Source organism: Marivivens donghaensis (genome assembly GCF_030410045.1).
In the GTDB taxonomy this organism is placed as follows: domain Bacteria; phylum Pseudomonadota; class Alphaproteobacteria; order Rhodobacterales; family Rhodobacteraceae; genus Marivivens; species Marivivens donghaensis.
In genome coordinates this window covers 284,428-397,370 of record NZ_JAUFRA010000004.1, presented here as the reverse complement: position 1 = coordinate 397,370, position 112,943 = coordinate 284,428, and the positions used below count along the sequence as shown (strand labels likewise).

At 57.5% G+C, this 112,943-nt stretch carries 111 protein-coding genes and 1 tRNA gene (2 of these 112 only partly in view); 66 read left to right on the top strand and 46 right to left on the bottom strand.

Translation table 11 applies throughout. From position 1 onward, the window contains the following. Nucleotides 1–649: the 3' portion of a triose-phosphate isomerase gene (gene tpiA, locus QWY83_RS05410; RefSeq protein WP_249946268.1), read on the top strand. It extends 101 nt beyond the left edge of the window; the window shows 649 of its 750 coding nt (coding positions 102–750); the start codon falls outside the window, past its left edge; it ends in the stop codon at nucleotides 647–649. Nucleotides 650–703: 54 nt separating this feature from the next. On the opposite strand, the gene QWY83_RS05405 is transcribed toward tpiA, so the two are convergent. The 5 genes from QWY83_RS05405 to QWY83_RS05385 form a co-directional block, all read right to left on the bottom strand. Beyond that, on the bottom strand, nucleotides 704–2,125 hold the full coding sequence (locus QWY83_RS05405) for a TRAP transporter large permease (protein ID WP_249946269.1): 1,422 nt from the start codon (nucleotides 2,123–2,125) through the stop codon (nucleotides 704–706). A gap of 4 nt (nucleotides 2,126–2,129) precedes the next feature. Further along, nucleotides 2,130–2,810, bottom strand: coding sequence for a TRAP transporter small permease (locus QWY83_RS05400; protein ID WP_249946270.1), 681 nt, complete (start codon nucleotides 2,808–2,810; stop codon nucleotides 2,130–2,132). Between the two features lie 92 nt (nucleotides 2,811–2,902). Further along, nucleotides 2,903–3,919: a DctP family TRAP transporter solute-binding subunit gene (locus tag QWY83_RS05395; RefSeq protein WP_249946271.1), complete on the bottom strand. Its 1,017-nt coding sequence runs from the start codon at nucleotides 3,917–3,919 to the stop codon at nucleotides 2,903–2,905. A 271-nt stretch (nucleotides 3,920–4,190) separates the two neighbouring features. Then, nucleotides 4,191–5,426 carry a sigma-54-dependent transcriptional regulator gene (locus tag QWY83_RS05390; RefSeq protein WP_249946272.1) on the bottom strand — a complete coding sequence of 412 codons (1,236 nt, stop codon included), beginning with the start codon at nucleotides 5,424–5,426 and terminating at the stop codon, nucleotides 4,191–4,193. Further along, nucleotides 5,423–7,183: a sensor histidine kinase gene (locus tag QWY83_RS05385; RefSeq protein ID WP_249946273.1), complete on the bottom strand. Its 1,761-nt coding sequence runs from the start codon at nucleotides 7,181–7,183 to the stop codon at nucleotides 5,423–5,425. Before QWY83_RS05385 ends, QWY83_RS05390 begins: the two co-directional genes overlap by 4 nt. A 58-nt stretch (nucleotides 7,184–7,241) precedes the next feature. Between QWY83_RS05385 and QWY83_RS05380 the strand changes: the two genes are divergently transcribed. Next, the gene (locus QWY83_RS05380; protein WP_249946274.1) at nucleotides 7,242–8,423 is read left to right on the top strand and encodes a cytochrome P450; all 1,182 of its coding nucleotides are present in this window, start codon (nucleotides 7,242–7,244) and stop codon (nucleotides 8,421–8,423) included. Here QWY83_RS05380 and QWY83_RS05375 read toward each other — a convergent pair. After that, a complete protein-coding gene (locus QWY83_RS05375) occupies nucleotides 8,395–8,856 on the bottom strand; it encodes an Lrp/AsnC family transcriptional regulator (RefSeq protein ID WP_105235248.1) in 462 nt (153 codons plus the stop codon). The two genes, QWY83_RS05380 and QWY83_RS05375, sit on opposite strands and share 29 nt — an antisense overlap. A 134-nt stretch (nucleotides 8,857–8,990) precedes the next feature. Between QWY83_RS05375 and cysG the strand changes: the two genes are divergently transcribed. The 6 genes from cysG (at nucleotide 8,991) to QWY83_RS05345 (ending at nucleotide 14,419) form a co-directional block, all read left to right on the top strand. Further along, the gene (gene cysG / locus QWY83_RS05370) at nucleotides 8,991–10,391 is read left to right on the top strand and encodes a siroheme synthase CysG (protein ID WP_249946275.1); all 1,401 of its coding nucleotides are present in this window, start codon (nucleotides 8,991–8,993) and stop codon (nucleotides 10,389–10,391) included. After that, the gene (locus QWY83_RS05365; protein WP_105235250.1) at nucleotides 10,388–10,690 is read left to right on the top strand and encodes a DUF2849 domain-containing protein; all 303 of its coding nucleotides are present in this window, start codon (nucleotides 10,388–10,390) and stop codon (nucleotides 10,688–10,690) included. Before cysG ends, QWY83_RS05365 begins: the two co-directional genes overlap by 4 nt. Beyond that, the gene (locus QWY83_RS05360; RefSeq protein WP_249946276.1) at nucleotides 10,690–12,360 is read left to right on the top strand and encodes a nitrite/sulfite reductase; all 1,671 of its coding nucleotides are present in this window, start codon (nucleotides 10,690–10,692) and stop codon (nucleotides 12,358–12,360) included. The genes QWY83_RS05365 and QWY83_RS05360 overlap by 1 nt, the downstream gene beginning before the upstream one ends. Further along, nucleotides 12,347–13,081: a phosphoadenylyl-sulfate reductase gene (locus QWY83_RS05355; RefSeq protein WP_249946277.1), complete on the top strand. Its 735-nt coding sequence runs from the start codon at nucleotides 12,347–12,349 to the stop codon at nucleotides 13,079–13,081. The genes QWY83_RS05360 and QWY83_RS05355 overlap by 14 nt, the downstream gene beginning before the upstream one ends. A 10-nt stretch (nucleotides 13,082–13,091) precedes the next feature. Then, nucleotides 13,092–13,493, top strand: a complete 402-nt coding sequence (locus tag QWY83_RS05350) for a DUF934 domain-containing protein (RefSeq protein WP_249946278.1) — start codon at nucleotides 13,092–13,094, stop codon at nucleotides 13,491–13,493. A 68-nt stretch (nucleotides 13,494–13,561) separates the two neighbouring features. Beyond that, entirely contained in the window at nucleotides 13,562–14,419 is an 858-nt protein-coding gene (locus tag QWY83_RS05345) for a ferredoxin--NADP reductase (RefSeq protein ID WP_249946279.1), read from the top strand. Between the two features lie 57 nt (nucleotides 14,420–14,476). On the opposite strand, the gene kdsA is transcribed toward QWY83_RS05345, so the two are convergent. From kdsA to QWY83_RS05330, 3 genes are all read right to left on the bottom strand, one after another. Next, nucleotides 14,477–15,295 carry a 3-deoxy-8-phosphooctulonate synthase gene (kdsA, locus tag QWY83_RS05340; protein ID WP_249946280.1) on the bottom strand — a complete coding sequence of 273 codons (819 nt, stop codon included), beginning with the start codon at nucleotides 15,293–15,295 and terminating at the stop codon, nucleotides 14,477–14,479. A 110-nt stretch (nucleotides 15,296–15,405) separates the two neighbouring features. Continuing rightward, nucleotides 15,406–16,155 carry a GNAT family N-acetyltransferase gene (locus QWY83_RS05335; protein WP_249946281.1) on the bottom strand — a complete coding sequence of 250 codons (750 nt, stop codon included), beginning with the start codon at nucleotides 16,153–16,155 and terminating at the stop codon, nucleotides 15,406–15,408. Nucleotides 16,156–16,245: 90 nt separating this feature from the next. After that, a complete protein-coding gene (locus QWY83_RS05330; RefSeq protein WP_249946282.1) occupies nucleotides 16,246–16,719 on the bottom strand; it encodes an outer membrane protein assembly factor BamE in 474 nt (157 codons plus the stop codon). Between the two features lie 81 nt (nucleotides 16,720–16,800). On the opposite strand from QWY83_RS05330, the gene QWY83_RS05325 reads away from it, so the two are divergent. The 10 genes from QWY83_RS05325 (at nucleotide 16,801) to QWY83_RS05280 (ending at nucleotide 23,253) form a co-directional block, all read left to right on the top strand. After that, complete coding sequence (locus QWY83_RS05325) at nucleotides 16,801–17,352, top strand: YceD family protein (RefSeq protein ID WP_249946283.1); 552 nt, start codon at nucleotides 16,801–16,803, stop codon at nucleotides 17,350–17,352. 163 nt (nucleotides 17,353–17,515) lie between these two features. After that, nucleotides 17,516–17,722, top strand: a complete 207-nt coding sequence (gene rpmF / locus QWY83_RS05320) for a 50S ribosomal protein L32 (protein WP_067548783.1) — start codon at nucleotides 17,516–17,518, stop codon at nucleotides 17,720–17,722. Between the two features lie 32 nt (nucleotides 17,723–17,754). Further along, nucleotides 17,755–18,864, top strand: a complete 1,110-nt coding sequence (plsX, locus tag QWY83_RS05315) for a phosphate acyltransferase PlsX (protein ID WP_249946284.1) — start codon at nucleotides 17,755–17,757, stop codon at nucleotides 18,862–18,864. Then, nucleotides 18,865–19,836: a beta-ketoacyl-ACP synthase III gene (locus QWY83_RS05310; RefSeq protein WP_067548789.1), complete on the top strand. Its 972-nt coding sequence runs from the start codon at nucleotides 18,865–18,867 to the stop codon at nucleotides 19,834–19,836. It begins immediately after the preceding gene. A gap of 89 nt (nucleotides 19,837–19,925) precedes the next feature. Beyond that, on the top strand, nucleotides 19,926–20,228 hold the full coding sequence (ihfA, locus tag QWY83_RS05305) for an integration host factor subunit alpha (protein WP_105235259.1): 303 nt from the start codon (nucleotides 19,926–19,928) through the stop codon (nucleotides 20,226–20,228). Between the two features lie 6 nt (nucleotides 20,229–20,234). Beyond that, a complete protein-coding gene (locus tag QWY83_RS05300) occupies nucleotides 20,235–20,885 on the top strand; it encodes a MerR family transcriptional regulator (RefSeq protein WP_249946285.1) in 651 nt (216 codons plus the stop codon). A gap of 3 nt (nucleotides 20,886–20,888) precedes the next feature. Next, entirely contained in the window at nucleotides 20,889–21,542 is a 654-nt protein-coding gene (gph, locus tag QWY83_RS05295; protein WP_249946286.1) for a phosphoglycolate phosphatase, read from the top strand. A 55-nt stretch (nucleotides 21,543–21,597) separates the two neighbouring features. Then, nucleotides 21,598–21,674: transfer RNA gene (locus QWY83_RS05290), tRNA-Pro, on the top strand. 50 nt (nucleotides 21,675–21,724) lie between these two features. Then, entirely contained in the window at nucleotides 21,725–22,798 is a 1,074-nt protein-coding gene (locus QWY83_RS05285; protein WP_249946287.1) for a 2'-deoxycytidine 5'-triphosphate deaminase, read from the top strand. Nucleotides 22,799–22,896: 98 nt separating this feature from the next. Further along, nucleotides 22,897–23,253: a rhodanese-like domain-containing protein gene (locus QWY83_RS05280; RefSeq protein ID WP_249946288.1), complete on the top strand. Its 357-nt coding sequence runs from the start codon at nucleotides 22,897–22,899 to the stop codon at nucleotides 23,251–23,253. 56 nt (nucleotides 23,254–23,309) lie between these two features. Here QWY83_RS05280 and QWY83_RS05275 read toward each other — a convergent pair whose 3' ends face one another. The 6 genes from QWY83_RS05275 to argS form a co-directional block, all read right to left on the bottom strand. After that, nucleotides 23,310–23,519 (bottom strand): hypothetical protein, encoded by a 210-nt coding sequence (locus QWY83_RS05275; protein WP_249946289.1) that lies wholly within the window; start codon nucleotides 23,517–23,519, stop codon nucleotides 23,310–23,312. A gap of 55 nt (nucleotides 23,520–23,574) precedes the next feature. After that, nucleotides 23,575–24,249, bottom strand: a complete 675-nt coding sequence (gene scpB, locus QWY83_RS05270) for an SMC-Scp complex subunit ScpB (protein ID WP_249946290.1) — start codon at nucleotides 24,247–24,249, stop codon at nucleotides 23,575–23,577. Continuing rightward, a complete protein-coding gene (locus tag QWY83_RS05265; protein WP_067548813.1) occupies nucleotides 24,242–25,042 on the bottom strand; it encodes a segregation and condensation protein A in 801 nt (266 codons plus the stop codon). Before QWY83_RS05265 ends, scpB begins: the two co-directional genes overlap by 8 nt. Before the next feature lie 7 nt (nucleotides 25,043–25,049). After that, nucleotides 25,050–26,036 (bottom strand): glycoside hydrolase family 3 N-terminal domain-containing protein, encoded by a 987-nt coding sequence (locus QWY83_RS05260; RefSeq protein ID WP_249946291.1) that lies wholly within the window; start codon nucleotides 26,034–26,036, stop codon nucleotides 25,050–25,052. Continuing rightward, the gene (locus QWY83_RS05255) at nucleotides 26,037–27,062 is read right to left on the bottom strand and encodes an SPOR domain-containing protein (protein ID WP_249946292.1); all 1,026 of its coding nucleotides are present in this window, start codon (nucleotides 27,060–27,062) and stop codon (nucleotides 26,037–26,039) included. It abuts the gene before it with no gap. A gap of 78 nt (nucleotides 27,063–27,140) precedes the next feature. Then, on the bottom strand, nucleotides 27,141–28,883 hold the full coding sequence (gene argS, locus QWY83_RS05250; RefSeq protein ID WP_249946293.1) for an arginine--tRNA ligase: 1,743 nt from the start codon (nucleotides 28,881–28,883) through the stop codon (nucleotides 27,141–27,143). Nucleotides 28,884–28,992: 109 nt separating this feature from the next. Between argS and QWY83_RS05245 the strand changes: the two genes are divergently transcribed. After that, nucleotides 28,993–30,066, top strand: coding sequence for a hypothetical protein (locus QWY83_RS05245; RefSeq protein ID WP_249946294.1), 1,074 nt, complete (start codon nucleotides 28,993–28,995; stop codon nucleotides 30,064–30,066). Here QWY83_RS05245 and QWY83_RS05240 read toward each other — a convergent pair. Together QWY83_RS05240 and QWY83_RS05235 are read right to left on the bottom strand one after the other, a co-directional pair. Then, nucleotides 30,055–31,914 carry a cation:proton antiporter gene (locus tag QWY83_RS05240; RefSeq protein ID WP_249946295.1) on the bottom strand — a complete coding sequence of 620 codons (1,860 nt, stop codon included), beginning with the start codon at nucleotides 31,912–31,914 and terminating at the stop codon, nucleotides 30,055–30,057. The genes QWY83_RS05245 and QWY83_RS05240 overlap by 12 nt on opposite strands. Further along, complete coding sequence (locus QWY83_RS05235) at nucleotides 31,904–33,079, bottom strand: deoxyguanosinetriphosphate triphosphohydrolase (RefSeq protein WP_249946296.1); 1,176 nt, start codon at nucleotides 33,077–33,079, stop codon at nucleotides 31,904–31,906. Before QWY83_RS05235 ends, QWY83_RS05240 begins: the two co-directional genes overlap by 11 nt. Before the next feature lie 74 nt (nucleotides 33,080–33,153). Between QWY83_RS05235 and QWY83_RS05230 the strand changes: the two genes are divergently transcribed. Then, nucleotides 33,154–33,480 (top strand): HesB/IscA family protein, encoded by a 327-nt coding sequence (locus QWY83_RS05230; RefSeq protein WP_067548831.1) that lies wholly within the window; start codon nucleotides 33,154–33,156, stop codon nucleotides 33,478–33,480. A 60-nt stretch (nucleotides 33,481–33,540) separates the two neighbouring features. Next, nucleotides 33,541–34,323 (top strand): exodeoxyribonuclease III, encoded by a 783-nt coding sequence (gene xth, locus QWY83_RS05225; RefSeq protein WP_249946297.1) that lies wholly within the window; start codon nucleotides 33,541–33,543, stop codon nucleotides 34,321–34,323. Here the strand turns inward: xth and QWY83_RS05220 are convergent. Then, on the bottom strand, nucleotides 34,320–35,477 hold the full coding sequence (locus QWY83_RS05220) for an FAD-dependent monooxygenase (protein WP_249946298.1): 1,158 nt from the start codon (nucleotides 35,475–35,477) through the stop codon (nucleotides 34,320–34,322). The two genes, xth and QWY83_RS05220, sit on opposite strands and share 4 nt — an antisense overlap. Nucleotides 35,478–35,480: 3 nt before the next feature. After that, nucleotides 35,481–35,903, bottom strand: a complete 423-nt coding sequence (gene dksA / locus QWY83_RS05215) for an RNA polymerase-binding protein DksA (protein WP_067549703.1) — start codon at nucleotides 35,901–35,903, stop codon at nucleotides 35,481–35,483. Between the two features lie 188 nt (nucleotides 35,904–36,091). Here dksA and QWY83_RS05210 point away from each other — a divergent pair, with 188 nt between their 5' ends. From QWY83_RS05210 to QWY83_RS05180, 7 genes are all read left to right on the top strand, one after another. Then, nucleotides 36,092–36,931: an AAA family ATPase gene (locus QWY83_RS05210; RefSeq protein WP_249946299.1), complete on the top strand. Its 840-nt coding sequence runs from the start codon at nucleotides 36,092–36,094 to the stop codon at nucleotides 36,929–36,931. A 422-nt stretch (nucleotides 36,932–37,353) separates the two neighbouring features. Further along, a complete protein-coding gene (locus QWY83_RS05205; RefSeq protein WP_105235275.1) occupies nucleotides 37,354–38,703 on the top strand; it encodes a DUF2927 domain-containing protein in 1,350 nt (449 codons plus the stop codon). A gap of 13 nt (nucleotides 38,704–38,716) precedes the next feature. Beyond that, on the top strand, nucleotides 38,717–38,890 hold the full coding sequence (locus tag QWY83_RS05200) for a hypothetical protein (RefSeq protein WP_167668774.1): 174 nt from the start codon (nucleotides 38,717–38,719) through the stop codon (nucleotides 38,888–38,890). A gap of 3 nt (nucleotides 38,891–38,893) precedes the next feature. Further along, entirely contained in the window at nucleotides 38,894–40,078 is a 1,185-nt protein-coding gene (locus tag QWY83_RS05195) for a vWA domain-containing protein (protein WP_249946300.1), read from the top strand. Beyond that, a complete protein-coding gene (locus QWY83_RS05190) occupies nucleotides 40,075–40,413 on the top strand; it encodes a hypothetical protein (RefSeq protein ID WP_249946301.1) in 339 nt (112 codons plus the stop codon). The genes QWY83_RS05195 and QWY83_RS05190 overlap by 4 nt, the downstream gene beginning before the upstream one ends. Then, the gene (locus QWY83_RS05185; protein WP_249946302.1) at nucleotides 40,410–41,012 is read left to right on the top strand and encodes a DedA family protein; all 603 of its coding nucleotides are present in this window, start codon (nucleotides 40,410–40,412) and stop codon (nucleotides 41,010–41,012) included. The genes QWY83_RS05190 and QWY83_RS05185 overlap by 4 nt, the downstream gene beginning before the upstream one ends. Before the next feature lie 36 nt (nucleotides 41,013–41,048). Then, nucleotides 41,049–41,726 carry a M48 family metallopeptidase gene (locus QWY83_RS05180; protein ID WP_249946303.1) on the top strand — a complete coding sequence of 226 codons (678 nt, stop codon included), beginning with the start codon at nucleotides 41,049–41,051 and terminating at the stop codon, nucleotides 41,724–41,726. On the opposite strand, the gene QWY83_RS05175 is transcribed toward QWY83_RS05180, so the two are convergent. The 3 genes from QWY83_RS05175 to QWY83_RS05165 are packed head-to-tail and all read right to left on the bottom strand — an operon-like array spanning nucleotide 41,723 to nucleotide 44,086. Then, nucleotides 41,723–42,262, bottom strand: coding sequence for an RSP_2648 family PIN domain-containing protein (locus QWY83_RS05175; protein ID WP_249946304.1), 540 nt, complete (start codon nucleotides 42,260–42,262; stop codon nucleotides 41,723–41,725). The genes QWY83_RS05180 and QWY83_RS05175 overlap by 4 nt on opposite strands. Continuing rightward, nucleotides 42,259–43,458, bottom strand: coding sequence for an RSP_2647 family RNA methyltransferase (locus QWY83_RS05170; RefSeq protein ID WP_249946305.1), 1,200 nt, complete (start codon nucleotides 43,456–43,458; stop codon nucleotides 42,259–42,261). Before QWY83_RS05170 ends, QWY83_RS05175 begins: the two co-directional genes overlap by 4 nt. Before the next feature lie 40 nt (nucleotides 43,459–43,498). Beyond that, nucleotides 43,499–44,086: a DUF6778 family protein gene (locus tag QWY83_RS05165; protein ID WP_249946306.1), complete on the bottom strand. Its 588-nt coding sequence runs from the start codon at nucleotides 44,084–44,086 to the stop codon at nucleotides 43,499–43,501. 213 nt (nucleotides 44,087–44,299) lie between these two features. Here QWY83_RS05165 and edd point away from each other — a divergent pair, with 213 nt between their 5' ends. Both edd and eda read left to right on the top strand, forming a co-directional pair. Next, a complete protein-coding gene (gene edd, locus QWY83_RS05160) occupies nucleotides 44,300–46,105 on the top strand; it encodes a phosphogluconate dehydratase (protein ID WP_249946307.1) in 1,806 nt (601 codons plus the stop codon). A gap of 31 nt (nucleotides 46,106–46,136) precedes the next feature. Then, complete coding sequence (gene eda, locus QWY83_RS05155; protein WP_249946557.1) at nucleotides 46,137–46,778, top strand: bifunctional 4-hydroxy-2-oxoglutarate aldolase/2-dehydro-3-deoxy-phosphogluconate aldolase; 642 nt, start codon at nucleotides 46,137–46,139, stop codon at nucleotides 46,776–46,778. A gap of 3 nt (nucleotides 46,779–46,781) precedes the next feature. On the opposite strand, the gene QWY83_RS05150 is transcribed toward eda, so the two are convergent. After that, entirely contained in the window at nucleotides 46,782–47,054 is a 273-nt protein-coding gene (locus QWY83_RS05150) for a hypothetical protein (protein WP_067548875.1), read from the bottom strand. Between the two features lie 7 nt (nucleotides 47,055–47,061). Then, entirely contained in the window at nucleotides 47,062–49,821 is a 2,760-nt protein-coding gene (gene glnE / locus QWY83_RS05145; protein WP_249946308.1) for a bifunctional [glutamate--ammonia ligase]-adenylyl-L-tyrosine phosphorylase/[glutamate--ammonia-ligase] adenylyltransferase, read from the bottom strand. A gap of 79 nt (nucleotides 49,822–49,900) precedes the next feature. Between glnE and QWY83_RS05140 the strand changes: the two genes are divergently transcribed. The 4 genes from QWY83_RS05140 to QWY83_RS05125 all read left to right on the top strand — a co-directional run bounded on the left by QWY83_RS05140 (nucleotide 49,901) and on the right by QWY83_RS05125 (nucleotide 52,343). Continuing rightward, nucleotides 49,901–50,368 carry a YbaK/EbsC family protein gene (locus QWY83_RS05140; RefSeq protein WP_249946309.1) on the top strand — a complete coding sequence of 156 codons (468 nt, stop codon included), beginning with the start codon at nucleotides 49,901–49,903 and terminating at the stop codon, nucleotides 50,366–50,368. 143 nt (nucleotides 50,369–50,511) lie between these two features. Further along, the gene (locus tag QWY83_RS05135) at nucleotides 50,512–50,934 is read left to right on the top strand and encodes a DUF2852 domain-containing protein (protein WP_249946310.1); all 423 of its coding nucleotides are present in this window, start codon (nucleotides 50,512–50,514) and stop codon (nucleotides 50,932–50,934) included. Nucleotides 50,935–51,012: 78 nt separating this feature from the next. Further along, on the top strand, nucleotides 51,013–51,447 hold the full coding sequence (locus QWY83_RS05130; RefSeq protein WP_249946311.1) for an RDD family protein: 435 nt from the start codon (nucleotides 51,013–51,015) through the stop codon (nucleotides 51,445–51,447). A gap of 71 nt (nucleotides 51,448–51,518) precedes the next feature. Then, nucleotides 51,519–52,343 (top strand): arginyltransferase, encoded by an 825-nt coding sequence (locus QWY83_RS05125; RefSeq protein ID WP_249946312.1) that lies wholly within the window; start codon nucleotides 51,519–51,521, stop codon nucleotides 52,341–52,343. A 36-nt stretch (nucleotides 52,344–52,379) separates the two neighbouring features. On the opposite strand, the gene QWY83_RS05120 is transcribed toward QWY83_RS05125, so the two are convergent. Next, nucleotides 52,380–54,221, bottom strand: coding sequence for a calcium-binding protein (locus QWY83_RS05120; protein WP_249946313.1), 1,842 nt, complete (start codon nucleotides 54,219–54,221; stop codon nucleotides 52,380–52,382). Between the two features lie 495 nt (nucleotides 54,222–54,716). Between QWY83_RS05120 and QWY83_RS05115 the strand changes: the two genes are divergently transcribed. The 5 genes from QWY83_RS05115 (at nucleotide 54,717) to QWY83_RS05095 (ending at nucleotide 59,952) form a co-directional block, all read left to right on the top strand. Continuing rightward, the gene (locus QWY83_RS05115) at nucleotides 54,717–56,459 is read left to right on the top strand and encodes an acetolactate synthase 3 large subunit (protein WP_249946314.1); all 1,743 of its coding nucleotides are present in this window, start codon (nucleotides 54,717–54,719) and stop codon (nucleotides 56,457–56,459) included. 12 nt (nucleotides 56,460–56,471) lie between these two features. Next, nucleotides 56,472–57,035 carry an acetolactate synthase small subunit gene (gene ilvN, locus QWY83_RS05110; RefSeq protein WP_105235291.1) on the top strand — a complete coding sequence of 188 codons (564 nt, stop codon included), beginning with the start codon at nucleotides 56,472–56,474 and terminating at the stop codon, nucleotides 57,033–57,035. Between the two features lie 122 nt (nucleotides 57,036–57,157). After that, on the top strand, nucleotides 57,158–58,099 hold the full coding sequence (locus QWY83_RS05105) for a nucleoside hydrolase (RefSeq protein WP_249946315.1): 942 nt from the start codon (nucleotides 57,158–57,160) through the stop codon (nucleotides 58,097–58,099). Continuing rightward, complete coding sequence (locus tag QWY83_RS05100; protein WP_249946316.1) at nucleotides 58,096–58,545, top strand: GNAT family N-acetyltransferase; 450 nt, start codon at nucleotides 58,096–58,098, stop codon at nucleotides 58,543–58,545. The genes QWY83_RS05105 and QWY83_RS05100 overlap by 4 nt, the downstream gene beginning before the upstream one ends. A 36-nt stretch (nucleotides 58,546–58,581) precedes the next feature. Beyond that, nucleotides 58,582–59,952: a protein adenylyltransferase SelO gene (locus tag QWY83_RS05095; RefSeq protein WP_249946317.1), complete on the top strand. Its 1,371-nt coding sequence runs from the start codon at nucleotides 58,582–58,584 to the stop codon at nucleotides 59,950–59,952. Nucleotides 59,953–60,006: 54 nt separating this feature from the next. Here QWY83_RS05095 and urtE read toward each other — a convergent pair whose 3' ends face one another. The 5 genes from urtE to urtA form a co-directional block, all read right to left on the bottom strand. Continuing rightward, the gene (urtE, locus tag QWY83_RS05090; protein ID WP_249946318.1) at nucleotides 60,007–60,702 is read right to left on the bottom strand and encodes an urea ABC transporter ATP-binding subunit UrtE; all 696 of its coding nucleotides are present in this window, start codon (nucleotides 60,700–60,702) and stop codon (nucleotides 60,007–60,009) included. 1 nt (nucleotide 60,703) lies between these two features. Continuing rightward, complete coding sequence (gene urtD, locus QWY83_RS05085) at nucleotides 60,704–61,447, bottom strand: urea ABC transporter ATP-binding protein UrtD (RefSeq protein WP_249946319.1); 744 nt, start codon at nucleotides 61,445–61,447, stop codon at nucleotides 60,704–60,706. Further along, nucleotides 61,444–62,661, bottom strand: a complete 1,218-nt coding sequence (gene urtC / locus QWY83_RS05080; protein WP_249946320.1) for an urea ABC transporter permease subunit UrtC — start codon at nucleotides 62,659–62,661, stop codon at nucleotides 61,444–61,446. The genes urtD and urtC overlap by 4 nt, the downstream gene beginning before the upstream one ends. 3 nt (nucleotides 62,662–62,664) lie before the next feature. Further along, nucleotides 62,665–64,602 (bottom strand): urea ABC transporter permease subunit UrtB, encoded by a 1,938-nt coding sequence (gene urtB, locus QWY83_RS05075; protein WP_249946321.1) that lies wholly within the window; start codon nucleotides 64,600–64,602, stop codon nucleotides 62,665–62,667. A 78-nt stretch (nucleotides 64,603–64,680) separates the two neighbouring features. Continuing rightward, nucleotides 64,681–65,970: an urea ABC transporter substrate-binding protein gene (urtA, locus tag QWY83_RS05070; protein ID WP_435404498.1), complete on the bottom strand. Its 1,290-nt coding sequence runs from the start codon at nucleotides 65,968–65,970 to the stop codon at nucleotides 64,681–64,683. A 728-nt stretch (nucleotides 65,971–66,698) separates the two neighbouring features. Between urtA and QWY83_RS05065 the strand changes: the two genes are divergently transcribed. Both QWY83_RS05065 and QWY83_RS05060 read left to right on the top strand, forming a co-directional pair. Continuing rightward, on the top strand, nucleotides 66,699–69,275 hold the full coding sequence (locus QWY83_RS05065) for a hybrid sensor histidine kinase/response regulator (RefSeq protein WP_249946322.1): 2,577 nt from the start codon (nucleotides 66,699–66,701) through the stop codon (nucleotides 69,273–69,275). Between the two features lie 9 nt (nucleotides 69,276–69,284). Further along, entirely contained in the window at nucleotides 69,285–69,605 is a 321-nt protein-coding gene (locus QWY83_RS05060) for a TfoX/Sxy family protein (protein WP_249946323.1), read from the top strand. Between the two features lie 113 nt (nucleotides 69,606–69,718). On the opposite strand, the gene ndk is transcribed toward QWY83_RS05060, so the two are convergent. Continuing rightward, a complete protein-coding gene (gene ndk, locus QWY83_RS05055) occupies nucleotides 69,719–70,141 on the bottom strand; it encodes a nucleoside-diphosphate kinase (protein WP_067548927.1) in 423 nt (140 codons plus the stop codon). Nucleotides 70,142–70,264: 123 nt separating this feature from the next. Between ndk and QWY83_RS05050 the strand changes: the two genes are divergently transcribed. The 3 genes from QWY83_RS05050 to QWY83_RS05040 all read left to right on the top strand — a co-directional run bounded on the left by QWY83_RS05050 (nucleotide 70,265) and on the right by QWY83_RS05040 (nucleotide 73,447). Further along, nucleotides 70,265–72,124 (top strand): ABC-F family ATP-binding cassette domain-containing protein, encoded by a 1,860-nt coding sequence (locus tag QWY83_RS05050; protein WP_249946324.1) that lies wholly within the window; start codon nucleotides 70,265–70,267, stop codon nucleotides 72,122–72,124. 106 nt (nucleotides 72,125–72,230) lie between these two features. Next, entirely contained in the window at nucleotides 72,231–72,851 is a 621-nt protein-coding gene (locus QWY83_RS05045) for a MarC family protein (RefSeq protein ID WP_067548935.1), read from the top strand. Between the two features lie 17 nt (nucleotides 72,852–72,868). Then, on the top strand, nucleotides 72,869–73,447 hold the full coding sequence (locus tag QWY83_RS05040; RefSeq protein ID WP_249946325.1) for a retropepsin-like aspartic protease family protein: 579 nt from the start codon (nucleotides 72,869–72,871) through the stop codon (nucleotides 73,445–73,447). Here QWY83_RS05040 and QWY83_RS05035 read toward each other — a convergent pair. From QWY83_RS05035 to QWY83_RS05025, 3 genes are read right to left on the bottom strand one after another with little or no spacing between them, the layout of a single operon-like run. After that, complete coding sequence (locus QWY83_RS05035; RefSeq protein ID WP_249946326.1) at nucleotides 73,444–73,899, bottom strand: GFA family protein; 456 nt, start codon at nucleotides 73,897–73,899, stop codon at nucleotides 73,444–73,446. The two genes, QWY83_RS05040 and QWY83_RS05035, sit on opposite strands and share 4 nt — an antisense overlap. Before the next feature lie 27 nt (nucleotides 73,900–73,926). Further along, on the bottom strand, nucleotides 73,927–74,397 hold the full coding sequence (locus QWY83_RS05030) for a DNA polymerase III subunit chi (protein WP_249946327.1): 471 nt from the start codon (nucleotides 74,395–74,397) through the stop codon (nucleotides 73,927–73,929). A 4-nt stretch (nucleotides 74,398–74,401) separates the two neighbouring features. Then, nucleotides 74,402–75,868, bottom strand: a complete 1,467-nt coding sequence (locus QWY83_RS05025; protein ID WP_249946328.1) for a leucyl aminopeptidase — start codon at nucleotides 75,866–75,868, stop codon at nucleotides 74,402–74,404. A gap of 136 nt (nucleotides 75,869–76,004) precedes the next feature. Between QWY83_RS05025 and lptF the strand changes: the two genes are divergently transcribed. From lptF to QWY83_RS04970, 11 genes are all read left to right on the top strand, one after another. Further along, complete coding sequence (gene lptF / locus QWY83_RS05020) at nucleotides 76,005–77,132, top strand: LPS export ABC transporter permease LptF (protein WP_249946329.1); 1,128 nt, start codon at nucleotides 76,005–76,007, stop codon at nucleotides 77,130–77,132. Beyond that, entirely contained in the window at nucleotides 77,129–78,223 is a 1,095-nt protein-coding gene (gene lptG / locus QWY83_RS05015) for an LPS export ABC transporter permease LptG (RefSeq protein ID WP_249946330.1), read from the top strand. The genes lptF and lptG overlap by 4 nt, the downstream gene beginning before the upstream one ends. Beyond that, complete coding sequence (locus QWY83_RS05010) at nucleotides 78,223–80,322, top strand: LPS-assembly protein LptD (protein ID WP_249946331.1); 2,100 nt, start codon at nucleotides 78,223–78,225, stop codon at nucleotides 80,320–80,322. The genes lptG and QWY83_RS05010 overlap by 1 nt, the downstream gene beginning before the upstream one ends. 11 nt (nucleotides 80,323–80,333) lie before the next feature. Then, nucleotides 80,334–81,545 carry a peptidylprolyl isomerase gene (locus QWY83_RS05005; RefSeq protein ID WP_249946332.1) on the top strand — a complete coding sequence of 404 codons (1,212 nt, stop codon included), beginning with the start codon at nucleotides 80,334–80,336 and terminating at the stop codon, nucleotides 81,543–81,545. Then, nucleotides 81,542–82,504: a 4-hydroxythreonine-4-phosphate dehydrogenase PdxA gene (pdxA, locus tag QWY83_RS05000; protein ID WP_249946333.1), complete on the top strand. Its 963-nt coding sequence runs from the start codon at nucleotides 81,542–81,544 to the stop codon at nucleotides 82,502–82,504. The genes QWY83_RS05005 and pdxA overlap by 4 nt, the downstream gene beginning before the upstream one ends. Nucleotides 82,505–82,637: 133 nt before the next feature. Continuing rightward, on the top strand, nucleotides 82,638–83,600 hold the full coding sequence (gene speB / locus QWY83_RS04995; RefSeq protein WP_249946334.1) for an agmatinase: 963 nt from the start codon (nucleotides 82,638–82,640) through the stop codon (nucleotides 83,598–83,600). After that, nucleotides 83,597–84,043 carry a DUF1499 domain-containing protein gene (locus QWY83_RS04990; protein ID WP_249946335.1) on the top strand — a complete coding sequence of 149 codons (447 nt, stop codon included), beginning with the start codon at nucleotides 83,597–83,599 and terminating at the stop codon, nucleotides 84,041–84,043. Before speB ends, QWY83_RS04990 begins: the two co-directional genes overlap by 4 nt. A gap of 32 nt (nucleotides 84,044–84,075) precedes the next feature. Next, nucleotides 84,076–85,131, top strand: coding sequence for a peptide chain release factor 1 (prfA, locus tag QWY83_RS04985; RefSeq protein WP_105236365.1), 1,056 nt, complete (start codon nucleotides 84,076–84,078; stop codon nucleotides 85,129–85,131). After that, entirely contained in the window at nucleotides 85,128–85,970 is an 843-nt protein-coding gene (gene prmC, locus QWY83_RS04980; protein WP_249946336.1) for a peptide chain release factor N(5)-glutamine methyltransferase, read from the top strand. The genes prfA and prmC overlap by 4 nt, the downstream gene beginning before the upstream one ends. Nucleotides 85,971–86,179: 209 nt before the next feature. Further along, nucleotides 86,180–86,809: a DUF4167 domain-containing protein gene (locus tag QWY83_RS04975; RefSeq protein ID WP_249946337.1), complete on the top strand. Its 630-nt coding sequence runs from the start codon at nucleotides 86,180–86,182 to the stop codon at nucleotides 86,807–86,809. A gap of 45 nt (nucleotides 86,810–86,854) precedes the next feature. Continuing rightward, the gene (locus tag QWY83_RS04970) at nucleotides 86,855–87,457 is read left to right on the top strand and encodes a DNA-3-methyladenine glycosylase I (protein ID WP_249946338.1); all 603 of its coding nucleotides are present in this window, start codon (nucleotides 86,855–86,857) and stop codon (nucleotides 87,455–87,457) included. Here QWY83_RS04970 and rsmA read toward each other — a convergent pair. Both rsmA and QWY83_RS04960 read right to left on the bottom strand, forming a co-directional pair. Next, complete coding sequence (rsmA, locus tag QWY83_RS04965) at nucleotides 87,444–88,286, bottom strand: 16S rRNA (adenine(1518)-N(6)/adenine(1519)-N(6))-dimethyltransferase RsmA (RefSeq protein WP_249946339.1); 843 nt, start codon at nucleotides 88,284–88,286, stop codon at nucleotides 87,444–87,446. The two genes, QWY83_RS04970 and rsmA, sit on opposite strands and share 14 nt — an antisense overlap. Before the next feature lie 44 nt (nucleotides 88,287–88,330). After that, nucleotides 88,331–89,494 carry a M20 aminoacylase family protein gene (locus QWY83_RS04960; protein WP_249946340.1) on the bottom strand — a complete coding sequence of 388 codons (1,164 nt, stop codon included), beginning with the start codon at nucleotides 89,492–89,494 and terminating at the stop codon, nucleotides 88,331–88,333. Between the two features lie 63 nt (nucleotides 89,495–89,557). Here QWY83_RS04960 and mazG point away from each other — a divergent pair, with 63 nt between their 5' ends. The 3 genes from mazG to QWY83_RS04945 all read left to right on the top strand — a co-directional run bounded on the left by mazG (nucleotide 89,558) and on the right by QWY83_RS04945 (nucleotide 91,795). Then, nucleotides 89,558–90,400, top strand: a complete 843-nt coding sequence (mazG, locus tag QWY83_RS04955) for a nucleoside triphosphate pyrophosphohydrolase (protein ID WP_249946341.1) — start codon at nucleotides 89,558–89,560, stop codon at nucleotides 90,398–90,400. 67 nt (nucleotides 90,401–90,467) lie between these two features. Next, nucleotides 90,468–91,472, top strand: a complete 1,005-nt coding sequence (locus QWY83_RS04950; RefSeq protein ID WP_249946342.1) for a Fe(3+) ABC transporter substrate-binding protein — start codon at nucleotides 90,468–90,470, stop codon at nucleotides 91,470–91,472. Nucleotides 91,473–91,603: 131 nt separating this feature from the next. Beyond that, a complete protein-coding gene (locus QWY83_RS04945) occupies nucleotides 91,604–91,795 on the top strand; it encodes a hypothetical protein (RefSeq protein ID WP_249946343.1) in 192 nt (63 codons plus the stop codon). Here the strand turns inward: QWY83_RS04945 and QWY83_RS04940 are convergent. From QWY83_RS04940 to QWY83_RS04925, 4 genes are all read right to left on the bottom strand, one after another. Further along, nucleotides 91,792–93,600 (bottom strand): ABC-F family ATP-binding cassette domain-containing protein, encoded by a 1,809-nt coding sequence (locus QWY83_RS04940; RefSeq protein ID WP_249946344.1) that lies wholly within the window; start codon nucleotides 93,598–93,600, stop codon nucleotides 91,792–91,794. The two genes, QWY83_RS04945 and QWY83_RS04940, sit on opposite strands and share 4 nt — an antisense overlap. Nucleotides 93,601–93,696: 96 nt before the next feature. Next, on the bottom strand, nucleotides 93,697–94,191 hold the full coding sequence (gene coaD / locus QWY83_RS04935) for a pantetheine-phosphate adenylyltransferase (protein ID WP_067549002.1): 495 nt from the start codon (nucleotides 94,189–94,191) through the stop codon (nucleotides 93,697–93,699). A 64-nt stretch (nucleotides 94,192–94,255) separates the two neighbouring features. Beyond that, on the bottom strand, nucleotides 94,256–94,690 hold the full coding sequence (locus tag QWY83_RS04930; protein WP_249946345.1) for a CBS domain-containing protein: 435 nt from the start codon (nucleotides 94,688–94,690) through the stop codon (nucleotides 94,256–94,258). A 56-nt stretch (nucleotides 94,691–94,746) separates the two neighbouring features. Beyond that, on the bottom strand, nucleotides 94,747–95,625 hold the full coding sequence (locus tag QWY83_RS04925) for a LysR family transcriptional regulator (RefSeq protein ID WP_249946346.1): 879 nt from the start codon (nucleotides 95,623–95,625) through the stop codon (nucleotides 94,747–94,749). A gap of 113 nt (nucleotides 95,626–95,738) precedes the next feature. Here QWY83_RS04925 and QWY83_RS04920 point away from each other — a divergent pair, with 113 nt between their 5' ends. The 5 genes from QWY83_RS04920 to QWY83_RS04900 all read left to right on the top strand — a co-directional run bounded on the left by QWY83_RS04920 (nucleotide 95,739) and on the right by QWY83_RS04900 (nucleotide 100,678). Beyond that, nucleotides 95,739–97,238 (top strand): CoA-acylating methylmalonate-semialdehyde dehydrogenase, encoded by a 1,500-nt coding sequence (locus QWY83_RS04920; RefSeq protein WP_249946347.1) that lies wholly within the window; start codon nucleotides 95,739–95,741, stop codon nucleotides 97,236–97,238. Between the two features lie 103 nt (nucleotides 97,239–97,341). Continuing rightward, nucleotides 97,342–98,481 (top strand): acyl-CoA dehydrogenase family protein, encoded by a 1,140-nt coding sequence (locus tag QWY83_RS04915; RefSeq protein ID WP_105235327.1) that lies wholly within the window; start codon nucleotides 97,342–97,344, stop codon nucleotides 98,479–98,481. Then, complete coding sequence (locus tag QWY83_RS04910; protein WP_249946348.1) at nucleotides 98,478–99,509, top strand: enoyl-CoA hydratase/isomerase family protein; 1,032 nt, start codon at nucleotides 98,478–98,480, stop codon at nucleotides 99,507–99,509. Before QWY83_RS04915 ends, QWY83_RS04910 begins: the two co-directional genes overlap by 4 nt. A 14-nt stretch (nucleotides 99,510–99,523) precedes the next feature. Next, a complete protein-coding gene (gene mmsB / locus QWY83_RS04905; protein ID WP_249946349.1) occupies nucleotides 99,524–100,399 on the top strand; it encodes a 3-hydroxyisobutyrate dehydrogenase in 876 nt (291 codons plus the stop codon). A gap of 75 nt (nucleotides 100,400–100,474) precedes the next feature. Next, entirely contained in the window at nucleotides 100,475–100,678 is a 204-nt protein-coding gene (locus QWY83_RS04900; protein WP_249946350.1) for a YgaP family membrane protein, read from the top strand. A 25-nt stretch (nucleotides 100,679–100,703) separates the two neighbouring features. Here QWY83_RS04900 and uvrA read toward each other — a convergent pair whose 3' ends face one another. Then, nucleotides 100,704–103,559 (bottom strand): excinuclease ABC subunit UvrA, encoded by a 2,856-nt coding sequence (gene uvrA / locus QWY83_RS04895; protein ID WP_249946351.1) that lies wholly within the window; start codon nucleotides 103,557–103,559, stop codon nucleotides 100,704–100,706. Nucleotides 103,560–103,740: 181 nt separating this feature from the next. Between uvrA and QWY83_RS04890 the strand changes: the two genes are divergently transcribed. Beyond that, nucleotides 103,741–104,103 carry a rhodanese-like domain-containing protein gene (locus QWY83_RS04890; RefSeq protein ID WP_067549032.1) on the top strand — a complete coding sequence of 121 codons (363 nt, stop codon included), beginning with the start codon at nucleotides 103,741–103,743 and terminating at the stop codon, nucleotides 104,101–104,103. Nucleotides 104,104–104,174: 71 nt separating this feature from the next. Here the strand turns inward: QWY83_RS04890 and lpdA are convergent, their stop codons facing one another. The 5 genes from lpdA to QWY83_RS04865 form a co-directional block, all read right to left on the bottom strand. After that, the gene (gene lpdA / locus QWY83_RS04885) at nucleotides 104,175–105,569 is read right to left on the bottom strand and encodes a dihydrolipoyl dehydrogenase (protein WP_249946352.1); all 1,395 of its coding nucleotides are present in this window, start codon (nucleotides 105,567–105,569) and stop codon (nucleotides 104,175–104,177) included. Nucleotides 105,570–105,694: 125 nt separating this feature from the next. Next, a complete protein-coding gene (locus QWY83_RS04880; protein WP_105235333.1) occupies nucleotides 105,695–106,261 on the bottom strand; it encodes a DUF924 family protein in 567 nt (188 codons plus the stop codon). Beyond that, nucleotides 106,258–107,517, bottom strand: coding sequence for an MFS transporter (locus QWY83_RS04875; RefSeq protein ID WP_249946353.1), 1,260 nt, complete (start codon nucleotides 107,515–107,517; stop codon nucleotides 106,258–106,260). Before QWY83_RS04875 ends, QWY83_RS04880 begins: the two co-directional genes overlap by 4 nt. Nucleotides 107,518–107,614: 97 nt before the next feature. Further along, nucleotides 107,615–108,667, bottom strand: a complete 1,053-nt coding sequence (queA, locus tag QWY83_RS04870; protein ID WP_249946354.1) for a tRNA preQ1(34) S-adenosylmethionine ribosyltransferase-isomerase QueA — start codon at nucleotides 108,665–108,667, stop codon at nucleotides 107,615–107,617. Between the two features lie 12 nt (nucleotides 108,668–108,679). Further along, on the bottom strand, nucleotides 108,680–111,958 hold the full coding sequence (locus QWY83_RS04865) for a DUF3971 domain-containing protein (RefSeq protein WP_249946355.1): 3,279 nt from the start codon (nucleotides 111,956–111,958) through the stop codon (nucleotides 108,680–108,682). A 94-nt stretch (nucleotides 111,959–112,052) separates the two neighbouring features. On the opposite strand from QWY83_RS04865, the gene bcp reads away from it, so the two are divergent. Next, a complete protein-coding gene (gene bcp, locus QWY83_RS04860; protein ID WP_105235337.1) occupies nucleotides 112,053–112,526 on the top strand; it encodes a thioredoxin-dependent thiol peroxidase in 474 nt (157 codons plus the stop codon). Nucleotides 112,527–112,601: 75 nt separating this feature from the next. Beyond that, nucleotides 112,602–112,943: the start of a ferritin-like domain-containing protein gene (locus QWY83_RS04855; RefSeq protein ID WP_249946356.1), read on the top strand. Its footprint extends 498 nt past the window's final position; only the first 342 of its 840 coding nucleotides appear in the window; it begins with the start codon at nucleotides 112,602–112,604; its stop codon lies off the right edge, out of view.

Below are 112,943 nucleotides of genomic sequence, written 5' to 3'. Positions count from 1 at the left end.
GGACCTCCTCCTCTGCCCGCCGGCTACGCTTGTTGCGCGTATGGCGGACACGGCGAAGGGCAGCGCGATTACGGTTGGTGGTCAGGATTGCCACGCAAAATCGAACGGCGCCCATACAGGCGATATTTCTGCCGAGATGCTGATTGATGCAGGCGCATCTCACGTGATCCTCGGCCACTCTGAGCGCCGCACCGATCACGGTGAAACAGACGCCATCGTTCTGGCAAAATCAGAAGCCGCGATTGCCGCTGGCCTGATCGTTGTGATCTGTATCGGTGAAACGCTCGACGAACGCGAAGGCGGTAAGACGCTTGATGTGGTCGGCACGCAACTCTCTGGATCGACCCCCGATGCCGCGACAGGTGCGAATACCGTGATCGCTTACGAACCCGTTTGGGCGATTGGCACGGGCAAGGTTCCGACCCTCGACCAAATCGCCGAAGTGCACGGCTTTATCCGTGCGGAACTGGTGAAACGGTTTGGCGATGCGGGCAATGCGTTCCGCGTGCTTTACGGTGGTTCTGTAAAACCTTCGAATGCAGCAGAGATTTTCGCGGTTCAGGATGTGGACGGTGCCTTAGTCGGTGGCGCGAGCCTCAAGGCCGCAGACTTTGGCGGGATCATCGACGCGCTCGAAGCTGCCGTTTAATTCCCCTACCCCATCCAATGAAAAACGGCGCCCCGAGAGGCGCCGTTTGTGGTTTTAGCGGACCACAATCTCTGGTCCCATCAGACTGGTCGGCAAGACCGTCGAAATCCAAGGGACGTAGGTGATCAGGATCAAGAAGACAAAGAGCACAGCGAGGAACGGCAGTGCTGCCTTGACCACTTTCATCATCGGCATCCCTGCCACGCCCGAGGTCACAAAGAGGTTCAGACCAACGGGAGGGGTGATCATACCGATCTCCATGTTCACGACCATGATGATACCGAGGTGGATCGGGTCGATGCCCAGCTCCATCGCAATCGGGAACACCAGCGGCGCAACGATCACGATCAGACCCGACGGCTCCATGAACTGACCACCGATCAGCAAGATCACGTTCACCATGATCAGGAACATGATCGGGCCAAAGCCAGCGTCGAGCATCATCCCCGCGATATGCTGCGGGATTTGTTCGTCGGTCAGAACGTGTTTCAGGATCAGTGCGTTCGCGATGATGAACATCAATGTGATGGTCAGCTTACCGGAGTCGAGCAAGGTGCGGCGGGTGTCCTTGTGAAAGAACGCCGTGACCAAAGCTTGCGGTTTCTTCCAAAGCGGGATCGCACCGTTTTCGTCCGCCAGAGGGCCCATGTCGCGGTAGATAAAGGTCGCAACGATGAACGAATAGATCGCAGCAACGGCAGCAGCCTCGGTCGGGGTGAACGCGCCACCTTTCCAGTAGAACAGGCTCGCCCCTTCTTCAAAGCGGATCCACGGGTGGCCATAGATACCGCCCATAATGATCACGATCAGCAACAGACCCCAGAGCGCATCTTTGAACGACGCGCCGATCTCGCCCCAGCCCTGCCATTCGCCCTTGGGCATGTTTTTCACACGCGCCATGACGTAGATGGTGACCATGAGCATGACGCCAGCCAAAATGCCCGGGATCACACCAGCGAGGAACATACGACCAACCGATACGTCGGTCGCAGAGGCGTAAACCACCATAACGATCGACGGCGGGATCAGGATGCCCAAGGTGCCTGCGTTACAGATCACGCCTGCCGCGAATTCCTTGGTGTAGCCAACCTGACGCATCGCTGCGATCACGATGGAACCAATCGCAACCACGGTCGCAGGCGAAGAGCCCGACAGAGCCGCGAACATCATACAGGCGAAGACGCCCGCAATCGCCAGACCGCCCTGCATGTGACCCACGCAAGCAACCGAGAAACGGATGATGCGCTTTGCCACGCCACCCGTCGACATGAACGACGATGCGAGGATGAAGAACGGGATCGCCAAGAGCGTATAGTGCCCCGCCATCGCCTGATACATCGACTGCGCCACAGAGGCGAGCGAGGTCTCAGAGAAGAACAGCAGGAACAGGATCGACGAGAAGCCCAGCGACACCGCAATCGGTGCGCCCAAGAGCAACAGCCCGACGATCATCAAAAAGAGGAGTGCGACGGTCATCGGATCAGTTCTCCTTGTTGAGGGCCGCGACTTCTTCGACGGCATCCTCGGCTTCGTGGCTGACGATCAGCGAACCGTCACCGGCCTTGATCAGACGCAGGGTGGCTTCGATCACACGAACAACCATCAGGAATGCGCCGAACGGCAGAATGAAATACGGAACAAGGCGGGGCATCTTTTCGTAGGGTTCGCCTACGTTAAAGGTGTTTTCCAGCCAGCCTTGCAGGAACGGGATCGGGATCTGCTCGGTTTCATACCAGCCCTGATCGCGGGTGTTTTCGAACCCTGTAGGGAACCAACGCCCACTCGTCGCGTCAAAGCCCGCAAACGGCGCCCAGTAATCCCAAGCCCCTTTGAGCAAGAGCAGCATATACGCCAAGGTGATCAGAGCCGCCGCCAACGACATAACGAACCGAACACGCGGGTTCACGATCGCCAAAATAGCGTCCACGCCCAAATGCATCGTCACCTTGAAACCATAGCTGATGCCAAACAACACAAGCCACGCAAACAGGATCAAAACCAGCTCAAGCCCCCAGATCAACTGAGAGTTAAATGCATATCGCAGCACCACGTTCGCAAAAGTCACCAATGTCATCAGCCCCAAGAGGAGCGCGATAAAGGTCTCTTCGAATTCGTGGATTGCCCGCGATACGGGCCCCTTGGGCACATATTTTGTCGCCATGACAGTCCCCTACACCATTGGATGTAAAAAAGGCGGGCACCAGTGCAGCGCCCGCCGATAGAGTTGGGCCAGCCAAAGCCAGCCCAGATAGATTAGCCGCCGAACTGTGCGTTGAATGCCTGTGCAGCGTCGATGTTTTCTTGGCCTACGTCCTCAAGGAACTTCGCCCAAACCGGCTGCATCGCATCAACCCAAGCCTGACGCTGTTCAGGTGTCAGAACGCGGATTTCGCCGCCAGCATCGAGGATCGCCTGACGTGCTTCTGCGTCGACTTGGCCAACAGCAGCGTTACGCTCGGTGGTCACTTCGTTAAAGATGGTCATGAACTGATCACGGGTTGCCGGATCAAGGCTGTCGAGCCAGTCAACCGAAGCCACAACGAGGTAGTCGAGAACACCGTGGTTGGTTTCAGTGGTGCCGTCCTGAACCTCAAAGAACTTCTGACCGTAAACGTTCGACCAGGTGTTCTCTTGACCGTCAACAACGCCGGTTTGCAGAGCGCCGTAAACTTCGGAGAATGCCATCGGCTGCGGAGACGCGTTCAGCGCTTCCATCTGAGCAACCAGAACGTCCGAGGTCTGAACGCGGAATTTCAGGCCAGCTGCGTCCTCTGGGGCGATCAGCGGAACGTTCGCCGAGAACTGCTTCAGACCGTTGTGCCAGAAGCCCAGACCCTGCAGGCCGCGGCGCTGCATGGAGTCGAGCATTGCCTGACCAGTGTCAGACGACTGGAACGCGTCAACAGCTTCGATGTTCACGAACATGAACGGAAGGTCGAAGATGCGGAATTGCTTGGTGAAGGTTTCGAACTTCGACAGCGACGGTGCTGCGAGCTGAACGTCACCCTGAAGCATTGCTTCGAGAACTTGGTCATCGTTGTAGAGGGTCGAGTTCGGGTAAACTTCGACGCACATGGTGCCGTCCATCTCAGCGTTTACACGCGACTGGAGCAGGCTCGCAGCGATCCCCTTGGGGTGCTTGTCGGTGTTGGTCACGTGCGCGAATTTGACGACGATCTCGCCTTCATCACAGCCCATCGGGTCAGCGTAAGCAGCGTTTGCAGCAACAGCCAAAGCAGCGGCAGATACCGCGTATTTCATGAATTTCATTTGTTCCTCCCAAAGGATATTCGAACGCCCAATAAGGGCGGGTGGCATTAAAAAGCGTCAGCTAGGCACAGCACGCAAGGCTATATTGCGCATGACGCATGCGTCCAAATTAACCTATTGTTTACAGTAAGTTGACAGCAGTCAACTTTCGCACACACCCATTCTGCAGATGCAAAGTGGCGGAAATCCACACACACCGTTAGCGCCAGATGTGCGGAAATCCGCACACCCCGAAGGCTGAGTGAATCACCAAAAAGATATCAGTTTGTGATCAATCGCGGTAAAGCTCTGCTTTAATCGCGTGCTTTGCCAGTTTGTCGTAGAACGTTTTGCGCGGCAGCTTCAGATGCTTCGCCGCAACGGTCGCGTTGCCATTATGACGGGTCAGCGCGGCGATGATTAACGACCGTTCGACCTGCGCCATTTGCTCTGCCAGCCCCAGTTCTTCGGTATGTGTCCCTTCACCGTCCGACAACCCCATCGCAAAACGCATCGCCGCATTCATCAGCGACCGCGCATTGCCCGGCCAATCCTGCGCCATGAGTTTCGAAATCACATCAGGCGTGATCTCTGGCACGGGAAGGTCAGATTGTTCGCAGGCGATATCGACATAGTGACGGAAGAGCACTGGAATATCTTCGGGGCGTTCCCGCAGCGGCGGAATACGAATGGTTGCCGCCTGCAACCTGTAGAACAAGTCAGGCGAAAACCGTCCCTCCTCTGCCTCTTTGGCGAGGTCGGCATAGGTTCCCGCAATGATGCGAGGCCGATCATGCCCCTCCATCGCATCAAGCAGCGCAAACTGCGCAGCGGGCGACAACCGCAACACCTCGTCCAAAAAGATCGACCCATCCGCCGCATCCCGCAGCGCGACGGCCAGCGTCTCGCCCGTCATGGAGGCGGCAGAGAATTTCAGGAACGGCGCATTCGATCCAACGGACAAGAGGTGCACCACCTCTGCCATCTTGGCCGTCCCAACCCCCGGTTCACCTGTGATCAGTACATCCGCAGTGGTCCGCGCCACTGCCCGCGCGGCCTCTCGCATTTTGTGAGAATGCTCTGACTGCCCACGCAACAGCCGCGCCGCCGCATCGCCCGTCTCAACCTCGCGGCGGAGACGACGGTTCTCTAGGATCAGGTTTCGGGTTTTAAGAGCACGTTCAACAGTGGCGAGCAAATCCTTGGGGGAGCACGGTTTTTCCAGAAAACTAAACGCCCCACCAGAAATGCCACGCACCGCCATCGGCACGTCAGCCTCTCCCGTCAAAAGGATCACGGGCAGTTCACGGTCGACCGATTGCGCGAACTCCAAAAGCTGAAATCCGTCCTTACCGGGCATCCGAACATCGGTGACGACGACACCATTAAACGACTTCGCGATGTGGTCTTTGGCCTCGATGAACGACCCTGCAAGGATCGGTTTCAGATCCGCTAGTTCGAGCGTCTGCCCCAGCGCCTCGCGCACTTCTTTGTCGTCATCCACCAAGAGAACATGTCTCGCGCTCATGCTGCGTCCCGTCCTTTTGTAGCGTCTAATTCAACGGTGAAAATGGCACCGCCATCGGGATGATTGCGACCACGGATCGCGCCGCCGAAACTCTGCACCAGACCATAGGAAATCGAAAGGCCAAGGCCCATCCCTTCGGCCGCGCCCACCTGTTTGGTGGAATAAAACGGATCAAAGATTTTCTCAGGTTCCGCAATCCCTGGCCCTGTGTCACGCACCGACACTGTCACACGTTCGCCCGCGATCACGTCGATATGCACTGCCTTATCGTCTTGACCTTCCATCGCGTCGATGGCGTTCGAAATGAGGTTCAGAACCACCTGTTGCAATCGCACTTCCCCTGCCCTGACCCAAATCGGAGCCTCGGTTTTGTCCCAGTGCAGAACAGCGCCTTCCTGACGCGCTTTGGTCGCTGCCATCTCCATCGCGGCCTCAATCGCGGCGCCAACCTCAACATCGGTGAGCGGTTCGCTCTCTTGACGAGAGAAGGCCCGCAGATTGCGAATGATGCGGCCCATACGACGGACAAGTTCGGAAATGCGGTTCAGGTTTTCGGCGGCCCGTTCGGGGTTTCCGCGTTCAAGGAACGCCTCAGCATTTTCGGCAAAGGATCGGATCGCCATGAGCGGTTGGTTCAGTTCATGACTGATGCCAGCCGACATTTGCCCCAAGGCAGACAGCTTGCCCGCCTGCACCAGATCATCCTGCGCCTTTTTCAACCGCGCCTCGGCAGCCGTCCGTTCAGCCACCTCACGACGGAGGTTCACGGCGACGGCCTCAAGTTCAGACGTCCGCCGTTTCACCCGCGCCTCAAGCAATTGGTTCGCCCGCGCCAAAGTCCGCCGCCGTTCAGTCGCCAGAAACAGCATCGCACCAAACGCCAGTGATAGCGCCGCCGCCACCGCAGCCTGAAGCCCTGCGATTTGTCGTGCAGGGGCCACGTCCAGCAGTGCCTCCCCCGTCAAACCAACGGTAGGCATGCTGAGCGTCAGATGCAGCGCTTCATTCGGAAGGTAACGCCCACCGTCGATTGACCAGATATCATGCGGGCCTCGCATCCTGCTGTCGTAGTCAAAAAACGGCGCGATGTCGTCGGCGCGGTAGTCATCGCTGTCAGCCACAGCGGTAATGTCATTCGATCGCGAACGGAACACCAACTCGGAACGGTTCGACACAAAGACAACATCTAACTCATCGGTGAACAGAACCGCAGGACGATCGCCACGCCATGACGCCTCGATCGCTTCGACGTCGACGGTGACTGTCACTGCGCCGACCACGGGGCCTTCGGTACTGAACACGGGCGAGGTAAAGGTGAAAACGCGCCGCCCGAACGGTTCGCTGAAATAGTGATCAACGCCGAGTGCACCGCTCATCGCGCGTTTAAACCCATAGCGGTCGACCTGCGGCGAAGCGATCCCACGGGCGCTGGCCAGAACGTCGCCAGCCGTGTTCGACACCGTCACATCGAGCGCACCCGTTTTATCGGCAATCTGCGCCAATGTGGATTTCGCGTCCCATCCTGCCAAGGCGACGCCGACCACAGGATGATCTGACACGAGAGCCGCGAGTTCACGAAAACTCTGCAATTCGCTGGTCAATCGGTCTGCGGCCAAGGCCAAATCCGATCGCCCCCGTCGCGCCAATTGATCTAAGGCCGCGCCGTAGCCCCACCACCACACAGCGCCCGTCAATACACCCCAAAACCCCGAAAACAGGGCCACGGCGATTAGACGGTGAGAGAGGCTCGAACGCATTGGTGCAGAGTAGAAAATCCCGCTTGTCTTGACCAGAGAGGATCGTCAAAGTCGCGCCATGCAACGTTTCGACCAATCCCCGACTGACCCCGATTTTGTCCAAAACCCTTACCCGCTTTACGATCGGATGCGTGCTGCTGGCGATTTGGTCTATTGGTCCGACTACGATAAAGTGTGCGCGACATCCCACAAAGCCGTGACGACAATCCTCAAGGATCGACGGTTTGGCCGCGAGGCACCCGCCGAATTCGCCCGTGCCGTCCCCGAGCATCTGCGCCCCTTCTACGACATCGAAGCGCATTCGATGCTGGAACTTGAACCGCCGCGTCATACGAAGCTGAGGGCACTGGTTATACGGGCGTTTACGTCGCGTGGAATTGCGTCGTTGGGGCCGATGATCAGTGAATTGGCGAACGATTTGATTGATCAGCTCCCTGACGGGCCGTTTGACATCATCGACGCCTTTGCGCGACCCATCCCTGTGATCGTGATCTGCCGATTGCTCGGCGTGCCAGAGGATCGCGCCTCTGACCTGTTGCGGTGGTCGAACGATATGGTCGCGATGTATCAGGCCCGCCGCACCCCCGCGATTGAAGCGGCCGCTGTCGCTGCAACGCTCGAATTCCGTGCCTTCCTGACTGATTATATCGCGGCTCGGCGGAAGGCCCCGAAATCCGACCTTCTGTCCGATCTCATCGCAGCAGAGGCCGAGGGGGAAAAGCTGACCTCGGACGAATTGATCGCGACTGTGATGGTGCTGTTGAACGCGGGGCATGAGGCTACGGTTCATACGTTAGGAAATGGCATCAAGGCACTGATTGAAATCGGTAAACCCGATGTAACGCCCGCGACCGCCGAAGAAATCCTGCGCTTTGATCCGCCGCTCCATATGTTCATGCGTTGGGTCTATGAGGACGTGACGCTCTTTGGTCATGACTTCAAACGTGGGGATGAAGTGGGTTGTCTGTTGGCGAGCGCGAACCGCGATCCTGCAGCGTACTCTGAACCCAATACGTTCCAAGCTGATCGCAGCGGCCCCGTGAATGCCAGCTTTGGCGGTGGTATCCATTTCTGTGTCGGTGCGCCGCTCGCACGGATGGAAGTTCACCTCGCCCTTGATGCGCTATTTACCCGCTGCCCCGACCTACGGATGACAGAGCCCGCGACCTATGCGGATCTCTATCATTTCCATGGGCTAGATCGGTTGATGGTTACAACGGCAGCTCAAGCGTCGACTTGATTTCTTCCATCGACAAGAGCGCGGTCACGTTGTGGATGCGCACCTCTGAAATCAGAGCCTGATAGAATTCGTCATAAGCACGGGCGTTTTTCACGCGGACCTTCAGGATGTAGTCGATGTCCCCCGCAAGGCGGTGCGCCTCTTGAACCTCGGGGCGGGCCTGCAACGCGGCGAGGAATTTGCGCTGCCAATCGGCCTCGTGTTCGCTGGTGCGGATCAGGACAAAGAAACAGGCCTCGAACCCAAGAGCCTCTGCATCCAGAAACACCGTCTGACGACCAATGATATTGGCCTCTTTCATCTTGCGGATACGATTCCAAACAGGCGTCTTTGAGGACCCAACATTGCGGGCAATATCGTCGAGCGACTGCGCCGCGTCGGCCTGAAGCTCCTTGAGGATTTTCCGATCCATATCGTCTAACCGAAACGCCATTCTGTATTCCCCGCTGGATTGGAACAAACGTCACCACTGGACGCACAATGCGAACATACGTCCTTATTCATCGGACGCAATAGGCAAAAAGGGGGATATTATTCTATATATCCGTGTAGAAATCGGAGCATCCCATGCAGCACTTTCCAATCTTCCTATCGGTGACCCACCGCCGCATCGTCCTGACGGGCGGTGGCGAAGCGGCACTGGCGAAATTGCGTCTCTTGCTCAAGACTGAGGGCAAGATCACTGTTTTCGCAGATGCCCCGCATCCTGACCTTCTGCGTATGGCGGCTGAGGGTCGCCTCTCGCTAGTTCAGCGGGCGTTCGATTACGGCGATACGCTCTGCGCACGGTTGGTTTATGCCGCGAACGAAGATGCCGTCGAAGACGCCCGTGTCGCACGTATTGCCCGCAGCGAGGGTGCGATCGTGAATATCGTGGACGATCTGCATGGGTCAGACTTTATCACGCCCGCAATTGTTGACCGTGATCCTGTAACGATTGCAATCGGCACCGAGGGCGCAGCCCCTGTTTTGGCGCGCGCGATTAAGGCGGACCTTGAGGCGCGTTTGCCATCGAACCTCGGTCTTTTGGCACGGGTGGGTAAAGCGTTCCGTCATGCGGTGGACATTCTGCCGATGGGCCGCAAGCGTCGCGATTTCTGGGCAGATTACTATTTCAACACGGGCCCCAAGGCTGTTGAGACAGACGGTGAAGCTGGTGCGCAATCGGCGCTTGAGGCCACTCTAGATCATCACGTAATGGCAAAGACCCGCGACGGTCATGTTGACCTCGTTGGTGCAGGTCCAGGTGATCCAGAACTGCTGACGCTCAAGGCTCGCAAAGCGCTGGATGAGGCCGATGTTGTAATCTACGACCGTTTGGTTGCGCCTGAAATCCTCGAACTGGCCCGCCGTGAGGCGATCATGGTCGATGTGGGCAAAGAGGGTTTCGGTGTTTCGACCTCTCAGGACGACATTAACGATCTGATCGTTGAGCACGCGAAAGACGGCCACCATGTTGTGCGCCTCAAATCGGGTGATCCAACTGTCTTTGGCCGTTTGGACGAAGAAATCGAAGCGATTGAGGCGGCTGGGATCAGCTACCGCATCGTGCCGGGAATCACTGCGGCCTCTGCCGCTGTTGCGCAAATTGGTCAGAGCCTGACGAAACGCGGCCGCAATGGATCGGTTCGCCTGCTGACGGGTCACGATATGAAAGGCTTTGCCGAACAGGACTGGCGTGGTCTGGCCCGCGACGGCGAAGTCGCTGCGATCTACATGGGCAAACGCGCTGCGCGTTTCGTTCAGGGCCGTCTGTTGATGCACGGCGCGTCGGCTGACACGCCTGTCACCATCATCGAAAATGTCTCTCGTCCTGAAAGCCGAGTGATCGCCACAACCTTGGCCGAGCTAGAGCCGACCATGTCGACCTCTGACCTCACTGGCCCTGCCCTCACCTTTTATGGACTTGCGCCGCGTCACGCGGTTCAGGTCGCCCGCTCTCTACCGCAAAAGGAGGCCGCACAATGAGCCGCCGCTTTACCCCAAAAGTGATTACCGCAAACCTTCTCCTTGATGGGGATGCTGTCTGGCTGACCGCCGATGACCGCTGGTCGAAGTCGATGCTTGATGCCGAGCTTATTGAGGACGAAGCCCACGCTGACATCCGCATCCTCTTTGCCAACGGTCAAGCAAACATCGTCGTCGGTCCGTACCTCGCTGATGCGAAGGCTGGCCCGAACGGCCCCGAACCGACCCATTTCCGCGAAGAATTCCGCACCCGTGGCCCGTCCAACTATGCCCACGGCAAACAGGTGGAGCTGAACTAATGTATAAGTATAACGACTTTGACGAAGCCTTTGTCCGCTCTCGCGTTGCGCAATTCCGCGATCAGGTGGAACGCCGCATTGAAGGTCAACTGACCGAAGACGAATTCCGTCCGCTCCGCCTGATGAACGGTCTGTATCTGCAGCTGCACGCCTATATGCTGCGCGTTGCGATCCCCTACGGCACGCTCAACAGCCGTCAAATGCGCCAGCTCGCAATGATCGCCGAAAAATGGGACAAGGGCTACGGCCACTTCACCACCCGTCAGAACATCCAATTCAACTGGCCGAAACTGCAGGACGTGCCTGATATCCTCGAGGCGTTGGCCGATGTGGAAATGCACGCGCTGCAAACTTCGGGCAATACGATCCGCAACGTGACGGCTGACCACTTTGCTGGTGCCGCCGCCGATGAAATTGCGGATCCGCGTCCTGTGGCTGAACTGCTGCGTCAGTGGTCCACCGACCACCCAGAATTCCAGTTCCTGCCTCGCAAGTTCAAGATCGCTGTCTCTGGCGGCGAACAAGACCGCGCTGTGACCAAAGCCCACGACATCGGCATCCGCATCGTCCGTAATGCTGCAGGCGAGATCGGTTATCAGATCATCGTCGGCGGTGGTTTGGGCCGTACCCCGATGATCGGTAAGGTTATTCGTGACTTCCTACCTAAAGAAGACCTGCTGCCCTATGTTGAGGCCGTCGTGTCCGTTTGGAACCTGCTGGGCCGTCGCGACAACAAGTATAAAGCACGGATCAAAATCACCGTGTTCGAGAACGGCTTGGACGAATTCGCTCAACTTACGGATGAACGTTTCGAACAAATTCGGGCGGGCTTTACGGGTGTTGATCAGGAAATTCTTGCAGAAATCGAACAATTTTTCCGTGAACCTGAATACTTGACTAAATCTATAGGTGCATTCGACGCACGCTACGCGACGGACCCGGCGTTCCGGTCTTGGGTCGACACGAACCTGAGCGAACACAAGGCAGATGACTATGCAATCGTCACCATTTCGGTGAAAAAGCACGGGGCAACTCCGGGTGATGCGACCGCAGATCAGATGCGGGCGATGGCCGACCTTGCAGAGGCCTATGGTCACGACGAACTGCGCATCAGCCACGAACAAAACGTTGTTTTGCCTCATGTTCACAAGGCCGACCTGCCCGCGATCTATGACGCGTTGAAGGTTGCTGATCTGGCGACTGCGAACGTTGGCCTGATCTCTGACATCATTGCTTGCCCTGGCATGGACTATTGCGCCCTTGCGACCGCACGTTCGATCCCGATCGCACAGGAAATCGCGCAGCGTTTTGACGATCTGAAGTTGGAACATGATATTGGCCCGCTCAAGATCAAAATCTCGGGCTGCATCAACGCCTGTGGTCACCACCACGTGGGCCACATCGGGATTCTGGGCCTTGATCGCGCTGGGGTTGAAAACTACCAGATCACACTTGGCGGTGACGGCACCCAAGACGCGGCCATCGGCGATAAAACGGGCCCCGGCTTTGCGGCTGAGGAAATCACCAACGCAATTGAACGGATCGTTATGGCTTACCTCGCCCTGCGCCAATCGCCCGCTGAGACGTTCCTCGACGCGTATAAGCGCCTCGGCCTAGAGCCGTTCAAAGCCGCACTCTACGAGGAGGCCGCAGCCCATGCCGCTGAGTGAACCCGTCCAACAACGGGTCGACGCTCTGAATGCCCGCTACAAACACCACAGTGCAACTGCGGTTCTCGAACATGCGCTAAAGGACGCTCAAGTCGGTAAAACGGCGATGGTGTCGTCTTTTGGGGCAGAGTCCGTCGTGCTTTTGCACCTCGTGTCCGTCATCGATAACACAACACCCGTGTTGTTTATCGATACTGAAATGCTGTTTGCCGAAACGCTGGCTTACCAGCAGGAACTGACCGAACGTTTGAACCTGAAAAACCTTCAGATCATTCGTGCGGCGGATAAGGCAAAGCGGATTGAAGACCCTGATGGCACGCTGCATCAGTTCAACACCGATGCCTGCTGTAACCTGCGCAAAACCCAACCGTTGCAAGACGCGCTCAAGGGCTATGACGCATGGATTACAGGTCGGAAACGGTATCAGGGCACGACCCGAGCAGCGCTCGAGTTCTTTGAGAACGAGGACGATCACCGGATCAAGATCAACCCGCTCTGCCATTGGGATGTGAACGATCTTCAGGATTATATGACTGAAAACCGTCTGCCGCGTCACCCGCTGGTCGCCCAAGGCTATCCGTCCATCGGATGCGCCCCCTGCACCAGCCCTGTGAAAGAAGGCGAAGACCCACGCGCCGGACGCTGGCGCAACTCGAATAAAACCGAATGTGGCATCCACATCGTAGATGGCAAGGTCGTGCGCAACGGCCAAGCCGCCTAAGGAGACTGACATGACTGTAATCGTCACCGATACCGGCTTTGCAGCCGATGACCACAACGCACCGTTCACCGTATTGGGTGAGGCTTCGGGTGAAACCGCGATCCTGATCCCGTCGAACACCAATCCAGCCGATTTGCCCAAGGCGCTCTCTGCCTCGGTGATCGCGGTCGAATTCCCGTCCTTTGCAGACGGTCGCGGGTTCACCCTTGCTGCACAACTGCGCCGCCTCGGGTTCAAAGGCCGCCTCCGCGCCCAAGGGCACGTGATCTGCGAACAATACGCCATGGCCCGCCGTTCTGGCTTTGACGAGGTCGCGATCAGTGACGAATTGGCCGCACGTCAGCCTGAAAACCTGTGGCTGACACGTGCAAATTGGCAAGCAAACGATTATCAGGCGCGTATGCGGGGCTGAATTGCCCTTTCCTGACACAGATCAAAGTTTAATGATGGATTGGGCTTTAAGCCGCCCATATGACAGATATGACCGAACAGACACTCGTGAAAGACGCCCCCGTGAAAGAAGCCGCTGCAAAGCCACACCTGCCTGACGCTCAAGTCGTCACGGAGGTAAAGCACTACACCGACCGCCTGTTTTCGTTCCGCTGCACCCGTCCTGCGTCGATGCGGTTCCGTTCGGGCGAGTTTGTGATGATCGGCCTTATAGGTGATCCTGATCCTGCAACGGGCAAACAAAAACCGCTGTTGCGCGCGTATTCCATCGCCTCGCCGTCGTGGGACGAAGAGCTGGAGTTCTATTCGATCAAGGTTCAGGACGGCCCGCTGACCTCGAAGCTTCAACACATCAAAGTCGGTGATGAAGTGATTTTGCGTCCGAAACCCGTTGGCACGCTGGTGCATGATGCGCTGCTGCCCGGCAAACGGATTTGGTTCTTTGCGACTGGCACCGGCTTTGCGCCGTTCGCGTCGCTCTTGCGTGAACCACAAACCTACGAAGACTACGATGAGGTCATCATCACCCACACCTGCCGCGAAGTGGGCGAACTGAAATATGGTCACGACCTGATCGAAAGCCTGAAAACCGACGAGTTGTTGAACGAGGTGATCGGTGACGGCTTCTGGAAGAAAATCAAGTACTACCCGACCACCACTCGCGAAGAGAGCCCGAAAATGGGCCGCATCACCGACCTGATGCGCAAGGGCGAAGCGTTTGAGGATCTCGGCGTGCCTCAGATCAACCCGAACGACGACCGCGCGATGGTCTGTGGCAACCTCGCCTTTAACCTCGAGATCAAAGACATGCTCGAAGGGTATGGTCTGGTTGAAGGCGCGAATTCGAACCCACAGCATTACGTGGTTGAAAAAGCCTTCCTCGATTGATCGGATCAGACGGAAAACAAAAGCCCGCCAATTGGCGGGCTTTTTTAGTTTCAGGCCTTAGCCTTTCATCACATTGTCCAGCGCGCGAAGCTGCGCCAATAGCCCCTGCAGCTGTTCGATCGGCACCATGTTCGGGCCATCAGACGGCGCATTGTCGGGATCTTCGTGCGTTTCGATGAACAAGGCGGCACAGCCAACCGCAACTGCAGCGCGTGCCAGTGGCGGCACCATACGCCGATCACCGCCCGAGGAATTACCATTACCGCCGGGCTGCTGCACCGAATGGGTCGCATCAAAAACAACAGGATAGCCCGTCTCGGCCATCGTCGGCAGACCACGGAAATCGCTGACGAGCGTGTTATACCCAAACGACGTGCCACGCTCGCAGAGCATAATATTGGTGTTGCCCGTGCTCTCAATCTTGGCGGCGACGTTTTTCATGTCCCAAGGTGCGAGGAACTGCCCCTTCTTCACGTTGATCGCCTTGCCCGTCTCACCTGCAGCTAATAAAAGGTCGGTCTGACGGCAAAGGAATGCTGGGATTTGCAGAATATCGACGAACTCAGCCGCCATCGTGCAATGGTGCGTTTCATGCACGTCGGTGATCACAGGGCAGCCGAACTCGTCGCGAATTTTCGAAAGGATCGTCAGCCCCGCCTCTGCGCCAATCCCGCGCTTACCACCCAGCGACGAACGGTTGGCCTTGTCATACGACCCCTTAAAAACGAACCCCGTGCCCGTCGCCGCACAAGCCTCAGCAATTTTTTCAGCCAACATGCGTGCATGATCAAGGCTCTCGAGCTGGCACGGCCCCGCAATCAGCGCAAACGGCAGATCATTGGCAACTTCTACATTTCCGATTGTAACGCGATGCATGGGGCTCTCCTTGGCTCGACTTAGCCCCGATATAACCACGCATCACGCTTAGGTCCATCGCCCCTGCCTTTGTGCCGAAAATATCCCGGGGGTTTGGGGGCAGAGCCCCCTTACCCGGCCACCATCCGTAGTGCCTTTGCCCGTGCGGGCGGGATCGCGCGGATTTCGAGGCCAGTGAAAACATGCAGCGTATTCAGGTCATTATCGACCACTGCGTGATCGCTCACCCAGCCGCCCATCAGCAGATAGGTCTTGAGCAACGGTGGCATCCCTAGCATCGCCCTTTTGCGATCCAGGGGCCTACGCAGACGTTCAGCGGCGAACCGGATCACCTTGGGCGCTTTGACCTTGGGCAGCCACCGCATCGGCGCGAGGTGTTTTTCGGCGAGCATATCAAGGGCATCTAGATAAGCCTCAGCCTCCGTGCCCCAGAAGGACGAACAGCCGAATAGCATCTCGACCCCGTTGTCATCGACAAAGCGGGTCATGGCACCCCATGCGACTCGCAGGATATCGGGATCTTTGTGCTCGGGGTGGATACAGAACCGCCCCATCTCGACCATCGGCCCATCAAAGGCCTTGAGCGCGGAGAGTTCATAATATTGTGCGGAATAACTCTGCCCGATTTCAGCACCACCAGAGAGCGGCATCAGGCGGAAACAGCAGACCAGATCGCCTGTGCGGGTATCCTCGACCAGCATATGCTGGCAGCGGGCGTCGAAATCATCGGCTTCGATCCCGTCGTCATGCCCACCGTCTGCGATAAAACAGGCATAGCGCAGGCGCTGCGCGGACATTAGGTCTTGATCAGTTTCTGCAAGTCGAGCCGCATAGCGACCCTTACGCAACAACACCCGCATGGGATCACCCTCTGCACTCATGCTCCCGCCACCATAGGCGCGGGATGTAACAGGTATATTGATCCTGAACGGTAAAGCCGCAATGCGATTTTAATCGGAGCCAAAGATATCGGCAGCGTTGAAGCGACCAATCGAGCCGAGCAGCTGACGCAGGAATACGTTGTCACGCAGATTGTCGTCGGTCACACGGCGCGACAGCGACACCACCTGACCATCGTTGAGGCCAAAGGTTTCGATATTGCGTGCAATGCCGCCCGCATCAAAGGTCACCGCGACGACCGTACGGTCGATCTCTTTGGGGGGCATCGCACCGTAGTGGCGCATCTGATAGGACACGTAATAGAGCCCGCCATCTTCGAGCACGCCACCCATCGTCGGGCGGCCCAGCTTTTCAATGACGGATTCGCGGGTGTCGCTGCCGAGGGTGACCATCGCGATGGCCTCTGCCTCAGGTGCAAAGCCGTGATTGGCGACCCGCTCTACACAGCCCGACAGACCGGCGACCGCAGCCACAGTTGCGACCACGAAAACACCTTTGCGGATGATGCGACCTGATTTGAACATACCTGCCCCCTTGTATCGCCTGCCCGAGCCTTTTAATCCGCTTACATCACCACAGACCCGAAGTTCAAGGATTGAAGCGCCATGGAGACCTCTAAGACCACATTACGGTTCGCCGATCTTCCCAATCGCGCCGATACGACCTTTGCGATTGAACCCGATGCCGCGCAGCGTGCGGAAATCGCCGAAAGCCTAGGAATCCCTGCTATTCGCAAGTTGCGGTTCAACGGATTGATCCGCGCCGAGGGCAAACACGACTGGGTTTTGTTCGCTGATCTGGGCGCGACGGTCGTTCAGGATTGCGTGATCACTCTCGAACCTGTGACCACTCGGATCGACCAAAAGATCAAACGCACCTACCTCAGCGACATCGAAGATCCGCTGATCGGTGAGGTCGAGATGCCCGAAGATGACACAGTTGAGGAACTTCCAGCCACGCTGAACCTCGTTGATGTCATGACCGAAGCGCTCGCGCTCGCCCTGCCCGACTTCCCGCGGGCCGATGGCGCAGAGCTGGGCGAAGCTATTTTCACAGAGCCAGGTTTGGCCCCAATGCGCGACGAAGACACCCGTCCGTTCGCGGGTCTATCTTCGCTAAAAGATGCGCTTGAAAAGAAGGACGAATCTGGCGCATAAGCCCTCTCATCAAATGGGGTTGAACATTTGCGGATTCGCAGTATGTTCGCGACCTCTTTCGAACGAGGGTCGACAGGCCGCGTCATATCTACTATGACGCCCACGAACTTCACCGAGATAACGAAACAACGGGCCCTGTGCCCCTTAGATAATAGGTAGAGACATGGCCGTTCAGCAGAACAAAGTCTCCAAATCGCGCCGCAACATGCGCCGTGCACACGACGCTCTGGTTGCAGCAAACCCGAACGAATGCCCGTCCTGTGGCGAACTGCGCCGTCCGCACCACGTATGCCCGTCCTGTGGCTCGTACGCTGACCGCGAAGTCATCGCTCAAGCGAACGACGTCGATCTGGACGAAGACGCAGCCTAAGGGCTTGCCATTACGGGTGGGGAATTGACGGGATGGATACGTCCAAAACCGCCTCGAAATCCGTAGTGCTGTCAGTCGACGCCATGGGTGGCGATAAAGGGCCTGCAGCTGTTGTTGCGGGCCTTGCGTATTTCTTCGAAGAAGAACCGCTCGCCAAAGTCATTCTTCACGGTGATGAAGCCGTGCTTGCGCCGCTCGTTGAAAAGCGTCGCCTGTCTAAACGTGTCACCATCCGCCATGCAGAGCGGGCTGTGACCATGGATGACAAACCCGCACAGGTTCTCCGCAATTCCAAAGGCACCTCTATGCTTTCCACCGTTGACGCGGTGCGCAGTGGTGAGGCCGATGCTGCCGTGTCATGCGGCAACACTGGTGCGCTGATGGCGTTGTCGATGTTGCGTTTGCGCAAGGCCGAAGGTGTGAACCGTCCGGCCATCGCTTGCCTCTGGCCCTCGCGGAACCCCAACGGGTTCAACGTAATGCTCGACGCAGGGGCCGATATTCGCGCCGACGAAGACGATCTTTTGACCTACGCGCTGATGGGCACCTCTTATGCCCGCAACGGCATGGGCCTCACTCGTCCGCGCGTCGGTCTTTTGAACGTTGGAACCGAAGAACACAAAGGTCGTGCCGAACTTAAGGTCGCGCATGAACTGATCGGTGCCGCCGCTGAAAAGGGCGAATTCGAATACATCGGTTTTGTCGAAGGTGGCGATCTGCCCTCTGACCGCGTTGATGTGATCGTGACCGATGGCTTTACCGGCAACGTCGCGCTGAAAACAGGCGAAGGCACCGCCCGCCTGATTTCCGACGCCCTGAAAGAATCATTCACCCATTCGATCTGGTCCAAACTGGCCGCAGCTTTCGCTTACACATCGCTGAGCCGTTTGAAGAAAAAGATAGATCCGCGCAATGTGAACGGTGGTGTCTTCCTCGGCCTGAACGGCACTGTGGTCAAAAGCCACGGTGGTGCAGATGCCAAAGGCAACGCCGCCGCATTCAAACTGGCCTACACGCTGGGTCAGAACCGGTTTGCTGACAAACTTGCGGCACGGGTTGCATCTGCAGCCACCCTCCCCCAAGATATCCTCCACGAGGGTGAGCCGGTCCCGACCTCCGGCCAAGAAGGCGAGCAAAACTAAATGACGATACGCGCTGTTGTAAAAGGTGTCGGGCACTACCTGCCCGAGAACGTTGTTCCCAACAGCTACTTCGAAGACAAGCTCGACACGTCCAGCGACTGGATCGTTTCGCGTTCTGGCATCGAACGCCGTCATTTCGCCGCCGAAGGCCAGACCACATCGGACTTAGCCACCAATGCCGCCAAAGCCGCACTGGAAAACGCGGGTCTTACGGGCAATGACATCGACGCGATTGTTTTGGCAACTTCGACCGCTGATCTGACCTTCCCGTCGGCAGCGACCATGGTGCAGCACAACATTGGCAACACCCGTGGCTTTGCCTTTGACCTTCAAGCGGTCTGCGCTGGCTTCGTCTTTGCCCTAACCAATGCGAACGCGCTGATTCAGGCAGGTTCTGCTAAACGCGTTCTGGTGATTGGCGCAGAAACCTTTAGCCGCATCATGGACTGGCAAGATCGCGGCACCTGCGTTCTCTTTGGCGACGGTGCTGGCGCATTGATCCTTGAGGCCCAAGAGGGCACGGGTTCGACCGATGATCGTGGGATCCTGTCGACCGACTTGAATTCTGACGGCAGCTACCGTGACCTCCTCTATGTGGATGGTGGCGTGTCGACCCAATCGACGGGCGTTCTGCGCATGGAAGGCAAAGAAGTCTTCCGCCACGCTGTCGAAAAGCTGGCTCAGACCGCGCACACCGCCTTGGATAAGGTCGGCCTCGGCTCTGACGATGTGGATTGGGTTGTGCCGCATCAGGCGAACATCCGTATCATCCAATCGACCGCGAAAAAGCTGGGCGTTGGCATGGACCGCGTTGTTGTGACCGTTCAGGATCACGGCAACACCTCGGCCGCCTCGATTCCTCTCGCACTGTCGGTTGGCGTGGCGAACGGACAGATCAAACAAGGCGATCTGGTCGTAACCGAAGCCATCGGCGGCGGACTCGCTTGGGGCTCAGTCGTCGTACGGTGGTAAAGAGCCGCTGAAACTGCGATCTGCAAGTCGTTGTTATTGACTCCTAAATTGCGCTCTGCCTAAGCTTCTGAAAACCTCAGGGGGATGAGATGTCTGAAAAAACACTGACACGTATGGATCTGGCCGAAGCTGTCCACGCTGAAGTGGGCCTGTCCCGCAACGATAGCGCAGAACTCGTCGAAAGCGTGCTGACCCATATTTCCGACGCATTGGTTCAGAATGAAACTGTGAAAATCAGTTCATTTGGCACCTTCTCTGTCCGTGAAAAAGCGGCTCGTGTCGGTCGTAATCCCAAAACGGGTGAAGAGGTTCCGATCTCTCCGCGTCGTGTACTGACCTTCCGTCCGAGCCACTTGATGAAAGACCGCATTGCGGCTGGCAACAAAGGCTAATTCCCGATGAAGAAGTCGCATGACGCCTTTCGCACCATCAGCGAGGTGTCAGAGCTATTAGACACGCCCGCGCATGTCCTGCGGTTCTGGGAAAGCAAGTTTTCCCAGATCAAACCCGTGAAACGTGCGGGCGGGCGCCGTTACTATCGACCCCAAGACATCCAACTGATTGCAGGGCTTAAACAGCTTTTGCACGGTGATGGCCTGTCGATCAAAGAAGCGCAGAAATTGCTGCGGGAACAAGGTATTAAGCATGTTGTCGGCATTGGCAGCGATGTAACGACCGAGGCGGAAACCCCCGTTGCCGTCCCTGCGCCAGAGCCGGTGATCGAGGCCCCTGTGGCAGAGCCAGTGGCGGATGCATCCGCGCCTGCGAAGGCAGCCAAGAAGCCATCGAAAAAAGACCCAGAGCTGAACAAGCGCGATGAAACCGCTGCGATTGGTGACCTCTTTAGCGCCTTTGATCCGCAGTCGAACGTTGTGCCATTGCACGCACCCCAACAGCCTATCGCCCCTGTCCCTGCACCGACGGGCTCCGTGTCGATCCTGACCGCGATTGCCCGTGCTGACGCTGCTAAAGTCGCCAACAAAAGCGCCAAGATCGCGCCGCTCTTGGCCCGTCTGTCTGACGTCCACGCGCGGATGCTGAAGGACTGATCCTTGCCTCACAATACTGCTCTTGTCTTTGACCTCGACGGCACGCTGATCGACAGCCTGCCCGCGATCTCTGGCTCTGTGAATGCCATGCTCGCCGATATGGGATGTGCCCCCCTGCCCGTCACACAGATTCGCGGGTTCATCGGCAAAGGCGCCCCGAACCTCGTTAAACAGTCGATCGCGGCGGCAGGGCTGCCTGAGGATGACTCTGACACCGCCCTGAGCACAATGATGCGCCATTACGAGGCGGCACATGACGGCAATATCCCGTTCGACCACATGGTCGGCACTTTGGAGGGCCTTCGCGCTGCGGGCTTCGGTTTGGGTATCTGCACGAACAAACCGAGCGCCGCGACACAGGCCGTTCTGGACCACCTCGGTCTGACTGACCTCTTTGACGTTGTGATATCGGGTGACAGCCTGCCCCAGCGCAAACCACACCCCGCGCCGCTCTACGCGGCATTCGACGCGTTGAGCTGCGCAAACCGCATCTATATCGGCGACAGCGAAGTCGATGCCGAAACGGCCACCGCAGCAGAGGTGCCCTTTGTCCTCTTTACCGAGGGCTACCGCAAAGCGCCCATTTCCGACCTCACCCATGCAGCGACATTTGACGATTTTCGCGCCTTGCCGGAAATCATTGCCTCGCTGCAATAATTCGTGGCCTTGCCCCTTGCCCTTATCGGCAAATCGGGTATTTAGGCCTCCACGTCGGGCTATAGCGCAGCCTGGTAGCGCGTCCGTCTGGGGGACGGAAGGTCGCAGGTTCGAGTCCTGCTAGCCCGACCAACAAAATCGCCCGCCCGCTCTGGGCGGGCGTTTTGCTATGGGAGGCAAAGATGACCGGTGTACTGCCCAGCCAACGTATCCGTGACCTGATGCAATCGGGCGCGATCACGGCGACGACTGACTACGTAGACGGACAAATCCAACCTGCGAGCCTCGATTTGCGCCTCGGCACAGTGGCCTACCGTGTCCGTGCCTCGTTCCTTGCCGGCGAAGGTCGTACCGTGGCCGATCGCCTCTCTGAATTTGAAATGCACCGCGTGGACCTCACGAATGGCGCTGTTCTGGAAAAAGGCTGCGTCTACGTCGTCCCCTTGATGGAGAGCCTCGCCCTGCCCGATGGCATCCAAGCCGTCGCCAACGCGAAATCCTCAACAGGCCGCCTTGATCTTCTGACCCGAACCATCACTGATGGCGGCGTTGAATTTGACCGTATCGCGCTTGGCTATGAAGGCCCTCTCTATGCTGAGATTTGCCCGCGCTCGTTCTCTGTCCTTGTCCGTCCAGGGATGCGCCTGAACCAGATCCGCTTCCGCGCAGGTCAGGCCGTGCTGTCGGACGATGAACTCCGCACGCTGCACGCTGAAACCCCGCTGGTGAACGGTGAGGCGGTGATTGACGACGGTCTGGGCTTCTCGGTCGACCTCGCCCCTGCATCTGGCACCCTCGTCGGTTACCGTGCAAAGCCGCATACGGGCGTGATCGATCTGGACCTCCTGAACCACTACGACCCCAGCGAATACTGGGAAGAAGTGCACACTAAGGATCGTAAAATCATCCTCGATCCGGATGCCTTCTACATCCTCGTCAGCCGCGAGGCCGTTACCATCCCACCGATGCAAGCTGCTGAAATGGCACCCTATCTGGCGATGGTTGGTGAATTCCGCGTCCACTACGCTGGCTTCTTTGACCCCGGTTTCGGCCATGCCGAGGCTGGCGGTCAAGGCTCCCGTGGCGTCCTAGAGGTTCGTTGCCACGAGGCCCCCTTTGTTCTCGAACACGGTCAGGTCGTTGGCCGCTTGGTCTATGAACAAATGGAGGCCCTCCCCGATCAGCTCTACGGTCGCGAGATCAAATCGAACTATCAGGGTCAGGGTTTGAAACTCTCCAAACATTTCCGCGCATAACCAACTGGGGCTGCGATTTCGCGGCCCCATCCAAAATACACATTTACATATCTTAATTTAAATATATGAATAAGGGGCTGCAACCAAAGGAGCCCCTAATGGCCTATACCGAAAAATTCCAAGCCATGTCCGACGCCGCCCGCGCCCGCGTGGACGAAGTCGCCCCCGAAGACGTTGATGCCCTGATCGCAGGCGGTGCCATCGCGCTCGACATCCGCGATCCCGACGAACATGCCAAAACCCATATCCCCGGCTCGATCAACATCAGCCGCGGCAAACTGGAGATGAACGTCGAAGGCATCATCACCGACCTCAACGCCACCATTCTTTGCTACTGCAACGCCTACAACCGTGGCGCTCTCTCAGCGGCAAGCCTGCGTGACATGGGCTATGCCAATGCAAAATTCATCGGCGGCGGCCTGAATGCATGGAAAAAACTGCACGAAGAGGCCTGATGCCTTTGTGCTGAAAATATCCCGGGGTGCGGGGCAGCGCCCCGCGATCTCACCCTTTAGCGGAACCGCGAAATCCCACGAATAACCCGCGTGGCTTTGCCAATCCGCCCTGTCATCTCACCGATCTGACGGGACCGCGCCCGCGCCTCTGGCGTATCATTGCTGTTCCCCGTGACCTTTGCCCAGAGCCGTTGAAACAGGCCGCGTTGACGTAGGACGCGCATCAACATGCGCATCACCGTCCGCATCATTTGATCTTGGTTCATTGCTGATCCTTTGCTGCCTCAGGGACAGCCTATCACAACCCAAAGGCGCACGACATCACTCTTCGATGAACAGATCGCCCTGATCATCATCCTCGTCATCCTCACCAGACAGTTGCCCCATTCCTGGCGGCGGACGGTTATCCAATAGGCCCGCAGACCGCAATTCTTTGAGCCCAGGCAGGTCGCGCGCGCTCTCTAGCCCAAAGTGGTCGAGGAACTCTTGTGTCACCACAAAGGTGACAGGCCGACCCGGTGTCATCTTGCGGCGGCCAAAGCGGATCCATTCCATCTCGATCAATTGGTCGATTGTTCCGCGCGATACGGACACGCCACGGATTTCTTCGATCTCAGCGCGTGTGACGGGCTGGTGGTAGGCGATGATCGCCAGCGTTTCGATCGCTGCGCGGGACATCTTCCGCACTTCGATCGTTTCTTTCTGCATCAGATAGCCGAGATCAGGCGCAGTGCGCAGCGCCCATGCCTCCCCGACCTTTACCAAACGCACCCCCCGCCCCTCGTAGCGTTTGCGCAGGTGGGCGATGGCCTCGGCGGGATCGCAGCCATGCGGCATCCGTCCTTCCAACTCACGGATCGTGACAGGTTCGGAGCTGGCAAAGAGGATCGCTTCGACCATGCGCTCTTGTTCACCAATCGGCGGCGCGTCAAAGAGGCTGATCTCTGCCTCTTCGGTCTCGATATCGCGGTGTGTGGCTTCAGTTTCGTCAACCATCGCGTGGCGCTCTCCTACGGATCTGGATCGGGGCAAAGGTTTCGCCCTGCCGCAATTCGATCTTACCTTCTTTGACCAATTCCAGCGTTGCGGCAAAGGTCGCAGCCGTGGCGGATCGTGTCCGCATGCTGTCGCCCTGCCAGCCATCTGGCATATACATCACCAGATCGGTCCATTCTTTCGCGTAGCCAATCAGCGGTTTCATCCGCTCTAACGCGCGCTCCATCGTGTCGATGTGTTCGCGGTCAAAGACAAAGGGACGGAATTCGTCCTTGGTCCTGATCCGCGCATAGCCCTGCATGAGGTCCAACAACGTCGCCGTATATCGCACCGAGCGCACTCGTTCGACATCTTCAGGGATACCACGGGCAAAGAAATCACGGCCCTTTTGGTCCCGCGCCATGAGGTTTGCCGCAGCGGTCCGCATCGCCTCTAGCCGTTCCAACTGGAACGCAAGGTGCGCGGCGAGCTCTTCACCCGATGGGCCTTCTTCGGTCGGATCAGGGGGCAGCAAGAGGCGTGATTTCAGGAACGCCAGCCACGCCGCCATCACAAGATAATCCGCCGCCAGTTCGAGCCGCAGTTCCTTGGCCTTTTCGACAAAGGCCAGATACTGCTCGGCCAGCGCGACCATCGAAATCTGCAGAAGGTCAACCTTTTGCGTCCGCGCCAACGTCAGCAAGAGGTCTAGCGGTCCCTCGAACGCGCCCACGTCAACAACCAGCGCCTCGGCGGCAAGGCGCTCTGACACGCTCACGCGGTCGGTGTTGAATAACTGCTGCTGTTCGGCCATGCCGTCCCTACGCTAATAGCGCGTTAAGTTCGGCTTCAATCGCTTCGATGTCAACGGGTTCTGGCGTTTTCCGACAGGCCATCGCCGCCTCTGCGCGGGTCATTGCCGCCTCTGACATTTGACCACAGGTGTTGGCAATCGCCTCCATCTCTGCGGCTTCACCATTACAGTGGAGCACCACATCGCAGCCAGCTTGCAGCGACACCAGCCCGCGCTGATCGACGGTGCCATTGAGGGCCTCCATCGAAATATCGTCGGTCATGAGAAGGCCGTCGAACCCGATGTCCTCGCGGATGAGGCGGATCATATCGGGGTTTTGCGTCGCAGGACGATCGCCCATCGCAGGGTAGACAATATGCGCCGACATGCCCAAAGGCAGATCGTTCAGCGCCCGAAACGGGGCAAAATCGGTGACGGCGGCGTCGTCCAAGGAAACATCTGCGACAGGCAGGCCAAGGTGGCTGTCCACCTTTCCGCGCCCATGTCCAGGCATGTGTTTCAGGATCGGCAGGACGCCCCCTGCTAGATGCCCCTCTGCGCTGGCACGCGCATTGGCGATGACTGTGGCGGCATCGGTGCCGAGGCAGCGATTGCGCAAGAACGGATGTGTGTCAGGCTGGGCCACGTCGCATGTCGGCGCACAGTTTGCGTCGATCCCAACGGAGCGCAGTTCATCAGCGATAATCCGATAGCGCAGCCAAAACGCCCGCGCCGCGTCCCGCGCTGTCTCGGCTTGATCGAGTGGCGGCAACCATTCGCGCCAATGCGGGCTGCGCATCCGCTGCACACGTCCGCCTTCTTGATCAATCAGGACAAGAGCATCTCGGCCCACGGTATCCCGCAGGTCATTCGTCAGACGTCGAAGTTGGTCTGGCGTGTCGATATTGCGGGCAAAAAGGATAAAGGCCCAAGGGTCCGCATCTTTGAAAAACCCACGTTCCCAATCAGTTACCTCGCCCCCCTCAGGTGCGAGGATAAACGCCCCATGCGCCACTTAGCGCACCACGACAGGAACGCAGTCTGTGCCTTCAGCAGTCAGAGCCGCACAGAACCGACGCGCATCCGACAGGTCAGCAAAGTTCATCGCCCGCAGACGGAAGAACGTCCGACCGCCGCGTTCAGCCTGCTGGATCACGCGGTCTTTGTTCGCCATGAAATCTGGGAAACGGTCGTTAAAACGGACCCACTCGCGGGCTGCAATCTCAACCGAGTCATAGGCGCCAAGCTGGACAAGGTTCGTGCCAACAGGGATCACAGTGGTGGTCACCGTTGCATCCGTCGCCACAGTGCGCGGTGCCGCAACAGGCGCCGCCGCTGCCGCAGCCAGCGCCGCCGCAATCGGGTTCAGACCTTCGGGACGCGCCATTGGACGCGGGGACCGCGACACACCGGGAACAGAGGCAGGAATGATGTCAGCAATGACCGCAGAGGACACGCCATTGATCGCGGTTTCAACGGGCGGCACGGCAGAGGTATCAACCGCTTCCATCGGTGTCGCACCCGCAGCCAATTGATCTGCCATCGCGAGGATGTCGTCAGCGCTCAACGGTTGGATACCGCTGGCAGAGAGGTCAGTCACAGCAACGCTCGGTACACCAACGGCGTCAGCTTCGGGCGCAGGTGCGCGGGTATCGACACCGTCAGGGATCACTTCGCCCGCTTCGGCGGTGGGCATGACAACCAAATCTTCGGCAGGAAGTGCCGCCATCTGCGGCGCAAGCAACAGCGTTTCGGCGTCTTCGGGCGCAGCTGCGCCACCCAGCGCGGCAACAGCATTGACCGATAGACCGACGTGATCCGCGATATCACCACCGGGGTTGCTGGGCGCAGTGCGCATCGCACCTTCCATCGCCCTAACCACAGGAACACCCGTCACATCGCGCATCACGAGCTTGTAGCCCCATACGCCAATACCAATCACGAGACCGAGGGACACCAATCCCCCAGCGACGTTCACGAGTTTACCCGTATCGAGTGCACGCCCGTTTTGCGGGGCGTTCATGTCTGAGTACGCTGCCATCGTTGCCTCATCGCCGTCGGGTTTCCGTCTGCCCCGACGATCCATTTTGGTTGCCTGCTTTTCCGACAATCGGACGCTTTAGCGCATCTCTTCTGCCGGTTTGACGCCCAAAATACCCAATCCGTGCGATATGACAACCGCTACGGACTTGATCAGTGCGATTTTCGCTTGGGATGTTGCAACATCGCCCTCTTGGAAGAACCGCAACGAGGTATCGTCGTTGCCCTTGTTCCACAGGCCGTGGAAGTCAGAGGCCAGTTCGTAGAGGTAGAACGCGATCCGGTGCGGTTCGTGACCTTTGGCTGCGATTTCAACAAGACGCGGCCATTCAGCGAGCTTTTTGATCAGCGTCACCTCGGCCTCGTGGCCGATCTTGGTCAGGTCAGCACCCTGAAGCGCGGACTCAGACACATCAACGCCCGCCTCGGTCGCCTTACGCACAACAGAGTTGATCCGCGCGTTGGCGTATTGAACGTAGAACACTGGGTTGTCTTTCGACTGCTCCAGCACCTTATCAAAGTCAAAGTCCAACGGCGCGTCGTTCTTGCGGGTCAACATGTGGAAACGGGTCACGTCAGCGCCCGCCTGTTCAACCACATCGCGCAGGGTCACAAAGGTCCCTGCCCGTTTCGACATCTTGAACGGCTCGCCGTTTTTGAAGAGCTTCACCAACTGGATAAGTTTGATGTCCAGAGGAACGCGATTGCCAGAGAGCGCCGCAACAGCCGCCTTCATCCGTTTCACATAGCCACCGTGGTCGGCGCCGAAGACGTCGATCAATTGATCAAAGCCGCGCTGCACCTTATCGTAGTGATAGGCGATATCGGGTGCGAAATAGGTCCACGCGCCATCTGATTTCTTAACCGGACGGTCAACATCGTCGCCAAAGTCGGACGACTTGAACAGGGTCTGTTCGCGCGGTTCCCAATCCTCGGGCAGTTTGCCCTTGGGTGGTTCCAGCACGCCCTCGTAGATCAGGCCATCGCCGCGCAACTGATCAATCGCGCCTTCGATTTTGCCTGTGCCGTAGAGCGCCTTTTCAGACGAGAACACATCCATTTTCACGCCCAGCAGAGCAAGGTCGTCGCGGATCATGTCCATCATGGCAGCGGTCGCGAATTCACGGATATCGGCGAGCCACACTTCTTCGGGCTGACCGAGCAGGCTGTCACCGTATTTCTCTTTCAGCGCCTGACCAACAGGGATCAGGTAGTCACCGGGGTAAAGACCTTCGGCGATATGCGGCTCTTGGCCGTTCGCCTCGCGGTAACGTTCAAAGGCAGAGCGCGCTAGAACATCGACCTGTGCACCACCGTCGTTGATGTAATATTCGCGGGTCACGTCATAGCCAGCATAGGCCAAGAGCGACGCTAGCGCGTCACCAAACACCGCGCCACGAGTGTGACCGACGTGCATTGGACCTGTCGGGTTGGCCGACACGTATTCGACGTTCACCTTAATGCCCTTGCCCAAGGCCGACTGACCATAGGTCGCATCGGTCAGAGCAGCCGACACGATCTGCGGCCAAACCGCAGCCGCCAGACGCATGTTCAGGAACCCCGGACCAGCCACATCAGCGCTGTCGATCCGCGGATCCGCGAGCAGCTTTTCAACAAGAGCCGTCGCAATCTCGCGTGGGTTCTTACCAGCAGGTTTTGCCAATACCATCGCGGCGTTCGTCGCCATATCCCCATGCAGCGCATCACGCGGCGGTTCGACCGCAACGTTGGCAAAGTCGAGACCAGCAGGCAGCACGCCGTCGGTCACGAGGGTATCGAGGCAATCAATGACAAGCGCACGGATATCGGAAAACAGGTTCATTTTATCGTCTTTCTCGGGTTCGAGGCGGGTTTACCACGCAATGCGCTAAGGTCAACGGTCAAGCGATCTTACCACTTGCCAACCCTATCCAGTAGAGCGATGATTCAGCATGATACGTTTTACTGTTTCGCTCATTGCTTTTGTTGGTTTAATCACCCTCGGGTTAGTGTCCTACATCAGGATCGAACTCGCGTTCCCCGGGATTATGGCCTTCACCCGCTGGATTGGCGAACCCGATGTAAAAGCGGCCTATGAGAATATCAGCCACGTCCACGGGCTCTTTGCGACAACGCTCTTCCTTCTGTCGGCCTCATTCCTTGCCTTCACCGCAGGTATGCGCGGCGCACCGCTCGGCAATCTGTGGGGCAATACGGCGCTTATCATCGCGCTCATTCAATTGCTGCTTGCGCTGTGGGAAACAGGGGCGATGCTCTGGCCTGCGAGTTTCCCGATTTATCCGCTTCGTCTGGAACATTATGCAGAGATCAAAGACTTCTCTGCGGGCGCCATGTTCCTCTCCGAAGATTACTTTCGGATGACGGCTCTCACACTCACCATCCTCGCGAGCGCCTCTAACGTCTGCACATCGAAACCCTACAAGCTCGGCTCAGCCCTCCTTGCGGTCATCACGCTGATGACCTTTGGTCTCTTTAACTTCTTCCGCCTGCACACGGGCGCAGACATCGGATTGTCGCTCTTTATCGTGCCCGAAGTCATTCTTTTGGCGATCCTCGCGATTGTCATGATCGACCCGATGCGTCCTGACGAACCACACCTGACTGTCGGCATCGGGTTGGTTCTGATCACAGGCATGGCCTTTGACCTCGTGTCGACTCTGGCGGACGATATGTACCTCGGGCGCAGCTATTATTTCATCGCCAACAACCATCTTGCTCAGCACGGTCTGATGCTCTTTGCGTTTTTTGCCGCTTGGTTTCGATGGAAACTACCTCAGGGTCCGCAGTGGTGTCTGTGGGTCTACTCTGGCGCACTCGGATCAGCACTCTTGCTGACCTACCTACCGATGATGACCATTGGGCAACGAGGCGGGATGCGGCACATGCCAGACTCCACCGATGAGTTCCCCGTTCTCCATCTCACGTCGAGCATTGGGTCCGCGGTTCTGGTCGTGGTGATCCTCTTGGGCCTCTTTGCCCCGCGCCTGTTTAGTTCACGCAGGTAAATCGTCGGGCAGGTTTGGACGCACTTTGGACGCTTCGCTCTCTAGACTGCCGGGCGGCAACATTGAGATGATCTGTACATCTGGCGCACCCTTGATCTGATCATCGCGGCGAATGAACCTAATATCCCCCGACGCACTGACCCGCGCGATCAACACCGCATCAGGCCGTTTTTCGCGCCAATGATCGGCAGTGAATTCTTCGGTCAAACGGGTGACACGGAACAGCCACCCTTCGCGCATCATCGTCTCTAGATCGCGCATGGTCTTTTCAGGGCCAAAGGGTTTGCCGCCCAAGCTATTGGGCAAGGCGTGCCGCGAACTGTCGCTCTTTTCGCGCTGCACCTGATAGACCCGATCCCGCCCGAATTCAGGGCCAAGGTCGGTCGCGACGAGGGTGTTATACGCATCGTTGTCGGTCGCGGCGATGATCGTCTGATAGCCCACCCATTCCAGACGATCCTCTGCAGCCTCTGACAGAATATCACCTGTGAACGTCGGCACGCCAGCAGATCGCGCATGACGTAAATGGATGTGGTTAGGGTCCGTGATCAACGCCCGCACATCTGCCTTTTTCAACGCCTCAGCAAGCCCCGTCGCCCAACGCGATCCGCCCGCGATAATAACCCCCGGACGTTCGCCGCCCGTCAGCCCAAGGAACCGCGCAAAAGGCGCTAGCGTAAAGCCGTGAAGAACCACGCTCGTCGCGACGAGGACAAAGGCGAGCGGTGCAACCACCGCGCCATCCTCAACCCCGATCTGCGCAAGGCGTTCCCCGAACAGCCCCGCGACCGCGACCAGCACAACGCCACGAGGACCAGTGAAAGCGACCAACACACGTTCCCGCCACGGCACATCCGTGAACGCCAATGAGGTGAACACCGCCACAGGTCGCGCGATCAAAATGACCGACACCACAAACAGCCCCGCATGCCAATCGAGCCGCCCAAGCGCCGCGAAATCGAGGTTCGCCGCGAGCAGGATAAAGACGCCCGACACCAGTAGAACCGTCGCGTGCTCTTTGAAACGGCGCAGCTCGACGTATGACGGCAATTTGGCATTGGCGATCCAGATACCCATGATCGTGACCGTCAACAGCCCGCTTTCGTGAAGAACCGTGTCTGCGATCGCAAAAACGGCCAATAGCACGGTAAAGATCACGGGGACCTTCATGTATTCGGGCACCCACGCCCGCTTGAACGATTTCGACACGCCCCACCCCGCCAAGAGGCCCAAGGCCGTGGCTATCCCGATGCCCGTGATGAACTCTAACGTCGCGGCCCCGCCGTCCGATGCGGTCCGCGCAACCACGACGACTTCGAACGCGAGAACGGCGGCCAATGCGCCGATGGGGTCGTTCAAGATGGCTTCCCACTGGAGGAGGTTTGCAGGACGTTTTGACAGTCGTGCCTGCCGCAGCAAAGGCGCGATGACGGTGGGGCCAGTGACGATCATGATCCCGCCAAAAACGGCAGAGGTTTCCCACGACAGTCCCGCCGCATAGTGCAAGGCCGCAGCCGAGGTGATCCAGCCCATTGGCGCACCGACAAAGACCAGTCGCCGCACACCTTTGGCCGCGTCCGACAGAGAGTGGCGTTCTAACGTCAGGCCGCCCTCAAACAGGATAATCGCAACCGCAATCGCGATCATGGGCGAGAGAAGCGCGCCAATATCGCGGGATGGATCAAAAATACCCAGCACAGGGCCAACGATGATCCCAGCGAGCAGCATCAGAACAATTGCGGGCATTCGTAGTCGCCACGCCAACCATTGTGATCCGACCCCCAAGGCACCAACGAGTGCGAACGCCATCACGGGGGCCATCTGCCCCACTGCCCCTTCAACCGACATTTGTAACGCGCGTCCTCTCGATTATATCCGATCCGGTCAGACGCGCATGTTCCTGAATGGCAAAGCGGTCTGTCATACCTGAAATATAGTCGCAGACGATGCGGGCAAGGTCCGTCTCTGAGCCGACGTTCTCTAAATCCTTCCGCCATTGTTTCGGCAGATGTGTTGGGTCCGCCATAAAGAGCGGGAACAAATCCTTGACGGCGGCGGTGACATGGCGGCGCATTTCAACCACGCTTGGGTGGCGATACATACGTGTAAACAAGAACTTACGGATCACTTTTAAATCCTCCCACAGGGCGGGAGAGAACTGAACCATCATCCGTCCAGCATGGCGCACGTCCTCGACCGAATGAGCGTCGAGTTCTGCCAGATTGCGCTGACTGACCGCGATCACATCCTCGACCAAAATGCCAAAGAAACGGCGCAAGGCTTCGTGACGGCGGCGGTAATAGTTGAGGCCCGGATACTTTTTATCGACCTCTGCCCAGCAGTCATGAAGGATCGGCAAGTCCGCCAATTCATCGGTGCTGAACAGCTCTGCCCGCAGACCATCGTGCAAGTCATGGTTGTTGTAGGCAATGTCATCTGACAACGCCGCTACCTGCGCCTCAGCGCTCGCATGGGTGTGCAGTTCGAGGTCATGCAGCGCGTTATACTGCTGGAGCGCCCACGGGATCTCGCCCTCAACAGGCCCGTTGTGTTTCGCGATCCCCTCAAGCGTTTCCCACGTCAGGTTCAGCCCGTCCCATTCCGCATAGTGGCGTTCCAGATTGGTGACGATCCGAATGGCCTGCGCGTTATGGTCAAACCCACCGTAGGGGGCCATTAACTCGTGCAGCGCATCTTCGCCCGTGTGACCGAACGGCGGGTGGCCGAGGTCATGCGCGAGCGCGACCGCCTCTGTCAGCTCTTGGTTCAGACCCAAGGTGCCCGCGATCGTCCGTCCGACTTGCGCCACCTCGATTGAGTGGGTCAAACGGGTGCGGAAATAATCGCCTTCGTGTTCGATAAAGACCTGCGTCTTGTGTTTCAGCCGCCGAAACGCGCTCGCATGGATGATGCGGTCACGGTCCCGCTGGAACGGGGAGCGGAAATGGCTCTCTTCTTCGGGGTAAAGACGTCCGCGTGTTTTCGTCGGATCGGTCGCAAAAGGCGCACTCATGTGATCTGCCCTGCCTTGTTGTGTCTGCCTAGGACCTCTATATTTGAAACACGCTGCAACTTATAGGCCTGAAAATGCTCAACCTCCCGCCCAACGTGACCCAACGTGCCTTTGAACGACTGGCCGAAATCGGCGCAGCTGATCAGGGCAAGGCCCTGCGCATCGCGGTTGAAGGCGGCGGCTGTTCTGGGTTTCAATATCAGATCGAATTGGATGAACCTGCGGCGGATGACCTGATCCTTGAGGGGGCTGGTGAAAAAGTCGTGATCGACCCGACATCGCTGCCGTTCCTCGCTGGGGCCACCATAGACTTTACCGAAGAACTGATCGGTGCCCGCTTTGCCATCGACAACCCTAATGCGGCTTCGTCTTGCGGCTGCGGAACCTCGTTTTCCATGTGACAAAGCCCTTGCGTCTGAAGGCTCTAGCGGGGACAACAGGCGCAACGCAGGAGGCAGCCCATGAAAATCGCGACGTTCAATATCAACGGGATCAAAGCGCGTTTTGAACGACTGACTGAATGGCTGGAAGAGAGCAAACCCGACGTTGCGATCCTACAAGAGATCAAATCGGTCGACGAAAACTTCCCCCGCGAAAATTTCGAAGACATGGGCTACCGCGTTGAAACCCATGGACAAAAGAGCTTTAACGGCGTCGCGATCCTGTCCCGCCTCCCGCTCGAGGATGTGACCCGCGGTCTGCCCGGCGATGACAGCGACGAACAGGCCCGCTGGATCGAGGCGACCGTGATTGGCGACAAAGAGGCCGTCCGCATTTGTGGCCTCTACCTGCCCAACGGTAACCCCGCACCAGGTCCCAAATTCGACTACAAGCTCGCATGGATGGAACGTCTCTATGCCCGCGCGCAAGCACTGATGGCGGATGAGATGCCCGCGTTCATGGCGGGTGATTACAACATCATCCCGCAGGCCGAGGACGCAAAGCGCCCAGAGGCATGGACCGAAGACGCGCTCTACCGTCCAGAGAGCCGCGCCGCGTTTCGCCGTATCCTGAACCTCGGCTTTACCGAAGCCTTCCGAGCCCGCACCATCGGCGGCGGTCACTATAGTTTCTGGGATTATCAGGCGGGTGCATGGAACCGCGATGACGGCATCCGCATCGACCACTTCCTGATGACACCGCAGTGCGCAGACCTCATGGTCGATTGCTACATTCAGAAAGACGAACGGGCCAAAGATAAACCAAGCGACCACGTTCCTGTTTGGCTCGAATTGGACGCCTAAGCCGTCACATCGTAGTTATAGAGCCAGTCATACCGCCCCAAAAACAGGTTCGGTGTGAGTTGTGCCATCGTCCGCAGACCCGCATGAGCCACGCGGCGTTTGATCCCTGTAAGGTGGTAGTTCACCGCATTGCGGTTCGCCGCCTCAATCGCACGATTGACCCGCGACCGCCGTTCCGCTTGATACGCCTTGAGGCCGAAATGCACGGACGGATCATCGTCCAGACAACGCGCCATGACAAAGGCATCCTCTAGCGCAAGGTTTGCACCCTGCGCCATGAATGGCAACGTCGGATGCGCCGCATCGCCTAATATCGCGCGACTGTGGTCATGCCAAACCTTGGCCACGGGATGACGGAAAAGACCCCAACGGCGGACGGTCTGCATCTGATCAAAGAGATCAAAGAGGCTCTGGTGACAATCGGAAAAAACCTCGCGCAGCACGTCAGGTTCGTCAAAGAAGTTCCAGCCCTCAGCGGCCCATTCCTTGCGCTCTTGCACGGCGACGATATTGATCCGCCCGCCCACCAGTGGATAGGTCACGACGTGTTTGCCCGCGCCCATCCAGATCTTTACCTCGGGCTGGGATGACGGCACCTTGACCACAGACCGCCACGCGACCTGCCCTGTGAAAAACGGCTTATCCTCACCGTTCAGGATCGGACGCACCACAGAATGAAGTCCATCGGCACCGACGATCAGATCACCCTCTGCTGTATCGCCGTTGGAAAACCGAACATGGGTCTCACCAACCTCGACCGCTTTAGCGTCTAAAGTGATTTTGACTTTGGCCCGCTCGCAGCCTTCGGCCAAGAGGTCCAACAAATCCGCTCGATGGAAGAACCGATAGGGCTGACCAGGGAGCCGCGATAAATCGAACCGCCCAATCGCCTCGCCCGTCATGGCATCGACAGGTACTAATGCCGAAGCGGAAATACTGCGCTGATCAGCAATCGCGCCCAGACCCAAGGCCGCGAGAACAGCTCCGCCATTGGGCGTGATCTGCAACCCTGCGCCCACTTCGCGCAATTCGTCGGCCTGTTCGAAAACCTGAACCTCTGCCCCCGTGCGGGCAAAGCAAAGGGCGGCCGCGAGACCCGCGATGCCGCCCCCAATGATAACGACCCGCCGGCCGGAATTTGCGCCGGTGGTCATACCTTAGTCGTCGCGGTGAACTTTTTCGCGGCGCTCGTGGCGTTCTTGTGCTTCGAGCGTCATGGTCGCGATCGGACGCGCATCAAGACGTTTGAGGCTGATCGGTTCACCGGTCATTTCACAGTAGCCGTATTCGCCGTTGTCGATCCGACGGATCGCAGCGTCGATTTTCGAAACCAGCTTGCGCTCACGGTCACGGGTGCGCAGTTCCAGCGCACGGTCAGTTTCTTCAGACGCGCGGTCAGCAATGTCTGGAATGTTCCGTGTGCCCTCTTTCATGCCAGTGATCGTGTCGCGGCTTTCTTCGAGGATATCGTTTTTCCACGCAATCAATTTACGACGAAAATACTCGAGCTGACGCTCGTTCATAAACGGTTCGTCCTCGGCGGGACGGTAATCTTCCGGAAGAAAATTCTCGGCTTTCATCGAACTACCCTTAATCGCGCTGTCGGCCGTCATGTTGGGTTCATCGGCCATCAGCCACTCCCTCTAACTCGCGCCCTCCTTTACTCTCTCAGCACAGGAGTGTCACGCCCGAAAATGGTAATTTCGTCAATGGTTGCAGGTCGTTTTCGTCGTGATACTGTCACACGACTTTGAAGGGACGGACGACAATGCAGTTCAACGGAACCGATTCTTATGTGGCTGGCGACGATCTTAAGGTTGCGGTGAATGCCGCGGTCACGCTGGAACGTCCGCTCTTGGTCAAGGGGGAGCCGGGAACGGGAAAAACGGAACTGGCCCGTCAGGTCGCTGCGGCGCTAGGTCTGCGGATGATCGAATGGAACATCAAATCGACCACAAAGGCGCAACAGGGTCTTTATGAATACGACGCGGTGAGCCGTCTTCGGGACAGCCAGTTGGGCGACGAACGTGTTCACGATGTGAAAAACTACATCAAAAAAGGTAAGCTCTGGCAGGCGTTTGAGGCCGATGAAAAGGTCGTCCTTTTGATTGATGAGGTAGATAAGGCCGACATCGAATTTCCGAACGACCTGTTGCAAGAACTCGATCGGATGGAGTTCCATGTCTATGAGACGGGCGAAACGATCCGCGCAATCAATCGCCCGATCGTCATCATCACCTCGAACAATGAAAAGGAACTGCCCGACGCGTTTCTGCGCCGTTGTTTCTTTCACTACATTCGTTTCCCCGATGCCGACACGCTGCGCCAGATCATCGCGGTCCATCACCCCAATATCAAAGCCGACCTTTTGTCGACAGCCCTCACCCGCTTCTTTGAAGTGCGTGAAACCCCTGGGTTGAAAAAGAAACCATCGACCTCTGAAGTGCTCGACTGGCTGAAACTCCTCCTCGCAGAGGACCTCAGCGCCGAGGATTTGCGACAGGATTCGGGCAATGCGCTGCCGAAACTGCACGGCGCGCTGCTGAAAAATGAACAGGACGTTCATCTTTTCGAACGACTCGCCTTTATGGCGCGTCGGGCGCGCTGATCCTTCGATTCAACATCTTGCGGCATGATTGTTGCCACGCACTACGATAGTGGCGCGGCTGCGACACGATTTCGCCAAATTGGTAAACAATTGCCATTTTTCGCGTGATTTGTGGCAGCACGACGCCTTTTAGTTGTCGTGTTGCGTAAGGCTCGCCTTGGTAAAACCCCTTTGCGATCTGAATGCGGCCCCACTCCTTCGGCAGGTTAGGGTTGTGGGTAAATTGAGGAGAGCACTTTGACCAAGGCAAAAATGCCGGTCGAATGCCGCCAGTTCCCCCCCGCAATGGTTGCGGGTCGGGCTAGGCTGTGGACCGTTAAAGATCACCAGACCGCGCAATCGCGCCTGTCTGGACTGTTACAAACAATTGGCGCCACCCTGCTGGGCGCCAATGCGACCTGTCTGCCCAAAGGAGGCCTGCTATGAGAGCTGCCTACCTGATGGCCGTGACAACGTTGACCGCCTGCACACCGATGCCGCAGACGTTTGAACCGACCCGTGCGTTGAGCATGGAGGATCACCTGCCGCCAATGCGGACCTTTGCTAATAACAACGTCTCCTTGCCGACCCGCCCGAACAGCGAACTGCTGCGCGATTTCCTCGACCTCTCGTTCCGTATGGAGAGCGGTCGCCCGATTGCCACGCTCACACGGTTCGAAGGCCCAATTTCGGTGCGCGTCACTGGCCCCGCCAATGCGACCCTCGTCACCGATTTGCGCGCGCTTTTGGCGCGGATGCAAAACGAGGCGGGCATCGACATTTTCTTAACGGGTGCGCCTGAGGCCGCCATCACAATCCAAGCCATTCCACGGGCCGAGCTAACCCGCGCTGTCCCACGCGCCGCTTGTTTCGTGGTGCCCCGCGTATCGAGCTGGGAAGAGTTCAAACAAGTGCGCCGCACGCCGCAGGTCGATTGGACCACGCTGGAACGCCGCGACCGTGCGACCGTCTTTGTGCCCGCCGATGTGGCACCGCAAGAAATTCGCGACTGCCTGCACGAAGAACTAGCCCAAGCCATCGGCCCGCTCAACGATCTCTACCGCCTGCCGGATTCGATCTTTAACGATGACAACATGCATGCGGTGCTGACCAGCTTTGATATGCTGATGCTCAAGGCCTATTATTCGCCCGAACTGCGCAATGGCATGACCCGCGGTGAAGTCGCCGCGCGCCTGCCCGCCATCCTTGCCCGTTTGAACCCAGCAGGTGAACGCAGCGATGGTCGGCCCGTCAATGACACGTCCCGCGACTGGATTGACGCGATGGAAACGGCGCTGTCCTCTGGGACACCCGCTGGTGGACGAACCGCCGCGGCAGAGCGCGCTGTGAACCTTGCGCGCAGTTATGGATGGTCGAACACCCGCGAAGGCTTTGCCAATTTCGTCTATGGTCGCCTGCAAGTCGGGCGCGACCCTGCCCTCGCCCGTGCCGCGTTCGAGGCAGCAGACCGCGCCTATCGCGCCAGTGCCGAAACCCGTTTGCAACGCGCCCATGTGGCGGTGCAACTAGCGGCGTTCTCTCTCTCTGAAGGGGACAACATCCAGACCCTGCAGATCACGAACGAAGCGATCCCTATTGCAGCCGCTCATGAAAACGCGGCCCTACTTGCGACCCTCATGATGTTCAAAGCCGAAGCACTGGACAACCTCGGTCGTGCGTCAGAGGCGTCCCAAACCCGCATGGACAGTCTGGCGTGGGCGCGGTATGGATTTGGCTCTGATCAAAACGTCAGGACCCGATTGCGCGAGGTTGCCGCACTCGATCCAAGATAAGGAGAAACGCCCCATGCTTATCCCCATTTTCGGCCTGCTTCTCGGTGCCATTTTCGGGGGCCTTCGGGCAAAGCTACGGGGCGGCTCCGCCCTCGACATCCTGCAATGGGCAGCGGTTTACGCGCTGATCCTCGGCACGATCGCGCTGTTCATCATGATCGGGATCGACCGCAGCTATCGGCCATAATCGATGTTTCTGCCGTTTTTCGAAACCCTTCGGAAAGGCGGCGTGCCGGTCTCGTTGCGGGAGTTTCTGTCGTTCCTCGACGGGCTTGCCGCAGGGATCGCCACATATGACGTGGATGCGTTTTACTACCTCGCCCGCGCAGCGCTGGTAAAAGACGAACGCCACCTCGACAAATTCGACCGCGCTTTTGCCGCTAGTTTTGAAGGGCTTGAGAGCATCAGTTTCGACGATGTGGTCGAGGCGATGGACCTTCCTGAGGAATGGCTCCGCAAGCTCGCGGAAAAAACCCTGAGCGACGAGGAAAAAGCCGAAATCCAATCGCTCGGTGGGTTTGACAAGTTGATGGAGACGCTGAAACAGCGGCTCGAAGAACAAAAGGGCCGCCATCAAGGTGGATCGAAATGGGTCGGCACAGCGGGTACGTCGCCCTTTGGCGCCTATGGCTACAACCCCGAAGGCGTCCGTATTGGTCAAGACAAATCACGACACCAACGCGCCGTAAAAGTCTGGGACAAAAGGGAATTCAAGAACCTCGACGATAGCGTCGAACTTGGCACCCGCAACATTAAGGTCGCGCTGAAACGTCTGCGCAAATGGGCGCGTGATGGGGCGGCGGACGAGTTGGACCTTGATGGTACGATCCGCGCCACGGCAGAGCACGGCTATCTCGACGTGCAGACCCGCCCCGAACGGCGCAACGCGGTGAAGGTGCTGCTGTTCTTTGACATCGGCGGCTCAATGGACCCGCATATCAAGGTGGTCGAAGAACTCTTCAGCGCCGCACGGAGCGAGTTCAAACACCTCGAACATTTCTATTTCCATAACTGCCTCTACGAAGGCGTTTGGCGCGACAATGCCCGTCGTTGGAATGCGCAAACGCCGACATGGGACGTACTGCACACCTATGGCCCCGACTACAAATGCATCTTTGTCGGTGACGCCTCGATGTCCCCCTATGAAATCGCCTATCGCGGCGGGGCCAATGAACATTGGAACGAAGAGGCAGGACAGGTTTGGCTCGAGCGGGCGCGAGATCAGTGGTCCAATCACCTGTGGATCAACCCTGTTCCTGAACGGCTTTGGGGGTATACTCAATCCATCGGAATGATCCGCGACATCTTTGGTGCTGACCGCATGGTGCCGATGACGCTCGAAGGGATCGAACGCGGCATGAAGGCGCTGGGATGAGCAGGCTAAACCGTTTCTTTACCAAACACCGCATCGCCATTGTGGGCTTTGCGCTGGCTGTCGTTTTGCTGGGGTTCTTCCTCGTTAAATTCGTGCTCGACATGCTGTTTTGGAATGATCCCGCCCACCGGCGCGTTGATCCTGCGGAATGGATGACACCTGGTTTCATCGCGCACAGCTGGCATGTGGATAGTCGCGACCTCGCCACCGCCATCGGCATCACGGAAAAACCCGAAGGCCGACCGACGCTCGAAGATATCGCAGAGTTGCGCGGTGTCCCCGTGGCCCAAGTCATCGCCGAAGTTCAGGCCTTTTTAGCGGAGAACGTGCGGTGACCGAATGGGTTTTGGGGCAAGTCGCGGTCTATGGTGCGTGGATCTTGTTCATTGTAACCTTCCTGTCGTGTCTCGCCCTACCGATCCCTGCCTCTCTTGCGATGATGGCGGGGGGCGCCTTTGTCGGCGCGGGTGATTTGAGCTACCTCGCCGTGTCCTCTGCGGCCTTTGGGGGCGCGATGGTAGGCGATCAGACGGGTTATATCATCGGCAAACATGGTGGCCGCCATATCCGCCATAAGATCATTAGCCACCCCAAACGGGCGAAACTGTTTCAACAGGCCCAAGACCTCACCCACAAACATGGCGGCATAGCGATTTTCCTTAGCCGTTGGGCGCTCAGCCCGCTGGGGCCATATGCCAATATCGCGGGCGGGATCGTGGGGATGAACCGTCTGCGGTTCACCATCTGGGGCGCCGCAGGCGAGGCTGTTTGGGTTCTGATCTACATCACCCTCGGCCTCCTGTTCGCGGATCAGATCATCTATGCGGCAGAAGTTGCCTCTGACCTCTCGGGCCTTCTGGTCGCGCTCGTCCTCACGTTAGGCTTTGGCCATTGGCTGTGGAAACGGTGGCGCGATCATCATCGCCATGGTTAGGCTTGTCGCGGGGCGTGAGGCTCCCATATTTACACCATGCGCTATCTGATTTTCGTCCTCCCGATCCTCTATGCCCTCGCCATGTGGCATTTCTCGTCGTGGCGTTTGCGGCGCGAGCTGGATGCGAAATCGACGGAACTCGCCGATCCTGCGCTGAAACCTGTAACGGATAGGTTGGCCAAGGCTCTCGATATTCCAAGGGTGCGGGTCTTTGTCTACGAAATCCCCCAGATCAACGGTCTGGCCGCCCCTGACGGACGGATTTTCATCACCCGTGGGTTCCTGCAAAAGTTCCGCACAGGTGAGGTCACGGGCGAAGAGATCGCCAGTGTGATCGCCCATGAAATGGGTCACGTGGCCTTGGGCCATTCGCGCCGCCGGATGATTGATTTCAGTGGGCAAAACGCACTGCGGATGCTGCTGATGGGGATCCTCGGTCGGTTTATTCCGGTGATCGGGCCGTGGCTCGCCAATACGCTTTTATCGCTCTTAGCCGCGAAACTGTCCCGCCGTGATGAATACGAGGCCGACGCCTATGCGACCGCGCTCTTGCTCAAGGCGGGGATCGGGGCCGACCCACAGATCAGCCTGTTTCAGAAACTCGAACGGCTCTCTGGTGGCCACGCGAACCAAATCCCTGCATGGCTATTGAGCCATCCAAAGGCCGACGAACGCATCGCCGCCATCCGCGACAACACGGCAAAGTGGGCCTAATCCAGCGCTTTACCCAAACGGGGCAACCGGGCTTTTTTCATAAGGGACCGCATGGTCCAATCGTCTGCTGACAATCGCCGCGCCTCTGCCAGAACGGCATCTGCGGCGGCTTGGACCTGCGCGGGATGGTCGAGCCAGAGGGAATAAAGGAACCCGTCAGGGTCCAGCCGCGCTAAGCCCTCTTCGGCCAATACGTGTTTCGGGAAATCTTTGGCGTTGATCGTCAGGATCGCGTCACACGACCCTGCAATCGCCGAAGCCAGCACGTGAATGTCGTTCTGGTCCGAGAGCCACAACCGTTGTTCGACATGGGGCGCGACAGGCACAATCGCCCGAGGGAACCGTGCGGACAACAGCGCGATCTCGCCCCGCGCAATGGCCTCTGCCCCTTCGCCGAGCTTGGGCGTTGCTCGCGCCCATTCCTCAAGGATGCGATCCGACCAGCGGGGTTCAAACAACCCCTGTGCCGCGACGCCCAGCACCACTTCCCGCATGACCGTGGGAAACAGAACGCAGGCGTCGATCAGAACTCTCACAGGCGGAAAAAGACGGATTTCAGATATCCGCTCTCTGCGAGTTGCGGCATCATCGGGTGATCGGCCCCAGCGTAGCCCGTGTGGATGATCTGCGCAGAGCGCCCTGCCCGACCGATCCCGCGTGCAGACGCATTGCGGAATTTCGACAGGTCCGCAGCGTGCGAACAGGAACAGAGCGCAAGGTAACCGCCCTCACGTACAAGCGGCGCAGCAAGACGCGCCACACGTTCATAAGCCCGCAAGCCAGCCTCAAGCGATTGTTTCGACGGGGCAAAGGCAGGCGGATCACAGACGACCACGTCAAAGGTTTCGCCTTCTTCGGCCAAGGCCGCTAGCACATCGAACGCATCGCCCTTGCGGGTTGCGAATTTCGACGACACACCCATCGCCTCTGCGCCTTGTTCGGCAAGCGATAGCGCCGCAGCTGATCCATCAACCGCCAGCGCACTCTCTGCGCCGCCAGCAAGTGCAGCTAGCGAGAACCCACCCACGTGCGAAAATACGTCGAGCACTTTCGCGCCCTTACACAGCCCCGCATTGAACGCATGGTTCGGGCGTTGGTCATAGAACAGGCCCGTTTTCTGGCCGCCCATAACGTCTGCCATATAGATCGCACCGTTCATCGGCACGGGGATCGGCGCTGTTGGGGCGTCACCCGCAACGACCTTCATTTCCTCAGGCAGACCTTCGAGGCCGCGTGCACGACCAGAGCCGTTCATGATCACGGTCTTAATGCCAACGACCTCTTGGAGAGCCGCAGTAAACTCAGGCACCAGACGATCCGCCCAAGCCGCGTTCGGCTGCATCACAACGGTATCACCGAAACGGTCGATCACAACGCCAGGGAACCCGTCAGCCTCAGCATGAACCAAACGATAGAACGGTTCTGCAAAGACACGTTCGCGATGGTCGAGAGCCTTTTTCAGACGCCCCGCAATCCAAGCCTGATCAATCACCGCCGATGTATCGCGATCCAGCATCCGCGCGATAATGCGCGAGTCTGGATTAAACGCCACAAGGCCGAGCGGTTGCCGTTCGGCATCCTGCAATTCGGCAATAGCGCCCGCCTCGATCGCCTTGGTGCGGCGGTCGGTGACGAGGTCGTTGGAATAAACCCACGGGAAGCCAAAGCGGATCGCTCTGGCGTCAGCTTTGGGCATGAGGCGCACAATAGGCAAAGAGGACGGCATGTTCATGCCGCCCTCCTACTCTGTTTCGTAAGCCTCGGAAAGGCTGTTAGTGCGTCAGAACCTGTGCAAGCGCACCAACAAGGTAGTCCTTAACGAACATCCGCTCGGAATAGCCGCGGGCATCCATCGCCAGCACATCATCAGGGTGCGGGCTATCTAGGACGAGGCGCACATTGCGCGGACCTTCGATCACGTCACCTGTATTGGCATTGCGCACTACAAGGACAAAGTTGATGTCGTAGTCGCCCTGAAAAGAATAACGGGTGCGCTGGGTCAGGCCGTGGAACCGCGTCAGCGTCATTTCAGCAACGACAGGCACCTGACCACGCAGACGTTCCGCACCATCGCGAGCAGCCTCTTCGAATAGAACGCGGAGTTGTTCGTGACGCGTGCCGCCAATATCCCCACGCCACACGATGTCGGCTACAGGTTTAATCGAATTTGCCTCAGAGACGGAAAGTGTCTCGGGCACAATGATCTGAACGTTCCGCACGGTGTAGCTTGGCAAAGCCTGCTCACCCACCGAAGGCAACGGCGCCTCTAGCGTTGCATTTCGGGTTACACCATTGTCACTCACACACCCAGCAACAAAGAACACCAGTGCAGTTGCAAATACTGTTTTCAAAAGTCGCATCTTCAGTCCCTTCGGCAGCCATTCGGCCACTCTTCTACCATTAAGGTTTGATTAACTATCCACTCGAATAGCGGCACAACTGTGGCGGGAGTGGTCTGATTTCGTGAAACTTCACTCGCACGGCACCGATGGGTTTTCTGTTGTCATGATAGTTGTTAGCGTTAACATATTGTGCTAAACGGCCCGTCGAGAGAGAGACCGCAGGAGAATCCAATGTCCCTTCACCGGACGCTAGTCGAGGTAACCGACCGTATCCGCGCGCGCAGTGAAAACACGCGCAGCACCTATCTGGACCACATGTCAGCCGCTGCTGCCCAAGGGCCGCGCCGTGCCCACCTCGCCTGCGGAAACCAAGCTCACGCCTATGCTGCGATGGGTGCAGACAAGGCAGCGCTCGTTGATGACCGCGCCCCGAACCTCGGCATTATTACTGCTTACAATGATATGCTTTCGGCGCATCAGCCGTATGAAACCTACCCCGCCATGATCCGCGATATCGCCCGCAAGGTCGGCGCGACGGCACAGGTCGCAGGCGGTGTGCCTGCGATGTGCGATGGCGTGACCCAAGGCCAAACGGGAATGGAGTTGTCGCTCTTTTCCCGCGACGTTATCGCGCTGGCTGCTGGCGTTGGCCTATCGCACAACACTTTTGATGCCGCGCTTTACCTTGGCGTCTGCGATAAAATCGTGCCCGGCCTCGTGATGGCTGCGGCGACTTTTGGCTATCTCCCTGCGGTGTTCATCCCCGCTGGACCGATGACCTCTGGCCTGCCGAACGATGAAAAGGCCAAGGTCCGCCAGAAATTCGCAACGGGCGAAGTCGGTCGTGACAAACTGATGGAGGCTGAAATGGCCTCTTACCACGGTCCGGGCACCTGCACCTTCTACGGCACCGCGAACACCAACCAAATGTTGATGGAGTTCATGGGCCTCCACCTCCCCGGTTCGTCTTTCGTGAACCCGAACACACCATTGCGTGATGCACTCACTGTTGCGGGCGTTGAACGTGCGGCGCAGATCACATCGCTGGGCAACGAATTTACGCCCGCCTGTGACGTGCTGGATGAACGCGCCTTTGTGAACGGCATCGTGGGTCTGATGGCAACGGGTGGGTCAACGAACCTCGTTCTGCACTTGCCTGCGATGGCCCGTGCGGCGGGGATCATCCTCGACCTCGAAGATTTCGCGCAACTGTCTGAAGCGGTTCCGCTCTTAGCCAAGGTCTATCCAAACGGCCTCGCTGACGTGAACCACTTCCACGCGGCGGGCGGTCTTCAGTTCATGATCTCCGAGCTGCTGAACGCTGGTCTGCTGCATGACGACGTGACCACGATTGCGGGCAAGGGACTTGAGCGCTACACCCAAGAGCCGAAATTGGTAGACGGTCGCGTACAATATGCTGAAGGCCCCAAGGAGACGCTGAACGACAAAATCCTCCGCCCTGTGGCAGAGCCGTTCAACGCGCATGGTGGCCTGCAGCAACTCACAGGCAACCTTGGCCGTGGGGTGATCAAAGTTTCTGCCGTCGCCGAGGACCGCCAAATCATCGAAGCCCCCTGCCGCGTGTTCCACGAACAGGCCGACGTAAAGAAAGCCTTCCAGAACGGCGAATTCACAGGCGACACAGTGGTTGTTGTCCGCTTCCAAGGGCCGTCCTCGAACGGGATGCCTGAATTGCACTCGCTGACGCCGACCCTCTCGGTTCTGCAAGACCGTGGGTATAAAATGGCGCTCGTGACCGATGGCCGTATGTCGGGCGCATCGGGCAAAGTGCCTGCCGCGATCCACGTTTCACCCGAGGCCGCGAACGGTGGTCCGCTCGCCTATTTGCAAGACGGTGACATTGTTCGCCTCGATGCAAAGGCGGGTACGCTCGAGGTGATCGGCGTGGACCTGTCCACCCGCACTGCCGCTACGCCTGACCTTTCGGCAAATGGCAACGGCGTTGGCCGCGAACTCTTTGACGTTTTCCGCCGCAATGTCGGCCTCGCTTCTGACGGCGCTGCGGTCGTCCTCTGACCGCGCCCATTCATTCAACAGGATTAAACATATGACCCCTGAAGCTGCATCCATCGAAGCCCGCAAAATCTGCGAACTGGCCCCCGTTGTTCCTGTGCTCGTCGTCGACGACGCAAGTACCGCTGCGGATCTCGCACGCGCCCTCGTCGCGGGTGGTCTGCCGGCGCTCGAAGTGACACTGCGCACCCCTTCTGCACTTGATGTCATCCGCGAGATGGCAACCGTTCAGGGTGGCGTTGTTGGTGCGGGCACCCTCCTCACCCCAAAAGACGTCGAAGCGGCCAAGGCTGCGGGCGCGACCTTTGGCGTGTCGCCGGGTGTGACCGACGAACTTCTTGATGCTTGCGAGGCAAACGACCTGCCGCTTCTGCCAGGGACCGCAACCCCGTCGGACGTGATGAAGCTCTATGCGCGCGGCTATACCGTAATGAAGTTCTTCCCAGCCGAGGCAAACGGCGGCGCCCCTGCGCTCAAGGCGATTGGCGCACCGATCCCGCAGGTCAAATTCTGCCCCACTGGTGGCATCAGCATGAAGAACGTCAACGACTACCTGTCGCTGTCCAACGTGCTGTGCTGCGGTGGATCATGGGTCGCACCTGCGAACCTCGTCAAAGCTGGCGATTGGGCTGGGATCGAGGCATTGGCCAAAGAGGCCGCCGCGCTCGCCCGCTAATCCCTATTGGGTGATAACCCGTGCAGACCGTCCGCCGCGCCGCGCCGGGCGGTCTGTTTTTTCCAGAGCCGCCTTGAGCGTCACCGTCATCGGGTGATCTGCTGGCTCATCCGCGTGCCGCTCTAGCAGCTGACGCACGAAATCGTCGGTGTCCTCTTCGACAGGCACCTTGAGAACCCAGCCAAGGAAAATCGTCCGGCAATCGTCGGCACCAATGCCGTCGATGTTATAGGACTCGCGAATAACGCCTACAGGGTCGAGTTTGTCTTTTGACATGGTCCATCTAATCCAACAAACGGGTGATAACCGCATCCGCCTCTGCCGCGGCTGCCTCCATCGTCTGAAGTAAGCTGTCGGTGTCGGCACATCCGGTCTCCCGCAAGATAAAGCGCCGACCGCCTTCGCCAAGGTCTTCGGGATGTAAAACACCCCCCGTGAGAAGTCGGGCTGCTGCCTGCAGTTGCCAAAATAGCGCGGCAGAACGTGTTAGGGCCGCTTCATCCGCGGCATCCAGCCATCCAGAGGCGACACCCGCCGCGATCTGTTCGGGCACGGTGCGCGCTGCACTCCCCGCTCGCAACGCTGCTGTCTGGGCGCAAAGTTCGACATCCTGCAACCGTCCCGCCCCGATTTTCGCGTCCCAATCACCCTGAGGCGCTTTGGCCTCTGCGATGCGACGGCGCATATCGGCCACATCGGTCAATACCGTCTGGCCCGTCGATTTTTCGTTGAGCACCGCGAGGCGGAGTGCCTCGACCTCGGCCCCCAGTTCCATGTTCCCCGCAACAGGCCGCGCCCGCGTCAGCGCGAGGTGTTCCCATGTCCACGCCTCTGTCCGCTGATAATTGTCGAACGATAGGATCGAGGTCGCGACAGGCCCCTGCCGCCCCGAGGGACGAAGCCGCATATCCACCTCATAGAGCCGCCCATCCGTCATCGGTGCGGTCACAGCGGTCAAGAGCGCTTGGGTCAGGCGGGCGTAATAGGGGCGCGTTGCAAGAGGACGCAGTCCATCGGACATTTCCACACCCTGATCGTCGTAGATCATTATCAGGTCGAGGTCTGATCCCGCATTGAGCCGCGCAGCCCCGAGCGATCCCATGCCAAGGACCACAGCCCCCCGCCCCGGAGGAGTGCCATGTTTCGCGCTGAACTCTGCCACGACCAGCGGCCAAAGCCCCGCGATCACGGCCTCTGCCAGTTCCGCATATTGGCGCCCGCTTTCTTGGGCATCGATCAAGCCGCGCAGATGATGCACGCCAACGCGGAAGTGCCATTCCTTCATGAACCGCCGCGCCATATTCAGCTGCGCCTCATAATCGGGTGCCTCTGACATTGCGCGAGCGAGCAACCGCGACAGTTCTTCGACGCCGGGCCAAGGGGCAAAGAACGACCCGCCGATCACCATGTCGAACACATCAGAGTTGCGCGACAGATATTGCGCCAGCGCAGGGGCCGTCGAACAAATGTCCACGATCAATTGGGTCAGCGACGGGTTCGCATCAAAGAGCGAAAACAGCTGAACGCCCGCAGGCAATCCGCGCAAGAACCCGTCGAACTGCAACAGCGCCTCATCGGGCTTTGCCGCCTCTTTCAAACGACCGAAAATCTCTGGCTTCAGACGTTTAAAAATATCGACCGCGCGCTCCGACCGGAACGCAGGATAGCCGCGCCACTGGGCTTCCATCTCTGCGCCAAAATCGTCTTCGGGCTTTGCCGCCTGACCGGGGGCAAAGAACCCTTCGGTTAGGGTGTGCACCTCTTCGCACCGTTGGGTCAGTTCGGCCCGCAAGTCTGCAACGTCGCGATCCATAAAGGCCGCAAGTCGCGCCCAACCCTCTGCCGAATTTGGCAAAGCATGGGTCTGCTGGTCGTTGATCATCTGAACGCGGTGCTCGACCTCGCGGTGGAAACGATAATGATCATAGAGCGTTACAGCGTCCTGCTCAGGCACCCACCCCGCTGCCGCAAGCCGTTCCAGCCCGCGCCGTGTTTCACGCACCCGCAATTTCGGATCACGACCACCCGCAATCAACTGGCGGGTCTGGGTGAAGAACTCGATCTCCCTGATCCCGCCACGACCTAGCTTAATGTTATGCCCATCAAGGTTCAGCGCCCCATGCAGCCCCTTATGGTCGCGGATTTTCAGCCGCATGTCATGGGCATCCTGAATCGCCGCAAAATCGAGGTGCTTGCGCCAAACAAACGGGCGCAGGGTTTCAAGAAACTTCGCCCCGCCCTCTAGGTCGCCTGCGGCTGGACGCGCCTTAATGTAGGCGGCACGTTCCCACGTCCGACCGACGGACTCATAATAATGCTCAGCCGCGATCATCGGGATACAGACGGGCGTGACGCTGGCATCGGGACGCAAACGCAGGTCGGTGCGGAACACGTAACCTTCGGCGGTGTTGTCCGACAAGAGCGTGGTCAACTTGCGCGTCACACGGATAAAGGCCGCCCGCGCGTCGTGGTAATTGCTGTCATCGAACCGCTCTTCGTCAAAGAGCATGATCAGGTCGATGTCAGAGGAATAGTTCAACTCTCCCGCACCGCCCTTGCCCATGGCCAAAGCGACCATTCCGCCCGCCGTTTCAGCGGCCTCATCAGACAGGCCCGGGATTTTCCCGCGCCCAATCTCATGCGCTACGAGTGTCTTTAGACACACATCGACAGAGGCATCCGCGAAATCAGAGAGCGCTTGGGTGACCGTTTCCAGCGGCCATACCCCACCCAAATCAGCCAAGCCCGTCAGCAGAGCCACGCGCCGTTTCGCTTGCCTCAGGCCAGAAGACAGCTGATCAACCGAAAGTGCTGCGACTTCTGTCAAGACACCCTTAAACGCCGCCTCGGGGTCGTCAAAGGCAGGCACGATCCACGCCGCTTCTTTCTTCATCAGGTCGAGCAAATAGGGGCTGCACCCGCCCGCCCCTTTGACCAAAGGCACCAGCCCCGCTGGGGTGTCAGGCAAATAGCCGATAGCGTCCTCTGCACGGTCAGTATCAAATGGACGGGGGCTGCGGGTCAGTCGGGATTCGAAGGTCATGGGCACACTCTCATAGGCCATTGAATTTTCGTCAATTCCCCATTCAACTGCCTTGATCAGACGCAAAGCGGAGAAAGTGATGAGCAAGAGCCTGAAACGTGTGACCAAAGCGCTCCATGACGCGGGTCTCGACATCACGCCCGTCGAATTGGGCGAAGCTCGCACCGCCGCCCAAGCTGCAGAGGCCGCTGGCTACACCATCGACCAAATTGCCAAATCGATCATCTTTCAGGGCGAAACCTCAGGCGAGGCGATCCTATTTTTGACCGCGGGCGGGAACCAAGTCTGCGCGGAAAAGGCCACCGCACTAGCAGGCGAACCTTTGGGCCGTGCCGATGCAAACCTCGTGCGGGCGCAGACAGGCTTTGCCATTGGCGGTGTGTCCCCTGTCGGCCACCTGAACCCGATCCGTGCGTTTTTCGATCCGCGCCTGTCTGAATTCACCGAAATCTGGGCCGCAGCGGGCACCCCGCGCCATATCTTTCCCATCGCCCCTGTCGATCTTTTGCGGATCACAGGCGCAAATTCTGCCGATTTCACGAAATAATTTCTGAACGGGATCAATCCCTTAATCGCACAACCAGAAATAAATGTGAAAATCTTTAACATAGACCCTTGAAGGTGGGGTTGGGCATTCCGATATCGGTGATGTGAAACGGATTAACATCACCCCCGAAACGGAGCCCTTCAATGTCTGATACCTTTACGACCCCTCACCCGACCGCACCGAAAGGTGGCTGGTTCACGCGGGCCGAAACTTGGCTCGACGAACGCGGCAAAGGCGCTTGGATCGCCGCTATGGTCCTTGGCTTTATCTTTTTCTGGCCGGTCGGCCTCGCCCTTCTTGCATATATGATCTGGAGCAAACGCATGTTCAGTGGAAAATGTTCTAACCGCCGCAAGGCACACTCTCCCTTTGGTTCGCACGCGGCCTACCGCACCTCTGGCAACTCCGCGTTCGACGCTTACAAAAACGAAACGCTGCGCCGCCTTGAACAGGAACAGCAGGACTTTGAGGCCTTCCTTGAGCGTCTGCGCGAAGCCAAAGACAAATCGGAATTCGATCAATTCATGGATGACCGTGCGCGTGCCGCTCGTGCGCCCAAAGAATAAGACGAAACCGTCTAATCCAATTACCCTCGGGTGGCCGCTCCCCTCGGCCACCCACCCTCTGACCATGAAAGCGATACAATGACCTACGGCCTTCCTGATCCTCAGATGCGCGCCGATTTCTACGACGGTGTCACCGCCAAGCGCGCGATTGCGTGGGTGATCGACACGGCACTGATCCTCGGCACGGCAATCGTTCTGATCCCCTTTACGGCTTTCACCGCCCTGTTCTTTTTCCCTGTGTTTTTGTTTGTGGTGGGGTTCATCTATCGCTGGTCAACCCTGTCAGGCGCGGGCGCGACGTGGGGGATGCGGATGATGGGCGTCGAATTGCGTGACAGCGACGGCCACCGCTTGGACAGTCGCACCGCGTTTTGGCACACCATTGGCTATACCGTCTCGATCGCAGTCTTCCCACTGCAGCTCGTTTCGGTGCTGATGATGCTCCTCTCTGAACGGAACCAAGGTCTGACGGATCACATTCTAGGCACTGCCGCTATAAACAGAATGCTTTAGTCGTCGTAGAGACTTGGACAAACAGCGCGAGGTTGCTAACCTCGCGCAAATTCTTTGCGATCCGAGTATTAATGCGCCACACGCTCCCGATAGCGCCCCAGTTTTATGTGACGGCCCCGCAGCCCTGTCCGTATCTCGACGGACGGATGGAGCGGAAGCTGTTCACTGCACTTCAGGGCGACGGCGCGACAAAGCTCAACGATGCACTGTCCAAACAGGGCTTTCGTCGGTCGCAAAACGTGCTCTACCGCCCATCCTGCTCCGACTGTTCGGCCTGTATGTCCGCCCGCATCAGGGTTGCGGATTTTGCACCATCCAAAAGTCAGCGACGCGTGATCAAACGCAACCGCGCCCTCGCCCGCCGTGCGACCAGCCCTTGGGCAACTGAGGAACAGTTCGATCTGTTCCGCACCTACCTCGACAGTCGTCACGCGACGGGCGGCATGGCGGACATGGACCTCTTTGAATTTGCCGCCATGGTCGAGGAAACGCCGATCCGCACGCGGCTCATTGAATATACCGATGTCACAGACGAAGATCGCGCCCTGCGCGCCGTCTGCCTGACCGACATCCTCGATGACGGGTTGAGCATGGTTTATTCCTTCTTTGACCCAGAGCTAGAGCGCCAATCGCTCGGCACCTACCTCGTGCTTGATCATATCGAAATCGCCCGCGAAATGGGTCTTCCTTATGTCTACTTGGGCTATTGGGTGCCTGGCAGCCCTAAGATGGGCTATAAATCGAACTATTCCGCGCTCGAGATTTTTTATCAGGGCGCATGGCAGGACATCGGCAATCCCGACGATTACGAGGCAACGACCCATCCGCTCTCGATCGATCCGATTGCGGAACAAGTTTCGCGCATCCAACTGCCCGATAGCAAAACGGTGCGCTGATCGCGCACCGCTCTTTTAGTTTGACTGGCGCCTAGATTAACCGACCGCAATCGGCTCTAGGATATCCCCGAACAAGAAGTCCGACGCCGTCAGATCGTCTGCATTCATGTTTTCCATACGGATCATCAGGTCGCCGTATTCAATGATCGCGGCGCTTTCGTCTTGGGACAGCATAAGGTCGCCGAACGAGCCGCCAAGGATCTGCACCTTATCCTCACCGATGGTAAAGTCGCCGATCACGTCGGACCCGTCACCATCCGCAAAGTCAAAGATGTCATTGCCCGCATCACCAAACAGCGCGTCGTCGTCAATGCCACCTTGGATAAAGTCGTCACCGACCCCGCCGTGGATCGTATCGCTGTCATCGCCACCGTAGATGGTATCGTTGCCGCCACCGCCATAAATGTCGTCGTCATCGTTGTCGGGGGCCAGATCAGGTGTTTCGCCTACATCAGCGATGTCGAGGATTTGCACCTCATCAGGGCCTTGGCCGCCATAGATCACGTCGTCGCCAGAGCCGCCGTTGATATAGTCCGACCCTTCACCACCGATGATCATGTCCTTACCAAAGTTGCCGTAGAGCGTGTCGTTGTCAAAGCCGCCGTCAATGCTGTCATCACCCTTGCCGCCCCAAACTTGGTCCGCGTCATCGCCGGTGATGATCGTGTCAGCGCCGTTGCCGCCCCAGACCGTATCCATATCGTCTGTTGGATCGGTGTCTGCGGTGAACACACCTTCATAGGCCATGTCTGGCGTGCCGCTCACAGTACCAAGGGCGATATCGGCAACCACGACCTCGGTCGCCAGATTGCCCGAAGTGTCGATCACATCATTGCCCGCGCCGCCCGTCACAACATCGCTGCCATTGCCGCCGTTGATGGTGTCATCATCCGCACCACCGTGCAGTTTGTCGTCACCGTCACCGCCATAGATCAAATCGTCGCCCGAATTACCGAGGACCACATCATCACCAGCATCACCGTAGAGCACGTCCTTGCCCATGGCACCCCAAATGCTGTCGTCGCCCGTGCCGCCGCTGACCGTATCGTCGCCGCGACCACCATAGAGCGCGTCATTGCCAAGGTTGCCATTGATCGTATCGTTGCCAGCCCCGCCCGAGACGTTATCCGCCCCAGCACCGCCGCGCATGATATCGTTGCCAGCGCCACCCTTGAGCAGGTCGCCGCCTTCGCCGCCAAAGACCTTATCATCACCGAACCCGCCGTAGATCGAATCTTGACCGTTGTTTCCGTTCAGTTCGTCATTGCCGCCTTGGCCATAGATAATATCGTTGCCCACACCACCCGAGACGAAATCATCGCCCGTGCCACCGCGCACCGTGTCAGCCCCCGCGCCCGCGTCGATCACATCATCGCCATTAAAGCCGCGCAGGTCGTCATTACCGCCATATCCGTTGATCTGATCGGCAACCGCGCTGCCATTGATCGTTTCACCGTCTTCGGTGCCATTGAAAACCGCGAGGTCCGCATCAACGTTGACGCTAAAGTCATCAATCGGGGTGACGGCGATATCCGTTAGGTCTTCGCCATCGACGGTCAGTTCCAATTTCACCAGACCATCGGTCGAGTCATATTCGACCGTCACAACGCCAGTGTCGGAATAGACATAGAGCGTATCGCCCGTTTGGGTCGGCCCAATGCCGACGATCTCTTGGGTGCCTTGCGGGATGACGTTGTCATCGCCATCGACCAGCGCAACGAACAAATCTGTCGCCCCATCGGTCGCAAGCGATGGTTCCTCCCAGATAAAAACGCTCGTCCCTGCCGCGTTTCCAATATCAACCGCTGGGACCAAATAGGTTACACCAACTGCGGTAACGGCCTGACGTGCAGCAATCAGATCATTAATCAAAGTCATTCTAAAATCCCCCACGATTAAACAACCATAGGGACCATGCCTCATTTTCGACACAATCGTAAAGAAATTCCTAATGCGGTGGCTCTGCCGCCCTCACAAATCATGTGAATAACTCGGATTGGCCTGAACTGAGAAACAATCTCGCCCAAAGCCCTGCGATTTAACGGCCCGTTAACCAGTTAATCGCCCCAAGCGGTCCCTTATCGATTCGACCCCACCCGCGACAAATTGAAAGAAAGTTGCGAAAAATGCCCGCCTCACGACATTTTCTCTATCAGACAGGTTGACCTCGCTTTTCCGGCGTGCATAAGGTTCGCGCACGCAATCGAAAGGCCCGAGGGATGAAAAACCTTCTAGTAGTGGTGGGAAAATGGCGCATGGGCCGGTAACGGTTTTACCATAACGGTTCCCCATGCGCCCCCGAAAATCTCGGGGGCTTTTTTGTATGAAAACGACGTTAAAAGTAACGACGACGCAGGATAAGGAAGAACGAAGATGTCTCGTCAGATGACCGGCGCTAAAATGGTTGTTCAAGCTCTGAAAGATCAGGGTGTGGACACGATATTCGGTTACCCCGGCGGCGCCGTGCTACCGATCTATGACGAAATTTTCCAACAGAGCGACATCACCCACGTTCTGGTCCGTCACGAACAGGCTGCGATCCACGCCGCCGAAGGGTATGCGCGCTCGACCGGTAAGGTGGGCGTTGCTCTCGTAACCTCTGGTCCAGGTGCGACGAACGCTGTCACCGGTCTGACCGATGCGCTGATGGACTCGATCCCGATCGTTGTTTTCTCGGGTCAGGTTCCGACCTTTATGATTGGTTCGGATGCGTTCCAAGAGGCCGACACCGTTGGCATCACCCGCCCCTGCACCAAACACAACTGGCTGGTCAAAGACACCGCTCAGCTGTCTGGCACCATCCACGAGGCGTTCCACATCGCGGCGTCGGGTCGTCCGGGTCCAGTTCTGATCGACATCCCGAAAGATGTTCAATTCGCGACCGCCGAATACACCGAAAAGACCAAACGCAAATCACACTACCAACCACAGGTTAAGGGTTCCATCGAGGGCATCAATGACCTCGTGAAGCTGATGGAGAAATCCAAACGCCCGATCTTTTATACAGGCGGCGGCGTCATCAACTCTGGCCCTGCGGCCTCCCAACTGCTGCGCGAGTTGGTCGAAGCAACCGGCTTCCCGATCACCTCGACCCTGATGGGTCTGGGCGCTTATCCTGCGTCTGGCGACAAATGGCTCGGTATGCTGGGTATGCACGGCCTTTATGAAGCCAACATGGCGATGCACGACTGTGATCTGATGATCAACATCGGCGCACGTTTCGACGACCGTATCACGGGCCGCATTGATGCTTTCTCGCCAAAGTCGAAGAAGGTTCACATCGATATCGATCCGTCCTCGATCAACAAGGTCATCCACGTCGACCTCGGCATCGTTGGCGATGTTGCGCATGTCCTTGAGGACATCCTGAAAGTCTGGAAATCCCGTGGCCGCGTGACCGAAAAAGAAGGTCTGGCGAAATGGTGGACCCAGATCAACGAATGGCGCAAAATTGACTGCCTCGCCTACACGGGCTCTGAAAAGACGATCAAACCGCAATACGCGCTGCAACGTCTCGAAGAACTGACCAAAGGCATGGATCGTTACATCACGACCGAGGTTGGCCAGCACCAGATGTGGGCCGCACAGTTCCTCGGCTTTGAAGATCCGAACCGTTGGATGACCTCGGGCGGTCTGGGCACAATGGGCTACGGTTTCCCTGCGTCTATCGGCGTTCAGATGGCACACCGCGATGCTCTCGTTATCAACGTCGCGGGCGAAGCGTCGTGGCTGATGAACATGCAAGAAATGGGCACCGCGATGCAGTATCGCCTGCCTGTGAAGCAGTTCATTCTCAACAATGAACGCCTCGGCATGGTCCGTCAGTGGCAAGAACTGCTGCACGGCGAACGCTATTCGTCGTCGTGGTCTGAATCCCTGCCCGACTTCGTGAAACTCGCCGAAGCGTTCGGCGCCAAAGGCATCATCTGCAAAGACCCCGCTGACCTCGACGACGCGATCATGGAGATGATCAAACACGACGGTCCTGTGATCTTTGACTGCCTTGTTGAGAAACACGAGAACTGCTTCCCGATGATCCCGTCGGGCAAACCGCACAACGAAATGCTGCTTGCTGCAGATGCTGCGGCATTCGCCAGCGGCGCAACCCTAGTTTAAGGAGGACTAAAGATGTCTGCACTACGGATCAAAAAAGGCTCCTCCTCTCACTCGGCTTATGACCTACGCTCGACCTATGGCGACACCGTTGAACGCCATACCCTTGCGGTCACTGTGATGAACGAACCGGGCGTCCTCGCCCGTGTGATCGGCCTGTTTTCGGGTCGCGGCTACAACATAGAAAGCCTCACCGTGGCCGAAGTCGACCACGAAGGTCACAAGTCGCGCATCACCATCGTCACCTCTGGCACCCCGCAGGTGATCGTTCAGATCAAAGCCCAACTGGGCCGCATCATTCCCGTGCTCGAGGTTCATGACCTCACCGCCGAGGGACCGAGCGTTGAGCGTGAACTGGGCCTCTTTAAGGTCGCTGGCAAAGGCGAGCAGCGTGTTGAGGCGCTCCGACTTGCCGATATCTTCCGCGCCAGCGTGGTCGACACAACCCTGCAGAGCTTTGTGTTCGAACTCACTGGCACGCCCGAGAAAATCGACGCCTTTGCTGACCTGATGCGTCCCTTGGGTCTGGTCGAGGTGGCCCGCACGGGCGTTGCGGCCCTCTCGCGCGGCGATCACTAAATTCAGAAAGGGCGGGATCACATCCCGCCCTTTTTTGACGCTGGGGGACGACGCGTCCTTTCTGCTTGAACCTACGGCAAAGCCCCTGCACTGTGCCCGCAATACGCGAACAAGAGGCAGTCATGGCACCCCGTAAAATCATCATCGACACCGACCCCGGCCAAGACGACGCAGTCGCCATTCTTTTGGCCCTTGGCAGCCCTGATGACATCGACCTACTCGGAATAACCGCCGTTGCAGGCAATGTGCCCCTGCCCCTCACGCAAAAAAACGCGCGGATCGTCTGTGAACTCGCAGGTCGTCCCAACGTTAAGGTCTATGCAGGCTGCGATGCACCGATGAAACGCAAACTGGTCACTGCAGAACACGTGCACGGCAAAACGGGACTCGACGGTCCGCAATTGCCTGATCCGACTATGCCACTACAGGACCAGCACGCCGTTGATTTCATTATCGAAACCCTGCGCAATGAACCCGAGGGCACGGTCACACTCTGCCCTATCGGACCACTAACGAATATCGCGACCGCTTTTGAACGCGCCCCTGATATCATCCCGCGCGTGCAGGAAATCGTCCTCATGGGCGGTGCCTATTTTGAGGTCGGCAACATCACCCCCGCCGCAGAGTTCAACATCTACGTCGACCCCGAAGCCGCCCAGATCGTGTTTCAATCGGGCGTCCCCCTCGTCGTCATGCCTTTGGACGTGACGCATAAGGCGCTGACCACGAAATCCCGCATCGATGCCTTCCGCAATATGGGCACCCATGTTGGCACGATGGTTGCGGAATGGACCGACTTCTTTGAACGCTTCGATATGGAGAAATACGGCTCCGAAGGTGCGCCCCTCCACGACCCCTGCACCATCGCCTATCTGATTGATCCGCATCTGTTTTCTGGCCGTTACATCAACGTAGAGATTGAAACACAGTCCGAATTGACACTCGGCATGACCGTGGCTGATTGGTGGCGCGTGACAGGACGCAAACCCAATGCGTTGTTCATCGGTGATCTTCACGCCGAAGGCTTCTACCGTCTGTTGACAGATCGGATTTCACGCCTATGACCACCTCGATCACGCTCGCGGGTCCCGACGCGCTCGACCGTGTGCTTTCGCTCGTCGAACGCAACCATGCCGAAATCGGTATCCCATCCGATGACGAAGGCCGCCGCCGCGCCATCACCCCATTGCTGAACGGGTCGCCCCACGGTGCGATCTGGCTCATCGGACCGCAACGTGCGCCCTTAGGCTATGTGCTGGTCACGTTCGGTTGGTCGATTGCTCTAGGCGGGATGGAAGGTTGGGTCGATGAGACGTTTATTCGTCAGTCCGTGCGCCGCCGTGGCATCGGAACCGAGGTGCTCCATTCCGTCGCGGTGGCCTTGGGTCAAGGTGGCGTCAAAGCCCTGCATGCTCGTCTTCCTTCGCCAGATCCATCGCTGATCGCCTTTTGCGAACGGGTTGGTTTCCGCCAGCGCGACGGGCTGTTGGTGCTGACCGATACGCTCTGATCTGGTTATCGCAGCCCCGCGCCCCATATAGATATCATGCAACTTTTCGCCTTTGATAACAGCTACACACGGCTCCCCGCGCAGCTTTACACCCGCCAAACCGCGACACCCGTTCGTGCGCCTCAGTTCTTTGCCCTGAACGACGCGCTCGCCCGCGATCTTGGCGCCGACCCCAAAGCCCTCCGCGCCAACGTCGATGTCTTTGCGGGCAACACGGTGCCCGATGGTGCCGACCCGATCGCCCAAGCCTACGGCGGCCACCAATTCGGCCAATGGAACCCAGGGCTTGGTGACGGTCGCGCCCTCCTCTTGGGCGAGGTTATCTGCGACAAAGGTCGCTTTGACCTCCAACTCAAAGGATCAGGCCGCAGCCCCTATTCCCGCGCTGGCGATGGCCGCGCTGGCCTCGGCCCTGTGATCCGCGAATATCTTGTGTCAGAGGCAATGAACGCGCTTGGCGTGCCGACCACCCGCGCTCTGGCCGCTGTGACCACAGGCGAACAAATCCTCCGCGAAGGCCCCGTCCCCGGCGCGATCCTCACCCGCGTCGCCTCTAGCCATATCCGCGTTGGCACCTTCCAGCTCCAAGCCTTTCGCGGCGACGAACAGGCGTTACGCGCACTCTACGATCACACCCTTGCCCGCCATTTCCCCACCGCCGAAACCGTCGAGGATGTCGTCGCCCAAATGATGGAGCGTCAGGCGGACCTCATCGCCCGCTGGGCGGCGCTCGGCTTTATCCATGGGGTGATGAATACCGACAATATGACCGTATCTGGCGAAACCATCGACTACGGTCCTTGCACGTTTATGGACGCCTACCACCCCGCGACAGTGCTCTCGTCCATCGACCGCATGGGGCGCTATGCCTATGCCAACCAGCCGCATATCGCGATCTGGAACATCGCCCAATTCGCATCGAGCCTCGTCCCCATGGCCCCCGATCAAGACGCCACTGTCGAGCGTTTGAACGCTATGATGGGCAACTTCGCTGGCCTCTACCGCAGCGCATGGATTCGCCATTTCGCCCCGAAACTCGGCCTTACCGCATCGGATCAGGCAGAACCCCTCGCCCAACGGTTCCTCAAAATGATGGAGGATACGGGCGCGGACTTCACCCTCACTTTCGCCAACCTCGACGAGCCACTCGACCATAAGGACTATGCCGATTGGCGCACCGATTGGCGCGCAACAAAACCCGACCTCGCCCTCGCCGCGCAAACGAACCCGCAGGTCATCCCACGCCTCCACCGCATCGAAGAAGTCATTCGCGAAGCAACAGAGGGCAACCGCGCGCCCTTTGACGCGATGCTCGCTGCCGTCACCGCACCTTTCACTGAAAACCCCGATTTCGCTCGTGCCCCCGAACCGCATGAACGGGTCACGGCCACCTTCTGCGGCACCTAAGGCTCCTTTGTGCCCCAAATATCCCGGGGGTTTGGGGGCAGCGCCCCCAGCGCATCAAATCGAGACCGCCGCCAGCAACTGCTTCCGCGCCAAACTCGCTTTCCCCTCGTTCAGCACGACATCGCCACGGTTGAGCGCATAGAATTCGTCCGCGAGGTTAAAGGCGAAGTCGAAATACTGTTCGACCAGAACCACTGCAATCTCGCCCTCATCGCGCAACTGTGCAATCACGCGGCCGATCTGCTGAATGATATTGGGCTGAATGCCTTCGGTTGGCTCGTCCAAGAGCAACACGCGAGGTCGTGTGATCAGTGCACGCGCGATTGCCAACTGCTGTTGCTGCCCGCCAGAGAGGTCGCCGCCTCGTCGATGCAGGAACTCTTTGAGGATCGGGAAAAGCTGAAAAATCTTATCGGGCACGCCGCGTTCAGACCGATCAAGGCAGGCAAACCCGCTTTCCAGATTTTCCTGCACGGTCATCAGCGGGAAAACTTCGCGGCCCTGCGGGACATAGGCGATCCCTGCCCGTGCGGCACCAAATGCGGTCAGATGCGGCAGGTCTTTTCCGTCTAACCGAATAGTGCCTTTGTCATAGGGATGACGCCCAGCAATCGCCTTGAGGAGCGAGGTTTTTCCAACGCCATTGGTCCCCATGACCGCTGTCACCTGCCCCGGCTTTGCGGTCATGGTGATGCCGTTCAAAATCTGGCTCTGCCCGTATTTCAGTGTGAGATTTTCAATTTCGAGCATCTTAGCGTCCCAGATAAACTTCAATCACGTCAGGGTTTTGGGTCACGTGATCGAGCGAGCCTTCGGCCAAAACCGATCCTTCGTGCAGCACGGTGACCTTGCAGTTCAGGCGGCGCACGAACTCCATATCATGTTCGACAACCACAACGGCGCGGGTCTTCGCCGCCCGAACAAGGAGGTCGGTCGTTTGTTCCCGCTCCGCAGGCGTCATCCCTGCCGCGGGTTCATCGACCAAGAGCAAACGTGGATCTTGGGCCAAGAGCATCCCGATTTCCAACCATTGCTTTTGACCGTGTGACAGCTCTCCTGCAACACGGGTTAGCTGATCACTCAGCCCGATTTCTGCGGCGAGCGCTTCGATCCGCGCAGCCCCATTTGCCGTCTTGCGATAGAACAGCACATCAAACGGTCCGCGTTTGTTTTTCAGCGCCATCGCGAGGTTTTCGCGAACGGTCTGCGCTTCAAACACCGTCGGCTTTTGGAACTTACGACCGATGCCCGCGCGGGCGATCTGGCTTTCGCTCATGCCTAAGAGGCTGATGGATTTTTCGCCCCAGATGACCTTGCCCTCGTCGGGTTTGGTCTTGCCTGTGATGATGTCCATAAAGGTGGTTTTACCCGCCCCATTCGGCCCGATCACCGCCCGCAATTCAGGCTCTGCAATCGCGATGGAAAGGTTATTGATCGCGCGAAATCCGTCAAAGGTGACCGAAACGCCCGAAACTTCGAGGAGACGTTTGCTCATTCCGGCTTTCCTTCTTCTGCGCGCCATGCCCCCTCGGATGGGCCATAGTCAGAGTTGCGTTTGACCGCGACGAAATCGAACAGACCGCCGATACCTTGGGGGAAGAACAGCGTGACCACGACAAAGGACAGGCCCAGCAGGACGAGCCACCAGTCGGTCCAGACGATTTTGTAGAAACCGAGGTTGATCGCAGGTGCGCTGCCGCCAGTGAACCACGACGACAAGAGCGAGACGAGCGTTGCGCCGATCACAGCACCATAAAGCCGTCCGCGCCCACCAATCGCCACCCAAACCGCGAGGTAGATGGACGCAATCGGTGCGATTTCTGCGGGGTTAATGATGCCTGCTTGCGGGTAATAGAGGGCGCCAGCAATGCCCGCGACCATCGCCGTGATCGTAAAGACGAATAATTTATACGATTCAACGTGATACCCAAGAAACCTCACACGCGCTTCATCATCCCGAATGGCCCGAATGACGCTGCCCATTTTGCCTGATGTGACAAAGGCAAAGAGGAGATAACCGAGGCCAAGCGCGACCGCTGAAGCCCAAAAGAACCAGATCGACACGTCGTCTTGGGATGCGGAAACACCGGGAATGTTTTGCAGACCCGAGAGGCCGTTATTCCCGCGCAAACCGCTGTCGTTTTGGAACAGATAGAGCGACAGCGCGAGGGTCATCGCTTGGGTCAGGATGGAGAGATAGACGCCTGTAACGCGGCTGCGGAAGGCTAGCCAGCCAAAGACAAGTGCAAGCAATCCGGGAACGATCAGGATCGCCAAAAGCTGGAGCGGTAGCGAATGCGCAAAGCTCCAGATCAGAGGGAAATCGCTGCTGCCAACGACGCCGAAAATCTGAGTGCCGATGGCGTCAGAGACCTCTTGCGGCGTTGCAGGGAGCGGTTGGTTCGCCAGAGACCCCGCGACGATTTCTTCGGTGCGGGCATACATGAGCCACATGCCAATCGCGTATCCCCCGATACCAAAGAACGCAAAGTGACCGAGGCTGAGGATGCCGCAATAGCCCCAGACCACATCCATCGCGATGGCGATCAGACAGAGGCAGAGCGTTTTGCCCAGTGTTTTCACGAAGGATGTCGAGATCAGGCCATAGCCCGTTGCCTCTGCCATCACGGTCACCGCGAGGGTGAAAAGTGACAGGACCAAGAGGAACACAAGGACCGAACGATTTGTTGCAAGGAATGATTTTGTCATGGCTCAGTTCCCTGCCGCACGGCCCTTTAGGGCGACGATGCCTTTGGGACGGAATTGGATGAAAATGATGATAAAGAGGATCATGTAGGTCTGCGCGGCGAGCGTGTTCGACGGGTTGAGGAACTCGATCCCTTTTTGCAAGAAGCCAATCAGCGATGCCCCTGCAAGCGTGCCCCAGACGTTCCCGACGCCACCGACCACAACGGTCATGAAGGACTGAACGATGTAGTCGGCGCCCATTTCAGACGTGACTTTGGCGTAGAGGCCGATGGCAACGCCTGCGATCCCCGCAATCCCTGAGCCAAGCCCGAAGGTGAGCATATTGATGCGATCTGGGTTAATGCCCATCGAAGCTGCCATCCCTGGGTTCTGGGTCACTGCGCGGACCTCTAGCCCCAGACGGGTCTTTTTCAGGATAAACAAGATCAGGCAGAGGAACATCACGGCGAGCACAAAAATCGCGATGCGGATGTAGCTGATCGCCACCACGTCGTTGAACACCAGCGCACCGTCCAACCACGACGGCGAGGTCAGCGGGCGGGCCTGCGTGCCAAAGATGTTCTTTGCGATTTGTTGCAGCGCAATAGAAATACCAAATGTCGCGAGGAGCGTTTCCAGCGGGCGTTTGTAGAGGTGGCGAATGACTAACCGCTCCATCGCGACGCCGGCCGCAAACGTGACGATAAAGGCAACGGGAAGTGCGACGATAATCGACACGGTGTAATCAGGGATCACCTGCTGGATCACGTAGCCCGTATAGGCGCCCATCATGATGAACTCTCCATGGGCCATATTGATCACGCCCATCACACCGAACGTCACAGCAAGGCCAATCGCAGCTAGGAAATATATTGACGCCAAAGAGATCGCATCGAGCGCGAGGTCAGCAGTCTGCATGGCACCCACCTTTAGCTCGATCTGTTTGATTGCAGCAGCGGCGGCATCGGTGACGAACTGATCCGCCTCATCGTATTGGGTGTAGAACACATGAGCCGCAACGGCAGCTTCGCGATCAGCCATCGGGACGAAAGGCGCGGCAAGCCCCGTATCGACTAGCCCCTGATAGGCACGAACGCGCTCTGCAGGATCAGACATGGCCGCAACTGGCACACCGGCGATCTGGTCATCCACGATATTCGCGATCAGGGCGGATTTCAGGTCGTCTTCGGTCACTGTGGGCTGCGCCAGTCCAGCGGCGGCAAGCTCTGCATAGGCGGTATTCACATCGAAATCAGGGCCGACCTCGCGGATTGCGGCGATGTTTGCGCCTTCGGGCAACGCGGCCGCAACACCCGTGGTCGTAGTCAGCGTTTGGTTCATCACGGCGCGAACGTCGACGCTCACATCGGACGATAGCGCCTCAATCGCCGCAACACGATCCTCGCTCAACGGAGCAAAGCGAGCGGTAAGCATCATCAACAGACGTTCTTTGCGGGCCTGCAAACCAGTGTCAGGCTCATCGGCGATCGACGCGGCAAGAGGCGCAAGCTGTTCGGCAGAGCCATCGCGGCTGATCGCATCCAATGCAGCGGCACGACGATCATATTCAGGATCGAGCAGTTGATATTGAACCAAGGCAGAGCCGATCACACCACGCACACCTGCGTTCGGTTTGATCTGCGCCATGACAGATTTGGGCGCAGTGCCTACGGCTTCACCCGTTGAAAGGTCGATCAACGTGATCGGATCAGAGCCTTCGACATAGTAAAACAGGCCAGTCTCTTCGTTCTGCCAAACGTTCTTTTCCTGCCACGCCTGAAGAAACGCGGGCACTTCGGGCAGATCGCTGTCGATCAACGCGGTAATCGCTTGATCCACTGTGCGGCGAGACGGTTTGGCAATGTCATCGGAATAGGTTTGGAGGACAGACTGTAGGTCCTGAGCGGCAGCGGCAGCAGCCAAAAAGAAGATGGACAGAGCCATCACAACGGCGCGAAGCATCAGCGCGTTCCTTATGGGGTAGTCTGGGGAGGGAAGGTTCGGGGTGGAGGACGCGCCCCCACCCCAAATTTCAAAACCTTAGTAGTTCGAGGTCAACTGAACGCAGGTCTGAGTTTCGGTGTTATACATACCGCATTTCAGGTCGATCCAGTCGGATTCCAGAACAGCGGATTCCGGCAGGAAGTCGGTCCATGCGTCACCAGCCACTTCGGTGGTTTGGCTGATGATGTCGAACTGGCCGTCCGCCTGAATTTCACCGATCAGAACTGGTTTGGTCAGGTGGTGGTTCGGCAACATGACAGCAGTTCCGCCTGTCAGGTTGGTGAACTCTTGGCCCGGAAGCGCTTCGATGATGGTGTCAACGTCGGTGGTGCCTGCCGCGGTTACTGCGTTCACCCACATGTTAAAGCCGATGTAGTGCGCTTCCATCGGGTCGTTCGTCACGCGCGCATCGTCACCGATAAAGCCATGCCATGCGTCGATGAAGGCCGCGTTTTCTGCGGTATCAGCCGACATGAAGTAGTTCCAAGCTGCCAAGTGGCCAACGAGGTTGGTGGTATCGAGGCCCGAGAGTTCTTCTTCACCGACGGAGAAGGCAACAACTGGGATGTCTTCGGCAGAGACGCCTTGGGCTGCGAGTTCTTTATAGAAGCCGATGTTTGCATCGCCGTTGATGGTCGAAATCACGCCAACCGATTTACCGTCAGCGCCCAATGCGACAACGTCCGACACGATGGTTGCCCAGTCCGAGTGACCGAACGGGGTGTAGTTCACAAAGATGTCTTCAGCGGCGATGCCTTTGGACTGAAGATAGCTTTCGAGAATGTTGTTGGTGGTGCGTGGGTAGACATAGTCGGTGCCCAGAAGCGCGAATTTCTCAACACCAAGCTCTTCGAGGAAGTAGTCAACCGCAGGGATCGCCTGCTGGTTCGGAGCAGCGCCAGTGTAGAAAACGTTGCGCGAGGATTCTTCGCCTTCGTATTGAACGGGGTAGAACAGCAGGCCGTTCAATTCTTCAAGCACGGGGAGAACCGATTTACGCGAGACCGAGGTCCAGTTGCCGAAAATCACATCCACGTCGTGAACGGTCAGCAGTTCACGTGCCTTTTCCGCAAAGAGCGGCCAGTCGGACGCAGGGTCGACCACGACGGCTTCGATTTCACAGCCCAGCAGACCGCCCTTTGCGTTCTGCTCTGCGATCAGCATCAACATGGTGTCTTTGAGAGTGGTTTCAGAAATGGCCATCGTGCCAGAGAGGGAGTGCAGCACGCCAACCTTGATCGGGTCAGCACATTCGGCCAGAGCGGAGCCTGCACCTGCGATCAGAGCAGCGGAGGAAAGTGCGGGCAGCATGATTTTTTTAAACATTTAAAGTGTCCCCTGTTTGAGACCCATCCGCGGCCCGTGACCAGTGGTCAAATCGGGTCAAAACGCGTATATCAAGGCCTCAGCTTTGTTGCTGGTGTCGCGCGGGGTCGGTTTTCTGCCAGGATTGCGTCCCCGTGCGGCGATTTCGAGCGGCGTTATCCGTCGCCCGAGAAAGAGGAGATGCTGCAACGCGGCACATCACAATTCTCATCAAATCCAGAAAATCAAAATTCAACGCAGGTGGTCACTTTTTAATCACAAATGAGTGCCTTGGTTAATTTTTAATCAGAACAAACGTCAACAATCGATCCACTTCACAGGCGAATGGCCCGAAAAACATAGTTAGTCACGCCTTAACTGCCTCATCTCTGCCAAGATTGAGGTATACACTTACCTAACGTCACCCTTGTGGATTTGAGTAAAGCGAGGTCGCCATGCCAGCCGATCAACTGAAAAAAGCACCGACACAGAACAAGCCGCAGACAGAAACAAACAGACAAATACCTGTCGCCGCCGAGACACCCTACCTCATTCGCGACTTTGCGAGCCTTTAAGACGCGATCATAAATGAACAACCCTTGGGTGTTTTCCGTTTTGAGGCACATCATGTGGGGTGTTAGCCTTATGGATACTGCAGCTTATCCCAATGCAGCGTTTCAGCACCGATCCGGATGACATACCCCTGAACTTAGGGAAGACCGACAACCATAAAGAGACACCTAGGCCCAATGGCACTTAAAACCACCTTCGCGATTTCCAGCAATAAGACGCCAGATGACCTGCGCGACTCCCTGCTGTTTCGCGATCTGGATGGGTCTCAACTTCTCAGATTGCGCGCTAAAATTGCGAGCCACCCGTCTCGACATACCCTTATCTACGTCGCATTTACATCGATTTGGGTCATGGGGCTGGCTTTGGGGGCTGGGGCAACAGATCTATCGAAAATCGCAATTTATTTTGTGCCACACACGGCGCTTTTCGTGTTGGTGCTAGGAGTGCTCATCTATCCCATCCGTATGATATACTGGCCAATTCTTGCCTTCATCGGCATTTATCTGGCTCAAGCAATCATACCTACCTACATCCTGCCGCTTGACGAAACATCGGACAGTATCGCTCGCATGTTCTGGGCTGGTTTAGGGGTGAACTTATTTATCGGTGGCCTCGTCGGGTTCTTGTTGCGACTGGTGCTGAACTTCCTCAACAACCGCCTTGCCCCCTACACGGTCGACCTTACGATTTCAGTTCTGACTGGTGTGGTGTTCTCCATCGTTTCGGTTACGACAATCTCAACGCTCACCAGCGTCTTTGCGTCGTCTTTCCCTGAGGCAGTGGCAGCACTTTCACTCGATAACGAGTTCCTGCTCCAAGCAGCGATCCGTTGTGGCTATGGCGGCATTGTCGTGTCCACCTTCTTTATTGGGATGATCCAATTCCCACGGCCATCGGATGTCCTCTGGGCAACGCCATTTGTCTTGAGCTTTGGTGTGCTCGCCACATTGGGACAGTATGGGGTCCAACTTCATGTCGCCCTAGACGCTATCGCGCTCTGTGCGATTTTTGCTGTTGTTCTACCGATCCGATTGGTTGTGCCGACCCTGACCACGGGGATGCTGATCTACGCATCTATGACTGGCGCGATTGTGACGCCTCCGACGATCACCTCGCAATCCGACCTTGTCATAGAAGTTTACGCGGTCATCGCCCTCGGCATCATCATTTTCGTACTCGGCCTACGCAGCCATGGGCTGCACCTGCAAGATCAACAAGTCAGCTCGCTACGACGTCTAAATACTGTTCGGAACTATGCGGGCGTTGGTGTCTTTGCCGTTGATCTAACATCGCGCATGGTTTCGGTCGATCCCGTAACGCAGCGCATGCTAGGCGTTCCGCAAAGTTTCGATATTGCATCGATGATGCGGAAATTTGGCGACCATGAACAAACCGAACTGCGGCGCATGATGTTCCAACGTCCGGGCGAGACGACGACCCTCCTCGCCCGCCTACGCGAGGCCCCAGGCAGCAATCACCGTCGCGTTATTCGCCTGTTCCTTTGGTACGAACGCAGCTTTGACAACCTACCCGTCGTCTATGGCCTCGTGGTAGATGTGACAGGCGAACACCTGCAGGAACGCGCGCTCAAGGAAACCTTGGCCGAATTGTCGATCCGTCAAGATCAGCAAAAGCAGATGTTCTCGATCATCAGCCACGAATTGCGGACACCTGCGTCGGTGATTTCGATGCTTATCGACGACCTTAACGACGACGAAGCGGACCAAGAGCACCTCGCCAGACGCCTGCGCGAGGCAACGGACCAACTTCTCGGCGTTTTGACCGACATGCGTCAGGCCGTGAACCCAGAAAAGAACCTGCCCATCAACCCGGTCCCGTTCGTCCCAGCCGACCTTGCCGAATCGATCCGCAATACGTTCGAAATGCAGGCTCAGGCGAGCGGCATCACGATCAGACTTCGGTTTGGCGAAGGCGCGAACGAGATGGTCTTGGCCGATAGCGTTCGGATCAAACAAATCCTCGGCAACCTTATTCGCAACGCGATCATTCACTCGCGCTGCTCTGCAATTACTGTGACCTATCGGTCGTCGATTGGCGATAATCTGAACGACCGCACAGGGGTTTGGTCGATCACGGACAACGGCATTGGGATCGCTGCTGAAGAAGTCGAACGCCTCTTCCAACCGTTCCAGCGTGGCGGCGAAGATGCCCGCAACCGCGCGGACGGCTCGGGCCTTGGCCTCTACATCGTGCGGACAACTGCGCAGCTCTTGGGTGGCAGCGTGACCTACTTCCCCGCCCCCGAAGGCGGCGCGGGCTATCACGTTCGGATCGCTGAACCACTCGCCTCGGCAGAGGATCTACGTCAGGTCGCCCATATGGACGACGACACGGTCGACTTTGGCTCGATGTATGTTCTTTTGGCAGAAGACAACGCTCTGGTCGCCGAGGTTACCAGCGCGCGCCTTCGCAAATTCATGGGCCGTGTAGAGGTGGTTGGCTCTGGCCGCGAGGCGCTCGACCTCATCGCCCAAGATCCGCCTGATGTAGTCGTCACAGACCTCTTTATGCCCGAAATGTCGGGCGATGAACTGACACGCACCCTGCGCGCCAATGGCTTTACCAAACCGATCATCGGCCTCACCGCTGCTGTCGTTGGCGATGACATGCGTCAGTTCGAAAAGGCAGGCGCGTCGACCGTCATGACCAAACCGCTCGACGATACAGCACTGATGCGGTTCCTCCGCAAACAAAGCGCGGAACAGGATGACGAGTCACCTCGGGCAGAGTAACCTGCAGGTATGACATCCCTTCGTACAATTTCGGGCATTGGCCCGGCGACTGAAACGGACATGATCCGCGCAGGCATACCTGATGCCGAAACCCTAAGGGCGCTCGGTGCACATGATGCCTATGCACGGATGATCGCCAAAGGCACCCGCCCCCACTTCATTGGCTACTATGCTCTTCACATGGCCCTCCAAGGTCGCCCATGGAACGACTGCAAAGGCGCTGAAAAAGACGCCTTGCGGACCCGCTTTGACGCACTCCTCGCCTCTGATACCCCAGACGGCCCATCAAACAACCTCGCCCGCTTTTTGTCAGATATGGGCCTCGCCTGATCCTGCCTTTGTGCCGCAAATATCCCGGGGGTTTGGGGGCAGCGCCCCCATAAACGAACAAAGCCCGCACAACCGTGCGGGCCTTGCCGTAAATCAAATCTGAACAGTGACGATTAGCCGACCAGTTCGAGACCTGAGAAGAAGAATGCGATTTCTTCTGCAGCAGCTTCAGGCGAATCCGAACCGTGAACCGAGTTCTCACCGACCGATTTCGCGAACTCTGCGCGAACGGTGCCAGCCGCAGCGTCAGCTGGGTTGGTTGCGCCCATGACTTCACGGTTTTTCAGGATAGCGCCTTCGCCTTCGAGAACCTGAACAACAACCGGTGCGGATGCCATGAATTCGCACAGTTCGCCGTAGAACGGACGCTCTGCGTGTACAGCGTAGAATTTGCCAGCCTGAGCAGGTGTAAGGTGGATGCGCTTGGATGCGACAACGCGCAGTCCAGCGTCTTCGAATTTAGCAACGATTTTGCCGGTCAGGTTACGCTCGGTTGCGTCCGGTTTGATGATCGAAAGGGTGCGTTCTACAGCCATGATAGCCTCACTTGCGTCGGCCCCATCAGGGGCGGGTTAAGATTTGGCGCTGCCCTAACATGTGTTAGCGCACAAGAAAAGCCGTGATTGACCGCGCCTCTTAGGTCAGGCAATGACGCATCTATGCTACGTTTAGATGACATCAGTTATTCGATCGAAGGGCGGGTCCTCATAGACCACGCCACCGCCGTCATTCCCACAGGCCATAAAGTTGGCGTTGTGGGCCGCAATGGGACGGGGAAAACCACTCTTTTCAAACTGATACGGGGCGAATTGCACCTTGACACAGGCACCATCGAACTGCCCAAAGGCTGGAAGATCGGCGGCGTGAGCCAAGAGGTTCCCGGAAATGAGGTCTCTTTGATCGATACGGTGCTTGCCGCCGATATCGAACGATCAGCACTTTTGTTGGAATCAGAGACTGCAACTGATCCGTCCCGTATTGCCGACATTCAGACCCGCCTCACTGATATCGACGCATGGAGCGCGGACGCCCGCGCCTCGTCCATCCTCAAGGGTCTGGGCTTTACCGACGACGAACAGAAAATGCCCTGCTCTGCCTTCTCGGGCGGGTGGCGTATGCGCGTGGCACTAGCGGCAGTTCTTTTTTCGGAACCAGATCTGCTCTTGCTCGATGAACCGACCAACTACCTGGACCTCGAAGGTGCGCTCTGGCTCGAGAACTATTTGACCCGCTATCCGCATACGGTTCTGATCGTCAGCCACGACCGCGAGCTTTTGAACCGCTCGGTCACGGGTATTCTGCACCTCGATAGCCAGAACCTGACCTATTACACAGGCACCTACGACAGCTTTGCCCGCCAACGCGCTGAACAGCGCGCTGTGCTGATGCAAGCCGCCAAGAAGCAAGACGCCAAGCGTGCCCACCTTCAATCCTTTGTCGACCGCTTTAAGGCGAAGGCAAGCAAGGCAAAGCAGGCGCAATCCCGCGTTAAAATGCTCGAAAAGATGGAGAGCATTCGTGTGCCTGAGGATGCCGCCCGCACGGTCTTTACCTTCCCAACGCCGGAACCTCTCTCACCTCCGATCATCCGTGTTGAGAACGGCGCTGTGGGCTATGACGGCACCGCGATTTTGACCCGCCTGAACCTACGCATCGATCAGGACGATCGCATTGCGCTTTTGGGCCGCAACGGCGAAGGCAAATCGACCCTGTCGAAATTGCTCTCGGATCGTTTGCCCTTGATGGAAGGCGACAAACACTCGTCCTCCAAACTCCGCATCGGTTTCTTTGCCCAACATCAGGTTGATGAGTTGCGCGTCGAAGAAACGCCGCTCCAGCATATCGCGCGGGCGATGCCTGACGTTCAGCAACCGAAACTGCGTGCCCGTCTCGCGGGGTTTGGCCTCATGGCAGCCCAAGCCGAAACCGAGGTTGGCCGTCTCTCTGGTGGACAGAAGGCACGCCTTTCGCTCCTTCTGGCGACCCTCGACGCGCCGCATCTCTTGATCCTTGATGAGCCGACCAACCACCTCGACATCGAAAGCCGCGAGGCTCTGGTCGAAGCGCTCACCGCCTACACAGGCGCGGTGATCCTCGTCAGCCACGACATGCACCTCTTGAGCCTCGTGGCGGACCGCCTCTGGCTGGTCAAAGACGGGCGAGTGACTCCTTATGAGGACGACCTCGACGCCTATCGCAAACTGCTTTTGTCCAGCGACAAGCCAAAGGCCGAAAAGCCCATTGTCGAAAAGCCCAAGGCAGAAAAAGCTGACCGCAACACTATCCTCGCGCTCAAGGCTGAAGTGCGTAAATGCGAAGAGCGCGTGAACAAGATCAACGAAATTCGGGATCGCGTTGCCTCAGAACTCGCGGATCGGTCGATTTACGAAGACGTAAACGCGGTGAAACTCGCGGGCCTCAACCGCAAATACGCTGAAGCCAATGCTGCCATCGACCGCGCAGAGGCCATGTGGATGGACGCGCTAGAGGCCTTAGACAAGGCCGAAAATCCGACCTGACCCCCTGCCTTTGTGCTTAAAATATCCCGGGGGTGCAGGGGGCAGCGCCCCCTGCCCTTGAAGCTTTGCCCTTTGTCCATTTGATCAAACCCGTTAGAACAGCTCTATGACTGATTATATCGCCGCCTTCACCACGCTTTTCGTGATTATTGACCCTATCGGTTTGACGCCGCTTTTCGTGGCGCTCACCCACGGGGCATCTGCGCAATTGCGCCGCAAAATTGCTCTCAGGGCCTGTATTACGGCAGCGGTGATCCTGTTTTGCTTTGGTATCTTCGGTGAGGCGCTCTTGGGCTTTGTCGGGATCTCCATGCCTGCCTTCCGCATCGCGGGCGGGGTTCTGTTGTTCCTGACCGCGCTCGAGATGTTGTTCCAGAAACGTCAGACCCGCCGTCAGGGCCACACCGATGATGCGGCAGAGGATCATATCGATGACCCCTCCGTTTTTCCGATTGCCATCCCCCTGATCGCGGGCCCCGGGGCCATCGCGACAATGATCCTTTTGACGGATCAAGCAGAGGGCATCGGCGGATTTGCGGCAGTGATGGGCGTGATGCTTTCGGTCCTGCTGATCGTTTTCATCTTATTCCTTGTTTCCAACATGTTAGAGCGGATTCTGGGGCGCGTCGGAGTGAACGTCGTGACTCGCATCCTCGGGATGCTGTTGGCCGCATTGGCCATTCAGTTCATTCTTGATGGATTGCGCTCTTTCGGATTGGCGCCCTAAGACCTATCTATTGGTCTATGGACACAAACGACCAGCTTCGCCTCTTGTATCTCGGCATCCTCGTCACCGTCATTTTTGGCGGTGTGATGATCCGTTCGCGTCATAGGCTCGGCAAAGTTGCTCAGCAGCTTGGAATTTGGACGTTGATTTTTGGCGGCGTGATCCTCGCCGTATCCAGCTACCAAGGCGCAGGCTTTATGCCGTTTCGCACGCAATCGACGCTGTCCGATGGACGCATCGAATTAGCAATCCAACCAGACGGTCATTACTACATGACCGCGATGGTGAATGGTGTCCCGATTGAATTTGTCGTCGATACGGGTGCTACTCATGTGGTCCTGAACCAAGCGGACGCAAAACGCATTGGCATCGACCTCAATGACGTGACCTACATCGGCTCGGCCAACACGGCCAACGGCGTCGTTCGCACAGCTCCAATCCGGATTGAGACACTAACCATCGGCGATATCACTGACCGCAATATCCGTGCGGTCGTGAATGGCGGCCCGATGGAGGGATCGCTGTTGGGCATGAGCTACCTCAACCGTTTCAGCAAAATCGAAATTAGCCGCGGCCGACTGATCCTCACCCGTTAGGTCTCGTAATCGGGGTGCTGATTGTTGGTCTTTTTCGCGTTATCTGCGTTGATATAATCCTCATCGCATGTGTGCTCCGTGAGGCTTGGTAATTGGCTGAGCAACGGTGACTTCGATTCAGCGCCCCACGCGAACTTCAGTTTCACCTCTTCGGACTTGTCAAAAACCGAAATCGCCATCCAAAACGACTGCCGATTATCGCGTTTATAGGTCAAGGTGGTCCCGCACTCTGAACAAAAGCCCCGCGACACACCTTCAGAGCTTTTGAAAATCGATGGGACACGACGGGTCCACGTCACAGCATTGACAGGGACACCGATCCAAGCCCCGAGCAGGCTCCCCGTCGCTTTCTGACACATCCGGCAATAGCACACGTGTGCGTTATTCATAACTGATGTCACGCGGAACCGGACTGCACCGCACTGACACCCACCAGCGTGAAGATTGGACATTTTTGCCTCCGCTAGCATTTGTCTTTTCTAGTCGGGCTGACTTTCGGCTTTCTTTGTCCAACGGCCATCTTCTTGGGCCCAATATTGGGCCGAGATGTTTTGCGAGGTTAGGCCTTTCCAAGCCTCTCGCGCCAGTTGAACCAGACCATCATCGAATCCCGAAAATATAATCATGCTCCGTTCAACCTTAGTAACATCTTCGGCGGAGATTGTCGCCCCGTCGACGCAAACTATACAATTCGGTTCATTTAGTGCTGGACGACCATCGCTTGTTAGCAAGATCGGTTGATGGGCGTCATGCGGACCACCCGCCAAACCATGTGCTAAGAAGGCCGTATCGCCACAGTCCCAGAGGGCTGCATCCAATGCCGCCATACGATCCGCGTTGGTGCCGCGCACTTCGACCCTCCAGCCCTGATCACGCGCCTTGCCCAACAACAGGGGCAAGGCTTTCTCGAGTGAGCTTTCGGTGAGATGGTAGAAATAAGCGGCACCCACGGACTTAGGCCTCGTAGTTGTCAGCGATAAGACGGTTCAGCGCCATTACACCCCAGCCAGTCGCACCCTTCGGGGCGAGAGCCGTGTCCGCTTTGGTCTGTGCAGTGCCCGCAATATCGATGTGGCACCACGGCATGTCGTCTTGGATAAAACGTCGCAGGAATTGCGCTGCTGTGATCGACCCACCGTCGCGACCACCGACATTTTTCATATCCGCCTTAGCCGATTTCAACATTGCGTCATAGGCAGGGCCCATCGGCATCCGCCATGCGCCCTCGCCCTCGTTCGCTGCGGCCTTCAGCAGTTTATTCGACAGCTCGTCACTGTTCGAGAACACACCCGCATTTTCATGGCCCAGCGCGATGATGATCGCACCCGTTAGCGTGGCGAGGTTGATAACGCCCGTCGGTTTGAACCGCTCCTGCGCATACCAGAGCACATCGGCCAGAACCAAACGGCCCTCGGCGTCGGTGTTGATCACCTCAATCGTGTCACCCTTCATCGAGGTCACGATATCGCCCGGACGCACAGCATTACCCGACGGCATGTTCTCAACCAGACCCACGAGGCCGACCACATTGGCCTTAGCCTTACGCAGGGCGAGCGTTTTCATGACGCCAGCCACAACACCCGCGCCACCCATGTCCATGGTCATATCTTCCATGCCAGCGGCTGGTTTGATGCTGATACCGCCCGTATCGAACACAACACCTTTGCCAACAAAGGCAAAGGGTGCCTCTTCGCCGCCGCCATTCCACTGCATCACGACGACCTTGGACGGGCTGTCCGATCCTTGCCCAACGCAGAGGAGAGACCCCATGCCTAGCTTTTCCAGATCAGCCTCTTCGAGAACTTCAACGGTCACGCCCAGCGCACTCAGATCGCTAAGTTTTTCGGCAAATGTAGTGGTGGTCAGGATGTTTGCAGGCGCATTCACTAGATCGCGAGTAAAAAAGGTGCCTTCGGCAACAGCCGCTAGAGGTGCGTAGGCAGTAGAAGTTTCGTCAGCGTCTTTGACCATGACGGTAACAGCGCCGTAGGTGGTTTTGTCACCCGTCTTGTGATCCTCAAACACATAGGCGCGCATCGCGATGCCAAAGGCGAGTTCTTCGGGCTTGTTCACCGCTGCAGCCAGAACGGTCAGATCGCCCTTACCCATCGCCTTGGCAATGCTTGCACCCGCCTTGCGGTGTTCTTCTGCCGAAGCACGGCGCGGCAGTTTCACGACCAAGAGAGCCTCAGCCGCGAGGCCCACAGGCCATGTGACCTCAGCCAGATCGCCGGTGCCCAGTTTTGCAAACCGATCAGAGGCAACCAAGCGCTCTACCGCTTTGCGGGATAGGGTGTTCACCTTACGCGCACCGATGTCCATTTTACCGTCTTCGGTCACGAAAATCGCAATCCGACCTTCTGTCGTCGCGAGCGCATCAGTGGTCAAAGGCGCAAAGGTAATCTGGATCGGGCTAGTCATTTGGTGAACTCCTGAAAGCTGTCTTTCGGCAATAGGTAGCTTGCCTTGTGGTGAATGACCAGAATACGGTTCAATCCCCCCAACAAATCGGTTAGCGTCTTGGCGATAAGGAATAACTGGCATCCGGGGGGACGCATTGGCTCGATTCGACAGATACCTACTGTCGCAATTGCTGACTCTCTTCGGCTTTTTCTCGCTCGTATTGGTCTTTATCTATTGGATCAGAGCGGCGGTCGAATTGTTCGACGAACTGATATCTGACGGACAAACAGCAAAAGTGGTTTTGGAACTCACCATGCTCACCCTTCCGGGCGTGGTGCAGATCGTCTTGCCATTGGCCGCAGTGGTGGCGAGCATCTACGTGATGAACCGCATGACCTCTGACAGTGAATTGGTGGTTATGCAGGGCACAGGATTTTCGCCCGTGCGCCTGATCCGTCCTGCGGTGATCTTTGGCGTGATCGTGACGGTCCTGACGATGGTCGCCTCGCATTTTCTGGTGCCAACCGCGGCGCTCATCACCAATCAACGCCAAGCGGAGATCAGCCAGAACCTCGCCGCGCGGATGCTGGTCGAAGGGCGGTTTCAATCGCCCACCTCTGGTTTGACGATCTACATCCGCGATATCAGCCGCAGCGGAGAGTTGTTGGACCTGTTCCTCTCAGATACCCGTGATGATGCAGAGACGATGACCTACACCGCGTCACGCGCGTACCTCGTGAAAACCGACAATGGCCCGCAGCTGGTGATGATCGATGGTATGGCGCAGGCGCTTAATACCAACACCCAGCGCCTGAGCCTTACACGGTTCGAAGATTTCACCTACGACCTCGGCGATCTGGTCGACTTCACACCTCGATTAACAAGGTCAAGCGGTGAAGTAACCTCTCTCGAGCTACTGATGGCAACGCCTGAGTTGCAGACTGAGACAGGCAAGACCGCTGGCGAATTGATCATGGAAGCCAACCGCCGCAATGCGCGTGCGCTCTTGGGCCTCGTCGGGGCTGCGATTGGGGCGGCATCCTTGCTCGTCGGTGGGTTCAGTCGCTTTGGGGTTTGGAAACAGGTGATGCTGGCCATTGCCCTGATCATCGTTGTCAAATTCGCGGAATCGACCGCTGAGAACATGATGCGCACGATGCCCGAAGCATGGATGGTGCCCTATCTGCCGATCCTAGTGGGCATAGTGATCACTATGGTTTTGCTGACCATCGCGACCTACCCCGCGCGGTTCCGCTTTCCCAAAGGAAGGATCGCAGCATGATCCTTCACCGATATTTCGCTCAGCGCTTTATTTTTGTCCTCGGGGGCGTGATCGGTGTGTTCGGCCTATTGATGGCGTTCGTTGAGTTGGTCGAGCGTCTAAGAACCCTGCGCAATGTCGATGTATCCTTTGGGCAGGTTGTGCAATTGGCGCTCCTGAACCTGCCTGACTCGCTCTATCGGATAATCCCTCTTTTGGTGATCATCGCGACGATCTGGCTGTTTCTTGGTCTTGCGCGATCATCTGAACTTGTCGTCACACGTGCGGCAGGCCGTTCGGCACTTAGGGCACTCGTTGCGCCCTGTCTCGTCGCCTTCACATTCGGCCTCGTGACCATTGGGATTTTCAACCCCATCGTCGCAAGCACATCCCGAGAATTCGATGCACGGCTGAGCACCCTCACGGGCGAAGGCAGTAGTTTTACCGTCTCCTCGGATGGCTTGTGGCTCCGCCAAGGGTCAACGAACGGGCAAACGGTGATCCGCGCAGACGCGACTAACCTTGACGGTACGGAACTGTCTGGGGTCACGTTCATCACCTTCACCCTTGACGGTGGTCCAGTGCGTCGGATCGAGGCTACGTCAGCCCGTCTGACACCGGGCCAATGGGACATCACAAACGCAAAAGTCTGGCCTCTGGCTGACGCCGAAAACCCCGAAGCCGTCGCGGAATACCACGAGACGTTCCAAATCCCATCGTCGCTGACCGTTGATCAAATCCGCGACAGTTTCGGCAGTCCGACCTCTGTTCCGATCTGGGAACTCCCCGCCTTTATCGAAAAACTTCGGACAGCAGGATTTAGTGCACGTCGTCATGCGGTTTGGCTCCAGTCTGAACTGGCGATGCCTCTCTTCTTGGTCGCGATGGTTTTAATCGGCGCGGCCTTTACCATGCGTCCGCAACGCGGCGGCAAAACGGGACAGATGGTTCTTTGGGCTATTCTGATCAGTTTCGGGCTTTATTTCGTTCGGAATTTTGCGTCTATTTTGGGCGAAAACGGGCAAATCCCGATTGCCTTGGCTGCTTGGGCTCCGCCCTTTGTCGCCGTGGGTTTTGCCTTTGGTCTACTACTGCATCTGGAGGACGGGTAATGCGTCGTCTCGCCCCGCTTATCCTCGCCGCCCTTCCCTTTGCAGGAGCAGTTGCCGCCCAAGACGCGGCAACCCTTATGGCGGACAGCGTATCGATCACCGCCGACAATCGACTGATTGCATCGGGCAATGTTGAGGCATTCTTTGACGGCACAACGCTCTCTGCGGCTCGTATCACCTATGATGAGGCAACTGATCGTCTGATCATTAACGGCCCCATTTTCATCAAGGCCGCCGATGGCACAATCCTCACAGCCGAAAGCGCGGACCTAGACCCCAAGTTGCAAAACGGTCTTTTGCTCAGCGCCCGTATGGTCCTGAACGAACAGTTGCAACTGGCTGCGAACCGTATCGATCGGGTTGACGGTCGCCTCATCCAATTGACCAAGGTTGCCGCGACATCGTGTAATGTCTGCGACGGGCGCCCACCATTGTGGGACATTCGCGCGTCTCGGATTGTCCATGATCAAGATGCCAAGGAACTATACCTCGACAATGCGGTGTTGCGTGTTCGAGGCGTGCCTGTGTTTTGGCTGCCTACGATGCGGCTCCCTGATCCTACGCTTGATCGTGCGACCGGGTTTCTGGCACCGAGCTACCAGTCGAACAACCTGTTAGGCCTTGGTGTCCGCACACCATATTTCATCAAGATCGGTGATCACCGCGACCTAACCCTGACCCCTTTCTTGAGCGCGGAAACCCGCACCCTCGAAGCGCGGTATCGTCAGGCCTATTTAAACGGTGATATCGAAATTAACGCCGCCGTGAGCCGCGATACCATCGATGATGGAGCGACACGGGGTTACGTCAGATACGCGGGCGACTTTGCTTTGCCGCGCGATTACACGCTGAGCTTCAATGGCATCGTCACAAGTCACGACGAATACCTCGCCCAATATGGCTATTCCTCTGCGGATTATCTGAAAAACGCACTAACGGTCGCGCGGATCGAACCGCAGTCCTTTGTGATGGGCGAAGTGGCTATCTATCACACGGTCAAAGACGGTGAGACTGACGCCGATATTATTCCCGTTGTCGTCAGCGTAAGCACTGAAAAGCAGCTCAACTACGCCTCGGGCGTCCTGACCACAGGCATCGATGCGGACCTTCAACTGCGATACGGTCACGACAACACAGGCGCAGATCGCGATGTATTTCGGATCGGCGCATATGCGGACTGGAACCGAAACTGGGTGCGCCCCTCTGGCATCGTGATCGAAAGTGATGTGGGTATTGCGGTAGATGTCTACGGGTTCAACAACGATCCTACAAATGACACGGCGTTCCGATTGGTCCCCTCGGCTTCGGTCACCCTGCGTTACCCAATGGCCCGCACCGAGCGCGATGGTTCTGTGAACTTGCTAGAGCCATTATTGATGCTGGGGTGGTCCGATATCATTGGCGATACCGTCCCGAACGAAGACAGCGGCACCGCCGATTTCGACGAAGCGAACCTGTTTAGCCTATCGCGTTTCCCTGGTGACGACCGCGTAGAAACAGGCGCGCAAGCTGCCTATGGCATATCATGGCTTCACATTGCGCCGCAGGGATGGAACGCACGGCTTTTGATGGGACAGGTTGTGCGTGACGAACCCGCCGATTTCTCGGCATCGTCGGGGCTGTCTGGCTTGGGATCCGACTTCCTTCTCGGGGGGCAATTGTCCCTCGCAAATGGGCTTCACGTTCATGGCCGCACGCTGATCGACGCAGACTGGGGTGCTGGCAAATCCGAGTTGGGCGTTGGATGGGCAAATAATCGGATCGACCTCACGGCTGAATACCTGTGGCTCCCCGCCGACCTTGGCGAAAGCCGCACTGAGGTGACGTCTGAGTGGGCCTTGGATGCGGGCTACATCGTCAATGACAACTGGAATATCGGGTTCAACGGGCGCTACGACATCGATGCAGATAGCCCTGTTGACGCGGAAATTCTCTTGGGATGGCAGAACGAATGCGTGAAAGTCGAGTTTTCGGCCTCGCGCAGCTATACTGTTTCCTCTACTCTTGAACCAACAACAGACTACGGATTGACCGTGGGGATCGCAGGCTTTGGCACCTCGACATCGGGTGTCGCTCCCCGTCGGGTCTGCACGAATTGAATGAGGCACCTATGCGTTTGCTGAAAAACCTGATCTGCGCCGCCGCTCTTTTGGCGCCAATCTCTGCATCGGCTCAAGGTTTGTTTTCTCCTGCGATCAGCGTCAATGACAGCGCGATCACACGCTATGAAATTGACCAGCGCGTGAAACTCCTCGTTCTCTTCCGCACGGCAGGTAACCTCGAAGATCTCGCCCGCGAACAGTTGATCGATGAACGTCTGCGCATGTCATATATGCAGCGCGAAGGTCTGAACCTTTCGGACGACGGCCTGAAAAACGCGATGACCGAATTCGCAACCCGCGGCGGTCGTACTTATGAGGAATTCCTCGACAACATCACTGCAGCAGGCGTCGCAGAACAAACCGTGCGCGATTTTGTTGCTGTGAACACTCTGTGGCGCGAACTGATCCGGTCAAAGTTTAACCGCCAGGTTTCGGTCACCGAGGCAGAGATTGACGCGGCTCTGGCGAGCACCAGTACGAACCCTGCGTCTCTCCAAGTTCTGATCTCTGAAATCATTATCCCCGCTCCGCCTGAAAAGGCGGAAGAGGTCGCAAAACTCGCCGAAGACATCAGCCAGATGACCTCAGTCACGGAATTTTCCGCAGCGGCCCGCCAATATTCGGCGACCCAGTCCCGCGATGACGGCGGTCGCCTTCCGTGGCAGAGCTTGACCGAACTGCCCGCGGGTTTGCACGGGCTTTTGACCAACCTTGAACCGGGGCAAGTGACCCCTCCGCTGCAACTCGAAAACGCTGTGGCGCTGTTGCAGTTGCGCGACCTGCGTGAGGTGCCGAACGCAACGGTCGCTACATCGCAGTTTGACTATGAGGTATTCACCATCCCCGGTGGCCTGACCGAGACCGCCAAGGCCGAAGCGGCCCGCATCGATGCAGAGACAGACAGCTGCGATGACCTCTATGGCATTGCCCGCGACCTCCCCGAGGATCGTCTGACCCGCACGACCGCAACGCCATCCGAAATCGATACCGATATCGCCTTGGAACTTGCAAAGCTCGACGCTGGCGAAAGCTCCGCCATCCTGACCCGCAACGATGGCCAGACCCTACTTTACGTGATGATGTGCAATCGCATTCCTCAGGTGGCCGAAACCGTTGATCGCGACCAAGTCGAAAGCCGCCTGCGCAGTGAAAAACTCGCTGGCTACGCGGATGCTCTCTTGGCACAGTTGCGCGATACAGCCGTGATCAGCAACCAATGACCATCGCGATCAGCTGTGGCGAACCCGCAGGCGTCGGTCCCGAGGTCGCCGCCAAGGCTTGGGCAGAGCTTCGCAATGACATGCCGATGCTCTGGGTTGGTGATCCGAACCACCTGCCCGCTGGAACCCCGCATCAGGTAATCTCTGACGCAAGCGAAGCCGCATCTATCAGCCAAACCGCCCTGCCCGTTCTGGCTCGCGATTTCGGCCCCGCGCTTACCCCTGGCATTGCCAATCCCACCCATGCCGCTGGTGTGATTTCTGCCATTGAAACGGCCGTTGATCTGGTCACCTCTGGCCAATGTTCTGCCATGACCACCGCTCCCATCCACAAAAAGGCGCTCGCGGACGGTGCAGGCTTTGCCTACCCGGGCCATACCGAATTCCTTGCCGCTCTGGGCAAGGTCGATCAGGTTGTGATGATGCTCGCCTGTGACCAGTTGCGCGTGGTGCCGACAACGATTCATATCGCGCTCGCTGACGTGCCCAAAGCCTTCACCGCTCGCCTTCTGACCGATACCGTCCTCATCACCCACGCGGCCCTGCGGCGCGACTTCGGCATTGATCGCCCGCGCCTCGTCGTCGCTGGCCTGAACCCCCATGCGGGCGAAGGCGGCAAGATGGGAACCGAAGAGCTTGATTGGATGAACGACACCATTGCGGCGCTCCGTGCAGAAGGGATCGACCTGCGCGGCCCGATGCCCCCTGACACCATGTTCCACGCCCGCGCCCGCGCCACCTATGACGCGGCGATCTGCGCCTATCATGATCAGGCCCTCATCCCGATCAAGACCATCGATTTAGACAATGGCGTGAACGTGACCTTGGGCCTGCCTTTTATCCGCACCTCGCCCGATCACGGCACCGCCTTTGATATCGCGGGCAAAGGGATCGCCAACCCGTCGTCGATGATCGCGGCCCTGCGGATGGCAGACAAAATGGCGAAATCGCGCTGCTGATCTGCCTTTGTGCCTGAAAATATCCCGGGGGGCCGCAACGCGGCGGGGGCAGAGCCCCCTCGCCCCTTTCCCCTCTTGACCAAAACTCTGCGCTCTGGCTCTGTAGCCATAATTTGATCAAAAGGGACGACCCATGGCACTTGAGGATGCAAAGAAACAAATCGACCTCGCTTTTACGCGCGAGGATCGTCGCGGTTTGGCCTTTGAAAACGCTTTTGGTGGTGCGCTGTCGTTCCTGCGCCGTCAATATTCCAAGGACCTCACGGGTGTCGATATCGCCGTGACAGGGGTTCCGTTTGATCAAGCAGTGACGCACCGCACCGGCACGCGCTTTGGCCCTCGTGCGATCCGCGAAGCCTCCACCCTGCAGCCCTATGACCCGCCAATCGGCTGGGGTTTTGACCCGCTGGGGGAGTTTTCGATCATCGACTATGGCGATTTGGCCTTTGACTACGCCCATACGCCGAGCTTCCCCGCGCTCCTGACCGACCACATTCGCACGATCCTCAACGCAAATGCAGCAAGCGTGACCTTGGGCGGCGATCATTCGATCACCCTCCCAATCCTGAAGGCCTATGCCAAAAAATACGGCCCGATGTCGGTGATCCAGTTCGACGCCCACTCTGACCTTTGGGCGGATGATGATTTCGACCGCATTGATCATGGCACCTTCATGTATAAGGCGGTTAAGCTCGGCTACGTGGACCCGAGCCGCTCTGTCCAAATCGGCATTCGGACGGTCTGTGATGACTATCTGGGGATGCACTACATCGACGCGCGGTCCGTACACGAGATGGGCCTGCCGTGGGTCGTTGAGCGGACCAAATCCATCGTTGGCGACAACCCGACCTATGTGACCTTTGACATCGACGCGCTGGACCCTGCCTTTGCACCGGGGACGGGCACGCCTGTTTGGGGCGGTCTTGCGTCGTGGCAAACTGCGGCACTCCTGCGGGATTTGGCGGGGATCAACATGGTTGGCGGCGATGTGGTTGAGGTCTCTCCACCCTTTGATCACGGCAATATCACCGCCATTGCGGGTGCCCATGTCGCAATGGAGCTTTGCTGCCTAAACCTCTGGAACAAAAGAAAATGAAGCTGCTGGTCGGTGTTATTATCGCCCTCGTTTTGGGCTTTGCGGCTTATGTGCGCCTCGCGCCATTGGATGCACAACGTTGGCATCGAATGGCGGCCCCGCAACTACCTGCGGGCCGCTACCCAGAGGCGGGCGGGCTGACGGTCGCCACGGTCCTCAGCGACCCATCCCGCATCGACGCGCTCTTTGCCGCGATCACTGACACGCCCCGCACAGTTCAAATCGCAGGCTCTCGCGATGAGGCGATGGTCACCTTTGTGACCCGCACCGCGCTCTGGGGATTTCCCGATTATACCACAGTGCGCGTGATCAAACGGTCTACAGAGACGCCGGAATGGCACCTCCAAATCCACGGGCGGTTGCGGTTTGGGCGTTCTGATCTGGGCGTGAATGCGAAACGGATTGACGGCTGGCTCATGGTAGCAGGCATCAACCAGCCTTGACGCCGCGCGGCCTGTCGGCCATTGCAAAGCACATGATACCCAGTGACAAACTCGACCAGATTATCTCTCGCTTTCAGTTCCTAGAGGCCAAACTGAACGGCGGCGTTGAGCCGTCTCAGATCGCGGCCCTGTCCAAAGAATATTCAGAGCTTGAGCCGGTAGTGAAAACCGTTTTGGGCTACCGCCAAATCGTTGCCGATATCGCCGAGGCAGAGCTGATGCTCAAAGACCCCGATATGCGCGAACTGGCCGAGGATGAGCTCCCCACCCTGCGCGAACAGCTAGAGACGGCGGAACAGGACGTGCGCCTTGCCCTGCTGCCCAAGGATGCGGCGGATGCCCGTCCTGCGATCCTCGAAATCCGTCCAGGCACGGGTGGCGATGAGGCATCGCTTTTTGCGGGTGATCTGTTGCGGATGTATCAGCGCTATTGCGAAGACAAAGGCTGGAAGCTGGAAATCCTTGAACACCAAGAGACCGAATTGGGCGGCATCAAAGAGGTGATCGCGCGGATCGCCGGCGATGGCGTCTTTGCCCGCATGAAATACGAATCCGGCGTGCACCGCGTACAACGCGTGCCCGAGACAGAGAGCGGCGGACGTATCCACACCTCTGCCGCAACCGTCGCCGTTCTTCCCGAAGCCGAAGACGTGGACATCCAGATCAACGCCAATGACATTCGCATTGATACGATGCGGTCGTCGGGTGCAGGTGGTCAGCACGTGAACACCACCGACTCTGCCGTTCGGATCACCCACATCCCTTCTGGCATCGTTGTTACCAGTTCCGAGAAATCACAGCACCGCAACCGCGAGATCGCGATGCAGGTTCTGAAAACTCGCCTCTTTGATATGGAGCGTCAAAAGCTTCACGATGAACGCTCTGCCAGCCGCAAATCGCAGGTGGGGTCTGGGGATCGTTCGGAACGTATTCGCACCTATAACTTCCCACAGGGACGAATGACGGATCACCGCATCAACCTGACGCTCTATTCGCTCGATAAAATCATGCAGGGCGATCTGGATGAAACGATTGATGCACTGATCGCCGATGCCCAAGCCACCCTCCTCGCGGAGATGGAAGGATGAACCAACCCACGGGATCGGTTCTTTTGGCCAAGGGCGTGCGACAATTGACCGATGCTGGTGTGCCTGATGCGCCCCGCGATGCGCGGCGCCTGCTGGCTCATGCGGTTGGGATTGAGGCTGGTCGACTGACGTTGATCCTGCCCGAACCTGTCACCCAAGAGGCAGAAGCACGCTTTGCTGCTCTCTTGCAACGGCGGGCCGGTCGGGAACCTGTATCGCATTTGTTGGGCTATCGTGAATTTTACGGGCGTCGGTTCAAGGTCACGCGGAACGTTCTCGACCCGCGGCCTGAAACCGAAATCCTGATAGAAGTCGCGCTCCAAGATGCCTTTGCCAGCGTCATCGACCTTGGCACGGGATCGGGCTGTATCCTCCTGACGCTTCTCGCTGAAATGCCCGAAGCGCGGGGCGTAGGCACCGATCTGTCAGAGGACGCCTGCCGCGTGGCAGAGGATAACATGCACGCGCTCGACCTTGGTGAACGGGCCGCTATCCTGCGCACCTCTTGGGCGGATGGCATCGAAGGTCAGGTCGATCTGGTTGTGTCGAACCCGCCCTATATCGGGCTGGACGAAATGGACGGTCTATCGCCCGAAGTCCACGATCACGAACCACATATGGCGCTGACGGACGGCGGTGATGGGCTATCCGCCTACCGCGAGATCAGCCAACAGGCGGCGGGTCTATTGCGCGTTGGCGGTCGCCTAATCGTCGAAATCGGCCCCACTCAAGCCGGCGCCGTCGCGCAAATGTTTGCGGACAACGGGTTTGAAAAGGTTCGGGTGATTCAGGACCTTGATGGACGGGATCGGGTCGTTTCGGGCGAATATCGCGGTTAATCCACCCGTTCTGTGCAGAAAAGCACGCCTTTCGTCGGATTCATTGCATTTTAGACTTGTAACGTATCCAGTTTGAAGGGTAGTCACAGGACATCAGAAGACAGAAGGCTTCGGCCTCTCTCTGATATTCGCCTGAACATCTTTGGCATTTTGTCCCGTAGATGGGAAAGCCAAACGCAACGCATTTTCCGCTGCCCGAAAGCACGTTCATGAGATCTTCGAAATCACGGTCCCGCGGTAAGAACCGCAACAACAACCGTCCGTCTGGCGGTAACATCATTAACCGAGTGTTTGATAGCTCGGGTCCTGATGGAAAAGTGCGCGGGACACCGCAACAAATCATCGAGAAATACAACCAGCTGCACCGCGATGCGCAGTTGTCCGGCGACCGCGTCGCGGCAGAGAACTTTGCCCAGCACGCCGAACACTACCTTCGGATTTTGGCTGAAGCTCAGCGTGAGGTCGATAAGGCCCGCGAAGAGCAAGAAGAACAAAACCGTCAGCGTCAGGCAGAACGTGACCGCGAACGCGCGGATCGCCTGAAGGCTCAGGAAGAGCAAGCAGCTGGCGCAGGCGAACAACCTGACGTGTCTGAGGATCGTCCTGAACGTCCGCAGCGCGAAGACCGCCCGCACCGCGAGGCTCGCCGTCCGCGCCGCGAGGATGTGATCGAAACTCAGTCCGAGGACGAAGACGACAACGGTCTGGTTGAGACACCTGAAAGCAAAGCGCCAGAGGCGGAAGAGCCGAAAAAAGCGCCTCGCAAACCGCGTGCGCCGCGCAAACCCAAGGCAAAAGCTGACACGCCAAGCGATGACAGCCCCGCCGCGGCAGAGTAAACTGAAACCCGACCCGAAACGGTCGGGTTTTTTATTTGGTTTATTATGAAAATTGAACAGACTTCGGACGGTTTGAACCGCTGCTGGTGGTGCACTGCGACAGAGCAATACATCGCCTATCACGATGACGATTGGGGCGTTCCGACCGCCGACGACCGCACCCTCTTTGAAAAGATCACACTCGAATCGTTTCAGTCAGGACTGAGCTGGCGAACGATTTTGGAAAAACGCGATGGGTTCCGCCGTGGCTTTGCCAATTTCGACATTGCCACTATCGCGCAATTTGACGAGGCGGATATTGAGCGTTTGTTGAATGACACAGGCATCGTGCGCCATCGCGGTAAGATCACAGCTACAATCAACAACGCCAATCGTGCGCTAGAGGCGATTGCCACCCACGGATCGCTCGCCACGTTCCTATGGTCGTTTGCCGATCCCAACGACCTCGGCTCTGGCACGGTGCAGCGCGGCACCTCACCCGCCGCAGAGGCGATGTCGAAAGCGATGAAAAAGCTCGGCTGGAAATTCGTAGGCCCCACCACGGCCTATGCGTTTATGCAGGCCACGGGCATGGTGAACGACCATGTTGAGGGCTGCCACCATCGTGCGATCTCAGCCGCGGCAATCGCGGGATTTACGCGTCCTTAATCGACCGAGCCAGCGCGCAGAACTGTTCCAGACTGACCTGCTCTGCGCGCTCTGTCGGCTGAATTCCTGCGGCGATTAGGTGATCTTCGATATTCGGGGCAACGCCCTTGAGCGAGGCCCGCAGCATTTTGCGACGCTGATTGAACCCAGCGGCGACGACACGCGATAGGGTCGCGGCATCCGCAGGGAAACGCGGTTCGGGCAATGCGGTCAGATGAACCACAGCCGACGACACTTTGGGCGGCGGCGTGAAGGCTTGCGGCGGCAGGTCGAGCACGATTTTCGCATCTGCTCGCCACTGGGCGAGGATGGCCAAACGGCCATAAGCCTTGCTGCCGGGCTGGGCGACGATGCGTTCGGCGACTTCCTTTTGGAACATCAGCGTCAACGATTGCCAGAACGGCGGCCATTCTTTCGGCGTCAACCACCGCACCAAGAGTTCTGTCCCAACGTTATAAGGCAGGTTCGCTGCGATTTTGATCGGCGGGGTGAGGTATTGCAGCGGATCAATTTCCAGCGCATCGCCGTTGATCACCTGCAAACGCCCGTCATAAGCGTCCGAGATTTCTTGCAAGGCAGGCAGGCAACGTTCGTCTTTTTCGATGGCGAGCACGCGGCGCGCGCCTTCGGCCAGCAGACCGCGGGTCAACCCCCCCGGCCCTGGCCCGATTTCGAGAACATCCGCCCCACTCAGATCACCTGCCTGACGCGCGATTTTCGCAGTCAGATTCAGGTCGAGCAAAAAGTTCTGCCCCAGCGATTTCTTTGCCGAAAGCTGGTGCGTCGCGATCACCTCGCGCAGTGGGGGGAGTTCATCAATACGGGCCATAGGGGGTCCATGCGCGAAGTCGGGTCAACCGTCAAGCCTAGCGATCAATCGCGCGGCTGAGCGCGTTCCACAAGACGGGCCAAATAGCTGGCGCCAATCGGTGCGGAACGGTCGTCAAAGTCATAGGCGGGATGGTGAACACTTGCCGTATCACCGTTGCCGAGGAATAGATAGGCCCCCGGACGGTTTTCAAGGAAGAACGCGAAATCCTCTGCGCCCATTTCCTTGCCACCGTTGCCGTCCACCTTATCCGCACCCACAATTTCAGAGGCGGTCGCGATGGCGAATTGGGTCGCCTCTGGATCGTTGATGGTGGGCGGGTAGTCGTCCATGTAGATCAGCTTTGCCTCAACGCCGTAAGCCATCGCCTGCCCTTGCACGATCTCTTGGAGGCGTTGTTTGACCATCGCCTGAACATCGCGCGAGAACGTCCGAACGGTACCGTTGATATAGGCCTGATCTGGAATGATGTTGTCCGCTGTGCCCGTGTGGATTTGCGACACCGACACAACGAGGTCGTCAAAGGGCGAACGGCTGCGGCTTACGATGGTTTGGATCGCTTGGGTAATGCCACAGGCCGCAACGATCGGATCGCGGGCCTCTTGGTGATAAGCGACGTGACCGCCCTTCCCTGTGATTTCCACGTCAAAGGCATCGACCGCGGCCATAATCGGACCTGAGGTCGTGTAGAATTCGCCCAGCGGCAGACCAGGCAGCGTATGGATCGCGTAGATCTGGCTGATGTCAAAACGGTCGAGAACGCCCTCTTTGACCATCACACCCGCGCCTCCGCCTGCTTCTTCGGCGGGTTGAAACACCAGCGCCACGCGGCCTTTGAAATTACGTGTCTCGGCCAAATACCGTGCCGCACCCAAGAGCATCGTCGTATGCCCATCGTGCCCGCAAGCATGCATCCGCCCATCGATGGTCGAGGCATAGTCAGCGCCCGAATGTTCCCGCATCGGCAGCGCGTCCATGTCCGCCCGCAAACCAATGGTCGGCCCCTCGCCCTGCCCGTTGATGATCGCGATCACGCCAGAGGTCGCAATGCCTGTATGCACCTCATCCACACCGAATTCCCGCAGCCGTTCAACGACAAAGGCCGCCGTATTATGGCAATCGAACCCGATCTCTGGATGCATATGCAGGTGCCGACGCCACGCGGTCATATCGGTTTCGAATTCGGCAATGCGGTTTAGGACGGGCATGGGTGGACTCTCGCGCTTGGGTGGATACCTTGGCCACAGAACCCTAATTCAAGGACGCCTGCAATGGACCTCTCCGCTTCTGACGCCATCGTGCATTCCCCCGACGGAACAATGGAGCGGCTGTTAGAGATCATGCGCCGTCTGCGGCACCCAGAAAAAGGCTGCCCCTGGGACATCGAACAGGATTTCGCGACCATCGCGCCCTACACCATCGAAGAAGCCTATGAAGTGGCTGATGCGATTGAACGTGGCGCATGGGACGAATTGCGCAGCGAATTGGGCGACCTTCTGTTTCAATCCGTGTTCCACGCGCAAATGGCCGAAGAAGCAGGACACTTCAAATTCGAAGATGTCGCCAAAGCGATCAGTGACAAGATGGTCTCGCGCCATCCCCATGTCTTTGGCGCCGAAGGCAATGATTTCAGCGCCGATACCCAAGTTGACCGATGGGAAGAGGTTAAAGCCGCAGAGCGCGCTGCCAAATCCGAAACCCGCGTTTTGGATGGCGTTGCCGTAGGTCTGCCCGCACTGTTGCGTGCAGTAAAGTTGCAAAAACGCGCTGCGCGGGTCGGTTTTGATTGGCCCTCTACCGATCAGGTGATCGACAAAATCATCGAAGAATCGCGCGAATTGGTCGAGGCCCGCGACACCCTGACACAAGACGAAGTCGAAGAGGAAATGGGTGATCTGCTGTTCGTAGTAGCAAACCTTGCCCGCCATCTGAACGTCGACCCCGAAGCCGCCCTGCGCCGCACCAATGCGAAATTCATACGCCGTTTCAACGCTGTAGAAGACGCATTGATCGCCAAAGGCAGTAATCCAGAGCAGAGCAATCTCGAAGAAATGGACGCACTATGGGACGCCGCGAAGCTAGCGGAACGCGAGGCAGAAAAAACCCGACTATAAAATGCAGGTATTGACCCGAGCGTTTTAGTCAGGTTTAACGACGGCAATTCAAATGCCGGAGTTTATCATGACTTTTCGTTCCCTCCTCCTCGCTTCTGTCTCAGGCCTAGCCGCCCTGCCCGCCGTTGCGGACGTCAACATCTACACCACGCGCCAACCTGAACTGATCCAGCCTGTGATGGATGCCTTCACCGCTGAAACGGGCATCAATGTAAACCTTGCGTTTGTGGACAGTGGTCTGGTTGAACGGCTAAAGGCCGAAGGCGCTCGTTCGCCAGCCGACCTCGTGATGACCGTCGACATTGCGAACCTTCAGCAAATCGTGGATGCAGATGTGATCCAGCCTGTCGAAAGCGACATTCTCACCGCGTCGGTCCCTGCCGAACTGCGCAGCCCGGATAACCTCTGGTTCTCGCTCACCACCCGCGCCCGTATCGTCTATGCGAGCCAAGAGCGCGTGGCAGATGGCGAAGTGACCACCTACGAAGACCTCGCCGATCCGAAATGGGCAGGCCGTATCTGCACCCGTTCGGGCGTGCACGACTACAACCTCGCCCTTCTGTCGGCTGTCATCGCCCACCACGGCGAAGACTACGCCCGCACTTGGGCCGAAGGTGTCAAAGCAAACCTCGCCCGCAAACCCGAAGGCAACGACCGCGCGCAGGTTCGTGCGATCTGGGCTGGCGAATGCGATATCTCGCTCGGCAACACCTATTACATGGGCCAAATGCTTGCCGATCCGGAACAGACTGAATGGGCGAACTCTGTCCGCATCGTGTTCCCGACATTTGAGGGCGAAGGCACCCACATCAACGTCTCGGGCGTCGCGATGACCAAAGCCGCGCCGAACCACGACGAAGCTCTGCAACTGATGGAATTCCTTGTCTCCCCCGAGGCACAGGCCATCTACGCCGAAGCGAACAACGAATACCCAGTGCTCGAAGGCGCGGCCCTGTCCGATCTGGTGGCGAGCTGGGGCACGTTTGAGCACGACAAAATCGACCTGACCGAGGTTGCAGGCCACCGCGCAACCGCACTGCGGATCATGGAAGAAGTGAACTTCGACGGGTAAAACATGGGGGCTCTGCCCCCACACCCCCGGGATATTTCAGGCACAAAGGCATGGGCGGCGACGCCTATGCTTTTGAGGTCGTGACAGCCTGTCGCATGTCAAAATTATAATGTATATGTCACATGCGGATTATGACTGAACATGCACACAACCCCGAAAACTTTGGCACTATCGTAAAACCACTGCTTGGCCTTGTGGTTTTGCTGGTGTTGCTTGCCATCTCGATCAAGATTTTTGGTATCGCAGGACTGATGGTTCCCGTGCTCGCACTGGTCCCCACCATCTACGTTATTTTGATCTGGATTTCCCTCGGCAAGTCCTAAGCTTCTGATTTTTCCATCAAAAGCATCCACTCTTCTTCGGCAGCGGCAAGCGCATCTTGTCGCTGCACGAGGGCCTCAGTCGCCTTTTGGAACTTCACTGGCTGTTTGGTAAACAGCTCAGGATCTGCCATCAGCTCCTCTAGTTTCGCGATCTCTGCGGTGATTTTATCGATCACAGCAGGCAGTGCTTCGAGGCGGTGTTTTTCGGTAAACGACAGACCGTTTTTACGAGTATCCGATTTCGGTTTTTCTGCCGGCTTTGCGGTTTCAGCGGGTTTTGCTGTCTCTTGAATAACGGTGCCGCGTTGGTTCAAGTAGTCCGTCCAGCCGCCCGCATAAACGGTCGCGTTCCCGTTACCTTCCATGGCAATCGTCGTCGTCGCAACGCGGTCGAGGAAATCACGGTCGTGGCTGACGAGGATGACGGTGCCATCGTAATCGTCTAGGATTTCCTGCAAGAGATCGAGCGTCTCAATGTCCAAATCGTTCGTAGGTTCGTCGAGGACCAAGAGGTTCGACGGTTTCGCCATGAGCTTAGCCAACAAGAGACGCGCCTTTTCACCGCCAGACAGGGATTTGACGGGGGCGCGGGCCTGCGCTTCGTTAAAGAGGAAGTCTTTGAGGTAGGCGACAACATGTTTGGGCACGCCGCGCACCATGACCTGATCCGCACGCCCACCGACACGCATTTCAGGATCACCCGTGAGGCTATCCCAGAGCGACATCTCTGGGTCGAGTTGCGCACGCGTCTGGTCAAAAACGGCAACCTCAAGGTTGGTGCCCAGCTTCACACGGCCGGCATCAGGGTCGACCTGACCCAGCATCATCTTGATCACGCTGGTTTTTCCGACCCCGTTCGGCCCGACAAAGGCAACACGATCGCCGCGTTGAATGGTGATCGTCAGGCCTTTCACGATTTGCTTATCGCCAAAGGACTTGGTCAGATCTTCAACCTCAATCACCTTTTTACCAGAGGTCGGCCCACTCTCGAGCGTGAGCGCCGCCGTCCCCTGCCGCTTGATCATTGAAGCCCGCTCCGCACGCAAATCCTGTAGGGCACGAACACGCCCTTGGTTCCGCTTGCGACGCGCAGAAATACCTTCGACCGCCCAACGTGCCTCGGCTTTGATCTTGCGATCCATCTTGTGCTTGGCGGTTTCTTCTTCGTCCCAAACCTTGTCGCGCCATGCCTCGAACCCGTCAAAGCCCGTTTCCTGACGACGTACTTCGCCACGGTCGATCCACAGCGTTGCCCGCGTCAAAGCCCTCAAAAAAGCGCGGTCGTGGGAAATCAGAACATAGGCCGCCTTGGTCGACTTCAGTTCATTCTCCAACCATTGCACCGCCTCAATATCGAGGTGGTTGGTCGGTTCGTCCAAGAGCATCAATTCAGGCGCTTCAGCCATCAACTTGGCCAAGGCCGCGCGGCGGCGTTCACCACCTGATGCGGTCGCAACATCGCGGGACGGATCAAACTTGAGACCATCCGCAACCATCGCAACGCGGTAGGCTTCGCTCGGATCGAGGCCGCTAGCGGCATAATCGCCCAAGGTAGCATACCCCTCCATTGTCGGGTCCTGCTCCATATAGCCGACCGTGACACCGGGCGGCACAATGCGCATTCCATGGTCGGCTTCCACCAACCCAGCCATCACTTTCATCAGAGTCGATTTACCCGACCCATTACGCCCAACCAGCGCAACGCGATCGCCGCCCTGCACAACAGCAGAGAGGTCTGAAAATACGGGGTCCCCACCAAAGGTCAGGGAAATGTCGGATAACTGGAGTAAAGGTGCGCGTGCCATGTCGTGCAGCTAATCTGCCCCATCAAAACACGCAAGGGCTCGCCTGCCTTTGTGCTGTAAATATCCCGGGGGTCTGGGGGCAGAGCCCCCAGCGTGTTAGCCCCGCAAACGCGATTCCAATGCCGATTTCACCGAAGTCGGCACGAATTTCGATACATCACCATTCAAACGGCAAATCTCTTTGACCAGCTTCGAGGCGATGGCTTGGTTTTTCGCGTCGGCCATCAGGAATACTGTCTCAATGCTGTTATCGAGCGAGCGGTTCATCCCGACCATTTGGAATTCGTATTCGAAATCAGCCACTGCGCGCAGGCCGCGGATGATGACATTGGCGCCAACATCGCGTGCACAGTCGATCAACAGGTTCTCAAACGGATGCGCAACAATTTCAGTGCCCGTCGAAGCCGCAATAGACGCAACTTCAGAGCGGATCATGGCAACGCGCTCTTCTAGGTTGAACAGTGGTCCCTTATCGCGGTTGATCGCAACGCCAATGACTAGGCGGTCTACCAGTGAACAGGCACGGCGTATGATGTCGATGTGGCCGTTTGTGATTGGATCAAACGTGCCGGGATAAAGGCCAATACGCATCGGGTGCCCCTCTTTGGTTCATTGCCCGCACGCAACAATATTGCGCACGGGAATGCAAGGGTACTTATCGTCCCATCACCATGCCTTCGAGCGCATCTTTCTCCATCGCGAGTTCTGATAGGCGCGCTTTGACCACGTCGCCAATTGAAATCAGACCGATGAGTTTGCCATCAGACATCACAGGAAGGTGGCGGAAACGGCCATCTGTCATGATCTGAAGCACCTGATCCGCAGTCACATCGATGGTCGTCGTGATCAGTTTTTTCGTCATCAGAGCCTCAATCGACCCCGACAGGATTTCTACGCCCTGCTTGCCCATTTCACGAACGATATCACGTTCGGACAGAATACCAGTTGGGACTTCGCCGTCGTGCGACACCACAATCGTACCAATCCGATTGTCAGACATGATCTGCACGGCTTTGGACACAGGTTCGCTTGGGGCTAGCCAATAAATGCCAGTTTTTTCTTTGGAATTCAGAATGTTCTGTACGAGCATGGCTGGTCCTCCTCAACTGCCGATACTTACAGCGTCTTCGCAATACCCCCCACCTGTCAAGCGGCCTGAGCTTCCAAACGTGCGATTTCAGCCCGCATGCCTGCCAAAAGGGCTTCGGCAAATCGGTTCAAGCGATCGGATTTGCGGTCGGACAAGTGGCGCACCAAATAGAAACTGCGCAGCAACGACAGTTCATTCATCAAAACACGGGTCAGTTCGGGCGCACAAGGGAGCGCGAAATCATGCACGATCCCTACCCCACCATGACGAAGCATCTGCAATTGCACAGCGACAGAGTTCGATGCCATCTGCACGCCATCCCGCGACAATGTGCCCAAGTAGTCCAACTCTTTGTCAAAGATCATATCGGGGATGTAGCCAACGACGGGCACACCACGCAGGTCAGCCATCGTTGTGGGCATCCCGCTGTCCTGCCGCATCGCAAGGTGGAGCCTGTAATCGCTGATCTTTTGAACCGTCAGGCGCCCTGCATCGGGAGGCGACACGGTAATGGCCATATCGGCTTCGCGTTTGGAGAGGTTCACCACACGCGGTAAGGCGAGGATTTGCACTTCAAGGCCTGGATTATCAGCCTGAATAGCCGCGCAGACTTGGGGCAGGAGAAAGTTCGCACAACCGTCAGGCGCACCAATGCGCACTTGTCCAGACAGACCTTTATCGACCGCCTGCCCTTCATCCATGGCAAGCGACAAAGCCGTTTCTGCCTGCGCCGCATGATCGCGCATCCGCAATCCCTGCTCGGTCAATGCGTAGCCTTGGGGGGACTTCACAAAGAGCGGTGCGCCGACGGTTTCCTCGAGCCGCGTGATCCGACGGCCAACGGTCGCAGGGTCCATTTTCAAAAGCGGTGCCGCAGCCGAAAGGCTTTCCGCGCGGGCCACAGCCAAAAACACCCGCATGTCATCCCAGTTCATCGATCACACCTTTGCATTTTTGCAAAACGATTTTGACAAACCTTCTCTTTTACCGACCAAAACGCAAGACTATTCTAGCGCCAATTCAGATCAGACCCCTTAGGGAGGATACCATGCAGGAACTGACTCACTTCATTAACGGTGAACACGTCAAAGGCACCTCGGGCCGCTTTAGCGATGTTTACAACCCAGCAACTGGCGAAATCATCGCCAAGGTGCCGCTCGCATCCGACGAGGAAATGGACGCTGCGATCAAAGCTGCGGAAAAAGCTCAGGTCGAATGGGCGAAAGTAAACCCGCAGCGCCGCGCTCGCGTCATGATGAAGTTCGGTCAACTGATCAACGAACACATGGAAGAGCTGGCAGAGCTGGTTGCTCGTGAGCACGGCAAAACCATCCCCGACGCACGCGGCGACGTTCAGCGTGGCCTCGAAGTTGTCGAAGTCTGCATGGGCGCGCCTGCGATGCTCAAAGGCGAATACATGAACGACGGTGGCCCAGGAATCGACCTTTATGCAATGCGCCAGCCTCTGGGCGTTGTTGCGGGCATCACCCCGTTCAACTTCCCTGCAATGATCCCGCTGTGGAAAATGGCGCCTGCGATCGTTTCGGGCAACGCAATGATCCTCAAACCATCCGAGCGCGTTCCCTCGACCGCTCTGCGCCTTGCTGAACTGATCATGGAAGCTGGCCTTCCTGCTGGCGTCCTGCAGGTTGTGAACGGTGACAAAGGTGCGGTTGACGCAATCCTAGACCATGACACCATTCAGGCAGTTGGCTTCGTCGGTTCGACCCCGATCGCACAATACATCTACGGTCGCGCTGCAACCAACGGAAAACGCGCACAGTGCTTCGGTGGTGCTAAGAACCACATGATCATCATGCCCGACGCTGACCTCGACAAAGCAGCAGACGCACTGGTTGGCGCAGGCTATGGCGCGGCTGGCGAACGCTGCATGGCTATTTCTGTTGCTGTGCCAGTTGGTAAAGAAACCGCTGACCGCCTGATCGAAAAGCTGGTTCCGAAAATCGAAGCCCTGAAAGTCGGCCCCTACACCGCTGGTGAAGACGTGGACTTTGGCCCCGTTATCACCGAAGCATCGAAAAACCGCATCAACGGTCTGGTGAACTCTGGTGTTGAGCAAGGTGCGAACCTTGTTGTCGACGGTCGTGATTTCAAAATGCAAGGCTACGAGAACGGCTTCTTTGTAGGCGCGTCGCTCTTTGACAACGTGACCCCAGACATGGACATCTACAAAGAGGAGATCTTTGGCCCCGTTCTGTCCACCGTCCGTGCCGAGAACTACGAAGAAGCTCTCGATCTGATCATGAAGAACAACTACGGCAACGGCACCGCGATCTACACCGCTGATGGTGACACCGCGCGTGACTTTGCGAACCGCGTAAACGTCGGCATGGTTGGCATCAACTTCCCGATCCCAGTTCCGCTGTCCTACTTCTCGTTCGGCGGCTGGAAGAAGTCTGCATTTGGCGACCTGAACCAATACGGTCCAGATGCGTTCAAGTTCTACACCAAAACCAAGACCGTGACCGCACGCTGGTTCTCGGGCATCAAAGACGGTGTCGCGCTGAATTTCAAAGCGATGGACTGATAGCGAAAACATTGCGGGGCGGCCATTGGCCGCCCTTGCTATTTCTGACAGTTCGTCGTTTAATTAAACAAACGTTCAATTAGTGACTTTGGGAGGAGGCGCTATGGACTTTGCATTGTCCGAAGAACAAACCGCTATTTTCGATATGGCAAAGGCATTTGGCGAAGAACACATCGCGCCCTATGCCCAAAAATGGGAAGCTGAGGGAACGATCCCCAAAGAACTCTGGACTAAGATTGCAGAGCTCGGATTCGGTGGATTGTATGTCAGCGAAGAGTCTGGCGGTTCGGGGCTGACACGCCTAGACGCCACGCTGGTATTCGAAGCTCTTTCAATGTCTTGCGCCTCTGTCGCGGCATTCCTGTCGATCCACAACATGTGTCTCAAAATGTTGGACACCTATGGTTCGGATGACCTTAAGGCACGCTACATGCCCAAGGCCCTGACCATGGAAACCGTGTTTTCCTACTGCCTGACCGAACCAGGTTCTGGTTCCGACGCTGCGGCCCTGAAAACCCGCGCCACCCGCACCAATGACGGCTACACGGTCACAGGGACCAAAGCGTTCATCTCGGGCGGCGGGTATTCCGATGCCTATGTCGTTATGGCCCGCACGGGCGAAGACGGTCCCAAAGGGATTTCGTCGCTGGTGATCGAAGACGGAGCAGAAGGACTGTCATTCGGCGGCCTTGAACAAAAGATGGGCTGGAAATCGCAGCCGACCCGTCAGGTTCAAATGGACGATGTCAAAATCCCTGCCAACAACCTCTTGGGCGAAGAAGGCAAAGGGTTTAGCTACGCGATGGCAGGACTCGACGGTGGTCGCCTGAACATTTCGGCCTGTTCTTTGGGCGCGGCGCAAACGGCGCTCAATTCAACACTCGTCTACATGTCCGAACGCAAGGCATTCGGCAAATCCATCGACCAGTTCCAAGCGCTGCAATTCCGCTTGGCCGAGATGGAAATCGAACTCCAAGCAGCCCGTACGTTCCTGCGTCAGGCGGCATGGAAGCTCGACACAGGTGCGCCTGATGCGACCAAATTCTGCGCGATGGCCAAGAAGTTCGTCACAGAGGCAGGCAGCCGCGTGGCGGACCAATGTCTGCAACTGCACGGCGGTTACGGCTACCTCGCGGACTACGGCATCGAAAAAATCGTGCGTGACCTCCGCGTTCACCAAATCCTCGAAGGCACAAACGAGATCATGCGCATGATCGTGGCACGGGATCTGGTGGGTCGATGAGCGACGTTCTCACTCGGATCGAAGGGCACGCGGGGCGGATCACACTAAACCGTCCCAAGGCCCTGAACGCCCTCACCTATGACATGTGCATAGCGATTGAGGCTGCGATTGACGACTGGCGCGACAACGACGCTGTAAAGCTCGTCATCATCGATGCAGAGGGCGAAAAAGCCTTCTGCGCAGGTGGCGACATCGCCGATATCTACGCCGCTGGAAAACGCGAGGAGTTTGACTATCCCCGCAAGTTCTGGCGCGATGAATACCGTATGAACGCAAAGCTGGCGGAGTATCCAAAACCCGTCGTGAGCTTCATGCAGGGCTTTGTCATGGGCGGCGGTGTTGGAGTTGGCGGGCACGTGTCCCATCGCATCGTTGGTGACACCACGAAAATTGCCATGCCAGAATGCGGCATCGGCCTGATCCCCGACGTTGGCGGCACACGCCTTCTGGCACTGGCGCCACGGCATTTGGGTGAGTTCCTCGGGCTGACGGGCGATCGCATGGGGGCTGGTGACGCGATCTATGCGGGCTTTGCCGATACATACATCGCAGAGAAAGATTGGGATGGCCTAAAAACGATGCTGATCGAAACTGGCGATATTGAGGCCATTGCCCACACCGCGCAGCCCGTGCCCGAAAGCACCCTGCGCGAATGGCAGGATGCGATTGATGCGGTGTTCGGTGGGGAAACCATGGCCGACATCGCAGAGCGTTTGTCCCATGCCAGCACCGATGCAGCCCTCAAAGCCCAAGCCGCATTTGCAAAGAATTCACCACTGGCGATGACGTCGACGCTTTGGCTGGTTCGTGAATGTCGCAAGAACCCTGACATTCGCAACGCTTTGCAGCTCGAATACCGCTTTACTAGTCGTTCGCTAGAACTGGCTGATCTGATCGAAGGCGTGCGCGCCGCGATCATCGACAAAGACCGCAATCCGCAGTGGATGCACACCGACGTGTCCGAGGTTCCCGCCGATCTGGTGGCCCAGTTGCTGGCCCCCGTCGACGGCCCTGACGTGACCTTTTGAGAGAGAGAAACAGGATGAAAATAGCCTTTATCGGTCTGGGAAACATGGGCGCGCCAATGGCGGCCAACCTTGTCAACGCAGGCCATGACGTCGTCGGCTGTGACCCCATCGCAAAGCCTGACTTTATGCCCGTTGCGGCCACCAATTCTGACGCCGTGCGTGGCGCAGATGTTGTCATCACCATGCTGCCGAACGGCGCGATCCTTCAGGCGGTCGCCGCCGAAATCCATCCCGCGATGGAAAAAGGCGCGGTGCATCTCGATTGTTCGACCGTTGATGTAGAGAGTGCACGTAAGGTCGCACAATCCGCAGCCGACCACGGCCTAACGGCTCTGGATGCCCCTGTATCGGGCGGCGTTGGCGGCGCGACGAACGGCACGTTGACCTTTATGGTGGGCGGCCCTGACGATGCCTTTACCACAGCGAAACCGCTGTTCGAAATCATGGGCCAAAAAGCCGTGCACTGTGGTGCATCGGGCAATGGTCAGGCGGCAAAAATCTGTAACAACATGATCCTCGGCGTCACGATGATCGCCACATGCGAAGCCTTTGCCCTCGCTGACAAGCTCGGCCTTGATCGCCAAGCCATGTTCGACGTGGTGAGCACCTCTTCTGGCTACTCATGGACCATGAACGCCTACTGCCCTGCCCCCGGCGTTGGTCCGCAGTCCCCTGCGGACAACGACTACAAACCGGGCTTTGCCTCTGAACTGATGCTCAAAGACCTGACGCTCGCGCAGATGGCGGCAGAAGTTGCGGACGCGGATACCCCTATGGGTCAGCGCGCGATGGAGCTATACAAGCAGTTCGTCGAATCCGAGGACGGCAAAGGCATGGACTTCTCTGCGATGCTGCCTCGGTTTGAAAAACGTGGACGTGATCAGGCCTGATACGATTATTGGTGACGACCCCAATAGATTGCATTACAATATCTACATGTAATTAATCAGATTGGGAGTCTGACCATGTTAAAACGTAACGAAGGCACCATTGACCGCGCCCTTCGTGTGATCCTCGGCCTTGCACTAATCGCTGGGTATTTCATGAACGGCGGCGGTGCGTATAGCTGGCTCTACTTGCTTGGTATCATCCCGCTGGTAACTGGCCTGATCGGCTCTTGCCCGATCTATACCATTCTGGGCCTCAACACCTGCCCAATGAAGAAATAAGAAAAGGGGCCACGAGGCCCCTTTTTCATTCCGCTGCCACTCGTGGCGTGAGCATTGGTGCGAGGTAATGCCCAGTGTGGGATTCCTTTACCGCGGCCACATCCTCTGGCGTGCCCGTCGCGACGATCCGCCCACCGCCATCGCCACCTTCTGGCCCGATATCGATCAACCAATCCGCCGTTTTAATCACGTCAAGGTTATGTTCGATCACCACGACCGAATTCCCCTGATCGACCAATTCGTGCAGCACTTCCAATAGTTTACGAACATCTTCAAAGTGCAAACCCGTGGTCGGCTCGTCGAGGATATAGAGCGTCCGTCCCGTCGATCGCTTCGACAGTTCCTTGGACAGTTTCACACGCTGCGCTTCACCACCCGAGAGGGTCGTCGCTTGTTGGCCGACCTTGATGTAGGACAGGCCCACACGCACGAGCGCGTCCATTTTTTCACGAATAGATGGGACCGCGCGGAAGAACTCTTGGGCCTCTTCCACCGTCATATCCAGCACGTCGGCAATTGATTTACCTTTAAACTGAACTTCCAATGTTTCGCGGTTGTAGCGTTTCCCTTTGCAGGTCTCACACTCCACGTACACATCGGGGAGGAAGTGCATCTCGATCTTGATCACACCATCGCCCTGACAGGCCTCACAACGACCGCCTTTGACGTTGAACGAGAACCGACCGGGTTTGTAGCCACGCGCCTTTGATTCAGGCAAGCCAGCGAACCAATCGCGGATCGGTGTGAAGGCGCCTGTATAGGTCGCGGGGTTGGACCGTGGGGTGCGCCCGATGGGACGCTGGTCGATATCGATCACCTTATCAAGGTGTTCGAACCCTTTGATCGTTTCGCAGGGTGCTGGTGTTTCACGGGCCCCGTTCAGCTTCATCGCCGCGTTTTTATAAAGCGTTTCAATGGTCAGCGTGGATTTACCACCACCCGACACGCCCGTAACGCAAACGAATTTGCCCAGTGGGAAATCAGCGGTCACGTCTTTGAGGTTGTTGCCTGTGGCCTTCACCACGGTGAGGGTTTTGCCATTCCCCTTACGACGTTCACTCGGCACCTCAATCCGGCGTTTACCAGAGAGGTATTGCCCCGTGATCGAGCCATTATCGGCTTCCACTTGGCCCGGCGTCCCGTGCGACACCACTTGCCCACCGTGCACCCCTGCCCCTGGACCGATGTCGAACACATAGTCGGCCTCGCGGATCATATCCTCGTCGTGTTCAACGACGATCACAGTGTTGCCCTGATCCCGAAGGTTTTTCAGCGTCCCGATAAGTCGGTCGTTGTCGCGCTGGTGTAGACCAATCGACGGCTCATCGAGGACGTAAAGAACGCCCGTCAGACCAGACCCAATTTGCGAGGCAAGGCGGATACGTTGGCTTTCCCCACCCGACAGCGTGCCCGCGTTTCGGCTCATCGTGAGGTAGTCGAGGCCCACGTTGTTGAGGAACCCTAGACGTTCGCTGATCTCTTTAACAATTGCGCGGGCGATTTCCTGTTTCTGTTTGCCCAGCGTCTCCATCACGCTGCCGATCCACGCATAGGCCTCTTTGATCGACTTTTCGACCACCTGACCAATGTGCAAACCCGCGATTTTCACGGCGCGGGCTTCTTCGCGCAGGCGGTAGCCGCCACAGGATCCGCAGCTACGGTTGTTCTGGAATTGCTCGAATTCTTCCCGCACCCAAGAGCTATCGGTTTCGCGGTAGCGGCGTTCCATGTTCGGGATCACACCTTCGAAGGCGCGTTCGACCTGATAGACGCGGCCACCTTCATCGTAGCGGAATTTGATTTCCTCTTTGCCCGAACCGTAGAGGAACACGTTCTGCGCCTTTTCAGGAATATCCTTCCAGCGGGCGTTCTTATCGAACCCGTAGTGTTTCGCAATCGCCTCAATCGTCTGGAGGAAATATGGCGATTTCCCTTTGCGCCACGGCGCAATCGCACCGTCAGCCACACGCAGGGTTACGTCAGGGACAACCAACCGTTCGTCAAAGAACAACTCCACACCAAGGCCATCACAGGATGGACAGGCCCCGAACGGCGCGTTGAAGGAAAACAGGCGCGGTTCGATCTCTGGGATAGTGAAGCCAGACACAGGACAGGCGAATTTTTCGCTAAAGGTGTGGCGTTCGGGCTCACCCTCGCTCGGCGCAGTTTCGAGGATCGCAATTCCATCCGCGAGGTCGAGAGCGGTGCGAAGGCTGTCTGCCAAGCGGGTCTCTAGCCCCTCGCGCACGACGATACGGTCAACGACCACATCAATATCATGGCGGAATTTCTTATCCAGCGTTGGCGGCTCATCGAGTTCGTAGAACTGACCATCGACCTTTACACGCTGGAAACCTTGCTTGCGCAGTTCCAGCATTTCCTTGCGGTATTCACCTTTGCGGTCTCGCACGATGGGCGCGAGAAGATAACCACGCGTACCCTCCTCCATCGCCATGATCCGATCGACCATGTCTTGGACCTGCTGGGCCTCAATCGGTTGACCAGTGGCGGGGCTGTAAGGTGTGCCGACACGCGCAAACAAAAGGCGCATGTAGTCGTAAATTTCAGTAACAGTGCCGACGGTCGAACGAGGGTTTTTCGACGTGGTTTTCTGTTCAATCGAGATGGCAGGCGATAGGCCAGAGATGTGATCTACGTCCGGCTTTTCCATCATATCGAGGAACTGCCGCGCATAGGCCGACAGCGATTCCACATAGCGCCGCTGCCCTTCGGCATAAATCGTGTCGAACGCGAGCGAAGATTTACCCGATCCTGACAGGCCAGTGATCACCACAAGTTCATCGCGCGGAATATCCACGTCGATATTTTTCAGGTTATGTTCGCGTGCGCCACGTACTTCGATATGCTTTAATTCAGGCATTCTGCCCCCCAGCGGATACTGCGCCCTACACATAGGCGGTTGGGACCGAGTCTCCAACAGATTTTACGGAACATTTATAGAACATGTGTAGGATTGCGTAAATCCTACACAAACCCCCTTTACATTTCAGTATTGCGATGTATTTATGTGTTCAAAGTTCCTCTCGCCACAAAGGTGCAACATGTTTTCTCTTTTCCGCAACGCCGGTGCTGCAGCCGGCCTGTCCCCCCGCGAAGCCGTTGAAAAGGCAGCTGCAGGCGACATGATCATCATCGACGTCCGTGACCCAATGGAAGTTCGCATGTCGGGTATGGCTGATGGTGCAATGAACATCCCTCTGGCCGCGTTCCAAATGCGCGTTGATCCGCGTAGCCCAGAGTGTGTCGAGGGCCTCGCCACAGACAAATGCATCGGCGTTTACTGCGCATCTGGCGCACGTTCGTCGATGGCAAAGCAGGTGCTAGAGAACCTTGGCTACCAAGATGTGCACAACATCGGTGGCTTTGGTCACTGGGTTCAGGCAGGCGGCCCTGTCGCAAAGTAATTCCCCCTCCCTTCTGAAAACAAAAAAGGCGCGGAGAGATCCGCGCCTTTTCTATGTCTATGTCACAATGATCAGATGTGGATCGCACGTCCAAAGGCGGACAGAACGCTTTCGTGCATCATTTCCGACAACGTCGGGTGCGGGAACACGGTTTCCATCAGGTCTTGTTCAGTCGTCTCAAGCTGGCGACCGATGACGTAACCTTGGATCATCTCGGTCACTTCAGCGCCAACCATGTGGGCGCCCAGCAGTTCACCCGTTTTCGCGTCGAACACCGTTTTCACAAAGCCCTCGGGTTCACCGAGCGCAATCGCCTTACCGTTACCGATGAAGGGGAATTTGCCGACTTTCACGTCGTAGCCCGCTTCTTTTGCTTTGGCTTCGGTCAAACCGACGCTTGCGACTTGCGGATGGCAGTAGGTGCAGCCTGCAATGGTGTTCGGTTTGATTGGGTGTGCTTTGAGGCCAGCAGCCAGTTCAGCCACCATGACGCCCTCGTGCGATGCCTTGTGAGCGAGCCACGGCGCACCAGCGATATCGCCAATCGCATAGACGCCATCAACGCCTGTGCGGCAGTATTCATCGGTCACAACGTGGGTACGGTCGATTTTCACGCCGATTTCCTCAAGGCCGAGGCCTTCGACGTTACCGACGATACCCACGGCAGAGATGACCGTATCGAATTCCTGCTGTTCAACCTTACCGCCCACTTCGATGTGCGCAACGACTTTACCCTGCGAACGATCGAGCTGTTTGACCATGGCTTTTTCCATGATCTTCATGCCCTGTTTAACGAACTGTTTCTTCGCGAATGCGCTGATTTCAGCGTCTTCGACAGGCAGAACGCGGTCCATAACTTCGACCACAGTCGTGTCAGCACCGAGCGTGTTATAGAAGCTCGCGAATTCGATGCCGATCGCACCAGAGCCAATGACGAGGAGTTTCTTCGGCATACGCGGCGGTGTCAGCGCGGTTTTGTAAGTCCAAACCAGATCACCATCCGCCTCAAGGCCAGGAAGCTCACGCGCACGCGCGCCCGTCGCCACAACGATGTGTTTTGCGGTCAGTTCTTCGACGCCAGCGTCCGTAGTAACCGAAACCTTGCCGTTGCCAGCCAGTTTTGCGGTTCCCATGATCGAGGTGACTTTGTTCTTTTTGAACAGGGTCTTAATGCCGCCTTCCATCTGCTTGGAAACGCCACGCGAGCGCTTCACAACAGCTTCGAGGTCAAAGTCAGCCTTCTCAACGGACAGACCGAATTCTTTGGCACGGTGCATCAGGTGGAACACCTCAGCCGAGCGCAACATAGCCTTGGTCGGGATACAGCCCCAGTTGAGGCAAATGCCGCCCAGATGCTCGCGCTCAACGCAAGCCACGTTCAGACCGAGCTGCGCGCCGCGGATTGCAGCGACATAGCCACCTGGACCTGCGCCGATAACGATCATGTCAAAGTTCTTGGCGGCCATTCGTTTCTCCTCCGCTTTCAAATTAGTTTGACATTAAACTAATTTTTCCTGCCGATCTAGCCACCCTGTGACATGGCTGATATCGCCTCTGCGCAAAGCAGAAATTTCCATTTATTTTCAGAATACTATGCCGCATCTAATACAGTAGCATAGCCACCACGGCGCATAAATTCGGCTTCTTCGCTGGTTGTTTCGCGCCCCAACGCCTCGTTCCTATAGGGGAAACGACCATATCGTTTGATGATCCAGCGGTGCGCCGCAGCGTGCCGCAGGTTGTCCGCCCCCATCTTTGGCATCCGGTCTTTGAAACAGGCCATGCAGCGGTCCTGATCAACGAGGTTCTCCGAATGCATCAGCGGTAGATAAAAGAACTGCCGTTCGGGTTCGTCGATCTGCATGTCCCAGCCCTGATCCATCGCCAGTTTGGCCGCCGCCCGTGCATTGGGGTCGAGCAAAAACGAACGCGCATCGTTGCGGAACATATTCCGTGGGAACTGGTCAGTTAGGAGGAGATAGGCATAGGCCCCTTCGGCATCGGTGAGCCAATGGCCCAACCCACCGTCGGCTGCCTCATCCCAGAGAGACCGATACCGAGCCGTGATCGCATCATCGATGTCAGAGGATCCTGCATACCAGCCTTTGGGACCAATCTCGTTTCGCCAAAATTCGATCAGCGAGGCTATTTGGCTCATGACTGCGCCTCCTCTGCGTTTTGGTCGGCGTCGTGATAGACCTCTTGGGCCACTTCAAGCGCCACAGGCGTGGCCGATGGCATGATCGGTGCATATTGGTTGGTGTCTTCGACCGAAATCGTCGACGACCGCCGTGTCATCCGCCAGAAGGCATAGATGGCAAGGCCCATCATCAGAAGGCCCATGTAGCTCCAGTAACCTTGCGCCCCAACGGTATCCATCGCCCAACCGACGATCAGCGGGCCAGAAATCGCGCCAAGGCCGTTGATGAACAAGAATCCACCTGAGGCTCCCGCCATGTCAGACCGATCAAGGAAGTCGTTCGCATAAGCCAACAAGAGCGCATAGAGCGGGTTCGCTGTGCCACCGACCAATGTCGAACTGATCAAAAGCATCACAAAGCTACCGTTTACGACCGATAGGAAGGCTCCGATCCCGCCAATCAGGGATAGAACGGCGATCAAAACGCGGCGATCCATACGGTCGGAAATCCAGCCGATGGGATATTGCAGGAACAGAGCCGCAACGTAGACCGACGAAATCATCAAAGAGATTTGCGGCACGGTCAGCCCAGCACGCGTCCCGAACACCGCCGCCATACCGAACTGCGCTGCGAACACGCCGCCCAAGAGGAACATCCCCATACAGGCCAAGGGTGACACTTCGATCAGGCGACGAATGGACAGGGGTTTCGTGGTTTCAAAAGCGGGTGTCGGGCGCACCGACAAAAGGATCGGCGCAAAGGACATAGACACGAGCACCGACGGAATGATGAACAGGACAAAGCCGCCAATGTCGCCCAAAAGAACGATATACTGCGCCAAAACGATGCCGCCCATCTGCACGATCATGTATAGCGACAGCGCCTTGCCACGATTTTCGTTATCGGTTCCGTCGTTCAGCCAGCTTTCTGCCGTCACGTAAACGCCACAGAAACAGAAGCCGATCAGCAGGCGGCCGAGCACCCACGCCCACGGCTCTGTCAGAGCGGGATAGAGGATCAAAATAGCAGAGATCGTAGAGCCCAGCGCGGCGAACACACGAATATGACCGACGCGACGGATCAGTTCTGGCACAGCACGCGACGCAAAGAGGAACCCGAGGAAGTAGGCCGACATCACGACGGACATCTCGAACGTCGAGAACCCTTCCATTTCACCACGCAGACCCAGCAACGTCCCCTGAAGGCCGTTGCCGATCATCAGCATGAACACACCAAGAAGGAGCGCCCATGATCTGCTAAGTACCTGAATCATCGCTTTCCCTCATTCACGTCGAATTTCAGGACAGCATACCGATTGTACATGTCGCGTCTATGAAAGACCGATGAAAGAACTGTTACGATGGGTGACTTTATGCGTCGGGGATCAAAAGCGAAGCATCGCCATAGCTAAAGAACCGATACCCGTTCGAAATCGCGTGATCATAAATGGCACGGATTTCATCAACACCGATCAGCGCAGAGACCAGCATCATCAGCGTCGATTTCGGCAAATGGAAATTTGTCATCAGCGCGTCAGCGATGCGGAATTTGAAACCGGGCGTGATAAAGATATCCGTCGCCCCATCCCACGCTGCAATACCATCGTCCGTCGCGGCGCTCTCAATCAGTCGAAGCGCGGTGGTGCCCACGGGAATAACCCGTCCGCCCGCAGCTTTGGTCGCGTTGATCTCTTCGGCTGCTTGCGCCGTCACGATCCCGCGCTCTGCATGCATCTTATGGTCGCGAATGTCATCGACTTTGACGGGGAGGAAGGTCCCTGCCCCGACGTGTAGGGTCACATAGGTAAACTCGACCCCTTTGGCCCTCAGCTGCTCCAAAAGCCCGTCGTCAAAATGCAACGACGCCGTTGGGGCAGCGACCGCGCCAGTATTCCGCGCCCAGACGGTTTGGTAGTCTTCTTTGTCCTGATCGTCAGGTGCCCGAAGTGCGGCGATATAGGGCGGCAATGGCATCGCGCCTGCATTGGCCAAGGCATCGTCGAAATCATCGCCCGTGAGATTGAACCGAACACGCGCTTGTCCATCCTCGCGATCGACAACTGTGGCCGTCAGGCGGTCAGAGAACACAATCTCTTCGCCATCTTTAACCTTTTTCAGCGGTTTGATTAACGCGCCCCATGTTCCGTCAGCCTTTGGCTCGAGCAGGGTCACTTCGACCTGTGCAGACACTGGGCCTTGGGCACTGTCGCGGTGCCGCAGGCCAGAGAGCCGCGCAGGGATCACGCGGGTATCGTTTAGCACCAAACGGTCGCCTGCCTTTAAAAGGTCGACGAGGTCGGTCACACGTAGATCGCTGATCTCGCGTCCCTTAGCCACCAACAGCCGTGCAGACGACCGAGGCTTTGCAGGGCGCGTGGCAATCAGGCTTTCGGGCAGGTCAAAATCAAAATCGCTTAGCTTCACAGTGCGTAGGTCCTATTGGCTCACTTGGGGCGGTGGTCGACGGAATATATTGCGGAACATCCCCGGTGTTAGGGCTGACAGTGGATTCACCGAAATCCGTTGCGCCCCTTTAGTCCCCCGCAGCGTATAATTGAAGCCAAAGAGACCCTCACCCGGTCGGGTCAGCACCGAACCTATGCCGTTGAGAAGGTAAACAGGGGAAATCACACCCTGAAAATCCATCTCGGTACGAGCAATGTAATAAGTGCCATCGAGCGAAATTCCCAAACCTGGGCCAACCGCGCTCGATTCCGTGACGATGATCTGATCAGGCGTCAGTCTGAACGTCGCATCCACATCGGCAAAGGTGAGCCCCTGCCCGTTCATCTGCTGCAACAGACCAACAACGCTGATCGCATCAAGCAAGGCAGCGAGCGTCGGCGCCTGACGCACCTGAAGGTTCTTAATCGTTAGAACACCGTCATAGGTGCCCTCTGCGCCCGTTGGGGTCAGGATCATCTCGAGCGCGTCGCCGTTGGCATTGTCGAGCAACCCCATAGCCTGCGCAACGACGCCGCCATTGTCCGCCAAAATCCGCACAGCAGGGCCATTCGCCGTCGTCTCTAACCGTCCCCGCACAGGCGCGATGTCATTCAGGGTGCCCGTAAAATTCCCATGGAACCCACCCTCGTCCGAGAATTCGCCGCGGAAGTTGCTCAGGTAAATGCCATCGCTGATCGTCAAACGATCCAATTGAGCCATGAGCGCCCCCGCGTTTGCCCCGCCAGAGGTCTTCGCACCTCGTAAATCAAAACGACCATTGGTGACTTGGGTATCTGGCGCACGACCTGCACCGCGTCCGATAAGCTCCACCGCCCCGTCAAACCAGTTCCCGATTGTGACCTCGCCAAAATCGGCCCGTTCCATCGTGCCATCTGCATTCAGCGTCAGTGCTCCATCCGCACTAAAGCCATTCCCACGAATACGCAGCGCGTCGATCTGCGGCGGATTGGACAGTCGGCCCGATATTGAAAACTCGCCCGATTGACCTGCAGGCTTCACCCAACCGACAGAGGGCAATGATACTTCCGCCCCGACCATCTGCGAGGATAGCGAAAACGCAGGCGGAGTATCCCGTTCCAAGTCGATCCGAAGATCGGCCATTGTAGAACCGCGCACCGTATTTGCGGGGAGGTTGATGTTGAACTGAGACAAGAATGTCGGCGAAACTTCGACCTGACCGATCACAGTGCTGGCCTTTGGCGCATCACGTCCTAACGCTTGGCTCCATTCCACGGTCAGAGGCACCTGTCCGACCTGCGCGTTGCCCGACACTGTGATGCCCGCGTTGTTCACATCGACATTGGCCTGAGCCGCCATGAGCCGCTGCCCCGGGACCAGCGTATCCGAGCGCAGGTTCCGCAATGTGTAGTCGGACTGAAACCGTAGGCTGTTCGGTGGCATTGGATTGATCAGCGGCACGACAAGCTCTGTCACACCAACCGCGCGCGCATCGGCCAAAGTCACGGGCTGACCCGCTTTGGTCAAAAATTCAAACGGCGGCTGGTCCAAGAATGACAGCGCAGCGGTCAGCGTGCTATCAGTACGGATCGTGAAGTGGCCGTCGTTACCTTTGATCCGCACGTCATCGATTTGCATCACTGTGCCCGACAGATCTATCGATCCTCCTTGCGGCGGTGTCGTGGTCCCTTGATCGAGCATGATCGCCAAACGATTATCCGCGATCGAGACAAAGCCCGCAGCATCGTCAATATAGGGGAGTTTCGGTGTCGGCCTGAAACGGGCGCTATCAAAGCTCGCCGTCGTTGCGACGACAGGCGGCTGGTCGGCCTCTACCCGCAAACCGACAGTCGCATCACGTATCCAGCCGTCCGTGAGGTTTTCCGCAAACCAACGACGGGTGTCTGGTTTAACTTGCTCAGGCCAAAGTGGCATGAAATCAGGGATATTAAGCGCCGCCGCCGAGGCATCAACCGCCACGCCCCAGCCTTTGGAGTCCGCTGTGATACGGCCACGGGCATGAATGTCTTGATCCGACAGGCGCAGGTCGACAGACCCGATATCGATGGCAAATGGCGAAAGCGTCATCCGCATCACCGCAGAGGCCGCGTCAATCGTTTGCGGCTCGTCAAACATGCCATCTGGGTTCAGGGCGATATCGCGCAGGCTGAACTGGCCTTCGAACGACTCTGGCCATCCCCCTTCGTTCCAATTGCGCAAGAACGCTTGGCCAGAGGCGGACATGGTGCCCCACTCTGTATCCAGTTCCGCACGATCAAACGACACCCGACCCTGTAGCGGCAAATACGACAAATACGCCCGCGCATAGCGCAACGGGATCGGACGGGCTTCGGGTGTTGGCTGGATCAAACCGTCGGTGAGTTCGAGCGAGGCATAGACTGGCCCCAACCCACCTTCATCATCAATGCTGGCCCGAAGAGAGGCGCTCACAGGTGCATCAAGCACCGACAACCATCCCAAGGCTGGCGTCTGCACGGCAAGGTCGCGGGCGATACCATTCCGGACCGTAAACCCCATGCTGGCCGCACGGCGATTGTTCGGACTGTCAAAGAATAGCGAAACATCCGTTACAAAAGGACGCCCCGACAAAAGCGAGAACGCACCCCGCAACGAGGTCACGCCACTGGTTAGATCCAAGGTCACAACGCCGCCATCGACCGTCCAGCTTTGGTTTGCGCGGGCATCTGAATAGTTGACGATCAATCCCTCTGCCCGCACCAGTTCCAGCGCTTCGAGAGCAGGCCCCGCAAGAACAGCGTCAATATCATCCAGCAATTCGACAAAGTTGTCCGCCTGTCCGACGGCCGCGCCATTTGTCTCGAACGACAGGGCGACGGAACCATCTGCAGCCCGCAGGAACCCGACCTGTGCGCCTGAAACAATCACTTCTTGGACGAGGACTTCACGGCGAAACAGCAAACCTCGCGGGGAAATCAGCGCATCAACGGCAGGCAAACGTGCGAGCGTCACATCGTCCGCATCACGCAATACCGCATTGGACAGCCGCGCACGCAAGTGGAGGTCGCGCCCAATGTTCAAACGAATTTCGCCGAACTCCAGCGACCCACCGTTGAGCATCTGCGTCGCGCTGGCCTCTAGCCGCGCCTGCAACCAGAGAGGCGCACGAACATCACGGTCGATCAGCAGGACGCCAGCCACGATGGCAAAGACCACTGGCACCGCCAAAAGGATCGCAAGCCCGCGCACGACAGAGCGCCAAACCGGCTTCACCTTTGGTTTGGTGGACGTGTTTTCCCCTGCCTCAGACATCCTTGGCCGATGGCCCCTTTTATTTGTGGTGTTCTGCTCTAGAACACAGATTGCCACGCGCTGCAGCGCTTTTCAAAACCAATCGGAGGATAAAATGAGCCAATCGCGCCCCGACATCGGTGATATTGCCCCTGACGTAACCTTGCCCCGCGATGGCGGCAATAGCGTCAGCCTGTCAGACTTTCACGGAAAACCCGTTGTCCTCTATTTCTATCCCAAGGATGACACGCCCGGTTGCACAAAAGAAGCCATCGGCTTTACCGAGATGGTCGATGCCTTTGACGCTGCTGGCGCAGTTATCCTTGGCGTCTCCAAAGACACTGTCGCAAAACATGAAAAGTTCAGCGCCAAACACGGGCTGAAAATCGCGCTCCTGTCCGATGCAGAAGGCGATGTGTGCGAACGCTACGGCGTCTGGGTTGAAAAGAACATGTATGGCAAGACCTACATGGGCATCGAACGCGCAACGTTCCTAATCGGTGCGGATGGCAAAATTGCGCGCGTCTGGAACAAGGTTAAAGTTGCGGGCCACGTCGAAGAAGTCCTCGAGGCTGTTAAGGCGCTCTGACAGAGCGACCTCTGCCCTTGACCTCTTGGGCAGAGGAAGGCACCTCTGCCCCATAATTGAGAGACAAGGTGACCGATGAAACCACTTGCGCAGATGGCTTGCGACGTTCTGACCACAGCAGATGGTAATGAAAAAACGGCACTGTCGCGCCGCTATGCTGCGGAGTGGTTTGAGGCCCGCGCAAAGGGTCTAACGCCCGAGATTGGCACGGCCTCTCCGCCCCTGCGGCCCGCTCGCCCCGAAAAGCCTGACCTGCTGGATCCACGCGACGTGCCGCGCCGTAAACCTGGTTCGCCCGAAGGTCGTATCGCGATGCTTCATGCGGTGGCCCACATCGAACTGAACGCCGTTGACCTGCATTGGGACATCATCGCGCGGTTCACCGATACCAAAATGCCGATTGGTTTCTATGACGAC

What these genes read in the sequence shown, in the direction of transcription:
- QWY83_RS05180 (WP_249946303.1), top strand. Translation starts at nt 41,049, where the DNA reads ATGCGCTATCTGATTTTCGTCCTCCCGATCCTCTATGCCCTCGCCATG.
- glnE (WP_249946308.1), bottom strand. Translation starts at nt 49,821, where the DNA reads ATGACCTTCGAATCCCGACTGACCCGCAGCCCCCGTCCATTTGATACT.
- lpdA (WP_249946352.1), bottom strand. Translation starts at nt 105,569, where the DNA reads ATGGCCGCCAAGAACTTTGACATGATCGTTATCGGCGCAGGTCCAGGT.
- QWY83_RS05350 (WP_249946278.1), top strand. Translation starts at nt 13,092, where the DNA reads ATGACTGTAATCGTCACCGATACCGGCTTTGCAGCCGATGACCACAAC.
- QWY83_RS05395 (WP_249946271.1), bottom strand. Translation starts at nt 3,919, where the DNA reads ATGAAATTCATGAAATACGCGGTATCTGCCGCTGCTTTGGCTGTTGCT.
- rsmA (WP_249946339.1), bottom strand. Translation starts at nt 88,286, where the DNA reads ATGGCCCGTATTGATGAACTCCCCCCACTGCGCGAGGTGATCGCGACG.
- QWY83_RS05390 (WP_249946272.1), bottom strand. Translation starts at nt 5,426, where the DNA reads ATGAGCGCGAGACATGTTCTCTTGGTGGATGACGACAAAGAAGTGCGC.
- QWY83_RS05375 (WP_105235248.1), bottom strand. Translation starts at nt 8,856, where the DNA reads ATGGCGTTTCGGTTAGACGATATGGATCGGAAAATCCTCAAGGAGCTT.
- QWY83_RS05165 (WP_249946306.1), bottom strand. Translation starts at nt 44,086, where the DNA reads ATGCGACTTTTGAAAACAGTATTTGCAACTGCACTGGTGTTCTTTGTT.
- QWY83_RS05335 (WP_249946281.1), bottom strand. Translation starts at nt 16,155, where the DNA reads ATGCGGGTGTTGTTGCGTAAGGGTCGCTATGCGGCTCGACTTGCAGAA.
- QWY83_RS05060 (WP_249946323.1), top strand. Translation starts at nt 69,285, where the DNA reads ATGACATCCCTTCGTACAATTTCGGGCATTGGCCCGGCGACTGAAACG.
- lptG (WP_249946330.1), top strand. Translation starts at nt 77,129, where the DNA reads ATGATCCTTCACCGATATTTCGCTCAGCGCTTTATTTTTGTCCTCGGG.
- QWY83_RS05400 (WP_249946270.1), bottom strand. Translation starts at nt 2,810, where the DNA reads ATGGCGACAAAATATGTGCCCAAGGGGCCCGTATCGCGGGCAATCCAC.
- QWY83_RS05285 (WP_249946287.1), top strand. Translation starts at nt 21,725, where the DNA reads ATGACCGGTGTACTGCCCAGCCAACGTATCCGTGACCTGATGCAATCG.
- QWY83_RS05140 (WP_249946309.1), top strand. Translation starts at nt 49,901, where the DNA reads ATGAGCAAGAGCCTGAAACGTGTGACCAAAGCGCTCCATGACGCGGGT.
- eda (WP_249946557.1), top strand. Translation starts at nt 46,137, where the DNA reads ATGACCCCTGAAGCTGCATCCATCGAAGCCCGCAAAATCTGCGAACTG.
- QWY83_RS05245 (WP_249946294.1), top strand. Translation starts at nt 28,993, where the DNA reads ATGATACGTTTTACTGTTTCGCTCATTGCTTTTGTTGGTTTAATCACC.
- QWY83_RS05105 (WP_249946315.1), top strand. Translation starts at nt 57,158, where the DNA reads ATGGCACCCCGTAAAATCATCATCGACACCGACCCCGGCCAAGACGAC.
- QWY83_RS04925 (WP_249946346.1), bottom strand. Translation starts at nt 95,625, where the DNA reads ATGAACTGGGATGACATGCGGGTGTTTTTGGCTGTGGCCCGCGCGGAA.
- QWY83_RS04915 (WP_105235327.1), top strand. Translation starts at nt 97,342, where the DNA reads ATGGACTTTGCATTGTCCGAAGAACAAACCGCTATTTTCGATATGGCA.
- QWY83_RS04875 (WP_249946353.1), bottom strand. Translation starts at nt 107,517, where the DNA reads ATGATTCAGGTACTTAGCAGATCATGGGCGCTCCTTCTTGGTGTGTTC.
- plsX (WP_249946284.1), top strand. Translation starts at nt 17,755, where the DNA reads ATGGATACGTCCAAAACCGCCTCGAAATCCGTAGTGCTGTCAGTCGAC.
- QWY83_RS04865 (WP_249946355.1), bottom strand. Translation starts at nt 111,958, where the DNA reads ATGTCTGAGGCAGGGGAAAACACGTCCACCAAACCAAAGGTGAAGCCG.
- mazG (WP_249946341.1), top strand. Translation starts at nt 89,558, where the DNA reads ATGGACCTCTCCGCTTCTGACGCCATCGTGCATTCCCCCGACGGAACA.
- QWY83_RS05330 (WP_249946282.1), bottom strand. Translation starts at nt 16,719, where the DNA reads ATGTTCAAATCAGGTCGCATCATCCGCAAAGGTGTTTTCGTGGTCGCA.
- QWY83_RS05300 (WP_249946285.1), top strand. Translation starts at nt 20,235, where the DNA reads ATGAAGAAGTCGCATGACGCCTTTCGCACCATCAGCGAGGTGTCAGAG.
- QWY83_RS05365 (WP_105235250.1), top strand. Translation starts at nt 10,388, where the DNA reads ATGAGCCGCCGCTTTACCCCAAAAGTGATTACCGCAAACCTTCTCCTT.
- QWY83_RS04930 (WP_249946345.1), bottom strand. Translation starts at nt 94,690, where the DNA reads ATGCTCGTACAGAACATTCTGAATTCCAAAGAAAAAACTGGCATTTAT.
- QWY83_RS05010 (WP_249946331.1), top strand. Translation starts at nt 78,223, where the DNA reads ATGCGTCGTCTCGCCCCGCTTATCCTCGCCGCCCTTCCCTTTGCAGGA.
- ihfA (WP_105235259.1), top strand. Translation starts at nt 19,926, where the DNA reads ATGTCTGAAAAAACACTGACACGTATGGATCTGGCCGAAGCTGTCCAC.
- QWY83_RS05220 (WP_249946298.1), bottom strand. Translation starts at nt 35,477, where the DNA reads ATGACCACCGGCGCAAATTCCGGCCGGCGGGTCGTTATCATTGGGGGC.
- QWY83_RS05150 (WP_067548875.1), bottom strand. Translation starts at nt 47,054, where the DNA reads ATGTCAAAAGACAAACTCGACCCTGTAGGCGTTATTCGCGAGTCCTAT.
- QWY83_RS04960 (WP_249946340.1), bottom strand. Translation starts at nt 89,494, where the DNA reads ATGCCCGTCCTAAACCGCATTGCCGAATTCGAAACCGATATGACCGCG.
- QWY83_RS05120 (WP_249946313.1), bottom strand. Translation starts at nt 54,221, where the DNA reads ATGACTTTGATTAATGATCTGATTGCTGCACGTCAGGCCGTTACCGCA.
- QWY83_RS05200 (WP_167668774.1), top strand. Translation starts at nt 38,717, where the DNA reads ATGCTTATCCCCATTTTCGGCCTGCTTCTCGGTGCCATTTTCGGGGGC.
- QWY83_RS04940 (WP_249946344.1), bottom strand. Translation starts at nt 93,600, where the DNA reads ATGGCACGCGCACCTTTACTCCAGTTATCCGACATTTCCCTGACCTTT.
- QWY83_RS05130 (WP_249946311.1), top strand. Translation starts at nt 51,013, where the DNA reads ATGACCTACGGCCTTCCTGATCCTCAGATGCGCGCCGATTTCTACGAC.
- urtD (WP_249946319.1), bottom strand. Translation starts at nt 61,447, where the DNA reads ATGAGCAAACGTCTCCTCGAAGTTTCGGGCGTTTCGGTCACCTTTGAC.
- QWY83_RS04890 (WP_067549032.1), top strand. Translation starts at nt 103,741, where the DNA reads ATGTTTTCTCTTTTCCGCAACGCCGGTGCTGCAGCCGGCCTGTCCCCC.
- urtB (WP_249946321.1), bottom strand. Translation starts at nt 64,602, where the DNA reads ATGCTTCGCGCCGTTGTGATGGCTCTGTCCATCTTCTTTTTGGCTGCT.
- QWY83_RS05385 (WP_249946273.1), bottom strand. Translation starts at nt 7,183, where the DNA reads ATGCGTTCGAGCCTCTCTCACCGTCTAATCGCCGTGGCCCTGTTTTCG.
- QWY83_RS05230 (WP_067548831.1), top strand. Translation starts at nt 33,154, where the DNA reads ATGCTCAACCTCCCGCCCAACGTGACCCAACGTGCCTTTGAACGACTG.
- cysG (WP_249946275.1), top strand. Translation starts at nt 8,991, where the DNA reads ATGCAGCACTTTCCAATCTTCCTATCGGTGACCCACCGCCGCATCGTC.
- QWY83_RS05065 (WP_249946322.1), top strand. Translation starts at nt 66,699, where the DNA reads ATGGCACTTAAAACCACCTTCGCGATTTCCAGCAATAAGACGCCAGAT.
- QWY83_RS05255 (WP_249946292.1), bottom strand. Translation starts at nt 27,062, where the DNA reads ATGGCAGCGTACTCAGACATGAACGCCCCGCAAAACGGGCGTGCACTC.
- QWY83_RS05190 (WP_249946301.1), top strand. Translation starts at nt 40,075, where the DNA reads ATGAGCAGGCTAAACCGTTTCTTTACCAAACACCGCATCGCCATTGTG.
- QWY83_RS05360 (WP_249946276.1), top strand. Translation starts at nt 10,690, where the DNA reads ATGTATAAGTATAACGACTTTGACGAAGCCTTTGTCCGCTCTCGCGTT.
- coaD (WP_067549002.1), bottom strand. Translation starts at nt 94,191, where the DNA reads ATGCGTATTGGCCTTTATCCCGGCACGTTTGATCCAATCACAAACGGC.
- QWY83_RS05325 (WP_249946283.1), top strand. Translation starts at nt 16,801, where the DNA reads ATGGAGACCTCTAAGACCACATTACGGTTCGCCGATCTTCCCAATCGC.
- QWY83_RS04950 (WP_249946342.1), top strand. Translation starts at nt 90,468, where the DNA reads ATGACTTTTCGTTCCCTCCTCCTCGCTTCTGTCTCAGGCCTAGCCGCC.
- QWY83_RS05135 (WP_249946310.1), top strand. Translation starts at nt 50,512, where the DNA reads ATGTCTGATACCTTTACGACCCCTCACCCGACCGCACCGAAAGGTGGC.
- QWY83_RS05025 (WP_249946328.1), bottom strand. Translation starts at nt 75,868, where the DNA reads ATGACTAGCCCGATCCAGATTACCTTTGCGCCTTTGACCACTGATGCG.
- QWY83_RS05275 (WP_249946289.1), bottom strand. Translation starts at nt 23,519, where the DNA reads ATGAACCAAGATCAAATGATGCGGACGGTGATGCGCATGTTGATGCGC.
- ilvN (WP_105235291.1), top strand. Translation starts at nt 56,472, where the DNA reads ATGTCTGCACTACGGATCAAAAAAGGCTCCTCCTCTCACTCGGCTTAT.
- rpmF (WP_067548783.1), top strand. Translation starts at nt 17,516, where the DNA reads ATGGCCGTTCAGCAGAACAAAGTCTCCAAATCGCGCCGCAACATGCGC.
- QWY83_RS05045 (WP_067548935.1), top strand. Translation starts at nt 72,231, where the DNA reads ATGACTGATTATATCGCCGCCTTCACCACGCTTTTCGTGATTATTGAC.
- QWY83_RS05005 (WP_249946332.1), top strand. Translation starts at nt 80,334, where the DNA reads ATGCGTTTGCTGAAAAACCTGATCTGCGCCGCCGCTCTTTTGGCGCCA.
- urtC (WP_249946320.1), bottom strand. Translation starts at nt 62,661, where the DNA reads ATGACAAAATCATTCCTTGCAACAAATCGTTCGGTCCTTGTGTTCCTC.
- xth (WP_249946297.1), top strand. Translation starts at nt 33,541, where the DNA reads ATGAAAATCGCGACGTTCAATATCAACGGGATCAAAGCGCGTTTTGAA.
- QWY83_RS04975 (WP_249946337.1), top strand. Translation starts at nt 86,180, where the DNA reads ATGAGATCTTCGAAATCACGGTCCCGCGGTAAGAACCGCAACAACAAC.
- pdxA (WP_249946333.1), top strand. Translation starts at nt 81,542, where the DNA reads ATGACCATCGCGATCAGCTGTGGCGAACCCGCAGGCGTCGGTCCCGAG.
- QWY83_RS05235 (WP_249946296.1), bottom strand. Translation starts at nt 33,079, where the DNA reads ATGAGTGCGCCTTTTGCGACCGATCCGACGAAAACACGCGGACGTCTT.
- QWY83_RS04920 (WP_249946347.1), top strand. Translation starts at nt 95,739, where the DNA reads ATGCAGGAACTGACTCACTTCATTAACGGTGAACACGTCAAAGGCACC.
- scpB (WP_249946290.1), bottom strand. Translation starts at nt 24,249, where the DNA reads ATGGTTGACGAAACTGAAGCCACACACCGCGATATCGAGACCGAAGAG.
- QWY83_RS05115 (WP_249946314.1), top strand. Translation starts at nt 54,717, where the DNA reads ATGTCTCGTCAGATGACCGGCGCTAAAATGGTTGTTCAAGCTCTGAAA.
- QWY83_RS05265 (WP_067548813.1), bottom strand. Translation starts at nt 25,042, where the DNA reads ATGGCCGAACAGCAGCAGTTATTCAACACCGACCGCGTGAGCGTGTCA.
- QWY83_RS05125 (WP_249946312.1), top strand. Translation starts at nt 51,519, where the DNA reads ATGCGCCACACGCTCCCGATAGCGCCCCAGTTTTATGTGACGGCCCCG.
- QWY83_RS05195 (WP_249946300.1), top strand. Translation starts at nt 38,894, where the DNA reads ATGTTTCTGCCGTTTTTCGAAACCCTTCGGAAAGGCGGCGTGCCGGTC.
- prmC (WP_249946336.1), top strand. Translation starts at nt 85,128, where the DNA reads ATGAACCAACCCACGGGATCGGTTCTTTTGGCCAAGGGCGTGCGACAA.
- QWY83_RS05405 (WP_249946269.1), bottom strand. Translation starts at nt 2,125, where the DNA reads ATGACCGTCGCACTCCTCTTTTTGATGATCGTCGGGCTGTTGCTCTTG.
- uvrA (WP_249946351.1), bottom strand. Translation starts at nt 103,559, where the DNA reads ATGCCTGAATTAAAGCATATCGAAGTACGTGGCGCACGCGAACATAAC.
- QWY83_RS05240 (WP_249946295.1), bottom strand. Translation starts at nt 31,914, where the DNA reads ATGTCGGTTGAAGGGGCAGTGGGGCAGATGGCCCCCGTGATGGCGTTC.
- QWY83_RS05310 (WP_067548789.1), top strand. Translation starts at nt 18,865, where the DNA reads ATGACGATACGCGCTGTTGTAAAAGGTGTCGGGCACTACCTGCCCGAG.
- urtA (WP_435404498.1), bottom strand. Translation starts at nt 65,970, where the DNA reads ATGTTTAAAAAAATCATGCTGCCCGCACTTTCCTCCGCTGCTCTGATC.
- QWY83_RS05380 (WP_249946274.1), top strand. Translation starts at nt 7,242, where the DNA reads ATGCAACGTTTCGACCAATCCCCGACTGACCCCGATTTTGTCCAAAAC.
- QWY83_RS04900 (WP_249946350.1), top strand. Translation starts at nt 100,475, where the DNA reads ATGTTAAAACGTAACGAAGGCACCATTGACCGCGCCCTTCGTGTGATC.
- QWY83_RS05095 (WP_249946317.1), top strand. Translation starts at nt 58,582, where the DNA reads ATGCAACTTTTCGCCTTTGATAACAGCTACACACGGCTCCCCGCGCAG.
- QWY83_RS05100 (WP_249946316.1), top strand. Translation starts at nt 58,096, where the DNA reads ATGACCACCTCGATCACGCTCGCGGGTCCCGACGCGCTCGACCGTGTG.
- urtE (WP_249946318.1), bottom strand. Translation starts at nt 60,702, where the DNA reads ATGCTCGAAATTGAAAATCTCACACTGAAATACGGGCAGAGCCAGATT.
- QWY83_RS04990 (WP_249946335.1), top strand. Translation starts at nt 83,597, where the DNA reads ATGAAGCTGCTGGTCGGTGTTATTATCGCCCTCGTTTTGGGCTTTGCG.
- argS (WP_249946293.1), bottom strand. Translation starts at nt 28,883, where the DNA reads ATGAACCTGTTTTCCGATATCCGTGCGCTTGTCATTGATTGCCTCGAT.
- QWY83_RS05040 (WP_249946325.1), top strand. Translation starts at nt 72,869, where the DNA reads ATGGACACAAACGACCAGCTTCGCCTCTTGTATCTCGGCATCCTCGTC.
- mmsB (WP_249946349.1), top strand. Translation starts at nt 99,524, where the DNA reads ATGAAAATAGCCTTTATCGGTCTGGGAAACATGGGCGCGCCAATGGCG.
- QWY83_RS04880 (WP_105235333.1), bottom strand. Translation starts at nt 106,261, where the DNA reads ATGAGCCAAATAGCCTCGCTGATCGAATTTTGGCGAAACGAGATTGGT.
- prfA (WP_105236365.1), top strand. Translation starts at nt 84,076, where the DNA reads ATGATACCCAGTGACAAACTCGACCAGATTATCTCTCGCTTTCAGTTC.
- ndk (WP_067548927.1), bottom strand. Translation starts at nt 70,141, where the DNA reads ATGGCTGTAGAACGCACCCTTTCGATCATCAAACCGGACGCAACCGAG.
- QWY83_RS05355 (WP_249946277.1), top strand. Translation starts at nt 12,347, where the DNA reads ATGCCGCTGAGTGAACCCGTCCAACAACGGGTCGACGCTCTGAATGCC.
- QWY83_RS05280 (WP_249946288.1), top strand. Translation starts at nt 22,897, where the DNA reads ATGGCCTATACCGAAAAATTCCAAGCCATGTCCGACGCCGCCCGCGCC.
- QWY83_RS05345 (WP_249946279.1), top strand. Translation starts at nt 13,562, where the DNA reads ATGACCGAACAGACACTCGTGAAAGACGCCCCCGTGAAAGAAGCCGCT.
- QWY83_RS05205 (WP_105235275.1), top strand. Translation starts at nt 37,354, where the DNA reads ATGAGAGCTGCCTACCTGATGGCCGTGACAACGTTGACCGCCTGCACA.
- QWY83_RS05210 (WP_249946299.1), top strand. Translation starts at nt 36,092, where the DNA reads ATGCAGTTCAACGGAACCGATTCTTATGTGGCTGGCGACGATCTTAAG.
- speB (WP_249946334.1), top strand. Translation starts at nt 82,638, where the DNA reads ATGGCACTTGAGGATGCAAAGAAACAAATCGACCTCGCTTTTACGCGC.
- edd (WP_249946307.1), top strand. Translation starts at nt 44,300, where the DNA reads ATGTCCCTTCACCGGACGCTAGTCGAGGTAACCGACCGTATCCGCGCG.
- QWY83_RS05050 (WP_249946324.1), top strand. Translation starts at nt 70,265, where the DNA reads ATGCTACGTTTAGATGACATCAGTTATTCGATCGAAGGGCGGGTCCTC.
- QWY83_RS04910 (WP_249946348.1), top strand. Translation starts at nt 98,478, where the DNA reads ATGAGCGACGTTCTCACTCGGATCGAAGGGCACGCGGGGCGGATCACA.
- dksA (WP_067549703.1), bottom strand. Translation starts at nt 35,903, where the DNA reads ATGAAAGCCGAGAATTTTCTTCCGGAAGATTACCGTCCCGCCGAGGAC.
- QWY83_RS05035 (WP_249946326.1), bottom strand. Translation starts at nt 73,899, where the DNA reads ATGTCCAATCTTCACGCTGGTGGGTGTCAGTGCGGTGCAGTCCGGTTC.
- kdsA (WP_249946280.1), bottom strand. Translation starts at nt 15,295, where the DNA reads ATGCATCGCGTTACAATCGGAAATGTAGAAGTTGCCAATGATCTGCCG.
- QWY83_RS04945 (WP_249946343.1), top strand. Translation starts at nt 91,604, where the DNA reads ATGACTGAACATGCACACAACCCCGAAAACTTTGGCACTATCGTAAAA.
- QWY83_RS05170 (WP_249946305.1), bottom strand. Translation starts at nt 43,458, where the DNA reads ATGAACATGCCGTCCTCTTTGCCTATTGTGCGCCTCATGCCCAAAGCT.
- QWY83_RS04970 (WP_249946338.1), top strand. Translation starts at nt 86,855, where the DNA reads ATGAAAATTGAACAGACTTCGGACGGTTTGAACCGCTGCTGGTGGTGC.
- bcp (WP_105235337.1), top strand. Translation starts at nt 112,053, where the DNA reads ATGAGCCAATCGCGCCCCGACATCGGTGATATTGCCCCTGACGTAACC.